The 115,343-nt window shown below is 32.0% G+C and carries 112 protein-coding genes (2 of these 112 running past the window's edge); 81 read left to right on the top strand and 31 right to left on the bottom strand.

All coding sequences use genetic code 11. The features are described 5' to 3' along the window. Both dnaK and dnaJ read left to right on the top strand, forming a co-directional pair. A protein-coding gene (gene dnaK, locus ANASTE_RS06305; RefSeq protein WP_007050148.1) for a molecular chaperone DnaK crosses the window boundary here: on the top strand, nt 1-1,494 show its 3' portion. Its footprint begins 363 nt before the window's first position; the window shows 1,494 of its 1,857 coding nt (coding positions 364-1,857); its start codon lies off the left edge, out of view; it ends in the stop codon at nt 1,492-1,494. 67 nt (nt 1,495-1,561) lie between these two features. Beyond that, entirely contained in the window at nt 1,562-2,701 is a 1,140-nt protein-coding gene (dnaJ, locus tag ANASTE_RS06300) for a molecular chaperone DnaJ (RefSeq protein WP_007050147.1), read from the top strand. 424 nt (nt 2,702-3,125) lie between these two features. Here the strand turns inward: dnaJ and ANASTE_RS06295 are convergent, their stop codons facing one another. The 11 genes from ANASTE_RS06295 to ANASTE_RS06245 all read right to left on the bottom strand — a co-directional run bounded on the left by ANASTE_RS06295 (nt 3,126) and on the right by ANASTE_RS06245 (nt 10,804). Further along, nucleotides 3,126-3,980, bottom strand: a complete 855-nt coding sequence (locus ANASTE_RS06295; RefSeq protein WP_007050146.1) for a DMT family transporter — start codon at nt 3,978-3,980, stop codon at nt 3,126-3,128. Between the two features lie 94 nt (nt 3,981-4,074). Further along, nucleotides 4,075-4,473 carry a PHP domain-containing protein gene (locus tag ANASTE_RS06290; RefSeq protein ID WP_007050145.1) on the bottom strand — a complete coding sequence of 133 codons (399 nt, stop codon included), beginning with the start codon at nt 4,471-4,473 and terminating at the stop codon, nt 4,075-4,077. Between the two features lie 12 nt (nt 4,474-4,485). Continuing rightward, entirely contained in the window at nt 4,486-4,950 is a 465-nt protein-coding gene (locus ANASTE_RS06285; RefSeq protein ID WP_007050144.1) for a PHP domain-containing protein, read from the bottom strand. Nucleotide 4,951: 1 nt separating this feature from the next. Next, nucleotides 4,952-5,710, bottom strand: a complete 759-nt coding sequence (locus ANASTE_RS06280; protein ID WP_007050143.1) for an SDR family NAD(P)-dependent oxidoreductase — start codon at nt 5,708-5,710, stop codon at nt 4,952-4,954. Nucleotides 5,711-5,729: 19 nt separating this feature from the next. Then, nucleotides 5,730-6,173 (bottom strand): PTS sugar transporter subunit IIA, encoded by a 444-nt coding sequence (locus ANASTE_RS06275; RefSeq protein ID WP_007050142.1) that lies wholly within the window; start codon nt 6,171-6,173, stop codon nt 5,730-5,732. Between the two features lie 26 nt (nt 6,174-6,199). Next, complete coding sequence (locus ANASTE_RS06270; protein ID WP_007050141.1) at nt 6,200-7,240, bottom strand: zinc-dependent alcohol dehydrogenase; 1,041 nt, start codon at nt 7,238-7,240, stop codon at nt 6,200-6,202. A gap of 27 nt (nt 7,241-7,267) precedes the next feature. Next, entirely contained in the window at nt 7,268-7,690 is a 423-nt protein-coding gene (locus ANASTE_RS06265) for a hypothetical protein (protein WP_039945251.1), read from the bottom strand. Nucleotides 7,691-7,797: 107 nt separating this feature from the next. Beyond that, on the bottom strand, nt 7,798-8,415 hold the full coding sequence (locus ANASTE_RS06260) for a beta/alpha barrel domain-containing protein (RefSeq protein WP_007050139.1): 618 nt from the start codon (nt 8,413-8,415) through the stop codon (nt 7,798-7,800). Beyond that, nucleotides 8,415-9,224 (bottom strand): BtpA/SgcQ family protein, encoded by an 810-nt coding sequence (locus tag ANASTE_RS06255; protein ID WP_007050138.1) that lies wholly within the window; start codon nt 9,222-9,224, stop codon nt 8,415-8,417. Before ANASTE_RS06255 ends, ANASTE_RS06260 begins: the two co-directional genes overlap by 1 nt. Nucleotides 9,225-9,260: 36 nt before the next feature. Next, complete coding sequence (locus ANASTE_RS06250) at nt 9,261-10,550, bottom strand: PTS transporter subunit IIC (protein WP_007050137.1); 1,290 nt, start codon at nt 10,548-10,550, stop codon at nt 9,261-9,263. Nucleotides 10,551-10,573: 23 nt separating this feature from the next. Continuing rightward, nucleotides 10,574-10,804, bottom strand: coding sequence for a PTS sugar transporter subunit IIB (locus ANASTE_RS06245; protein WP_007050136.1), 231 nt, complete (start codon nt 10,802-10,804; stop codon nt 10,574-10,576). Nucleotides 10,805-11,179: 375 nt separating this feature from the next. Here ANASTE_RS06245 and ANASTE_RS06240 point away from each other — a divergent pair, with 375 nt between their 5' ends. The 3 genes from ANASTE_RS06240 (at nt 11,180) to ileS (ending at nt 17,755) form a co-directional block, all read left to right on the top strand. Further along, the gene (locus tag ANASTE_RS06240) at nt 11,180-13,264 is read left to right on the top strand and encodes a BglG family transcription antiterminator (RefSeq protein WP_007050135.1); all 2,085 of its coding nucleotides are present in this window, start codon (nt 11,180-11,182) and stop codon (nt 13,262-13,264) included. A gap of 629 nt (nt 13,265-13,893) precedes the next feature. After that, nucleotides 13,894-14,538: an HAD hydrolase-like protein gene (locus tag ANASTE_RS06235; protein ID WP_039945249.1), complete on the top strand. Its 645-nt coding sequence runs from the start codon at nt 13,894-13,896 to the stop codon at nt 14,536-14,538. A 118-nt stretch (nt 14,539-14,656) separates the two neighbouring features. Beyond that, the gene (gene ileS, locus ANASTE_RS06230; RefSeq protein ID WP_007050133.1) at nt 14,657-17,755 is read left to right on the top strand and encodes an isoleucine--tRNA ligase; all 3,099 of its coding nucleotides are present in this window, start codon (nt 14,657-14,659) and stop codon (nt 17,753-17,755) included. A gap of 95 nt (nt 17,756-17,850) precedes the next feature. Here ileS and rbr read toward each other — a convergent pair whose 3' ends face one another. From rbr to ANASTE_RS06195, 7 genes are all read right to left on the bottom strand, one after another. Beyond that, nucleotides 17,851-18,387, bottom strand: coding sequence for a rubrerythrin (rbr, locus tag ANASTE_RS06225; RefSeq protein ID WP_007050132.1), 537 nt, complete (start codon nt 18,385-18,387; stop codon nt 17,851-17,853). Nucleotides 18,388-18,540: 153 nt separating this feature from the next. Then, on the bottom strand, nt 18,541-19,101 hold the full coding sequence (efp, locus tag ANASTE_RS06220) for an elongation factor P (protein WP_007050131.1): 561 nt from the start codon (nt 19,099-19,101) through the stop codon (nt 18,541-18,543). A 74-nt stretch (nt 19,102-19,175) separates the two neighbouring features. Further along, nucleotides 19,176-19,841 (bottom strand): TIGR03936 family radical SAM-associated protein, encoded by a 666-nt coding sequence (locus ANASTE_RS06215; protein WP_052294601.1) that lies wholly within the window; start codon nt 19,839-19,841, stop codon nt 19,176-19,178. Beyond that, nucleotides 19,831-21,615 carry a TIGR03960 family B12-binding radical SAM protein gene (locus ANASTE_RS06210; protein ID WP_007050129.1) on the bottom strand — a complete coding sequence of 595 codons (1,785 nt, stop codon included), beginning with the start codon at nt 21,613-21,615 and terminating at the stop codon, nt 19,831-19,833. Before ANASTE_RS06210 ends, ANASTE_RS06215 begins: the two co-directional genes overlap by 11 nt. 67 nt (nt 21,616-21,682) lie before the next feature. Then, nucleotides 21,683-22,159 carry a peptide deformylase gene (locus ANASTE_RS06205; RefSeq protein ID WP_007050128.1) on the bottom strand — a complete coding sequence of 159 codons (477 nt, stop codon included), beginning with the start codon at nt 22,157-22,159 and terminating at the stop codon, nt 21,683-21,685. A 60-nt stretch (nt 22,160-22,219) separates the two neighbouring features. Next, the gene (ftsH, locus tag ANASTE_RS06200) at nt 22,220-24,034 is read right to left on the bottom strand and encodes an ATP-dependent zinc metalloprotease FtsH (protein WP_007050127.1); all 1,815 of its coding nucleotides are present in this window, start codon (nt 24,032-24,034) and stop codon (nt 22,220-22,222) included. Nucleotides 24,035-24,073: 39 nt separating this feature from the next. Continuing rightward, complete coding sequence (locus ANASTE_RS06195) at nt 24,074-24,508, bottom strand: MarR family winged helix-turn-helix transcriptional regulator (RefSeq protein WP_007050126.1); 435 nt, start codon at nt 24,506-24,508, stop codon at nt 24,074-24,076. A 213-nt stretch (nt 24,509-24,721) separates the two neighbouring features. Between ANASTE_RS06195 and thiS the strand changes: the two genes are divergently transcribed. From thiS to ANASTE_RS06155, 8 genes are all read left to right on the top strand, one after another. Then, the gene (gene thiS / locus ANASTE_RS06190; RefSeq protein WP_007050125.1) at nt 24,722-24,916 is read left to right on the top strand and encodes a sulfur carrier protein ThiS; all 195 of its coding nucleotides are present in this window, start codon (nt 24,722-24,724) and stop codon (nt 24,914-24,916) included. 1 nt (nt 24,917) lies between these two features. After that, nucleotides 24,918-25,556, top strand: coding sequence for a sulfur carrier protein ThiS adenylyltransferase ThiF (thiF, locus tag ANASTE_RS06185; RefSeq protein ID WP_007050124.1), 639 nt, complete (start codon nt 24,918-24,920; stop codon nt 25,554-25,556). A gap of 82 nt (nt 25,557-25,638) precedes the next feature. Then, the gene (locus tag ANASTE_RS06180; RefSeq protein ID WP_007050123.1) at nt 25,639-26,415 is read left to right on the top strand and encodes a thiazole synthase; all 777 of its coding nucleotides are present in this window, start codon (nt 25,639-25,641) and stop codon (nt 26,413-26,415) included. Between the two features lie 10 nt (nt 26,416-26,425). Continuing rightward, a complete protein-coding gene (thiH, locus tag ANASTE_RS06175) occupies nt 26,426-27,601 on the top strand; it encodes a 2-iminoacetate synthase ThiH (RefSeq protein WP_007050122.1) in 1,176 nt (391 codons plus the stop codon). Continuing rightward, nucleotides 27,585-28,154, top strand: a complete 570-nt coding sequence (locus ANASTE_RS06170) for a thiamine phosphate synthase (RefSeq protein ID WP_007050121.1) — start codon at nt 27,585-27,587, stop codon at nt 28,152-28,154. The genes thiH and ANASTE_RS06170 overlap by 17 nt, the downstream gene beginning before the upstream one ends. Before the next feature lie 286 nt (nt 28,155-28,440). Further along, the gene (locus ANASTE_RS11410) at nt 28,441-30,951 is read left to right on the top strand and encodes a hybrid sensor histidine kinase/response regulator (protein ID WP_052294600.1); all 2,511 of its coding nucleotides are present in this window, start codon (nt 28,441-28,443) and stop codon (nt 30,949-30,951) included. Nucleotides 30,952-31,101: 150 nt separating this feature from the next. Then, nucleotides 31,102-31,629: a hypothetical protein gene (locus ANASTE_RS06160; RefSeq protein WP_039945247.1), complete on the top strand. Its 528-nt coding sequence runs from the start codon at nt 31,102-31,104 to the stop codon at nt 31,627-31,629. 139 nt (nt 31,630-31,768) lie between these two features. Beyond that, complete coding sequence (locus ANASTE_RS06155; RefSeq protein ID WP_007050118.1) at nt 31,769-33,034, top strand: FUSC family protein; 1,266 nt, start codon at nt 31,769-31,771, stop codon at nt 33,032-33,034. A 29-nt stretch (nt 33,035-33,063) separates the two neighbouring features. Here ANASTE_RS06155 and ANASTE_RS06150 read toward each other — a convergent pair whose 3' ends face one another. From ANASTE_RS06150 to nadA, 4 genes are read right to left on the bottom strand one after another with little or no spacing between them, the layout of a single operon-like run. Continuing rightward, a complete protein-coding gene (locus ANASTE_RS06150; RefSeq protein ID WP_007050117.1) occupies nt 33,064-33,573 on the bottom strand; it encodes a transcription repressor NadR in 510 nt (169 codons plus the stop codon). Between the two features lie 12 nt (nt 33,574-33,585). Beyond that, nucleotides 33,586-34,440, bottom strand: a complete 855-nt coding sequence (gene nadC, locus ANASTE_RS06145; protein ID WP_039945245.1) for a carboxylating nicotinate-nucleotide diphosphorylase — start codon at nt 34,438-34,440, stop codon at nt 33,586-33,588. Then, nucleotides 34,412-35,719, bottom strand: a complete 1,308-nt coding sequence (locus ANASTE_RS06140) for an L-aspartate oxidase (protein ID WP_007050115.1) — start codon at nt 35,717-35,719, stop codon at nt 34,412-34,414. Before ANASTE_RS06140 ends, nadC begins: the two co-directional genes overlap by 29 nt. A gap of 15 nt (nt 35,720-35,734) precedes the next feature. Beyond that, complete coding sequence (gene nadA / locus ANASTE_RS06135; RefSeq protein WP_039945243.1) at nt 35,735-36,643, bottom strand: quinolinate synthase NadA; 909 nt, start codon at nt 36,641-36,643, stop codon at nt 35,735-35,737. 212 nt (nt 36,644-36,855) lie between these two features. Here nadA and ANASTE_RS06130 point away from each other — a divergent pair, with 212 nt between their 5' ends. The 3 genes from ANASTE_RS06130 (at nt 36,856) to thiC (ending at nt 39,883) form a co-directional block, all read left to right on the top strand. Then, on the top strand, nt 36,856-37,710 hold the full coding sequence (locus ANASTE_RS06130) for a putative manganese transporter (protein ID WP_007050113.1): 855 nt from the start codon (nt 36,856-36,858) through the stop codon (nt 37,708-37,710). Between the two features lie 102 nt (nt 37,711-37,812). Then, a complete protein-coding gene (locus ANASTE_RS06125; RefSeq protein WP_007050112.1) occupies nt 37,813-38,175 on the top strand; it encodes a hypothetical protein in 363 nt (120 codons plus the stop codon). Nucleotides 38,176-38,575: 400 nt separating this feature from the next. Continuing rightward, the gene (thiC, locus tag ANASTE_RS06120) at nt 38,576-39,883 is read left to right on the top strand and encodes a phosphomethylpyrimidine synthase ThiC (protein ID WP_007050111.1); all 1,308 of its coding nucleotides are present in this window, start codon (nt 38,576-38,578) and stop codon (nt 39,881-39,883) included. A gap of 198 nt (nt 39,884-40,081) precedes the next feature. Here the strand turns inward: thiC and ANASTE_RS06115 are convergent, their stop codons facing one another. From ANASTE_RS06115 to ANASTE_RS06100, 4 genes are all read right to left on the bottom strand, one after another. Continuing rightward, the gene (locus ANASTE_RS06115; protein ID WP_007050110.1) at nt 40,082-40,897 is read right to left on the bottom strand and encodes a MetQ/NlpA family ABC transporter substrate-binding protein; all 816 of its coding nucleotides are present in this window, start codon (nt 40,895-40,897) and stop codon (nt 40,082-40,084) included. A 29-nt stretch (nt 40,898-40,926) separates the two neighbouring features. After that, the gene (locus ANASTE_RS06110; protein WP_007050109.1) at nt 40,927-41,586 is read right to left on the bottom strand and encodes a methionine ABC transporter permease; all 660 of its coding nucleotides are present in this window, start codon (nt 41,584-41,586) and stop codon (nt 40,927-40,929) included. A 1-nt stretch (nt 41,587) separates the two neighbouring features. Then, a complete protein-coding gene (locus ANASTE_RS06105; RefSeq protein ID WP_039945241.1) occupies nt 41,588-42,607 on the bottom strand; it encodes a methionine ABC transporter ATP-binding protein in 1,020 nt (339 codons plus the stop codon). Between the two features lie 304 nt (nt 42,608-42,911). Next, nucleotides 42,912-44,828 carry an aconitate hydratase gene (locus ANASTE_RS06100; RefSeq protein ID WP_007050107.1) on the bottom strand — a complete coding sequence of 639 codons (1,917 nt, stop codon included), beginning with the start codon at nt 44,826-44,828 and terminating at the stop codon, nt 42,912-42,914. Nucleotides 44,829-45,185: 357 nt separating this feature from the next. Here ANASTE_RS06100 and ANASTE_RS06095 point away from each other — a divergent pair, with 357 nt between their 5' ends. From ANASTE_RS06095 to ANASTE_RS06025, 15 genes are all read left to right on the top strand, one after another. Then, nucleotides 45,186-45,398, top strand: a complete 213-nt coding sequence (locus tag ANASTE_RS06095; RefSeq protein ID WP_007050106.1) for a helix-turn-helix domain-containing protein — start codon at nt 45,186-45,188, stop codon at nt 45,396-45,398. A gap of 354 nt (nt 45,399-45,752) precedes the next feature. Next, nucleotides 45,753-46,169, top strand: coding sequence for a hypothetical protein (locus tag ANASTE_RS12100; protein ID WP_148344969.1), 417 nt, complete (start codon nt 45,753-45,755; stop codon nt 46,167-46,169). 57 nt (nt 46,170-46,226) lie between these two features. Continuing rightward, complete coding sequence (locus ANASTE_RS06085; protein ID WP_007050104.1) at nt 46,227-47,072, top strand: aldo/keto reductase; 846 nt, start codon at nt 46,227-46,229, stop codon at nt 47,070-47,072. A 39-nt stretch (nt 47,073-47,111) separates the two neighbouring features. Continuing rightward, entirely contained in the window at nt 47,112-47,492 is a 381-nt protein-coding gene (locus tag ANASTE_RS06080; RefSeq protein WP_007050103.1) for an HsmA family protein, read from the top strand. A gap of 10 nt (nt 47,493-47,502) precedes the next feature. After that, nucleotides 47,503-47,982: a DNA-deoxyinosine glycosylase gene (locus ANASTE_RS06075; RefSeq protein ID WP_007050102.1), complete on the top strand. Its 480-nt coding sequence runs from the start codon at nt 47,503-47,505 to the stop codon at nt 47,980-47,982. Nucleotides 47,983-48,126: 144 nt separating this feature from the next. Beyond that, the gene (locus ANASTE_RS06070; RefSeq protein WP_007050101.1) at nt 48,127-49,341 is read left to right on the top strand and encodes a hypothetical protein; all 1,215 of its coding nucleotides are present in this window, start codon (nt 48,127-48,129) and stop codon (nt 49,339-49,341) included. A gap of 78 nt (nt 49,342-49,419) precedes the next feature. After that, nucleotides 49,420-50,121, top strand: a complete 702-nt coding sequence (gene sigK / locus ANASTE_RS06065; protein ID WP_007050100.1) for an RNA polymerase sporulation sigma factor SigK — start codon at nt 49,420-49,422, stop codon at nt 50,119-50,121. Between the two features lie 96 nt (nt 50,122-50,217). Further along, nucleotides 50,218-51,183 (top strand): NAD(P)H-dependent glycerol-3-phosphate dehydrogenase, encoded by a 966-nt coding sequence (locus tag ANASTE_RS06060; protein ID WP_007050099.1) that lies wholly within the window; start codon nt 50,218-50,220, stop codon nt 51,181-51,183. A gap of 151 nt (nt 51,184-51,334) precedes the next feature. Continuing rightward, nucleotides 51,335-52,708 carry an MATE family efflux transporter gene (locus tag ANASTE_RS06055; RefSeq protein WP_007050098.1) on the top strand — a complete coding sequence of 458 codons (1,374 nt, stop codon included), beginning with the start codon at nt 51,335-51,337 and terminating at the stop codon, nt 52,706-52,708. A gap of 80 nt (nt 52,709-52,788) precedes the next feature. Then, nucleotides 52,789-53,040 (top strand): putative signal transducing protein, encoded by a 252-nt coding sequence (locus tag ANASTE_RS06050; RefSeq protein WP_007050097.1) that lies wholly within the window; start codon nt 52,789-52,791, stop codon nt 53,038-53,040. Nucleotides 53,041-53,048: 8 nt separating this feature from the next. After that, complete coding sequence (locus ANASTE_RS06045; RefSeq protein ID WP_007050096.1) at nt 53,049-54,299, top strand: glutamate-cysteine ligase family protein; 1,251 nt, start codon at nt 53,049-53,051, stop codon at nt 54,297-54,299. Then, nucleotides 54,300-55,628 carry a glutathionylspermidine synthase family protein gene (locus ANASTE_RS06040; RefSeq protein WP_007050095.1) on the top strand — a complete coding sequence of 443 codons (1,329 nt, stop codon included), beginning with the start codon at nt 54,300-54,302 and terminating at the stop codon, nt 55,626-55,628. It abuts the gene before it with no gap. Between the two features lie 24 nt (nt 55,629-55,652). Then, nucleotides 55,653-56,552 carry a helix-turn-helix transcriptional regulator gene (locus ANASTE_RS06035; protein ID WP_007050094.1) on the top strand — a complete coding sequence of 300 codons (900 nt, stop codon included), beginning with the start codon at nt 55,653-55,655 and terminating at the stop codon, nt 56,550-56,552. A gap of 51 nt (nt 56,553-56,603) precedes the next feature. Beyond that, nucleotides 56,604-56,906 (top strand): TfoX/Sxy family protein, encoded by a 303-nt coding sequence (locus tag ANASTE_RS06030; RefSeq protein ID WP_039945237.1) that lies wholly within the window; start codon nt 56,604-56,606, stop codon nt 56,904-56,906. Nucleotides 56,907-56,917: 11 nt separating this feature from the next. Beyond that, nucleotides 56,918-57,679, top strand: coding sequence for an N-acetyltransferase (locus ANASTE_RS06025; RefSeq protein ID WP_039945235.1), 762 nt, complete (start codon nt 56,918-56,920; stop codon nt 57,677-57,679). An 11-nt stretch (nt 57,680-57,690) separates the two neighbouring features. On the opposite strand, the gene ANASTE_RS06020 is transcribed toward ANASTE_RS06025, so the two are convergent. Both ANASTE_RS06020 and ANASTE_RS06015 read right to left on the bottom strand, forming a co-directional pair. After that, on the bottom strand, nt 57,691-58,320 hold the full coding sequence (locus ANASTE_RS06020; RefSeq protein WP_007050091.1) for an HAD-IA family hydrolase: 630 nt from the start codon (nt 58,318-58,320) through the stop codon (nt 57,691-57,693). A 103-nt stretch (nt 58,321-58,423) separates the two neighbouring features. Then, nucleotides 58,424-58,738 (bottom strand): Veg family protein, encoded by a 315-nt coding sequence (locus ANASTE_RS06015; protein ID WP_007050090.1) that lies wholly within the window; start codon nt 58,736-58,738, stop codon nt 58,424-58,426. Nucleotides 58,739-58,854: 116 nt separating this feature from the next. Between ANASTE_RS06015 and ANASTE_RS11405 the strand changes: the two genes are divergently transcribed. The 16 genes from ANASTE_RS11405 (at nt 58,855) to ANASTE_RS11735 (ending at nt 73,547) form a co-directional block, all read left to right on the top strand. Continuing rightward, nucleotides 58,855-60,525, top strand: coding sequence for a peptidoglycan DD-metalloendopeptidase family protein (locus tag ANASTE_RS11405; RefSeq protein WP_007050089.1), 1,671 nt, complete (start codon nt 58,855-58,857; stop codon nt 60,523-60,525). A gap of 35 nt (nt 60,526-60,560) precedes the next feature. Further along, nucleotides 60,561-60,932, top strand: a complete 372-nt coding sequence (locus tag ANASTE_RS06005) for a hypothetical protein (RefSeq protein WP_039945232.1) — start codon at nt 60,561-60,563, stop codon at nt 60,930-60,932. Between the two features lie 248 nt (nt 60,933-61,180). Then, nucleotides 61,181-62,188, top strand: coding sequence for an energy-coupling factor ABC transporter permease (locus ANASTE_RS06000; RefSeq protein ID WP_039945230.1), 1,008 nt, complete (start codon nt 61,181-61,183; stop codon nt 62,186-62,188). Between the two features lie 26 nt (nt 62,189-62,214). Next, a complete protein-coding gene (gene cbiQ / locus ANASTE_RS05995) occupies nt 62,215-62,985 on the top strand; it encodes a cobalt ECF transporter T component CbiQ (RefSeq protein WP_052294599.1) in 771 nt (256 codons plus the stop codon). A gap of 10 nt (nt 62,986-62,995) precedes the next feature. Continuing rightward, on the top strand, nt 62,996-63,688 hold the full coding sequence (locus ANASTE_RS05990) for an energy-coupling factor ABC transporter ATP-binding protein (protein ID WP_007050085.1): 693 nt from the start codon (nt 62,996-62,998) through the stop codon (nt 63,686-63,688). Continuing rightward, on the top strand, nt 63,685-64,431 hold the full coding sequence (larE, locus tag ANASTE_RS05985; RefSeq protein WP_007050084.1) for an ATP-dependent sacrificial sulfur transferase LarE: 747 nt from the start codon (nt 63,685-63,687) through the stop codon (nt 64,429-64,431). Before ANASTE_RS05990 ends, larE begins: the two co-directional genes overlap by 4 nt. A 6-nt stretch (nt 64,432-64,437) precedes the next feature. After that, nucleotides 64,438-65,202 (top strand): nickel pincer cofactor biosynthesis protein LarB, encoded by a 765-nt coding sequence (gene larB / locus ANASTE_RS05980; protein WP_007050083.1) that lies wholly within the window; start codon nt 64,438-64,440, stop codon nt 65,200-65,202. Continuing rightward, nucleotides 65,195-66,811 (top strand): nickel pincer cofactor biosynthesis protein LarC, encoded by a 1,617-nt coding sequence (gene larC, locus ANASTE_RS11400; protein ID WP_007050082.1) that lies wholly within the window; start codon nt 65,195-65,197, stop codon nt 66,809-66,811. Before larB ends, larC begins: the two co-directional genes overlap by 8 nt. 138 nt (nt 66,812-66,949) lie before the next feature. Continuing rightward, nucleotides 66,950-67,414, top strand: coding sequence for a tRNA (adenosine(37)-N6)-threonylcarbamoyltransferase complex ATPase subunit type 1 TsaE (tsaE, locus tag ANASTE_RS05970; RefSeq protein WP_007050081.1), 465 nt, complete (start codon nt 66,950-66,952; stop codon nt 67,412-67,414). After that, the gene (gene tsaB / locus ANASTE_RS05965; RefSeq protein WP_007050080.1) at nt 67,407-68,108 is read left to right on the top strand and encodes a tRNA (adenosine(37)-N6)-threonylcarbamoyltransferase complex dimerization subunit type 1 TsaB; all 702 of its coding nucleotides are present in this window, start codon (nt 67,407-67,409) and stop codon (nt 68,106-68,108) included. Before tsaE ends, tsaB begins: the two co-directional genes overlap by 8 nt. 1 nt (nt 68,109) lies before the next feature. After that, nucleotides 68,110-68,553, top strand: a complete 444-nt coding sequence (gene rimI / locus ANASTE_RS05960; protein WP_007050079.1) for a ribosomal protein S18-alanine N-acetyltransferase — start codon at nt 68,110-68,112, stop codon at nt 68,551-68,553. A 22-nt stretch (nt 68,554-68,575) separates the two neighbouring features. Further along, nucleotides 68,576-70,018 (top strand): bactofilin family protein, encoded by a 1,443-nt coding sequence (locus ANASTE_RS05955; protein WP_007050078.1) that lies wholly within the window; start codon nt 68,576-68,578, stop codon nt 70,016-70,018. Continuing rightward, nucleotides 70,011-71,015: a tRNA (adenosine(37)-N6)-threonylcarbamoyltransferase complex transferase subunit TsaD gene (tsaD, locus tag ANASTE_RS05950; protein WP_198004105.1), complete on the top strand. Its 1,005-nt coding sequence runs from the start codon at nt 70,011-70,013 to the stop codon at nt 71,013-71,015. Before ANASTE_RS05955 ends, tsaD begins: the two co-directional genes overlap by 8 nt. Before the next feature lie 287 nt (nt 71,016-71,302). Then, entirely contained in the window at nt 71,303-72,436 is a 1,134-nt protein-coding gene (alr, locus tag ANASTE_RS05945; protein WP_007050076.1) for an alanine racemase, read from the top strand. A gap of 119 nt (nt 72,437-72,555) precedes the next feature. Further along, entirely contained in the window at nt 72,556-73,221 is a 666-nt protein-coding gene (locus ANASTE_RS05940) for a manganese catalase family protein (protein WP_007050075.1), read from the top strand. Nucleotides 73,222-73,379: 158 nt separating this feature from the next. Continuing rightward, nucleotides 73,380-73,547: a YjzC family protein gene (locus ANASTE_RS11735; RefSeq protein WP_007050074.1), complete on the top strand. Its 168-nt coding sequence runs from the start codon at nt 73,380-73,382 to the stop codon at nt 73,545-73,547. A gap of 749 nt (nt 73,548-74,296) precedes the next feature. Here the strand turns inward: ANASTE_RS11735 and trxA are convergent. Further along, the gene (gene trxA / locus ANASTE_RS05935) at nt 74,297-74,623 is read right to left on the bottom strand and encodes a thioredoxin (protein WP_007050073.1); all 327 of its coding nucleotides are present in this window, start codon (nt 74,621-74,623) and stop codon (nt 74,297-74,299) included. Nucleotides 74,624-74,844: 221 nt separating this feature from the next. Between trxA and ANASTE_RS05930 the strand changes: the two genes are divergently transcribed. From ANASTE_RS05930 to thrB, 8 genes are read left to right on the top strand one after another with little or no spacing between them, the layout of a single operon-like run. Beyond that, nucleotides 74,845-76,221, top strand: a complete 1,377-nt coding sequence (locus ANASTE_RS05930; RefSeq protein WP_007050072.1) for an aminotransferase class I/II-fold pyridoxal phosphate-dependent enzyme — start codon at nt 74,845-74,847, stop codon at nt 76,219-76,221. Nucleotides 76,222-76,223: 2 nt separating this feature from the next. Beyond that, nucleotides 76,224-76,907: a dTMP kinase gene (tmk, locus tag ANASTE_RS05925; protein ID WP_007050071.1), complete on the top strand. Its 684-nt coding sequence runs from the start codon at nt 76,224-76,226 to the stop codon at nt 76,905-76,907. 8 nt (nt 76,908-76,915) lie between these two features. Beyond that, entirely contained in the window at nt 76,916-77,245 is a 330-nt protein-coding gene (locus ANASTE_RS05920; protein ID WP_039945682.1) for a cyclic-di-AMP receptor, read from the top strand. A gap of 2 nt (nt 77,246-77,247) precedes the next feature. Then, nucleotides 77,248-78,117 carry a DNA polymerase III subunit gene (locus ANASTE_RS11395; RefSeq protein WP_007050069.1) on the top strand — a complete coding sequence of 290 codons (870 nt, stop codon included), beginning with the start codon at nt 77,248-77,250 and terminating at the stop codon, nt 78,115-78,117. Continuing rightward, nucleotides 78,117-79,052, top strand: a complete 936-nt coding sequence (locus tag ANASTE_RS05910; RefSeq protein ID WP_007050068.1) for a PSP1 domain-containing protein — start codon at nt 78,117-78,119, stop codon at nt 79,050-79,052. Before ANASTE_RS11395 ends, ANASTE_RS05910 begins: the two co-directional genes overlap by 1 nt. Before the next feature lie 10 nt (nt 79,053-79,062). After that, nucleotides 79,063-80,040 (top strand): PTS transporter subunit IIC, encoded by a 978-nt coding sequence (locus ANASTE_RS05905; RefSeq protein ID WP_242648105.1) that lies wholly within the window; start codon nt 79,063-79,065, stop codon nt 80,038-80,040. Between the two features lie 10 nt (nt 80,041-80,050). Beyond that, nucleotides 80,051-81,541 (top strand): threonine synthase, encoded by a 1,491-nt coding sequence (gene thrC / locus ANASTE_RS05900; protein ID WP_007050066.1) that lies wholly within the window; start codon nt 80,051-80,053, stop codon nt 81,539-81,541. Continuing rightward, on the top strand, nt 81,541-82,410 hold the full coding sequence (gene thrB / locus ANASTE_RS05895; protein ID WP_007050065.1) for a homoserine kinase: 870 nt from the start codon (nt 81,541-81,543) through the stop codon (nt 82,408-82,410). Before thrC ends, thrB begins: the two co-directional genes overlap by 1 nt. A 224-nt stretch (nt 82,411-82,634) precedes the next feature. Here thrB and ANASTE_RS05890 read toward each other — a convergent pair whose 3' ends face one another. Then, nucleotides 82,635-84,548 carry an NAD(+) synthase gene (locus tag ANASTE_RS05890; protein ID WP_007050064.1) on the bottom strand — a complete coding sequence of 638 codons (1,914 nt, stop codon included), beginning with the start codon at nt 84,546-84,548 and terminating at the stop codon, nt 82,635-82,637. 277 nt (nt 84,549-84,825) lie between these two features. On the opposite strand from ANASTE_RS05890, the gene ANASTE_RS05885 reads away from it, so the two are divergent. The 22 genes from ANASTE_RS05885 to ANASTE_RS05780 all read left to right on the top strand — a co-directional run bounded on the left by ANASTE_RS05885 (nt 84,826) and on the right by ANASTE_RS05780 (nt 107,670). Beyond that, nucleotides 84,826-86,655, top strand: coding sequence for a polysaccharide biosynthesis protein (locus ANASTE_RS05885; RefSeq protein WP_039945225.1), 1,830 nt, complete (start codon nt 84,826-84,828; stop codon nt 86,653-86,655). Between the two features lie 220 nt (nt 86,656-86,875). Further along, nucleotides 86,876-88,090: an O-antigen ligase family protein gene (locus ANASTE_RS12095; RefSeq protein WP_198004104.1), complete on the top strand. Its 1,215-nt coding sequence runs from the start codon at nt 86,876-86,878 to the stop codon at nt 88,088-88,090. 15 nt (nt 88,091-88,105) lie between these two features. After that, entirely contained in the window at nt 88,106-89,257 is a 1,152-nt protein-coding gene (locus tag ANASTE_RS05875; RefSeq protein ID WP_007050061.1) for an aminotransferase class I/II-fold pyridoxal phosphate-dependent enzyme, read from the top strand. 2 nt (nt 89,258-89,259) lie between these two features. After that, nucleotides 89,260-89,913, top strand: coding sequence for a sugar transferase (locus ANASTE_RS05870; protein ID WP_007050060.1), 654 nt, complete (start codon nt 89,260-89,262; stop codon nt 89,911-89,913). Then, nucleotides 89,906-90,520 carry an acetyltransferase gene (locus ANASTE_RS05865; RefSeq protein WP_007050059.1) on the top strand — a complete coding sequence of 205 codons (615 nt, stop codon included), beginning with the start codon at nt 89,906-89,908 and terminating at the stop codon, nt 90,518-90,520. Before ANASTE_RS05870 ends, ANASTE_RS05865 begins: the two co-directional genes overlap by 8 nt. Before the next feature lie 20 nt (nt 90,521-90,540). Beyond that, entirely contained in the window at nt 90,541-91,800 is a 1,260-nt protein-coding gene (locus tag ANASTE_RS05860) for a glycosyltransferase family 4 protein (RefSeq protein WP_007050058.1), read from the top strand. A 15-nt stretch (nt 91,801-91,815) separates the two neighbouring features. Continuing rightward, the gene (locus tag ANASTE_RS05855; protein ID WP_007050057.1) at nt 91,816-93,129 is read left to right on the top strand and encodes a nucleotide sugar dehydrogenase; all 1,314 of its coding nucleotides are present in this window, start codon (nt 91,816-91,818) and stop codon (nt 93,127-93,129) included. Between the two features lie 19 nt (nt 93,130-93,148). After that, complete coding sequence (locus ANASTE_RS05850; protein ID WP_007050056.1) at nt 93,149-94,222, top strand: Gfo/Idh/MocA family protein; 1,074 nt, start codon at nt 93,149-93,151, stop codon at nt 94,220-94,222. After that, nucleotides 94,223-94,783, top strand: a complete 561-nt coding sequence (locus ANASTE_RS05845; RefSeq protein ID WP_007050055.1) for an acyltransferase — start codon at nt 94,223-94,225, stop codon at nt 94,781-94,783. Nucleotides 94,784-94,785: 2 nt separating this feature from the next. Next, on the top strand, nt 94,786-95,910 hold the full coding sequence (locus tag ANASTE_RS05840) for a glycosyltransferase family 4 protein (RefSeq protein WP_007050054.1): 1,125 nt from the start codon (nt 94,786-94,788) through the stop codon (nt 95,908-95,910). Nucleotides 95,911-95,918: 8 nt separating this feature from the next. After that, the gene (locus ANASTE_RS05835; RefSeq protein ID WP_007050053.1) at nt 95,919-97,055 is read left to right on the top strand and encodes a DegT/DnrJ/EryC1/StrS family aminotransferase; all 1,137 of its coding nucleotides are present in this window, start codon (nt 95,919-95,921) and stop codon (nt 97,053-97,055) included. Then, entirely contained in the window at nt 97,056-98,195 is a 1,140-nt protein-coding gene (locus tag ANASTE_RS05830; RefSeq protein ID WP_007050052.1) for a glycosyltransferase family protein, read from the top strand. Between the two features lie 131 nt (nt 98,196-98,326). Beyond that, nucleotides 98,327-99,583 (top strand): O-antigen ligase family protein, encoded by a 1,257-nt coding sequence (locus tag ANASTE_RS05825; protein WP_198004103.1) that lies wholly within the window; start codon nt 98,327-98,329, stop codon nt 99,581-99,583. A gap of 71 nt (nt 99,584-99,654) precedes the next feature. Further along, complete coding sequence (locus ANASTE_RS05820) at nt 99,655-101,367, top strand: asparagine synthetase B family protein (RefSeq protein WP_007050050.1); 1,713 nt, start codon at nt 99,655-99,657, stop codon at nt 101,365-101,367. A 13-nt stretch (nt 101,368-101,380) separates the two neighbouring features. Continuing rightward, a complete protein-coding gene (locus tag ANASTE_RS05815) occupies nt 101,381-102,838 on the top strand; it encodes a lipopolysaccharide biosynthesis protein (RefSeq protein WP_007050049.1) in 1,458 nt (485 codons plus the stop codon). 101 nt (nt 102,839-102,939) lie between these two features. Continuing rightward, a complete protein-coding gene (locus ANASTE_RS05810) occupies nt 102,940-103,917 on the top strand; it encodes a transglutaminase-like domain-containing protein (RefSeq protein ID WP_007050048.1) in 978 nt (325 codons plus the stop codon). Nucleotides 103,918-103,929: 12 nt separating this feature from the next. Beyond that, entirely contained in the window at nt 103,930-104,961 is a 1,032-nt protein-coding gene (locus ANASTE_RS05805) for a type II secretion system F family protein (protein WP_039945221.1), read from the top strand. 4 nt (nt 104,962-104,965) lie between these two features. Continuing rightward, complete coding sequence (locus tag ANASTE_RS05800; protein WP_007050046.1) at nt 104,966-105,295, top strand: hypothetical protein; 330 nt, start codon at nt 104,966-104,968, stop codon at nt 105,293-105,295. A gap of 5 nt (nt 105,296-105,300) precedes the next feature. Further along, on the top strand, nt 105,301-105,804 hold the full coding sequence (locus ANASTE_RS05795) for a DUF4860 domain-containing protein (protein WP_007050045.1): 504 nt from the start codon (nt 105,301-105,303) through the stop codon (nt 105,802-105,804). Next, complete coding sequence (locus ANASTE_RS11390) at nt 105,794-106,174, top strand: hypothetical protein (protein WP_007050044.1); 381 nt, start codon at nt 105,794-105,796, stop codon at nt 106,172-106,174. Before ANASTE_RS05795 ends, ANASTE_RS11390 begins: the two co-directional genes overlap by 11 nt. 1 nt (nt 106,175) lies before the next feature. Then, complete coding sequence (locus ANASTE_RS11385) at nt 106,176-106,616, top strand: hypothetical protein (RefSeq protein ID WP_052294598.1); 441 nt, start codon at nt 106,176-106,178, stop codon at nt 106,614-106,616. Then, complete coding sequence (locus tag ANASTE_RS05780) at nt 106,612-107,670, top strand: type IV pilus twitching motility protein PilT (protein ID WP_039945675.1); 1,059 nt, start codon at nt 106,612-106,614, stop codon at nt 107,668-107,670. The genes ANASTE_RS11385 and ANASTE_RS05780 overlap by 5 nt, the downstream gene beginning before the upstream one ends. A 41-nt stretch (nt 107,671-107,711) precedes the next feature. On the opposite strand, the gene ANASTE_RS05775 is transcribed toward ANASTE_RS05780, so the two are convergent. Next, the gene (locus ANASTE_RS05775) at nt 107,712-108,905 is read right to left on the bottom strand and encodes an AfsR/SARP family transcriptional regulator (protein ID WP_007050041.1); all 1,194 of its coding nucleotides are present in this window, start codon (nt 108,903-108,905) and stop codon (nt 107,712-107,714) included. A 450-nt stretch (nt 108,906-109,355) separates the two neighbouring features. Between ANASTE_RS05775 and ANASTE_RS05770 the strand changes: the two genes are divergently transcribed. The 4 genes from ANASTE_RS05770 to ANASTE_RS11380 form a co-directional block, all read left to right on the top strand. Further along, nucleotides 109,356-110,186 carry a prephenate dehydratase gene (locus tag ANASTE_RS05770; RefSeq protein WP_007050040.1) on the top strand — a complete coding sequence of 277 codons (831 nt, stop codon included), beginning with the start codon at nt 109,356-109,358 and terminating at the stop codon, nt 110,184-110,186. 176 nt (nt 110,187-110,362) lie between these two features. Next, entirely contained in the window at nt 110,363-113,860 is a 3,498-nt protein-coding gene (locus tag ANASTE_RS05765; protein ID WP_039945217.1) for an FILTED domain-containing surface protein, read from the top strand. Nucleotides 113,861-114,039: 179 nt separating this feature from the next. Further along, entirely contained in the window at nt 114,040-114,456 is a 417-nt protein-coding gene (locus tag ANASTE_RS05760; protein ID WP_007050038.1) for a hypothetical protein, read from the top strand. A gap of 97 nt (nt 114,457-114,553) precedes the next feature. After that, nucleotides 114,554-115,343, top strand: partial view of a bifunctional diguanylate cyclase/phosphohydrolase gene (locus ANASTE_RS11380; protein WP_007050037.1) — the 5' portion only. The gene runs 1,571 nt beyond the window's last position; the window shows 790 of its 2,361 coding nt (coding positions 1-790); the start codon lies at nt 114,554-114,556; the stop codon falls past the right edge of the window.

The raw sequence follows: 115,343 nt of genomic DNA, 5'->3' as shown, positions 1-115,343 counted from the left end.
GCTTATTTCTCAGATGCTCAAAGACAGGCTACAAAAGATGCAGGTAAGATTGCGGGTCTTGAAGTTCTTAGAATTATCAACGAACCTACAGCAGCAGCTTTAGCTTATGGTCTTGATAAAGAACAAAGTCAAACAGTAATGATTTTCGACCTTGGTGGCGGTACATTCGACGTATCGATCCTTGAACTTGCAGACGGAGTATTTGAAGTTAAGGCTACAAACGGTAATAACCACTTAGGTGGAGATGATTTTGATAATAAAATAATCGATTACTTGGTTAGCGAATTCAAGAAGACAAATGGTATTGATTTAAGCGGCGATAAAATGGCTATGCAAAGACTTAAAGAAAGTGCGGAAAAAGCTAAAATCGAACTTTCAAGCAAAACTACAGCACAAATCAATATTCCGTTTATTACAATGGATGCAGCAGGTCCAAAACATTTAGATGTCACATTAACAAGAGCTAAATTCGATGAACTTACAGCTGATCTTGTAGAAGCTACAATGGAACCTGTTAGAAAAGCTATTGCGGACTCAGGTCTATCAGCAAGCGAAATCCATAAAATCGTATTGGTGGGCGGTTCTACAAGAATCCCTGCAGTACAAGAAGCAGTTAAGAAAATTACGGGAAAAGATGCGGACAAAGGTATCAATCCTGATGAATGTGTAGCTATAGGTGCAGCTATCCAAGGCGGGGTACTTGCCGGTGATGTTCAGGACGTATTACTTCTTGACGTAACTCCTTTATCACTTGGTATCGAAACTCTTGGAGGAGTATTTACAAAATTAATTGAAAGAAATACTACTATTCCTACAAAGAAAAGCCAAGTATTCTCTACAGCTGCAGACGGCCAAACAGCAGTAGATATCCATGTACTTCAAGGTGAAAGAGGTATGGCAAGCGGAAATAAAACTTTAGGACGTTTCCAATTGACAGGAATCCCATCAGCTCCTAGAGGAGTACCACAAATCGAAGTTACATTTGATATCGACGCTAACGGTATCGTAAATGTTACAGCTAAGGATTTAGGTACGGGTAAGGAACAAAATGTTGTAATTCAATCTTCTTCAAATATGAGTCAGGAAGATATTGATAAAGCCGTTAAAGAAGCTGAACAATATGCAAGCGAAGATAAAGCTAAAGAAGAAGAAATCACTGTTAGAAATAATGCTGATGCAGCCGTATATAATGCTGAAAAGACATTAAAAGATCTAGGAGATAAAGTAACCGATAAAGAAAAAGCTCCTGTAGATGAAGCAATCAAAGATTTAAAAGAAAAATTAGAAGGTTCTGATGTTGAGGCTATCAAATCAGCAACAGAAAAATTAAGTGAAGCTTTATATCCAATCGCTGAAAAACTATATGCTGAACAAGCAGGGAACGGTGCAGGTGCTGCTCCTGGCGCAGATGTAAATGGCAGCGCCGGCGAAACCAAAGAAGACGATAACGTAGTAGACGCAGATTACGAAGTAGTAGATGACGACGACAAATAAACTGTCTAACTTCACCCTGCCTAAGCCGCAGGGTGATTTTTCATAATATATAAGGGAGTAAATAATAATGTCAAAAAGAGATTATTACGAGGTTTTAGGAGTAGATAAAAGCGCCGGCGAAGACGAGATAAAAAAAGCATACAGAAAGCTCGCTATGAAATATCATCCGGACAGAAACCCTGATGATAAAGAAGCGGAAGAGAAATTTAAAGAAATAAATGAAGCATACGAAGTTTTATCCGACCCTGATAAAAAATCCAAATATGATCAATTCGGACATGATGCATTCGACCCAAATATGGGAGGTGCAGGTTTTGGTGGTGCCGGGTTCGGCGGCTTTGAAGATATGTTTGGTGATATATTTGGTTCTATGTTCGGCGGAGGTTTTAGCGGAGGCGGTGCTTCCAGACAAAACGTTCGTCAAAAGGGCAGAGATTTAAGAGTCAATTTAACGCTTTCTTTTGAAGATGCTGTCTTTGGATGTAAAAAAGAAATCAAAATAAGAAGGACAGAAACTTGTGATACTTGCGGAGGTAAAGGTGCGGTAAACGACTCTGATATAAAGACCTGTGATAAGTGTCATGGTACAGGTCAGGTAAGAGTAACTCAGCAAAGTTTGTTTGGAACGGTTCAAACGGTCAAAACTTGTGATGAATGTAACGGTACCGGTAAGAAAATAGTTAATCCTTGTAAGACCTGCGGTGGCGAGGGGACTGTTAAGAAACAGAGAACTCTTTCCATAAGGATACCTGCGGGAGTAGATACCGGAAGTGTACTTCCTCTAAGAGGAGAGGGCGAAGCAGGAAAGAATGGCGGACCTAACGGAGATGTTTATATTTATATTTCTGTTAAGCCGCATGCTATATTTACAAGAGAAGAAAATGACATATACTGCAAGATCCCTATTACATTCGTTCAGGCTGCATTGGGAGACAGTATAATGGTTCCTACTGTAGACGGTAAAGTTAAACTTAAAATACCTGAAGGAACACAGTCAGGACAGGTATTCAAGCTTAAAGGCAAAGGGGTACAAAACCCTAACGGTTTCGGTAAGGGAAATGAATACGTTGAAATCAAAGTTGAAGTTCCAAAGAACTTGAATGAAAAGCAAAAGGCAAAATTAAGGGAATTTTCGGATATTTCAAGCGATAAAAACAACGAGCAAAGCAAAGGCTTTTGGGATAAAGTAAAAGATAATTTTAAATAAGAAGACCGCAACTGCGGTCTTTTTTAGTTTTAAGTATTAGATTTGGTTATCATTTGTATTAGTACTGATTATTCGCTTATATTTTTTCGTTCATGTAAATATTTTTTTGATATCTTGGTTTATTTATATTTTAAATATCAACTTATTTTCAACATATTAGTATTGTACAATTCTGCATAATAATAATTAAAATGATTTAATTTATACATTCATTTCTGATTTCATTTCTTTTAATCTATTTTTTAAGCTCTCAAAATTTATTATATTTATATTTGATTTTTTTGAACATCATATAATAATTTTACTTTTATTTAATTTATATTATAAATAGTTTGTCTCCAAGGGTAAATGCTACATCTTAATATAATTATATAGGTTATTAAAAAGATGTTGACCAAAAAATATATATAACGAAAAACACATTTTACTTTGAGTTTTTTACATCGGTTTCTATAGTATTTTCTTTAAATGTATTATATATTGATGCAAAAATTATTATAAAAAAACCTATAAAAGATAATGTATTAGGCAGTTCGTTGAAAAAGATAGCTACCCATAAAGGATTTAATACAGCTTCTATGATGGAAATTAAAGAAGCATTTATTGATGAAGTCCCTTTTATTCCTTTTGAGAAAAATATATAAGCCATAAATACCTGAATCGTCCCGAGTAAGAAAACAGCTATACTTTCGTTTATTGTTATAGACTTGATGGGATTGATAATAGCGAAAGGTAGCAAAACGATTACTATCATAAAGTTTGATAAGAAAGCAGAGTCCACCGTCGAAGAATTTTTAAATCTATTTATAAAAAATACTCCTGCAAAGGTAATGCCTGAGAATAAAGCTATTAAATTTCCTATTATTTTTCCTGTTCCTATATCATTGAAGAAAAATAACACGACCCCTACTGTACATAAAAGAATTGTTAAAAGTTGGTGTCTGGTTGCTTTTACTTTGTTTATAAAAAAGTCCATAAATATCACAAATATGGGAGCTGTATACTGAAGTATTATTGCATTTGCGGCGAATGTCAGTTTATTTGCTATAACAAACAATACATTGGTCATTGCTATACAAAGGGCGCTTAAGATTATTTTCCTATTAAGTTTAGGTATTGATTTTTTAAGGTATATACCGAAGGCTATCAGACCTATAAGGGCTCTGAAAAAAGCTATATTGAAGGGATCGAAGGAAATTATTTTTACCAGTATTCCTCCGCTGCTCCAACATAGGGCAGCCAATAAAATATATATATTTGCATTTATTTTTGTTTTCAAGACTTCATCCTTATTTTTTATTTCTTAAATTAAATGCCGGATATGCTTTTCATATCCGGCACAAAAGCATACATCACGAAAGTATCGTGATATATCATTCAATATTGATAAATTTTATATTTCTTTTTTCAAAAGAAGCTATTTTCGTAAATCCCGCCAGCTTTAAAAGCTCCAAGGCATACTTATAGCCTCTTATTATGTCCTGCGGATTATGTGCGTCGCTGCCTACTGTTATTATTTTTCCTGAATATTCTTTAAAAATTTTTACCAGCCATAAAGAAGGAAAAGTTTCATCTACTCCTTGAAACAAACCAGATGTATTTATCTCTATGCCCTTTTGCATATGAGCTATTTTTTTTATTATTTCTCTTAGACAGTCTTCATAAGGAGAATAATCAAATCTTATCTTCGTATCTTTATAAATATATCTTATAATGTAGTTAATATGGCTGATTATATCAAAATCCGAAAATTCATTTAACTGCTTGTACATTTTCTCCAAATATTATATATATATATCATTGATATCACATTTTGAAAGGTCGATATAATTTAAGTCGATATCTTTTTCCAAAGAATGAGTGGAGCATAATATTATATCGAAAGGGTTCTTTTTTATAAATGACTTTGAGAACTCCAAGTCTGCATCGGCTTGCGAAATTTCAACTCCGAATAAGACTTTAAGCTTTCCCCTGTTTTTTTCGTTTATTATATTTATTTTCTCTTTCAGCTTTGAGAAATCCTTATTTATCGGAAGCTTTGGAGGTACACATTTGACGGGATAGAACAGAGGCTCGGTCGTATCGTAATTGCCTGTTTTGTAAGGTCCGTCACTGTGTATTACTTCAAGATGATCCGTTATGGCTATTTCACTTAAGTTTTTTTTGATGGCAGTGTGTACTATATCTTCCAATTTTGCATTGGAATCTCCTGATAAATCGGTGTGTATATGATAATCAATAAGTTTCATTTTATATGTTATGACCTATGTGCATACGTCCTCCGTCGACGAAAAGTACTTCTCCCGTAAGCATATCTGACATATGAGATACCAGGAATAAAACGACATTTGCGGTATCTTTTGGATAACCGACTCGTCCCAAAGGCATTTTATATTTGTAATGCTCAAGTATAGCTTCTTTACTCCCATACCTTTTTATCATCAGATCCGTTACCACAACGGCAGGTGCAACTGCATTTACCCTTATCCCGTCTTTTGCATAATGCTTTGCATAAAACATGGATAGACCATATACGCCTGCTTTAGTCGATACGTATTCTTTACTTTCTGTCCTTCCCATAAAAACGGAGGCGGAAACTATATTTACTATCTTGCCTTTACTTTCTTTCAACAACGTATAACTATTTTCTGTTACGTAGGCTGCCCCTTTGACGTTGACAGCAAACATCTTGTCATATGACGCTCCGCTGTTTACTGAAATAACGGCATTATTGACTATTATATCCAGACGTCCAAATTTTTCTTTAACTGTTTCGATCATGCTTTTTACATCGTCTTCATTGGAAATATCACATTTTATATAATAAGGGTTAGGTCCTATTTGAGATATATTATTCAATGTTTCAATGCACATTTCTTCATCCATGATATCATTTATGATCACTGTTGCCCCGGCAGAAGCCAATACAGAGGCGATCTCCGCTCCGATACCTTTTCCGGAACCTGTTATAAGAGCAACTTGATTTGAAAGATCTATTTCATAACTCATTTATATACCTTCTTTATTTTTACAGCCATTGTTTCTGCAGGATGTTTTTAAAATCCTGCAATGGCATTTTTTTTGCTTTTTCTAAAAAATTGCTGTCCTGAACGACTTTTATTATCTCCTGCAGCATTTGAAGCTGTTTGTTATCGTCAACTACCGACATGTTAAAGACAAAATCAACATTTACTGTATCATTTGGATCTTGCATGCTGTTAAATAAAACTTTCTTTTTGAGTTTTAAAATGCATACGGCATTCTCGATCACATGTATGGCATCGGTATGAGGAATAGCCACCGCAACGTTGGTTGGAAGTCCCGTAGGGAACTGTTTTTCTCTTAGGATACAATTTTCTTTAAAAGTATTTTTTACACACCCATTATTGAATAGTTCATCTGCTGTAAGGCTTATTGCTTCCTGCCAATTCGATGCATCACCTTCTATGATTAAAACCTTTTTTAATTTCATTATGTTTTCTCCAAATATAAAAGAATTTAAATCTCGGGATCAAATAGGATCTTGAGATTTTGACCTGAGGCGGCAGCTTCAAATGCTTCTTTATAGTCATTCAATCCATATGTTTTCGATATCAATGCTTTTACATCTACTTTTTTTTCTGCTATCAGATCGGCAGCGGTCTTCCAGCTTTGAGGTACTTGACTCAAAGATGAATATATCTTCAGTTCCTTATGTAAAACAAGCCACATATCTATGCTGCCTATTTCATGCATTATCCCCATTTGCAGAAACTTCCCTCTGCCGGCAGTAAGCTCTATACACGTTTTCATGGATTTATAGTTCCCCGAACATTCAACGCTTATATCGACTCCGTATCCCTCTGTTTTACTATAAACGATATCTTCCAAATTTTCTTTTGAAATATCTACTGTGATGTCTATACCAAGCTCTTTAGCTTTTTTTAGCCTTTTTTCGTCAGCTGAAAGTCCCGCTAAAATTACTCTTGCTCCGTAGGCTTTTGCTACGAGCGCAGTAATGAGACCTACGGGACCTGGGCCGGATATCAGACACCAATCATTGGCTCTTACTTTTGCGGTTTCAACTATTCCATGAACCGCACAAACTGTAAGTTCCGTCATACAAGCTTCTTCATATGTGACATGATCCCTCATTTTTATAAGGCTGGAAGACGGAGCCGTGACGTAATCGGCAAACATACCATTGACTTTGGAGCCTATCCCTTTTCTTTTTATACACAGATTGGTGGCACCCATTTTACAGTATCGGCATTTACCGCATAATTCGTATGTAGTCATTACAACGACTCTTTCACCTTTTTCAAAACCTTTTACTCCTTGACCGATCTCATCGATTATCCCGCAGCCTTCGTGGCCTAAAATAACGGGAAGCTCGAGCCTTTTCGCACCGTATTTGATATATCCCAGATCGGAGGCACATATCCCGCTTCTTTTTATTTTTACTCTTACGAACCCTTGTGTAGGGGGTGAAACAGGAAAATTCTTAAGCTGCAATGTCCTGTCTTCATTCAGACAAATCCCTTTCATTTGATTTTCCATTTTTATCCTTCTTTCTTTTATTGTCGTTTAGTTATATCTATCATTCTTTACTACTTTTACTTTTGCTTTTTTTAAACCTTCAATAAAAGTATCTAAGTCATTAAAGACATAAGGTATAGCTACGATCCTTCTTCCTATGAGATGGACACGTATCTTCTTTTTGAATCCGTATTCCACTTGTTTTATATTTTTAAAAACGTAAGTCTTTTTAGGAGCTATACCGTCATAATAAATTATGCTTTTTTCTGTTAGAATAATTTTATTTATCTTGTGTCGGAATAAATACATGAAGCTCAGCAGTAAAGAAACGAAATAAAACAAGAATTTCATACTTCCCATAAATTTATAATCGAGTCTGAATATATATATAAAAATAGAACATATCAAAAAACCGCTGCCTATCAATATATAATGCTTCTTATACTTTTCGCTTAATCTAAAAGTTTTCATATCATCACTCTCACTTTGTATATAATACAAATATTTAGGATATATCACATTAATCAAAGGTCAAAGGGATATATCTTTATGGAAGTTACTTAAATTGGATAATATTTTTATTTTTCAAATATCATCTTTGCCGCATATTTATCCCCAAATACAGCTCTTCCCAAAACTACGGCATCAACACCTATTTCTTTTAAATGAGTAAGTCTATCCAGATCTATACCTCCGTCAACCCACATTTCAAGAGATGTGTTATCGATGATATCCTTTACGTAATTTTCCATTTTTATTGAATATTCCTGCAACGGATCACCGTAACATGCCGTAAGTACCAATACGGAATCTACCAATTCAAAATATTTGTTTGTATTTGAATCCAGATCGTAGTTGCTTAAACCGATACCTGTTTTGATACCCGCTTTCTTATAGGCACTTATGACTCTTTTGGGATCTTTTAAATGATTTATATGGATATGTACGATATCAATATTATCCATTTTTGAAATAGGTTTTAAATATTTCAAAGGATCCATCACTTGCAAATGTACAGATACCTTTGATGTCGTGATGGAACAGACTTGTTCTAATGTTTTCATCCCGAATGTTATTTTTGCATAAACACCATCTTGTATATCCATATGTATATTGGAAAAATGTTTATCAACAAATTCTGTTTCCTTTTGAAGATTTAAGGCATCACCAGAGGCGATTGAAGGACTTATTATCATTATTTATCTCCTCTGAATTCTCTTACTTTATTCATAAAAGCTTTGACTCTGTCGTATTTCGCTTCTTTATAAAAATCCCCGTCTTCTTTGAAAGTCGTTCCCACAATTGCGCCGTCACATGCAGCTAATTGCATTTCTATATTTTCGTATCTGACTCCGGTATTGGCGAAAACAGGCGTGTTTGGAACTACTTTTTTGACTCTTGTCATTATTTGAGTATCCGCTTCTCTGCCTGCTAAAAATCCTGCGACCATTAAAGCGTCCGGTTTACAGTGGAAGACCGTAGAATCCGCGATTTCTTCCCAGCTCCTGTCGACAAGATATTTCGCAGCCTCCGGTACCAGGTTATACATACATTTGACATCCTTTGCTCCTACTGCGATCTTATGACGCATGATCTTACCTGTATCATATACAGCTATACCATGGTCTCCCGCAAAGGAACCCGTAAATGTGCCCCTAACGAATTTTGCACCTACCGAAGCTGCCAAATCGAATGTCTTATAAGGGTCGGAAATTATCTGAACTCCCATAGGTATTGTAAAATATTCTTTTAATTGTCCTATGACACGGGCCATAGACATTGCCGTTATGATAGGAACGTCTCCCATGTATGGGAAAGAATATTCATTTGAAATCAATATCCCGTCCACTCCTCCGTCCTGGAGTGCCTTTATTTCTCTTTTTGCTCTTTCAATAACATAGCAAAGTCCTTTATTTTCATCATATAATGGATCCCCCGGTAAAGCCGCTAAGTGTAACATTGCGACTATAGGTTTATCGGTACCAAATATTTCTTTCATCCACATATCAAAATCCTCCTTAATTTTATTTTAAAATTTATTTTAGAATGCTCCCAAGAATTTACCGACCACGCCCAAAAGAACACATTGGATTTCATTTAAGGAAGATCCTGTTATCATCTGTCCGGTATTTTCTAGTGTTCCTACCTGAAGAGCTAAATTTGTTGCTATATCTGCCATATATGATTTGGTAACGAGCATGAATGCAACTATGGCGATAGTACCCATTAGTGTTTTAAATATGTTCCCGTTTGCATACATAGCGGCTGCAGGTCCCAAATAGACAAGAGCACCAAGCATTGCAACAGGGAAGAAGTTTACACCTGGGATGATAAATCCTAGTGCTATAGTTATAGGTATCATAATTAAAGCAACGGCTAAACCGCATTCATCTCCAAGTCCTAATGCTTCATCCATACCGATATATACTTCATATTCGCTTCCAAGCCTTTTTTGCATAGATACACGTGCGGCATTTGCTATAGGGACTAATCCTTCCATAAGCATAGAAACCATTTTAGGCATTAATACTACAGCAGCTGCTAAACCTACACTCATAGTAAGAGCTGAACCCAAATCTTGTTTGGTCAGTATTGAAAGTCCCAAACCAACTATAAAAGCCAAAACCGAAGGTTCCCCCAAGGAGCCGAATTTTTCCGATACCCAGTTTATATCTATTTGGATCTTATTGAGACCCGGTATAAGGTCGATTATCTTACACACTATAAAACTGATCGGCCAGAAAGTAAGTGTCTGATCCAGAGTTGTACAGGTGGTTCCCGGAAGTCCGTAATAATCCTGCCATCTTTTAGCAAAGAAATCTCCCGATTTGCAGGCAACGACTGTAAATGCGACCCCCACTACAACACCGACGATACTTGCCGTCATAGACGCTACACCTAAATTTTTAAGTAAGTAATAAGAAATCGTACCCGTTAAAATCGGATGATAATAATTCCATATATCTACGTTCAAAGTTTTTGTAAACCTTATTTTTACTAAAAGGTAATTTAAAAGCATTCCTAACGGAACAATAATAAGTGCAAATGATGTGCTCCATGTAAGGGCAGCTATTCCTTCCCATCCGACATCAATAACGGTAAAACCGGAAGACATCTTGCTGTAATATTCCGTTACAGGTGCAAACGAGGTAACGAGCAGACTGACTACCGTATTAATACCGATAAAACCGATCCCTATCATAAGACCGTTCCTTAAAGATTCAAAAAACTTTATCCCGAAAATCAGTCCTAAAATAGTAATCATGATAGGAAGCATAACGCTGCCTCCTAGGTTCATTATTAATTGAACACTTTCAAGAAAAAAATTCATTTTCTTCTCCTTTCTAAATTTTTTTAATCTTTGTTAATATCTTTTTCTAATTTTTTAAGTACTTCTTTTAATTCTTTTTTTGTCTCTTCTAATCCAATGCCTGTTATAAAATTTGTAACGCACATTATCGGACAGTCCAGCGGTTTTTTATATTTTGCGGTAAACAAAGCGATATCATAATTTTTAGCAATGGCAGGTGCACCGTTTATAGTGCTTTTATCGATTTTGGCATTTATGTTTATATCGTTGCACACTTCTTTGACAAGTGCTACTGCTATACTTGATGTCGCTATGCCACCTCCTCAGCAAACTAATATTCTTACAGGCTTCATTATTCTTCTCTCCTTTCTTAATTTATTTATGCAGTCATGTCAGATAAAAAATTTTAATGTCTGTATGAGTTACATATTTTAGACCGAATCCTCTTTGTAATTTCAGTATATTATTTTTTCTGTAAATAAAAAACAGTAACTTCTTTCAATAAATTTGAAAGAAGAAAACCTATTTAATTAGACAAATTTTTACAATATAATTGTAAAAAATTGCATATTTAAATTTATATCCATGTATGATTAGGTATGATAAAATTAATAAAAAAGACCTATATCGAAAGGAGGTACGAATTATAAATGAATCATCAAATATGTAAACTTTTAAAGATGATCGTTGACAGCAAAGGACCTCTGCAACTTAAAAATATTGCCGATGAATTCAAGCTCAGTGAAAGGAGTATTAGGAATTACTATAATGAAATCGAAAAATTTTTGTCTAAAAACGGACTTGGTGATGTTTGCCGATTTCAAAATTTATCTTTCAGATATATAGGGGATGAGAAAAGCACCAAGAAGATATATAACCTCCTTTTTAATTTAAACTTTTATGAATATTATCTGTCTTCAAAAGAAAGGGAAGATCTGATTATATTAATACTTTTGGTACAGGACATGCCTTTAAAATCCTCTCAGCTTGAAGAGCTCCTTTTTGTCAGTAAAACAACTTTGGTAAATACAATGGAAAATGTTAGGGAAAAATTAAAGGGATACGGCGTCGGTTTTTCCAGAAATAAGCATTATGGATTGGTTTTAGATTGCGATGAAATAAAAAGAAGGGATGTTTTGTTTTATATATTAAAAGATATGGGATTAGCCGATACTTTTCCTTGGGAAACTTTTATACCTAATGCCTGTTCGGGGTTTATATCAAAGTTTTTAAAAATCGATAAATACAGATATAAGATAGAAAGATCCCTTCAATCTGCAGAAAATCAATTTCATTTAAATATGAACGATACTTGTTTTTATGAAATGACGTTGATTTTATGTGTGATTTTTTTCAGAATAGAAAATAATCACTATATTTCATATGAAAAATGCCAAGATTATCTTGAGGGTTCATTTGAACCCAACGGGCTTGTTATAAATCTGTGTGAATATATTTATAAAAATTTATTTGATAAATACTTATATAATGAAAATGAAGTACAGTATCTTGCATGTAAGTTATGCAAAATGCAGTTTATTATGGAAAGCAGCAATAAGGGACAGTATGCAAACTTTCATATAATAGTAAAAAGTTTGTTATATCAGTTATCTAAAGTTTACAATATAAATTTGCTTACAGATTATAAACTGCATGAGTATTTAACGGGGCATATCTTAAGTGTTTTTCATAGAATAAAGGATGGAAACTATTTGGTAAATCCTTTTAAAAACGAATTGATTGAAGAGTATTATGAGGATTTTACTATACTCAAGAATAATATTTATATCTTGGAAAATGGTTTGGCATGTAAATTCAGCGATGATGAAATATCTTATATTTTAATGCATATATTGACAGCACTTATAAAAAACAGTAAAAAATATAATAAAATAGATGTAATAATATCATGTAATGCAGGGATAGGAACATCTGAATTTTTAGCTACTTTAGTCAAAAAAAATTTTAATGTAAATATAGTTGCGGTGACCTCAGCTCACAGTTTAAAAGCATTTCTATTAAGGCAAAGATGCGATTTAATTATTTCTACAGTACCATTAAACGAAATCAATATTCCTTGGGTACAGGTAAATACGGTTCTCAGTAAAGATGATTTCAGCAATATAAGGGAGAGTATAGATAAAATCTCCACAAAATCCGTAAAAAATTTTAATAATACGCCCATAAATGATTCTGACATATTCAGTGGCGGGACGTCTGATGAAGATAATTCAAGTAAAGAAACTTCTATACGGTTTTTAAACATGATAAAAAGCGATTATATCTTATTAGATAAAGAAGCGGATAATTGGCAGGAGGCAATTATCACTTGCGCTGAGCCTTTGCTTTGGTATAAAAAAATCACACCAAATTATTTAACTGCAATGGTCAATGTGGTTTTAGAAAATGGTCCCTATATCGTCTTTGCTCCGGGAGTCGCCCTTGCGCATGCAAATCCGGACTGTGGGGTCTTGGAGCCCGGTGCATCATTCCTCAGGCTGAAAAAAACCGTCGATTTTGGACACGAAACAAATGATCCGGTAAAATTTATTATAGCGGTTGCAATAAATGATACTCCTGAATATATAAATGCATTATTTCATATTATGAATATTATGTGTAATCAAAGAGTATTAGATCATTTAAGTTTGGCAAAAAACAGTTTTGAAATAATAAATATTTTAAACGAATATGAAAAAATCACAAAGGACCTATATCAAAATGATCTGTCATAGAATACGACAGGTCATTTTGATATTTCTTCAGAAGTTTGTAAATCACTTATTTTAAGTATGTTATATAATAAATTTTTTTACATGAAATATCAATTATTATTAAGTATAATTATAAATTTTTGAATCTTTATAATGCAGAATTTTCGTATGAAATCAAATATTTTTGTATGACATTTTAAAATATCTGATTAATTTGTTTTTTATGTCTAACAATAGCAGCCATATAATATAAATATTCTATGGCTGCTTTCTTGTCCTAAATCTAAATTTTTTTATATTTTGATATGTCCTTTTTCCTCTCTATTCATTATAATGTTTTCTAATAAAATTTTCATTCATGATAATGCTTTATTTGTTTTAAGATTGATTAGATAGTAATGTTACTGTTGTAATTATTGTACTTTATAAATATCTTATTTATAAATTAATGAAGCTCCTTCTTCATTAATTATTTTATATGCAAAAAATATGCTTAAGTCGTTAATATTACTGAAAATCAATAACACAATTTTCTTAATTTAAATATGTAAATACTGTAATAATTAATATTTAATCGTACTTAATAATATCTTTATTTTTAAATGTTTTTATTATATAATTTAAAGGTAATTACTTTTAGGAGATTTGATATGTATAAATATGTTGTTTTTGATTTGGACGGAACGTTGATTGATACGTCTGAAGGCACTGTAAAAATGTTTAAGAAATCTTTAAATCATGCCGGGATATTTGACACTGATGAAAATATAAAATCTTTGATCGGTCCTCCGCTTACGAGAAGGCTGGTAAATGATTTCGGGCTAAGCGAAGAAAGGGCCAGAGAAGCCGTAGATGTGGGAAATAAGTATTTTTTTGAAAAAGGTGTTTATGAATGTCAAGTATTTGATAATATGCTTGAGACATTGGAAGAATTAAAAGACCGTGGTATTAAAATGTCTGTTGCGACAAGTCAGCCTGAAGAAACAGCATTAATGGAAATGGAGCATGTCGGGATACATAATTATTTTGAGACTATACAAGCAAATAATTTATATCAAACAAGGGGAACGAAGAGTGAATTTATTAAAACATGTTTAAAAAGCATGGATGTTAAAGATAAATTGGATGCTATCATGATAGGTGATAAACGTCCGGATATATTAGGCGGGAAAGATAATGATCTTGATACTATAGGAGTACTCTATGGGTATGGAGATTTAAAAGAAATAAAAGAAAGCGAACCAACTCATATAGCCGATTTGCCTGTTGATATACCTAAGATAATTTTAGGTTAGTTTTTAGTTGTTTTTTCTTGACACTCAGTGAATAAATATATAAAATTATAAGTTAAGGAAAAGCGTATTATTATAAGCTTTTTGTGCTTTTTAGGATAAAAAAGGAATGGAGTAAGATATGATATTTGAAGATTTAAATAAAAATAGTGTCAAAGATATGGAGAAAGAAGTATCTAAATATTGGGAAGATATAGATATACTCAAAAGGTCTATTGAAACAAGAGAGGGATGCGAAAACTTTGTATTTTATGAAGGACCTCCTACAGCTAACGGTAAACCGGGCATTCATCATGTTATAGCAAGAACTCTTAAAGACAGCGTGTGTAAGTTTAAAAATATGCAAGGATACAGAGTTAAGAGAAAAGCCGGTTGGGATACACATGGACTTCCTGTTGAAATCGAAGTAGAAAAGACTTTAAATATGAACGGGAAGGGTGATATCGAAAAATATGGTATTGCCGAATTCAATAAAAAATGCAGAGAAAGTGTTTTCACATATGAAGCTCTATGGAGAGATATGACAAAGAGAACGGGTTATTTCATAGATCTTGATAATCCGTATATTACTCTTGACAATAATTATATAGAATCTGTATGGTGGATTTTAAAAGAGTTCTTTGATGCAGGTTTGATTTATGAGGGGCATAAAATATTACCTTACTGCCCAAGATGCGGTACCGGGCTTGCTTCACACGAAGTTGCTCAGGGATATCAAAATATCAAGACCAATTCAGTTTATGTTGCATTCAAGATAAAAGGTAAAGATGAATATTTCTTGGTTTGGACAACCACTCCTTGGACACTTCCTTCAAACGTTGCTCTTTGTGTAGGTGAAGATATTGATTATATAAAAGTTAAATCAAAAGGGGAAACTTTTATTTTAGCCAAAGCTTTGGTAAATACTGTTATAGGCGACGATTATGAAATAATCGAAGAAATGAAAGGTAAGGACTTAGAAGGTATAGAATACGAACAGCTTTTGGACTTTGTTAAAGTCCCACAGGGCAAAAAAGCACATTATGTGGTTTTAGGAGATTTTGTTTCTACAGAAGACGGTACCGGTATAGTTCATATCGCACCTGCATTTGGGGAAGATGACTACAACGTATCAAGAAAGTATGGTCTTCCCGTGTTAAATCCTGTAGGAGAAGATGGAGCATTCCTTGAAACTCCTTGGAAGGGTACTTTTGTTATCGATGCGGATTTAGATATAATTAAATATCTTAAAGAGCATGATATGTTATTCAAAAAGCAAAAAATAGAACATAATTATCCTCATTGCTGGAGATGTAAAACACCTTTATTATATTACGGAAAACCAAGCTGGTATATAGAAATGACAAAGCTTAGAGAAGATCTGGTAGCCGCTAACGATACCGTAAAATGGTATCCTGATTTCGTAGGGGAAAAAAGATTTGGCAATTGGATCGAGAACGTAAAAGACTGGGCTATTTCAAGAAGCAGATACTGGGGGACTCCTCTTAATATTTGGAGATGTGAATGCGGACATCTTCATAGTGTGGGTTCGAGAAAACAGCTTGTGGAAGATGCCATAGAAAATATAGATGAGAATATAGAACTTCACAGACCTTATGTCGATGAGATCCATATCAAGTGTCCTGAGTGCGGAAAGTCTATGACAAGGGTAAAAGATGTAATAGACTGCTGGTTCGATTCAGGTTCCATGCCTTTTGCTCAGCAACATTATCCTTTTGAAAATAAAGAAGAATTTGAAGAACAATTCCCTGCGAATTTCATTTGTGAAGGTATCGATCAAACCAGAGGATGGTTCTATTCTCTACTTGCAATTTCAACCTTCATTATGAAAAAAGCTCCGTATAAGAGCGTACTTGTAAATGATTTGATTTTGGACGCTAACGGACAGAAGATGAGTAAATCAAAGGGCAATACCGTTGATCCATTCGATTTATTCGATAAATACGGTGCGGATGCCTTAAGGTGGTATTTATTATATGTATCGCCTGCATGGACTCCAACCAAATTCGACGAAGAAGGTTTGAAAGAAGTAATATCTAAATTCTTTAATACTTTAAAGAATGTTTATACTTTCTTTGTAATGTATGCAAATACCGATAATGTAGATCCAAGAGAGTTCTTTGTTGAATATAAAGACAGAGATGAAATCGACCTTTGGATTTTATCTAAATACAATAATCTTGTAAAAGCGGTAACCGCGGATATGGAAATCAATGAACATACGAAAGCTGTTAAAAAGATACAGGATTTTGTAAATGAAGATTTATCTAATTGGTATATAAGAAGGTGCAGAAGAAGATTTTGGGCAAGTGAGCTTGATAATGATAAAAAGGCTGTTTACAATACTACTTATGAAGTGTTGATAGGTCTATGTAAATTGATAGCACCTTTTGCTCCGTTTATTTCTGAAGAAATATTCAGGAAATTGACGGGTAAGGAATCAGTTCATATAGAAAGATATCCTGAAGTAAACGAAGATTTAATAGATGAAAAAACAGAGTTCAAAATGGACTTGGTAAGGACTTTGGTATCTTTGGGAAGAAGTGCAAGGGAAGAAGCCAATATAAAAGTAAGGCAGCCTGTTAAAGATATTTTGGTTTACGGTGCAGATAAGAATATCATAGGTAATTTAATAGATTTAATAAAAGAAGAACTTAATGTTAAAATAGTTACTTTCCCTGATAACTTGGAAGAATATATGAATTTTATATTGAAGCTTGACTTTAAAGTTGCAGGTAAGATTCTAGGCAAAGACGTTAAGAGAGCCGTTGCGGCTTTAAATAACTGTGATGCGAAGAAAACCATAGATGAGCTTGAAAAGAGCGGAGAAGTTACTTTAAATACGCCTGAAGGTCCTCTTACATTAAAACAGGAATGGGTTGAAGTAAGAACAGACGCAAAAGAAGGCTTTAATGTTCAAAAAGAAGATGACTTGTTTGTTATTTTAGATACAAATTTAGATGATGACTTAATAAAAGAAGGTTATGTAAGAGAAGTGATTTCTAAAGTTCAACAAATGAGAAAAAATAATGATTATGAAGTTACCGATAGAATAGATATAACTATTGATTGTGATGATGTAATCAAGGGTTCTATTGAAGAGTTTGAAGCTTATCTTAAAAAAGAAACATTATGCGATAATATAATTTATACTAAAAATGATGGAAATAATGTTAAATTAAATGATAGGGAAGCAATTATAACTTTAAAAAGAAAATAATTGTAATTTAAAAGAAGTGCTGATGCACTCTTTTTGTTTTATATCAAATAAAAAAAAGAAATAGCTTCAGCTATTCTTTTTTTACGAACAGTTTATTAATAATTTTGTTTTTTGATAAAGAAATAAGCTTGAGGATGTTTACAAACAGGACAAACTTTAGGTGCGTCTTTAGCAACTACTAAATGTCCGCAGTTACCGCATTCCCAAATAACTTCTTCGTCTTTAGCGAATACTTTGTTTTCTTTTACATTTTTAAGTAAAGCATTATATCTTTCTTCATGAGTTTTTTCTATCTTAAGAACCCCTTCAAAAGCTTCTGCGATATCGTCTAAACCTTCTTCTCTTGCTTCTTTAGCGAATGTTGCGTACATTTCTGTCCATTCATAGTTTTCACCTGCAGCTGCATCAATAAGATTTTCTTCTGTAGTTCCGATACCATGAATTAATTTGAACCAAAGTTTAGCATGTTCTTTTTCATTGTTAGCTGTTTCTTCAAAGAATTCAGCAATTTGATTATACCCTTCTTTTTTAGCTTTGCTAGCGTAATATGTGTATTTATTTCTAGCTTCACTTTCTCCGCCAAAAGCAGTTTTTAAGTTTTCAAGTGTTTTTGTTCCGTCTAATTTACCCATAATTATTTACCTCCTATATGGTCATCTCGTATAACATATTATAACACACTTAATTGGTAAATGTAACCTTTTTAATTGACATTAATAATCATTCCTAAAAATTAGATTTTAAATAAATAAAAAAAGACCGCATAAACGGTCTTATAAAAATATTTATTTAACTCTTTCCATATATTCACCGGTTCTTGTATCGATTCTGATTACATCACCTTCTTCAACGAATAGAGGTACGTTAACTTGTGCTCCTGTTTCTACCGTTGCGGGTTTTGTAGCTCCCTGTGCTGTATCGCCTTTGAATCCCGGTTCTGTTTCTGTTATTTCTAATTCAACAAATAATGGAGGTGCTACGCTGAAAGCTTCTCCGGAATGGAATCTGATTGTGGCATTATCATTTTCCTTTAAGTAAACTATAGCGTCTGCTACCTGGTCATAGTTAAGTGGGATTTGGTCATAAGTTTCACCGTCCATGAAGTAGTAAAGTTCTCCGTCATTGTATAGATACTGCATTTCTTTTGTCGAAATATCTGCTTTAGAAAACTTTTCATTTGGTGAGAAAGTTCTTTCTACCGTTGATCCTGTTTTTATATTTTTAATCTTTGCTCTTACAAAAGCGCTTCCTTTTCCCGGTTTTACATGCTGAAATTGTACGATCGTATAAACATCGTTGTCCATTTCAAATGTTACACCATTTCTAAAATCGCCTGCTGAAATCATAATATACCTCCAATAAATTTGTTAACTTTTAATTGTTTTTCATTACACATTTAAAATATTATATCATACATATTTTAGTTTGAAAACAGTAATGTATCTTTTTTTTCTAACTTTACTTTTTTTGCATTATTTAATTCTGCAAAGTTTTCCCTTAGAATATTGATGACATTTGTCGGAGATAATATTTCATCTGTTCTTAGGGATAATTTTGTATTTATAATTAGATTATTTCCGCTTATCTCACATTTAAAATTAAATATACTTGGTTTTATATTCTTTGTCACTGTCCTGCCTTTTTTATTTTTCTTAGTAATATTTAATTCATCGCTTTTTACAATAAAATCACTTATTTCCTCAGCTGATATATTATTGATATCGTCAAATGTAAATATTATATTATATATGGCACTGTCCAAAGATTTTCCCAGGCTTTTTGCATTTTCTTCCAGCTTTTCCGCTTTTATGATTTGAAGATTATCCGGCAGTGAATTATTTAATCTTTTTTGTAACTCTTTTTCATTAAAATCTTCTCTTGTTTCAACATCTACATATTCTCCCATTGAAGATGTAAATAGGGGAAGTGGCGGTGCAAAATGAACTTTGGGATGAGGATTAAATCCTTTTGAATGCTCGAGATTTAGCCCTGCTCTTCTAAAGGCTCTTTGCAGTACTTTTAATATATCAAGGTGGGATATAAATATTAAATTATCCTTTTTTACGTATTTAAGTCTATACTTCAAATTCACACCTCCCGTATGCTTTACTTATTCCGCATGCTGAACATTTCTTGTGACAAGGCGGAGTTGTTGTTTCTTTTTTTGCTTTTTCGTTTTCTTTTATCAAAAATTCTTTATCGATATGATAATCGAATTTATCCCATGGAAGCTCATCTTCATAATTAAGTTCTCTGGAAGCATATTCCTGGGGTTCTATACCTATGGATCTAAGAGCATCCATCCAGCCTGCGTAGTTGAAATGGTCGAACCATGAGTCGAATACACATCCGTTTTCGTATGCTTTTATGATTGCCTTTGATAAAAATCTTTCTCCTTTTGCAAGTACCGCTTCAAGCATTGATAATTTGCTGTCGTGATAATTATAAGTTACCATTTTGGGCATTAATGATTTTAAATACTGCTGTTTTCTATGGAATTCTTTCATTGAATTTTGAGGGAACCACTGAAATGCTGTAAAAGGTTTTGGTACGAAACAAGATGTGCTGACAGTTAATTTAAATGGCTTAGGTCTTTTTTTCTTTTCCAAACTATAATAAATATTTATTATTTTTTGTGCGAGATCAGCTATTCCTTTTATGTCTTCATCTGTTTCGTAGGGAAGACCTATCATAAAATATAATTTTATTTTTGAATATCCGGCTTCGAATACTCTTTTTATGGTTCCTAAAATATCTTCTTCGGTTAAATTTTTATTTATTACATTCCTCATTCTTTGACTTCCCGCTTCGGGAGCAAAAGTAAGAGAGTTTTTCTTCAGTGACCCGACTTCTTCAGAAAGTTCCAAAGAGAACTCGTCCATTCTAAGAGATGGAAGAGAAACATTTATTCTTTTATCTTTGTAATTGTCTACAAGATATTTAACCAGTTCCATACAGTGGAAGTGGTCTGTGGTACTCAGACTCGTTAGGGATATTTCTTCGTAGCCTGTGTTTTTGATAAGTTCATCTGCCTGCTCTATTAAAGTAGGCAGTGATTTTTGTCTTACCGGACGATAGATCATTCCCGCCTGACAGAACCTGCATCCTCTGAAACATCCTCTCATGACTTCGAGTGATATCCTGTCATGTACGGGAGGGGTATAAGGTACTATAGGCTTTTTCAAAGAATATACATTATTCATACTTGGTATGATTGACTTTTCGATATGTTCCTGTTTTATTTCATCAAGATTTGGGATATATACTCCTACTACTTCACTTGCTTTAATTAAAAATTCATTTTTAGAAGAAAAATTTTTATAGATATCCATTAAATGAGGAAGTACCTCTTCTCCTTCTCCCAGCATTATAAGGTCAAAGAAATCAGCAAAAGGTTCTGGATTACAAGTACAGGGTCCTCCGCATACTACGATTGGGTCTTCTTCTGTTCTGTCTTTTGAAAGGAACGGGATATTCGCCAGATCCAGCATTAAAAGGATTGTAGTAAGGCACATTTCAAATTGTATGGTAAATCCGACAAAATCAAAGTCCGATACTTTAGAAAAACTTTCCAAAGAAAAAAGGGGGAAGTCATGTTTTCTCATCTCTTCCGCCATATCCATTTTAGGTGCGAATACTCTTTCGCACATTACATCTTCTTCCTTATTTAATACTTCATAGAGTATCTTCATTCCAAGGTGAGACATACCGATTTCATATATATCGGGAAAACAAAAAGCAAACCTTACCTTAGGGTTTTCCTTTGGTTTTACGCTGTTGAATTCATCTCCTATATATCTTGAAGGTTTTTCGACGTTCGGTAATATATTTTCAAATAAATATTCTTTTAAATCGTTCATAATATAATTTTCCTTATGTTTTTTGAGGCTTTATTATAACATTTTTTACTGTTTTTTCAAAATATACTTATTTTAAATAAAAGGATTTGCTATCTATACCTCTCATTGTAGCAAGTATCCCGTCAAGATGATCGTATTCGTGTTGAATCAGCTCCGATAAATCATCTTTTAAAATCATTTTGCAGTCGCTAAAATTTCTGTCTTTATAATTTAAAATGCAATTTTTATATCTTTCAACCTTTACGGTTAAATTGGGGAATGACATGCAGTCATCCATTACTTGTATTTTCTCACTGTCCGGAAATGTCAGCTTAGGGTTCACAATTAAAATAGGTTTATCTATATTCATGTATAATATTCTTTTTTCTATTCCTATTTGAGGTGCAGCGATTGCCCTCCCCGCACCATGTACTTTCCTGTAGTTCATTAAGGTGTCATGTAAATCAATCTCGATATTTTTTAGCAGTTGGATTTCTTCTTCTTTTACTTCTTTACTTACTTTATAAAGGTTGGGATTTCCCAGTAATAATATTTCTTTTATCATTTATTTCTCCTTATATAAAAATATTGCCTCTATATATAATAAAGGCAATATCAATATTTATTATGAATTCAATATCTTCATAAATTCCTCGCCGGTTATTGTTTCTTGTTCATATAAGAATTTGGCGATTTCATGGAGTTTAGCCATGTTTTCCGTAAGTATTTGTTTAGCTTTTTCATATTGCTCGTTTACAAGGGAAACCACTTTTTTATCTATAATAGTAGCTGTTTCGTTGGAACATGCAAGAGCAGTATCTCCGCCTAAGTAAGCATTGCTTTCGGTTTCCAAAGCAACCATTCCGAATTCGTCACTCATACCAAATCTTGTTATCATCGCCCTGGCAAGTTTAGTCGCCTGTTCTATATCGTTTGCCGCTCCGGTTGTAATGGATTTGAATATAAGTTCTTCAGCGACTCTTCCGCCTGTGAATGTAGCGATTTTATTTTCTATTTCTTCTTTGCTCATTAAATTGTGTTCACCTTCATCTACCTGAAGAGTATAACCTAAAGCTCCGGAAGTTCTGGGGATAATTGTGATTTTTGTAACAGGTGCCGAATCGGTTTGTTTAGCCGCAACAAGTGCATGACCCACTTCGTGGTATGAAACGATAAGCTTTTCTTTATCTGAAAGGACTTTATTTTTCTTTTGATATCCCGCTATGACCGTTTCGATACTTTCTTCCAAATCTGCTTGTGTAACTTCGCTTCTTCCGTTTCTTACGGCGTGCAGAGCGGCTTCATTTATCATATTTGCAAGTTCCGCACCGCTTGCTCCCGCCGCCGTTCTTGCTATTATGGAGAAATCTACATCATTTGCAAGTTTTATATTTTTCGCATGAACCTTTAATATTTCTTCCCTTCCTTTTAAATCTGGCAGTTCAACAGGTATCCTCCTATCAAATCTTCCCGGTCTTAAAAGTGCAGGGTCAAGTGAATCCGGTCTGTTTGATGCTGCAAGGATAATAACACCTTTTGAAGAATCAAAGCCGTCCATTTCCGTAAGCAGCTGATTAAGCGTTTGTTCTCTCTCGTCATTACCGCCTATATTTGCGTTTCCTCTTTTCTTTCCTATGGTATCTATTTCGTCTATAAATACTATACAAGGTGCTTTTTCATTAGCCTGCTTGAATAGATCTCTTACTTTAGCCGCCCCCATACCGACAAACATCTCTACGAACTCAGAACCTGAAATAGAGAAGAAAGGTACATTTGCTTCTCCCGCTACAGCTTTTGCTAGGAGAGTTTTACCAGTTCCCGGAGGTCCTACGAGAAGTGCTCCTTTAGGTATCTTTGCACCGATTTGCTGATATCTTCCCGGGTTATGTAAAAAGTCTACGATTTCAGTTAGAGCTTCTTTTGCTTCGTCTTCTCCGGCTACATCTTTAAATTTTACTCCGTCCGTTGATTTAACATATACTTTGGCGTTGCTTTTGCCAAACTGCATCGTATTCATTCCGCCCGGTCCCATTCTTCCCGCCATTTTTCTGCTTATAAAGCTAAAGAATACGGTTACCAGAATAATCGGTAACAAGAACCAGAAGATACTTGAAAATATAGAATTCTTTTCTACTATTTCGCTCCCGAATTTTGCTCCGCTTTCCTGTAGTCTGCTTACAAGTCCCGTATCATCAACTATTCCCGTTTTATAATATTTTTTAGGATTAGATTTATCCGAGAAAATTATTTTATTTGAGGTTATTTCTACTTGATCTATTTTCTTTTGCTCCGTCATGGTAAGAAAAGTGCTGTAGTCTACTTCCTTTATTTGCTGAGAAGTCATCATAGGGATGACTATGGTATTTAAAAGTATTACTATAAGCAAGAGTACTGCGTATATACTAAGTGTTTTCTTCGTTCCGTTGTCCATTTTGTTCATTTTATTCTCCTTTTATTTAAATACATTACCAATTATTTATCATAAATTATATATAACATTTTCACATATTATTCTAAGTAACCTTTCCAGTTCTGTAAGTTCATCATCATCTAAAAATCTTCTTACATACTTTTCCATTTCTTTCATTTTACAATTCATTTTTTCTTTTATATCAAAAACTTTGTCAGTAAGCTCAATATTTCTTTTCCTTCTGTCTTCACTGCTTATATTTATTGATATAAGTTCTTTTGTTTGTAATCTTTTAAGAAGCCCGATTACCGTCGGATGAGATAAGTTAAAATATCTTTCTATATCCTTTTGATATATTTTTTTGTCTTTATTTTCGATTAAAAAACTAATCACTTCCATTTGAGAAAAAGTAAGATCCAGTTCTTTCAATTCATTGTTTGCGTAGGATATCATTGCGTCGTTAATTCTTTTAAAATAAAATTCAAGATTTTCTACTGTTGACATAATATCCTCCCAATATGTACTATGCTACATATTTTAATGTAGTTATATACTAAAGTCAATAATTCTAATCTAATTTTAATTGACAAATAATAATTAAATTATTATAATGATTTTTAGATTGTGATTACCACAAGAAGGGGTACACCACCGCGGGTGTAGTTTCTTCTTGTGGTATTTTTATTTTATAGAACATTATTAATTTAAGGAGGGATTATGATTAGAGTAAACGGAGAAAGTTTTGATTTTAAAGATATCAATTTAAAGGAATTACTTCTTAAACTTCAATATGACAGTTCAAAAGTTGCCATTGAACTAAACGAGGAAATAGTTAGTAAAAATGATTATGAAAAAGTGATTATAAAAGATGATGATAAGCTGGAAGTAGTTAGCTTTGTGGGAGGTGGCTGAAATGAATACTCCAACCAGAGATGAAATAAATAAAATAATGGATATAAGATTTAGCGAGGATATTCACAATAAACTCAAGAGTGCCAAAGTAGGTATTGCGGGACTTGGGGGGCTTGGTTCTAACATTGCTGCAATGCTTGCCAGAAGCGGTGTGGGAAACTTACATATCGTTGATTTTGATAAGGTAGACTTGAGCAATCTAAACAGACAGAATTATTATATTGATCATCTTGGAATGTATAAAACACAGGCAGCGGCTAAAATCCTAAAAAGTATAAATCCTTATTTAAATATTACTTATGAAACTACCAAAATAGATGAGAATAATGCGTCTGATATTTTTAAAGATATTGATATTATTTGCGAAGCTTTCGATAATGCAGAGAATAAAGCAATGCTCATAAATTCACTGCTTACAACATATAAAGATAAAAAAATCGTTTCCGGAAGCGGTATGGCAGGTTACGGCAGTTCCAATCTGATAAAAACAACAAAGAAGATGAAAAATCTTTATATCTGCGGAGATGGGGTAAGCGATATAAATGAAGGAATGGGGCTTATGTCACCGAGAGTAAGTATTTGTGCGGGACATCAGGCAAATATGGTCATAAGGCTCATATTAGGTGAAAATGAAGTTTAGATGTGGTTAAGGGGCGCGGAATCTTGCGAAGCAAGGCGTAGTGCCCCGAGGATATAGATATAAATAAAAGGAGACATAATAAATGAACAAAGAAAAGGATAAATTAATAATAGGAGATAAAGAATTCGATTCAAGATTTATACTGGGTTCCGGTAAATATGATTTAAATCTGATTGAGGCGGCTGTAAAATATGCCGATGCCGAAATAATAACTTTAGCTTTAAGGAGAGCAAATACGGTAAAAGGTGAAAACATACTTGATTTTATACCTGAGGGCGTTACATTGCTGCCTAATACTTCCGGTGCCAGAAATGCAAAGGAAGCTGTTCGTATAGCTAAGTTATCCAGAGAACTGGGCTGCGGAGATTTTATAAAAATAGAAGTGATTCATGAGTCCAAGTACCTTCTTCCCGACAATTATGAAACCATAAAAGCTACGGAAGAGCTTGCAAAAGAAGGTTTTACGGTAATGCCATATATGTATCCCGATTTAAATGCTGCGAGGGATATGGTGAATGCCGGTGCAGCCTGTGTTATGCCTCTTGCTTCTCCCATAGGTTCAAATAAAGGACTTTCAACAAAGGAATTTATTAGAGTACTTATTAATGAAATTGATGTTCCTGTTATCGTAGACGCAGGGCTTGGGAAACCGAGCGAAGCTTGTGAAGTGATGGAAATGGGAGCTGATGCGGTCATGGTAAATACTGCCATAGCAACGGCAAAAGACATCCCTCTAATGGCAAGTGCGTTCAAAGATGCTATCAATGCGGGAAGAAAAGCTTATCTTGCCGGACTGGGCAGGGTTATAGAAGACGGTGCGGTTTCATCTTCTCCTTTGACCGGATTTTTAAGAGATTAGGAGATCGGTTATGATGAGTATTAACGAAATGAGAAAAGTAAACCATATGGAATATATGGATGGTATGGAAGAAATTTCTTCCGATATTATGGACAAGGTAATAAAAGAAATAAACCTTACTGATTTTGATACTTTTACAAAAGAAGATGTTATAAGAGCATTGAACAGTGAAGAAAAAAGTATAGAAGACTTTAAGGCATTGTTATCTCCCGCAGCACTTCCCTATCTTGAAGATATTGCAAGGCTTTCGACGAACGAAACAAAAAAACATTTCGGTAATTCAGTTTATTTATTTACTCCGATATATATTTCCAATTACTGTGAAAACTACTGCATATACTGCGGGTTTAACTGTTACAACAAAATAAGAAGAGCTAAACTTACATTTGAAGATATTGAAAAGGAAATGGACGCAATCAGCAAAACAGGAATAGAGGAGATACTTATACTTACAGGGGAAAGCAGAAAAATGTCAGATGTGGAGTATATCGGCAAAGCGTGTGAAATAGCAAAGAAATACTTTAAAAATGTTGGGGTGGAAGTATATCCCATGAACAGTGATGAATATAAATATTTGCATGAACATGGTGCGGACTTTGTTACGGTTTTTCAGGAAACATACAATTCCGATAAATATGAAACACTTCATTTAATGGGGCATAAAAGGATATTCCCATATAGGTTTAATGCTCAGGAAAGAGCACTGATGGGAGGTATGAGAGGTGTTGCTTTTGCTGCGCTTTTAGGACTTGATGATTTTAGGAAGGATGCCCTTGCAACGGGGCTTCATGCTTATTTGCTTCAAAGGAAATATCCTCATGCCGAGATATCTTTTTCATGTCCAAGGCTTCGTCCTATTATAAACAATGATAAAATAAACCCCAAAGATGTACATGAACCACAGCTTCTTCAAGTAATGTGTGCGTATCGATTATTTATGCCTTTTGCGGGACTTACGATTTCAACTAGAGAAAGAGAAGGTTTCAGGGATAATGTCATCGGAATGTGTGCTACAAAAATATCAGCAGGAGTCAGTACAGGAATTGGAAGCCACACGGATGATGTTGAAGAAAAAGGCGATGACCAATTTGAAATATGTGACGACAGAAGTCTTGATGAAGTTTTGAATGCAATAAAAGATAAAGGCTTACAACCGGTGATGAACGATTATGTGTACTTACAGTAATATAATATGTATAACAAACAGACACTTATCTGATATTCCTTTTCTTGAAAGAATAGAAAAAATTGCAAAAAAACATCCAAAGTATATAGTACTTAGAGAAAAAGATTTAAGCGAAAATGAATATAGTAAGCTGGCAGAAGAAGTTATGAAAATATGTGATAGAGAAAATGTAGATTTGATTTTGCATAGTTTTATTGATACTGCTATTAGCCTTGGGGTTAAAAATATACATTTACCTTTATATATAGCAAAAGAACAAAAATCTAAACTAAAATATTTTGATGTTATAGGTATATCAACACACAGTATGGAAGAAGCTGTGGAAGCAGAAAATCTTGGAGCATCGTATATAACTGCGGGACATATTTTTGAAACGGACTGCAAAAAAGGAATGAAAGGAAGAGGCCTTGATTTTATAAAAGATATAACAATTAATATTAGTATTCCGGTATATGGAATAGGCGGTATAAATATTAATAATATGGATAAAGTATTAAAATGCGGTGCCGAAGGTGTATGTATTATGTCTGAGTTTATGAAAGGCAATATATGATAAAAAGAGCTTATAATTAAGTTCTTTTTTATTGTTTAATTATTTAGGTAAGAGGATATCTGAACAAATAAAAATATCTAATAATGTACTTATTTGTTCAACTGTGATATAATTGAACACAAGAATTATATTTATTGTTTTTTATTGTTCATTTTCTATATTTTTGTAACTTTATTTTTTTGTAAGGTATAAAAATATTTATATTCTTAATTAAAAAAGAAACAAAATAATGAAAGATGACTTTAATTAAAATGATATCTAACGCTTAATAAGGGGGATATAAGCGGTGTTAAAACGAAAATTTAATTTAAAGAAGCTTAATTTGGGTTCTTTAATGAGGTGGTTTAGGTTAATTTGCCTTATACTAATTATATTTGATATTTCAACGACGGTTGGTTTTTCTATTTCTTCCATGAAAGAAAATTCTCTTGATACTATAAAAAGAACTGAAAGCAGGATAAGCGAATATATAAAATCGGTTTGGAATTTGGGAGATGCTATAGCTGCCGCTTCGACTACAAAAGATACTTCCCTTTCACTGCGTCAAAGAGCACAGCTTCTCATTCCTTATGCGGATGCTTATGATCTTTTTATGCTTGGAATTACAAATGAAAAAGGTATTTTGGGAAGCACTTTGGAAAGAAAGCAGATCACTTCAACTGCCATGCTCAATGATGAAGGTTTAGGCGATTTAAGCAGCCGTCCTGCTTTTAAAGAAATGATGGCGACCGGAAAATTGGTCCTTACAGATACATATTTGGCCGGTGCCGACGGTAAGACCCAAATATACACGATTTGGATACCTTATTATAATGGTAAAAAAATCGCAGGAGCCATTACGGTATCCATAAAATTTGATTTTATTAATAATATTATCATAAGCAATTCTCTTCAGGATAATTATTACTTTACTCTTGTAGACAGTAAAAATAATGTTAGTGCAAACCCTGAAACCAGTATTGTGGGTAATAGCTTAGAAGAAGCCTATGGGAAAAGCAAATGGGTCAGTATATCTTTTGATGATTTAGAAAAAAATTTGAATAAAGGTAAATCCGGTGATTACTGGGGGATAAATAATGGCAGACTTGAGTATGTAGATTATATGCCTATAGAAGGTACTCCTTGGAAAATCGTAATGCGTACCGATTTCTTTGGAAGTTTTAACAATACTTTTTATTCTCTTGCAATCAAATTGGCAATTTATTTATCATTGATTTTATTATTCTCGCTGAGGAAAAACAGAGATATATTTGCCAGAGAAAAGATGTTTAATATGATGACTGAAAATGTAAATGAAGTATTTCTTGCTTATAATTTGGATAAGAAAAAATTGGAATACCTCAGCAGTAATTTATCACATGTGCTTGGGATATCTTCCGAGGACTGGTTAAATGATACTAAATTTTCTTCTCCGACTCTAAAAGAATTGATTGATTATATGGATAACGGTAAAGATGATAAACTATATAATATAGAAAGAGAATTGTTTAATCCTAATACAAATGAAACTCATCCTTTCAGACTTCGTGTATATAAAATAGTAGAGGATGGTGTAAAATGGGCATTTATGGTTCTTACAGATGAAAGTGAGGAACAGGAAAAGAAGAAAGTACTTGAAGAAGCTTTGATTACCGCAGAACAGGCAAATCGTGCAAAGAGTGAATTTTTAACCAGTATGAGTCATGATATCCGTACGCCGATGAATGCGATTGTAGGAATGGTCAATATTGCTTATTCTAATTTGGATGATAAGAAGAAAGTTGCAGATTGCCTGGATAAAATTACATTGTCGAGCGAACATTTAATGGAGCTGATTCAAGGTGTCCTTGATATGAGTCAAATAGAGAGTGGCAAGCTTGAATTATGTAAAGAAAACTTTAATTTGACTTCTTTATTGAAAGAAGCATACGAAATATTTAAAGGACAGGCTCTTGAAAAAGGACTTGATTTGACCTTGGATATGAATAAAATCAAGCATTCGGATGTTAACGGCGATATGCTAAGGATAAATCAAATACTGATGAATTTAATAAATAATGCTTTGAAGTTTACACCTGCGGGAGGATTTGTTGAAATAAAAGCAGAAGAAGTTTATTGTGAAGAGGAAGGCTATGGTATATATAATATTTCGGTCAATGATAACGGTATAGGTATCGCACCGGAATTCATAGATAAATTATTCGATCCGTTTGAACGAGCGGAACGTTCCACCGTAAGCAAAATAGAGGGCTCCGGATTAGGTCTTTCAATCGTCAATCGTCTCATATCTTTAATGAACGGGACTATCGATGTTGTCAGTGAACAAGGAAAGGGAAGCTGTTTTACCGTATGCTTAAAATTAAAATTTTCTCAGGGTAATAATGGAGCTACTTTAAAGAGAAAAGAAACTGCTGCTGAAAATATATCTTTTAATAAATATCGAGTATTACTCGTTGAAGATAATGAGCTTAATATGGAAATAGCCAAAGAACTTTTGGGTATGGTAGATTTGAATATAGATGAGGCATGGAATGGTACAGAGGCTGTTGAAAAATTTAAAAACTCATCAGAATATTACTACGATATGATAATTACAGATATCCAAATGCCTAATATGAACGGATATGAAGAGGCAAAAACGATCAGAGAACTTGATAGAGCCGATGCTCATTCCATACCTATAATTGCTATGACGGCAGATGCTTTTCAGGCTTCCATGGAACGAGCGGAAGCTGTTGGTATGAACGGATATATAACAAAACCTGTTGAATACAATAATTTAATAAATACATTAAAAGAATGGCTTAAAGGAAAATAATGCTTTGTGGTCATTTAAATAATAAAATAAAAGTAATAAAAAAGAAACATTCATATGTTTCTTTTTTATTTAGCCATTTTTATTTAAAATATTGATTTTAGTATTCCATAGCTATATAATTATACAAAAGTTTGTAAAAGGGTGATGATATTGGGTGATTTTATAAAAGATATTAAAAATTTACCTCGAAATTACGTAGCCCAGCTTCCTACAATTTTTTTCTTTATAATTCTTTTTATAGTTATTGTTTCGTTTTTTGGAGCACAATATGCGATAATGGTATCGGCTTTCACTACTGTGTTTAAGGTTAAGTATCCTAAAAATTTATCTATAAATGAACTATTTAAATTATTTTTATTAGAAGCTTTACTATGTTTTCTTGGGATTATAGCTACATTTAATATATTTCTTTGTGTATTTTTAAATATATCGGTACTGTTTATTTTAGTAGTTTTTCAGTCTTCACAATTTAATCCCAAAGGTGCATTTGCTTATGTAATGACTTTTATTTTTGTACAGCTAAAACCCTTAGGTATTTCAAATTTTTCATTTGAATTATTTGTTATGTTAATATGCGATATATTTTTAATAGTTTCTTTAATGTTATTTTCTTTTTTTAATAAAAAAGAATATTCTCAAATAAAAAATTTAACAAGAAGGTTTATCCATCTTATCTAATAGACTTCTCCTAATTAACAGTGGTGAATATAAAAGAGTCTGTGATGAACTTTTTAGTTACTCAACTTCTTATCAGCAAAGTGCTTACTTAAAGAAGAGCAGGGTAGGCAAAACTACAAATAAAGTTAAAATAGATTATATGATGGCTATTTTATTTCAAAGAAGTACATATCTTTGCTCTGATTTGAATAATGGGGATTATATAAACAAATTTGAATGTATGATATGTATTGACTCTTTATCCATCTTTTTGAATAATGTAAGAATTAAAATAGAAGAAAATGATAATTCTATTTTGATATCAGAGGCTAAAAAACTGATTAAAATCGGTAAATTTAAAGATGAGAGAATAAAAACTTTTTACAATAGTTTTCTTTATATGCTTATTCTAATTTTAAAGAACGTTACTATTGAAAATAGAGATAATATCAAACATCCATTGACCGAGAATGTCAATAAATATTTAAATAGATTGAATAGAAAATTCAGCTCTAAATCTTTTGAAGTAAGGTATGCTATAAGGCTTATATTTGTTATGACTTTAACAGTAAGTTTATGTAAAATATTTAACATAAGTCATCTATACTGGATACCTCTTAATGCACTGCTTCTTTTGCAGCCCGGCTATGAAGAATCCAATAAGCGTATGATTACGAGACCAATCGGTACTGTTATAGGGTGTATCATTATATTCTTTATTTACCCATATCTTCCCGGAGTAACGGGTATATTTATATTGTCATTCCTTATGCTTTCCATAATGTATTCACTTACCCCCGGAACTTGGTATCAGCCGATTTTTTCAACGGTATATGCTCTTTCCATGGCTTCACTGAGTATGAACAATACTACTGCTATACAAATGAGATTACTATATTTGTTCATTGCTGTATTTATAGTAATGTTGGTGAATAATTTACTATTTCCAAACAAAAAGGAATATATGTTTAAACTTAATATAAATACATTAAACGATATTCAATTTATGAGCTGGGAGCTTATTTATAAAAGTTTATTGTCGCATATAGATAATGGAATGTTTCATAATGCTCTTAATTATTTTCATATGATATATATGGACTCAGAAAACTATATTAAAGGTATGGAAGATACAAATAAGGCTAAGAAATATAGGGATATCCTTACGGTTCACTGGAGAATGCTTTCGGAAGCCGAGCAGATTTTATGGGTTATTCAAACCAGAAGTATAGATTATAATGATATGGAAAATTTATTTAGACTGGCTGATTATTTTACTCATTTAGAAATAAACGATTTATTTATAGATAATGATTATTTAAATGACAATTTTATATTTGAAGATGATAATGTAAATTATTTTACAAGACAATATATAATAAATATAAATAGATTATTTGAGATATATAAGAATATAAATATATAAATAAAAAGAACTTATAATAAAGTTCTTTTTTATTTTTCGACTAAATAGTTTTTTTCTTTAAGTGCTTTTTCGACCAAATCCAATATTTCTTCACTGTCGGCTTCAATTGTGTGATAATGATAATTTGATGTAGTATTCTTAAGTGGTTTAGACTTTCCTTTATTTATATTATCTACAAAATTCAATACATCTCTTCTCGATGAAACCGCCAGATTAGCACTGAGCCTTCCGTATACCTTATGTTTTACAAATACATCGATGACTTTTGCTCCGAGATCGACTATCGTATTTAACTCATCAATTATCTCATCGTCTCTGTGATATACTTTGAAAACCCTGCTGCATTTATTATCTGATGTAAGCACGTATCCTTTATTTGTAGAGATGATGTCATTATTCTGTGCTCTTAGAATAGCAATATCCTGTACTATGACCTGTCTGCTAACACCCATTTTTTTTGCCAATGTAGTTCCCGAGATAGGTTCTAAGTTATATCTTATTAAATTTAATATTTCTTTTCTTCTGCTTTGTGCATTCATAAGCTTATTCCTCTAAACAGCATGAAGATTTTTAAGAGAAATGTCTAAAATTTTGGCAGAGTGAGTAAGTGCTCCGCTTGAAATATAATCAACACCTATGTCTATAAGCTGCTTTATATTTTTTTTAGTTACATTTCCCGAACATTCCGTCACAGCTTTACCTTTGCATAATTTAACAGCTTCTATCATATCTTCTCTGTTCATATTATCGAGCATAATGATATCCGCACCTGCACTTAATGCTTCTTTTAACATCTCCAAGTTTTCCACTTCCACTTCTATTTTTCTAACAAAAGGCGCATATTCCTTAGCCATCTCAATTGCTTCTTTTACGCCTCCCGCAGCACCTATATGATTATCTTTAAGTAATATCCCGTCAGAAAGATTATACCTATGATTATATCCACCTCCGACTTTGACTGCATATTTTTCGAATATCCTCATATTTGGAGTGGTCTTTCTTGTATCCAGTAATTTTGTCTTAGTATTTTTAAGTAAACTGGCAACTGTATTAGTATATGTGGCAATACCGCTCATTCTTTGGAGGTAATTGAGTGCTGTCCTTTCTCCGGACAAAAGTACCCTTATATCTCCTGTTACTTTTCCCATTAAATCTTTATTCTTTACGCTATCTCCGTCTTTTACATAAAACTCGACTTTTGTATTTTCATCAAGAAGCTCGAATGTTCTTTTAAATACTTCCAAACCTGCTATTATGCCGTCCTCTTTACATATTAAGTCTACTTCACCGGTTCTGCTTTCTCTCATTACCGCGTTAGTGGTTATATCTTCACTGGTTATATCCTCTTCAAGTGCCTGTAATATCAGTTTATCCATATTAAGCTTCATTGTGATTTGATCGTTCATAATCTTTTTTCTTCCTTTCGATTTCATCAAGTACGATTTGTCTGTATGACTTTTGCAGTTTGTTATAATCTTTGTACTTACTTAAATCAATATTCAAATTTATATCTTCTATTTTTTTATTTTCTTTTGTTATATCTTTGGCTGCTCTTTTTGCAAACACCAAACTTTCCAGCAATGAATTGCTTGCGAGCCTATTTTTACCGTGAACCCCGTTGCAGCTTGTTTCTCCGACGGCATATAGGTTTTCCATTGAGGTCTTGGAATTGTAATCTACTTTAATTCCGCCCATAAAATAATGCTGAGAAGGAACAACCGGGATACATTCTTTAGTTACATCATATCCCTCTTTTAAGCAATGTTCATAAATGTTTGGAAAGTGGTTTTTGATATCTTTTTTGTCTATCGGTTCCATTGAAAGCCATACATAAGGCATATTATCTTTCTTCATTTGTTCCAATATTTTTTTTGTAAGTATATCTCTCGGCAGGAGCTCATTTGCAAATCTTTCCATGTTTTTATTGAGTAAGACAGCACCTTCTCCTCTTACTGATTCGGAAATCAAAAATCTTCTTCCTTTTTTCTTTGAATATAGAGTAGTCGGATGTATTTGTATATAATCGATATTTTTAAGTTTGATGTTATTGTTTATTGCTATTGCTATGGCATCTGCGGTTATGTGAGGGAAGTTGGTTGAATTATCGAAAAGTCCGCCTATGCCCCCGCAGGCAAATATCGTGTAATCGGCTTTTATTGGCACAATTGAGCCCTTTTTATCTATTCCGATTATCCCATAACATTCATTATTTTTATTTATTATATCCACCATGGTAAATTGTTCCATGATTTTTATATTATTTCTTTTTTTAACTTCATTTAAAAGTTTGGATGTGATTTCTCTCCCCGTTATGTCTTTATGAAATAGTATCCTGGGGGAAGAGTGAGCACCTTCTCTTGTAAATACATATTCTCCGTTATCTTTTTGAAAATCGACTTTGTATTTTTCCAGATCTTTAATTATTTCTTTTGAAGAATTTATCATTATTTCCACTGATTTTTTATCATTTTCATAATGCCCTGCTTTCATGGTGTCTTCAAAATAATTTTTATAATCGTTTTCGTCTTTAAGTACGCATATACCGCCTTGAGCCAAAAAAGAATCGCTGTTTTCAGCTTCATCTTTTGTTATTATTGTTATATTTTTATCCTCGGGCAGATTTAGTGCAGAAAAAAGGCCTGCGGCACCGGTCCCGACGATTACGATATCAGTTTTAAGTTCCATTTTTTTATCCTTAATTTATTTCCCTAACTTAAGCATTTTTTCAAGAGGTGCATATGCTTTTGTTCTTAGTTCTTTATCTAATTCTACTTTTGTTTCGTTATTTTTAAGAGCATTTAAAACTTTTTCCAGTGTTATTTTTTTCATATCCGGACAGCATTGTCCGCATCCTAAATTGTAAAATTTCTTATTGGGATTTTTATTTTTAAGTTCATACAGTACTCCCAGTTCCGTAACTATTATAAATTCATCTGTATCACTTTTTGTTGCATAATCTATAATACCTGCGGTACTTCCTATGTAGTCTGCCATTTCAAGTACATCTTCGGTGCATTCGGGGTGTATCAAAACTTCCGCATTAGGGTAATATTCTTTTGTTTTAATTAGATTCTCTTTCGTCATTTCTTTATGTATAGGGCAGTATCCGTCATTGAATATAAAATTCTTTTCAGGGACTTTTTTTGCTACATATCTTCCTAAATTCTCATCCGGTATAAAGAAGATATTTTTATTAGGTAAACTCCTGACTATTTTTAAAGCGTTTGAAGAAGTTACGCATACATCACTGTGAGATTTTAATTCAGCACTTGAATTTACATAACAAACTACAGCTACATCTTCATAGTCACTTTTGATTTTTTCTATTTTTTCAATGGTTGCCATGTGTGCCATAGGACAGTCTGCTGTTTCATCGGGCATTAAAACTGTTTTATCAGGGTTAAGTATTTTAGCACTTTCACCCATAAAAGAAACACCGCAAAATACTATTGTGCTTTCTTTTACTTTTGTAGCTATCTGAGCTAAATAGAAAGAATCTCCCACATAATCAGCAATTTCCTGCACTTCGTCTTCTACGTAATAATGAGCTAAAATCACTGCGTCTTTTTCTTTTTTTAATTTCTCTATTTTATTTACTAAGTCGTTCATATTTATCTCCTTAAAGAATTTGAAGTCAATTATACCACTAAAGTTAACATATGACAAGACAGGTGTAAAAAATATTGGAAATAAAATAATATAAAAATTGATACAAAATATTATATTTTTAGATAAAAGTATTATTTTATAATTACTTCGTATTATATCTTTTAAAATCATTTGAATAATGTATAATATAGTAATAATTATGGAGGTTTATTATGTTTTTGGATTCTTTGGTCGATGCTTTTATGGATAGCATAAAAATATTTCCATTTTTACTTATAACATATATAGTACTTGAATATATAGAACATAAGACAAGCGATAAGCTTGTGCATATAATCGAACATGCGGGGATACTTGGACCGATTTTAGGCGGGATTTTCGGTGTAGTGCCACAGTGCGGATTTTCTACTGCCGCATCAAATTTTTATGCCGGAAGGATAATTACCTTCGGTACTCTGATTTCCATATTTTTATCTACTTCCGATGAGATGCTTCCTATAATGATTTCAAACAATGCACCAATATCAATGATACTTAAAGTTCTTTTATTAAAAATGTTTATTGGTATATTTTTTGGTATTATTCTGGATTTGATTTTTAGAAAGAGCTTTTTAAATAGAAAAATGCATATGGGAGAAACGGATAACCACATGCATGATGATTGCAGTGAAAGCGAAAGTTTTATTATATCAGCCATAAAACATACATTAAATATTTTTGTGTTCATATTTATAATTTCATTTGCATTAAACATAATCATTTCTTTTATAGGGGAGGATAACTTATCTAATTTTGTATTGAATACTCCTATTATAGGTTCGCTTATTTCTGGACTGGTGGGACTTATACCCAACTGTGCCGCATCAGTCGTCATAACGGATTTATATCTGAACGGAGCCATAGGTTTTGGTGCAATGATGTCGGGACTGTTATCGAGTGCAGGAGTAGGGCTGCTTGTTCTCTTTAAAGTTAATAAAGATAAATTAGAAAATATAAAAATAGTTTCAATACTTTATTTCATAAGTATTTTCTGCGGTATAGCACTTGAGATTTTAGGGGTAAGTTAATAAGTTTTTTATATTTAAAAGGAGCTTTTGAAGCTCTTTTTTATTTGTTAAAGAAGTCGATAAATGATATAATTTAGTAAATTTAATAATAAGGTGTTTTAAATGAATATTTTAAAAGAAAAAGAAGAAAGTTTACTAATAGAAATCATAAATATTATCAGTGATCCAAATATAACGGTTTTTGGATATTTTAAAGAAAAGATAGATAATAACAAAGATATAATCGATACTCTAAAATATTTGGAAGATAACGGACTTATAAAAATAGACAATATGGAAGAGTATCCAATAAATATAGAATTGACTGATTTAGGTAAAAATTATTTTAAAGATAAAGAAGCTAATATAGAAAAAGTTAAAGCAGAGTGTAAAAAAAGAAAAAACAGATATATTATTGTCGGTATAATTAGTTTTATTCTAGGTATTATTATGGGAGTATTCTTGTATCATTTATTTATTATTTAAGTAATATTTTTAAGGTTAGACATGATTATATTACATAGTATATTTGTTAGTGCGTATTATAATCAGTTTTCATATTGAAATGTTGAATTTTATTATTTTTACTTTATAATAATTTATTAAATTTTGTGACACGATTTCCCGGGAAATGATAAATTTTGATTTTATATTAAGTTTAATAAAAATTATTTAATTTGACAAAAAATAAATTAAATGCTAATATTTGGTTACAATTAAAAAAGCAGGGGAGCTTACGCGTAGGCTGAGAAAAAATGCGAACGAATTTTGACCCTTTAACCTCGTATGGATAATGCCATGATATGTAAGCAAAATAATATGTTAGTTCTAAAGCTTATCCTGAGGATAAGCTTTTTTATTTGAAAAAATATTAAGGAGAACTGATATGAATTACACTACACAAATGGACGCAGCCAGAAAAGGTATCGTCACAAGAGAAATGGAAATCGTAGCTAAAAAGGAAAATATGGAAATGAGTAAGCTAATGAAACTTATGTCCGAAGGTAAGATAATCATTCCTTGTAATAAGCTGCATAAAAATATTGACCCTAACGGTCTTGGATCTATGTTAAAAACCAAAATAAATGTAAACCTTGGAGTATCGAGAGATTTTAAAGACATGGATATGGAAGTCGAGAAGGTAAATAATGCTGTAAAAATGGGAGCGGAGTCTATAATGGATCTGTCTTCTTACGGAGATACAAGGAAATTCAGAAAACGCCTTACGAAGGAATGCCCGGCTATGATAGGGACAGTTCCGATTTATGACGCTGTAGTATATTATCATAGAGCCCTAATGAAGATTACGGCAAAAGAATGGTTGGATATCGTAAGGATGCACGCCGAAGACGGTGTTGATTTTATGACCATTCACTGCGGTATAAATAAGGAAACGATAAAGAAGTTCAAGAAAAACAAAAGACTTACAAATATAGTATCCCGAGGCGGTTCTATTATTTTCGCATGGATGGAGATGACTGGAGAAGAAAATCCTTTTTATGAATACTATGACGAAGTGCTTGACATTTGCAGGGAATACGATATAACAATGAGTCTTGGTGACGCATGCCGTCCGGGTTCCATTGCCGACGGTACTGATGCTTCTCAAATAGAAGAATTGATTACTTTAGGTGAACTTACAAAAAGAGCATGGGAAAAAGATGTTCAGGTAATGATTGAAGGACCGGGACATATGCCTATAAATCAAATTGCTGCTAATATGGAAATACAAAAAACTCTTTGTTACGGAGCACCTTTTTATGTGCTTGGACCAATAGTGACAGATGTTGCTCCGGGATATGATCATATAACTTCAGCTATCGGAGGCGCGATTGCTGCTACTCACGGGGCGTCTTTCCTTTGTTATGTTACTCCTGCGGAGCATTTAAGACTTCCTAATTTAGATGATGTAAAAGAAGGGATAATCGCCGCAAAAATCGCTGCTCACGCCGCTGATATTGCAAAGGGGATAGAAGGTGCGAGCGACTGGGATAATGAAATGAGTTTGGCTAGGAAAGAACTTGACTGGGAAAAGATGTTTGAACTTTGTATCGATCCTCAAAAAGCAAGAAGATACAGACAAGAAGCTAAACCGGAGAAAGAAGATACTTGTTCAATGTGCGGTAACTTCTGTGCGGTTAAAAATACAAATAGGATTTTGGACGGAGAGATAGTTAGTATTTTTGATGAATAACACTCTGAACTTTTTAGAGATAAAAAGTTCCAAAAAATCTCCGCTAAAGCCGCGGGGGCTATACGCAGTTGGATTTTCTAAAAATTTCTGCCCGAAATTTTTGAAACAACTGCTACCGCCATCCCTGATTTAATAGTAATAAGCAAGAAATAAAAAAGACAGTTTTAAACTGTCTTTTTTATTAATATAATTTTTATTTTATTCAAATATTGAAACTACGCTGCCGTCGTATTTCCCGTCGATGAATTTCTTAACATTGTCTGACTGAAGAACTTTTAATAATTCTTTTGTCTTGTCCGTATTTTCATTTCCTTCTTTTACACAGATGATATTTGCATATGTTTTAGCTGCTTCACTGTCAGCTGTTTCGATTGCAAGGGCATCTTTTTTAACGCTTAAGCCTGCTTCCATAGCATAGTTACCGTTGATAACCGCGAAGTCAACATCCTGTAAACTCTTTGGTATTTGTGCCGCTTCAAGTTCTTGGATTTTTACATTTTTAGGATTTTTTTCAATATCCTTTGCTGTTGCATTTAATCCTGCATCTTTTTTAAGTGTAATGATACCATTCTTTTCAAGAAGTAGCAGCGCTCTTGCTTCATTTGTTGTATCGTTAGGAACTGCTATTGTAGCTCCGTCAGGGATATTTTTAATGTCTTTAGATTTTCCGGCGTAAATTCCAAGAGGTTCATAATGAACTGTTCCTACGGATACTAGTTTAGTGCCTTGTTCATCATTGAATGAATCCATGTAAGGTTTGTGTTGGAAGAAGTTTGCATCTAAAGTTCCGTCGTCAACTACTTTGTTTGGCTGTACGTAATCTGTAAATTCCGTAACTTCCAATGTGTATCCGTCTTTTTGTAAATCTTCTTTTACTGCATTTAATATTTCTGCATGAGGTACTGCTGTTGCACCTACTTTAATAACTTTATCATCAGAACTGCTGTTTCCGCAGCCTGATAGTAATCCTACGGCTAAAATACCGCTTAATAAAACTGCTAATACTTTTTTCATAATTTTCTTCTCCTCATATGTATTTTTTATTATATTCTTTTATCAATCTTCGTTGCAATCTTTGTTCCTATTGCCTGAAGAATTTGAACGATTAAGACAAGTAATATTACCGTTACAATCATGATGTTTGATTGATATCTGTAATATCCGTAACGTATGGCTATATCTCCGAGCCCGCCGCCTCCGACAAAACCGGCAAGAGCCGAATAGCCTAAAATTGTGGTTATTGAAATCGCGAACCCAACCATTAATGACGGCATTGATTCCGTTATCATAACTTTACTTACTATTTGATAAGGAGATGCACCCATAGATAGCGAGGCTTCAATTACCCCTCTGTCGACCTCCTTAAGTGAAGATTCAACCATTCTTGCTATAAACGGTGCCGCACCTATAACAAGAGGGACTATTGTCGCCGTTGAACCGATAGTGGTACCGACGATCAGTCTTGTCAAAGGAATGACTAAAACGAGTAATATCAAAAACGGAACACTTCTTAAAACATTTGTGAGTATATCAAGTATTTTAAATAATATCTTATTTTCTTTTATTCCGTCTTTAGCACTTGTTACCAGCAATATTCCCATAGGTAACCCTATTATGTAAGCAATAACCGTCGATACTATAGTCATATATAAAGTCTGGAGTATCCCTACTCCGACCATTTGCCATTCTGCACCAGTTAACATATTAACCCTCCACCTTTTCTACTACCAAATTTTTTTCATTTAGATAATTCATTACCTTTTCTCTGTCTTCTTTGTCTTTTGGGATTTCTATCACTAGCTGACCTAAAGCTTTGCCTTCAATATCCTTGACATTGGCATAAAGTATAGAAACTTTTACACCCAGGTCCAATATCATATTTGATATTATCGGTTCATGAGTAGTACTTCCGTCAAATACTATCCTAAGTGAATTTGTTTTTATATCAGGGCTCATGTTTTTACTGTCGGGATTAATTGTGTTTCTTGCCCAGTTGCTCTTAGGATGTGTGAATATATCCTCAACCGTTCCCGTTTCTGTAATTCTTGAATTTTCAATTACAGCAACGTGAGTACATATTTCTTCGACTACGCTCATTTCATGAGTAATTATTACGATAGTTATTCCAAGTTTTTGGTTTATGTCTTTAAGGAGTTCCAGTATTGAAGATGTAGTATTAGGGTCAAGTGCTGAAGTAGCTTCATCGCAAAGGAGTACGCTAGGATTTGATGCAAGTGCTCTTGCTATTGCGACCCTTTGTTTTTGTCCTCCGCTTAGCTGTGCGGGATACGAATTTGCTTTTTCCGTAAGTCCTACTATATCAAGTAGTTCCAACGCTCTTTTCTGTGCTTCTTCTTTTTTAGTGCCTATTATTTCAAGAGGGAACATTACGTTCTTGATTACAGTTTCCTGCATTAAAAGATTAAACTGCTGGAATATCATTCCTATTGAATGCCTTAAATCTCTAAGCTCTTTATCGTTTAATTTTGATAAATCTTTATTTGAAATAAGAACTCTTCCTTTTGTGGGTTTTTCAAGATAATTTATACATCTTACAAGTGTACTTTTACCCGCACCGCTCATACCTATTATTCCGTAAATCTCTCCCTTGTTGATTTCAAGGTTTATATCCTTAAGAGCGTTTACTTCTCCGTCTTTGGAATAAAAAGTTTTATATAAGTTTTCAATTTTTATGATCGGATAATTCTCATTATTAAAATCCATAACAGCGTCATTCCTCATTTTCTAATTAATTTTTAAACATTAACTAATATTATAGCATAAGTTTATAATTTTTTTAACTGATTATTTATTCCATAGACGTTAAATATCCATAAATCAACAAACAAAAAAACTTTTTATTTGAATTTGATTTTTTTAAGTATATCATATATTTTCATTATTCGTTAATTCTATTTATTTATATCTTGATATAGCTAAAAGTTATAAGGTTTCATTATTATTTTTTTCACAGATAAATAAAAAAGCTTTCATAAATATATGAAAGCTTTTTGTTGTATTTAGATTATTATTTAGTTTTTAAATAATTTATTAATCCGCCGTTTTTAAGTAACATTCTTTCTCTGTCGGAAACTTCTAATCTTAATTTATATTCTTTATTTTTTGTTTCGTTTTTAATTATGATTTCATCTCCGTCCAGCTGTTTTAGCATGTCTTTTGCACTTAATACATCATCGATATCGATTGTATCATAATCATCTTCATTAATAAAAGTTAGCGGAACTATACCGTTATTGATCAAATTGTTTTTATGAATTCTCGCGAATGATTTTGTTATAACGACTTTTACGCCGAGATATAAAGGTGCAAGTGCCGCATGTTCTCTGCTGGAGCCTTGACCGTAGTTATCGCCTGCAACGATAATTGAACCTTTTTCTTCTGCTTTTGCTTTTTTAGAGAAGTTTTCGTCTACAGGTCTTAAACAGAATTCACTTAAGTATTCTATATTGGATCTGAAAGGAAGCAGTTTTGCATTTGAAGGCATGATGTCGTCTGTCGTTATATTATCTTCTAACTTTGTAACGACTTTCAAATCAAAATTATCATATATTACGCTTGCTTTAGGGAAAGGTTTAATGTTCGGTCCTTTTACACTTACCTTGTTTTTGTCCGGTTTAGGCATAATAAACATATTGTCATTTATGATATATTCCGTTGGTTCTTCAATGACAAAGTCAATTTTTTCGTATGGATCCGCGATTTCTCCTTTTATTGCAGAATACGCCGCAACTTCCGGAGATACCAAATATACATTTGCGTCAACCGTTCCGCTTCTTCCCTTAAAGTTTCTGTTGAATGTTCTTAAGGATACACCTCCTGAGTTTGGACTTTGCCCCATACCTATACATGGACCGCAGCCGCATTCCAGAATCCTTGCTCCCGCATTTATCAAATCAGATAGACCTCCGTCTCTTGAAAGCATATCAAGAACTTGTCTTGAACCCGGTGCTATTGTCAGAGAGACGTTATCTGCGATGGTCTTTCCTTTTAATATTTTAGCTGCTGTCATCAAATCTTCGTATGAAGAGTTTGTACAGCTTCCTATGGATACTTGAGTGATTTTTGTTCCTTCAAGTTCTTTTACGTCTTTTACATTGTCGGGAGAATGAGGACATGCTGCCAAAGGTTTTAATTCGCTTAGATTGATTTCAAGGTTTTCATCATATACGCATCCTTCGTCTGCACTTAGTTCTTTAAAATCATCTTCTCTTCCCTGTGCTTTAAAGAATTTTAAAGTCTCGCTGTCGGAAGGGAATATAGATGTTGTTGCACCTAATTCGGCTCCCATGTTCGTTATGGAACCCCTTTGAGAAACCGTTAAGGATTTAACGCCTTCTCCGTAATACTCGATTACTTTACCTACTCCGCCTTTTACTGAAAGTCTTCTAAGCACTTCTAAAATAACGTCTTTTGCACTTACTCCGTTACCGAGCTTACCGGTTAATTTTACACCCACGACTTTAGGCATGGTTAAATAATATTCGCTTCCCGCCATTGCAGCCGCAATGTCCAGTCCGCCCGCTCCAATGGCAATCATACCCACTCCGCCGCAAGTAGGTGTATGAGAGTCTGAACCCAGTAATGTTTCTCCGGGCATGGAAAACCTTTCTAAGTTTAGTCTATGACAAATCCCGTTGCCCGGACGGGAATATATAACCCCAATTTTATCCGTGACTGTCTGTATGTAAATGTGGTCATCCATATTTTCAGGTCCGGTTTGAAGCATATTGTGGTCTATATATGCAACGGATCTCTTTGTTTTTACTTTATCTTCACTTATGGCTTCATATTGTAGATAAGCCATAGTTCCTGTTGAATCCTGAGTTAGTGTATTATCGATTTTTATAGCGATCCCTTCTCCGGGTGTCATTTCACCGCTTACGAGATGGTTTTCTAATATTTTATAAGTAAGTGTTTTTTTCATATACTTATCTCCTTATATTTTCATTTAGATAATACTATCAGAAAAGTTTAGAATTTTCAATAAATATAGAATATATAATTATTAAAAAGAATAATTATGCAAATAGTTCGTTTTTTATATAAATTTGTTATAATCTAAAAAGAACCTCCGAATTCGGAAGTTCTTTTTAGAGACTCACATTTTGCAAATCATGTTTGAAAAGATTGATTTGTTGCAAATTTAGTATATCAAAGAGTAAAAAACAAGTCAAGTATAACTATATCATTTATAACTATATTAGCTATAAAGTACTTATATTTTAGATGAGTTTTGTATAGAATAGTTAATATAAATATAAAACAAAGGAAAGTGATTAGCATGGTTTATTTAAATTTAAAGTATCTGCTTGAAAAGAACAATAGGAGTAAATATTGGCTTGTTAAAACAATCAACAGTAATTATGACACTGTCAATAAATTGGTAAAGAATGAAACCACAAAAATATCATTTGATATGATTAACAGATTATCCGATGCATTTGATTGTGACATGAATACTTTATTTATTAAGCCTGATAGCTTTTTTGTTTGATATATAGTGTTTTGATTATTATAGCTTGACATGTATTTTTTTTATATGTCATAATAAATCGAATAAAACATTGAGGATCTTGATATGGAAGAGATAAAGCAAAAAGGTTTTGGGTATTTAATAGCAAGTTTATTATTGATAATCCTATCCGTAATTTTATTTAGATATTTATGGATACCTTTATTAATAATATTGTTCATCTATAATAAAAAATTTGACAGTGATAAAAATGATAAGAAAAAAATTCTTTTAATAGGATTTATTATTTTTTTTATTTCATTTTTATCTTTTATTTTTGTACCTTCAAATCCTATTAGACCTGAAAAGATAAATATTTATATAAAAAACCATTATATGGATATTAATTCTATTCAAGCTATAGATATTAAAGTTATACCAAATAGAGCAAATATAGATGATTTAAAATATATTTCGACTGGTGAGGATGCAGTAAAAATAAATAGAGAAGAGGGAAAAATAATAGCAAATTCTTTTAAGGAAGGTAAGTCGGATATATATGTAATAGACGGCAAGAGCAATGTTAAAAGCAATGTAATAACAATCAAAGTGATAGATAAAAAAGCACAAGCTTTAAAAAAGAAAAAACAACAATCAATAAAGAGTTCGAAAAAAATAACTTATGTTTACATTTCTCGTACCGGAAGCAAATATCATTCAAATAAGTACTGCAGTCATATGAGAAAACCCGATAAAGTCGATATGAAAAAAGCTAAAGCTACGGGATATACTCCTTGCAAAAAATGTTACTAAGTATTAGGTATTTTAAAAATATAAGAGTATAATCAGTAAAAAGTATTGGAGGAAAAAATGGAAAAATATAAATTAAATAACGGTCTTTACATAGATAAAATTGGTTTTGGAACGTATAAAGCCGGAAACGGAGATTATGTTCCTACTTTAATAAATGCCATTGAAGCAGGCTACAGGCATTTTGATACTGCCGCTTTTTATAATAATGAACACTTGATTAAAGAAGTAATGTTTAAATCCAATGTTAAAAGAGAGGATTTATTTTTATCATCAAAGGTCTGGAAGACTGAAATGGGATATGACAATACTATTAAATCATTTGAAAAATCACTTAATAATTTAGGGACTGATTATCTGGATATGTTTCTTATACATTGGCCAAAAAAAGATTTGAAAAGCGATGACTGGAAGGAGCTTGATATCAAGACTTGGAAAGCTTTGGAAACTCTTTATAAAGAGGGAAGAGTAAAGTCTATCGGTGTCAGTAATTTTTTGCCTCATCATTTGATAAATATACTTGATAAATGTGACATTAAACCTATGGTCGACCAGCTTGAAATTCATCCTGGATATATTCAAAAGGCTGCAATTGATTTTCTGAAAGATAATGATATCCTGCCTCAGGCATGGTCTCCCATAGGAAGAGCAAGAGTATTAAAAGAAGAAAGGCTTATGGAGCTTTCGAAAAAATATAATAAATCCGTAGCTCAAATTTGTATTAGATTTATTTTACAGCTCGGTGTTCAGCCTCTTCCGAAGTCTTCCTCGGTAGAAAGGATGCAAGAAAATATGGATGTTTTTGATTTTGAAATTTCTATAGAAGATGAATTTGAATTAATGTGTCTTCCTCAAATAGGGTGGTCAGGTGAACATCCCGACAGGGAAAGAATATATTTTGATTAAACTATATAAATTAATAAATTAGTATATAAGGAGAGATTTATGAATTTTAAACTTATTTTAGCAATTATAACTATAACGCTTGCATTAGTATTTTATACTATCGGAGTTTTTTCCGAGAGGAAAGCAAAGAGGTTAAAATCGGCACATGTCATTTTTTTCCTTTTGGGTCTCGTATGTGATACTACGGGAACAACCATCATGTCTTTTATTGCAAAAGCTAACAGCAGCAGTTTTGGTATTCATGGTATAACCGGTCTGATAGCAATACTTCTTATGTTATTTCATGCGGTATGGGCTATTATCGTTCTTAGAAAAAATAATGAAGAAATGCAGAGAAATTTCCATAAATTCAGCATAGTCGTGTGGCTCATATGGCTTATACCTTATTTTATAGGTATGTTTATGGGAATGAATATATAGGGGGAGCTATATGGAATATCATAATATAAATCCTGTATATGATAAAGACTCTAAAATATTGATCCTTGGTTCATTTCCTTCCGTTAAATCAAGAGAAACTAAGTTTTTTTATGGACATCCACAAAACAGATTTTGGAAAGTGATAAGTGCTCTTACGGGTACATCTCTTCCTCAAACCGTAGAAGATAAAAGAAAAATGCTTATAAATAATAATATAGCAGTATGGGATGTAATTGCTTCTTGCGACATTGAAGGCTCAAGCGATAGCTCAATCAAAAATGTGGTTGTGAATAATTTATCAGAGATTTTAAAAGAAACAAATATCAAAACTATATTTTTAAATGGCGGTACTGCTTATAATTTGTTTAAAAAGTATAATAAAGATATAGATATTGATATAATTAAACTTCCTTCCACAAGTCCCGCAAATGCAAGGTATTCACTTAATATGTTGATTGATGATTGGAAGATTGTAAGGGATAAATTGTAAATTAATATAAAATAAACAATTATACTGCAAAATCTTTCAAAGTAGTATTAAAATGTTTAAAATTCTTTTAATATTTCATTGACGCTTTATAATTATGGTTATATAATGAGAAAAATGTCGGAATTAAAGGGTTAGTGTGTAACTATGATTAAGGGGAATGCTAAATATAACGATCAAGATTATAATTTTATTTATGAAGGTTCAATCCTAAAATTGACTTTAAAGCATAAAGGGAAGCCCGACTATTATTTTAATACTTATTGTAATGTCGGAAACAACTGTCTGGTTAGTCTGTTTATAATCGGGGAAGTAAAAGATAGTAGGGATACAGTAATTTTTAAACCAAGAGTAATTATTTCAAATCAAAATAATAATGTAATAAAAATAAAAATCGATTATTATATTACACTTAAAAACAAGCAAACCGGTTATGACGGTATTTCAATCAAAATAGCAAAGATGAATTATCTGAATTTTGTTGAATATCTAAAATATTTGGACGAAAAAGAAAATGGAGATATAAATCTTTTGGATTTTAGAGTAGTAAAATCCGTCAAAGAGATATTTAATTATAAAGGTATTGATATAAGTTGTTCTTTTCATGTAGTAAGGGATATTAATTACAAATATCCTCTTGCAGTATATCCTGCTTTTGATCTATATTTCAATACGATACAAAATTCAAGATTTCTTGTGGCTCTTGATAAAATCATAAGAGATTTTTTATCTTTTCTATTTTACAGAGGAGATATTAATATCAAAGAAATCAGGCTTATGAAAAAGAATGATAAAGATGAAAATTATGATAGGATCGGCGAAATGGTGTTCCCGGAATTTAATGCTCATAATTATAACTTTAATCAAAAGGTAGAATTATATCCCAGTATAAGGATAAGGTATATAAACGGACATATAGGTAAAATATTGGAACTTATTTCAAATAATGATTTATATTTAAAACATATACCGGAGAACGGACATGTCAGGGATATGAGGAGAGTAGAAAAACTTCCATATATCATAGAGGGATTTGAAATAGAATTTGATAAATTATATAATAATAAAAATATACAAAATATGAGCTTTGTTCAAAAGATAGAATATCATATTGAGCATAATAATGATACCTTGTCGATTTTTTTGCATAAGATATATAATAAATACAATAAAGAATTTAATCTCGAAAGTTTTTTATCCGATATTCAAAGGATACAAACATTAAATGATTATGACGAAATAAAAAATATTTCATATATTGTAGAAATAATGGAAGTTATGATATACGATTTACAGCTTAGAAGAATTGATCTATCAGAGTCAAATATAATCGGTGCACTTAAAGTGTTATTTTCATTATAAAAAGATTTAAAAAGTTTAATTAAATAAGTACAAGCAAGATTTATAAGTCACCCTCATATATTTTATGGGGGTGATTTTATGTTAGGTTTTCTAGGGATTTTGGATTTACTTCAGCGAGTATTGGTATTTTTAGGTTATTTTTCAGCCAGTGAGTCTTTTCCAAAACCGCTAAAAAAAGAAGATGAAACAAAATATTTTGTAAAGTTCAAAGAAGAAAATGATATGCATGCAAAGGAAATGCTAATAAATCATAATCTTCGATTGGTTGCTCATGTAAGTAAAAAATATTCTTCTTCGAATATTACAAAGGAAGATCTTATTTCCATAGGCATTATTGGTCTTATAAAAGGAATAAATTCTTTTGATTATAACAAAGGAACTAAATTTGCGACTTATGGGGCTAGATGTATAGATAATGAAATACTAATGGCTCTTAGAAGTGAAACAAAGACTGCTTCCAATGTGTTTTTAGAGGATTATATCAGTTTTGATGAAGAAGGAAACAATATCTCTCTACTGGATATTTTAGCTACCGATGAAGACGATGTAAACAGCAAAGTAAATTTAAAGGTCGAAAGTGAGTTTCTTTATAAGATAATGGATGAAGTACTTGAGGACAGAGAAAAAGAAATACTTTATCTTAGATATGGTTTAAAAGGTAAAAGAAGTTATACACAAAGAGAAATAGCTGATATGTATGATATATCCAGGTCTTATGTTTCTAGAATAGAGAAAAAAGCAATAGAAAAAATTGCAATTTCATTTAAAAAGAAATATTAAATAAAATATATGATCAAAAATAAAAGCTAAAAGGTTGTGAATTATTATATAAAAGGGTAAAATCATTATAGAGAAATTAGTAAAAGAGGTATCAATATGAAAGTATCGGTTTTAGGCTGCGGAAGATGGGGCACATTCCTGGGTTGGTACAGCGATAAGATAGGTCATAACGTAACGATATGGGGGAGAAGCGGTTCCAAGAATTTAGAAGAACTTGAGCATACAAGAAAAAATAAATATTTATATTTAAGCGAAACTACCAAACTTACAAATGATTTAGATGCAACCATAGATAACAGTGATTATATAATAATTTCAATTTCATCTCAGCATTTAAGAAATCTTTGTGAAGATATAAAAAAATCAAATTATGAAAATAAGACTTTTATCCTTTGTATGAAAGGTATCGAAGTATCAACGGGAAAGAGACTTACAGAGGTTTTTAGGGAGATACTCGGAAGCAAGGTAAAATTAGCTGTTTGGGTAGGCCCGGGACATGTTCAAAGTTTTGTGAAGAGGATACCTAATTGTATGGTGATAGACAGTGACAATAAAGATGTTACCGAAGATGTTGTAAAAACATTTTCCAGTGATTTGATAAGACTTTATATAGGAGAAGATTTGATAGGGGATGAGCTTGGTGCTGCCGCTAAAAATGTAATCGGGATTGCTGCCGGTATGCTTGATGCAGTTGGATATTCATCTTTAAAGGGTGCATTGATGGCAAGAGGGGCCAGAGAGGTTTCAAGGCTGATAAAAGCAATGGGCGGAGATGAAATAACTGCCTACGGACTTTGTCATTTGGGAGATTATGAAGCGACATTGTTCAGTGAATTTTCCAACAACAGAAGATATGGTGAAAATTTTGTTAGAGGGACTTTGAATGATGATTATCTTGCCGAAGGTGTAAGTACAGCAAAAGCCATTGTAAAGTTAAGTGATGATTATAATGTGGAAATGCCTATAATAAGAGGCGTCGATGCAGTTTTAAACGGTGAATTAAGTCCTCATAAAATGCTTAAAGATATGTTTTTAAGAAGTGTTAAAAAGGAATTTTATTAAAATAAATTAAACGTCTAGCAGTTAGGCGTTTTTTTATTATCTATAAAAATCAAATAATTATTATATATTTTTTTATTCTGTAAATATAAGTTTTTATATTGCTAAAAATAGTTAAATAGAATTTAAATTCATAGATAATAATGAGGTATATATGTTAGAAAAAAATAATGAAAATAAAATAGACTTGGGAAGCGGAAATGTCGGGAAACTAATTTTTACACTTGCTGTTCCGGCAATAATAGCACAAATCTTTAGCGTGCTTTACAATATAATAAATAGGATGTTTATAGGTCATATAGAAGGTGTCGGAACACTTGCACTGACAGGAGTCGGTGTTTGTTTCCCCATTCTTATATTGGTTTATGCTTTTGCGACCCTTACGTCTATGGGAGGCGCACCCAGAGCAGCGATAATGCTTGGTAAAAATGATAAAAACAGCGCCGAAAAAATCCTTGGAAGCTGCACTATCGGTACTATTATTTCAGGTATCATTATGACCATAATGATTTTGTTGTTTGGTGAAAAATTATTATTCCTTTTTGGTGCAAGTACGGCTACCATTGAATATGCATTATCTTATTTAAGGGTTTATTCCTTGGGAATAGTTTTTATTCAAATCGCTATAGGACTTAATACTTTTATTATGGCACAAGGGTTTGCAGTCACAGGGATGATAAGTATTTTAATAGGGGCAATTTTAAATATGGTTTTGGACCCTATATTTATATTTATGCTTGATATGGGGGTAAAAGGAGCTGCTCTTGCTACTGTTACTTCTCAATTTTTATCAGCTCTTTGGGTATTATATTTTTTAAACAGCAAAAAGAGTTTTATAAAAATAAAAAAGGAATATTTTAAAATAGATTTTAAAATATATCTGCCTTGTCTTCTTCTCGGACTATCGCCTTTTGTCATGCAGGTAACGGAAAGTGCCATAGCTATTATTTTTAATTCTTCACTGCTTAAATACGGAGGAGATATAGCTGTTGGTTCTATGACTATTTTAAATATTATTTTACAGTTTTACACTATGCCGATACAGGGGTTTACTCAAGGTGCACAGCCTGTAATAAGCTTTAATTACGGAGCTGGAAATGCCGACAGAGTAAAGAGAGCATTTTTATTTCAAATAGTCATATGTACTTTATATTCTCTTTTGCTTTGGTGTTTAACTATGTTTTTACCTAAAGTGTTCATTACTTTGTTCACTTCGGATACTGCACTTATAACATATACACAGTGGTCGATAAAAATTTATATGGCTGTCATGTTCTTGATAGGGATTCAAATATCTTGTCAGCAAACCTTTGTCGCCCTTTCCAATGCAAAAGTATCACTTTTTTTGGCTGTATTCAGAAAGATCGTTCTTTTAATCCCACTTATATTCATACTTCCGAAATTAATTACAAATAATGTTCTCGGAGTATTTTTAGCTCAGCCCATAACGGATGTGATAGCTGTAAGTGTAACTGTCATATTATTTATAATCGAAGTCAGGAAAACATTGATGGGGATTAAAGAGTAAAATATATCATTTTTACTAAATTTTCCATTATTGCTTAGATACTAAAATAATTGTGGTATAATATTTCCGAGGTACTAACTATGAAAAAGAAAAAAGATGATAATTTAGTATTTTTGAATGGAGTAAGAAATGATACTGAAGGTTGTATCATTGAAGGGCTTTTAGATTCATGCGGAATAAAAGCTACACTGAAATACGATACCGATATCGCATGGGCTGAAGTGATAATCGGAAAGAGTGCCATGCCTGTAAGTATTTATGTTAATAAGGAAGATTATGATAAAGCAAAAGAAATACTTGACAGTAAATTGGAAGATGATGAAGACGAGTAGGTGACATTATGGATTATTATGACATAAATTTAAATAAACTTGTGGATTATTTTAAAAGTGGTATAAAAGAAGAAAAAGATAAAAGTTTGGGATTGGAACTTGAGCATTTTATCGTAAGAGCAGATACTATGGAAAGTGTCGATTATTATGAAGAAAATGGAATAAGGGATATTTTAAAACTTCTTAGTCCCTATTTTGAAAAAGAGATATATAAAGACGGTAATCTTATCGGACTTGTAAAAGATAAATCCAATATAACTTTGGAACCTGCAAGTCAGCTTGAAATCAGTATAGGTCCTTTTATAGATACTCTGGATATTTTGGAAGAATATAATTATTTTTTACTTAAAATAAAACCGATTTTAAAAAAATTTAATTATAAAATGATATATGCGGGTTATCAGCCAAAATCAAAAGTCGATGAGCTTAATTTGATCCCCAAAAAAAGATATGAATATATGCTTGACTACTTTTCAAAAGTTGGGTCGCACGGTAAAAACATGATGAAAGGCTCTGCTTCGGCACAGGTCAGCGTAGACTATTTTAGTGAAGAAGACTTTAAAAATAAGTTTAGGCTTGCTAATATTTTATCACCTGTTATTTCTTTTATGACCGATAATACCAATATTTTTGAAGGAAAACATTATGATAAAAATTGCGTTAGAATAGGGATATGGAATGATGTCGATCCTGAAAGAAGCATGATAGTAAAGGATGCTTTAAATAAAGATTTTGGATTTAAGGAATATAGTGAATATATATTGAATTCTCCCGCGATCTTGATTGAAGATAAAAACGGAAATAGTGTATATACAAGAAATAAAAAAATAAAGGATATTTATTGTGACAGTGAATTAAATAAAAAGGATATAGAGCATTTGATTTCTATGTTTTTCCCTGATGTAAGACTTAAAAATTATGTTGAGATAAGAATGGCAGACTGTCTACCGATAGATTATGTACTGTCTTATGCAAGTATAATCAAAGGTATTTTTTATAGTGAAGAGGCAATATCATTACTTCTTGATAAATTTAAGTATATAAAAGATAACGATGTGATTAAGGCGAAGGGCGAAGTTGTAAATAAAGGATATGACGCTAAGGTTTATGGTTTTGAAATCAAAGATTTATTGTTAAGCCTGATTGAACTTGCAAAAGATAATTTGTGTCATGAAGAAAAAGACAGAGTCAGTTTATTTTATGATTTAGTGAAAAGGGAAAAGACTTTAAAAATATTAAAAGATGAGAGAGGTGAATAGATGAAAGTAATAGAACTTACGGATGAATATTTGGATTTGATAAAATCCGATATAAATAAATCTAAGGAAAGCTATAATGAAGCAATCAAATATATAGAAAATTCCACGGCTATTTATCACGGAGAGCATATAAGGTTTCCATATGTACCGAAGCTTTATACCACGGAAGTAATAGATTACTTCAAATACGTTGCCATGACTACTCATACTATCCTTTGTAAAATAATAAACAAATATATCGAAGATAAGGAATACAGAAAATTATTTCCTTTCAGCAAAGAGTTGGAAGAGCTTATTTTATGTGAAAATTATTATGAACAGCCCCTTCCCATAACGAGGATAGATTTGTTTTTAAATGAAGAAAACTTTACTTTTAAATTCTGCGAATTCAACGCCGACGGAGCCAGTGCGATGAATGAGGACAGAGAATTAAATAATGCTTACAAAAATGATAAAATATTCAATGAGTTCAGCAAGAAATATAATATCACTCATTTTGAATTATTTAATAGCTGGGTAGAGGAATTTTTAAATATTTATGATACTTTTAAATATAAGGTAAAAAAACCCACAATAGGAATAATCGACTTTATGGAAAGTGCAACGAATGAAGAATTCAAGGTATTTAAGTCCAGTTTTGAAAAAAGAGGCTACAAGACCGTTATAGCTGATATTACGACACTTAAATATGACGATGGTCTTTATACGAAAGACGGTGTGAAAATAGATGCGGTTTACAGAAGAGCCGTTACCAGTGAAATGATGGAGAAAATTGAAAAGATACCTGCTTTTATAGAAGCAATAAAGGATAAAAAAACTTGCATCATAGGATCTTTAAGGACTCAGGTAATTCATAATAAAATAGTTTATATGATAATGCATAAAAAGGAAACTTTTGATTTCTTGACCGATGAAGAAATATTATTTATCAAGGACCATATCCCATATACCTGCTGGTTAAAGGACGGGGAGTTTGACAGAGATGAAGTGATAAACAATAAAGACAGCTGGATAATAAAACCCGATGATTTATACGGAGCCAGAGGTGTGTATGCAGGTGTGGATTATACAAAAGAAGAATTTATGAAATTCGTTGATAAAAATACTGATAAAGGGTACCTGCTTCAGGAATATGCTGAAATGTATAAAACAAAGAATTTTATAAAAGAAAAAAACGGAGAATTTGTCTTTGATGAGTTCAGCAACATGCCTGGTATATTCATCTATAACGGTAAATTCAAAGGACTATATTCCAGAGGCGGAAGACAAGGGATAATATGCGAAGCCGCCGGCGGTATCGCGATGTGCTCGATGCATGTGGAAGTTTGATATTTAAAATATAAGGAGTTTGTTATGAAAATCGATAGGTTGATGGGTATAATCACAACTTTATTAAACAAGGAAAAAGTGACAGCTCCTTTTTTAGCGGGAAAATTCGAAGTATCGGTAAGGACGATAAACAGAGATATATTGGATTTATGCAAAGCCGGGATACCGATAGTTACCACTAGAGGAGCAGGGGGTGGTATATATTTGGATCCGGATTTTAAAATGGACAAAAGCCTTTTAAAAGAGGACGAAATAAATGCCATATATGCAGGGCTCAAGGGTATTACCAGTATAAGCGACAATAATAAATATGAACTGCTCCTGGATAAATTTAAGGATAACCCTAAAAATGATTTAGATATAGATCTATCTTCTTATTATAAAAAATCTTTATCTGATAAAATAGAAAAGATGCAAAAAGCAATAAATAATAAACTGCTTTTGGAGTTTGATTACTTTTCAAAAAAGGGAAAAAGTCACAGGGTTGTGGAACCGTATACTCTTACATTTAAATGGTCAAGCTGGTATTTATACGCATATTCTCTTGAGAGAGAAGACTTTAGATTATTTAAATTAAATAGATCGATCAACTTAAAAGAAACCGGTGAAACTTTCTTATCAAGAGAAATTCCTTTGCAGGAAAATGATATAGATAAAATATATCCTAATGATTTAAATGTGCTTATAATATTTGATAAGGATGTTGAATACCGGATAATTGATGAATACGGCGCAGACAGCTATTCTTATTTCTTAGATGATAAACTTTTTTTCGGATTTTCATTTTATGATAAAGAGTATCTATTCAGCTGGCTTTTAAGTTTCGGTGAAAAAGCGGAAATCATATTTCCCTCTGATATAAGAAACGAATTTATGGAACTGGTAAAAAAAGTTAATAATAAATACAATAAACATGACATATAGCTGTCATGTTTATTGTTATATAATGATATAAAAGTAATAGGAGAAACAGCTATGTCAACCAGTATTGAATTCGTGGATTATGTTTATGAAAATTTAAAACCTCTAGGGGATATCAAGTGTAAGAAAATGTTTGGAGAATACGGACTTTGGTATAAAGGAAAGTTTTTCGGATGTATATGTGATAATCAGTTATTTATAAAGGATACTGATTCAGGCAGGAAGATACTGGGGAAAGATATATTGTTTGCCAGTCCCTATCAAGGTGCAAAAGAGCATATAGTGATTGAAAATATAGAAGATAAAAATACTTTAATCGACTTAATAATAAATACTTATGATGAACTTATAAAATAGAGGTGATGAACATGAATATAATTACATTAGATAATGAAAACATAGAAAAAGAACATATTTGCTGCCTCATGTCCCAAAAAGATAGTGGTTATGTGGATCAAAAAAAATCTTGGCTCAAAGATAGGATGAATGAAGGTTTGACTTTTAAAAAGATGGATGTAAGGGGTAAGGTTTTTATTGAATATATACCTTTAAAAAATGCTTGGTATCCCATTGACGGAGATGAGTATATGTTTATAGACTGTCTTTGGGTGAGCGGAAAATATAAAGGAGAGGGTAATTCAAGTATACTGCTCGATGAATGTATTAAAGATACAAAAAGCCGAGGATTAAAGGGGCTGGCTATTCTTTCTTCCGATAAGAAAAAGGGATATATGGCGGATAAAAAATTTCTGACTTATAAGGGCTTTATAAAGTGTGATGAAGCAGAGCCTTATTTTGAACTTATGTATTTGCCTTTTGAAGAAAATGTAGAGCCTCCCAAGTTTAGAGATAGTGTTAAAACTCCAAAGACCGGAAACAATGGGTTTACATTGTATTATACCGCGCAGTGTCCGTTTACTCTAAAATATTCCCCATTAATCGAGGAAGAGGCAAAGAAGAATAATATACCTCTTAAAAGTGTGAAAATAGATAATTTGGAAAAAGCAAAGGATGCTAAAAGCCCATATACTTCATATAGTGTATTTTATAAAGATGAATTTATAACTCATGAGATATTGACGGTAAAAGCTTTTAATGATTTGGCTGGTAAATATGTAAATAAAAAATAACCCTATATGGGTTATTTTTCTATTATATTAAATAGTTCTTTTAAATCATCTATAAAATAAGTAGGATTTTCACTTGATAAATATTCTTTTGTATTGTATCCGTATGTCACGCTTGCAATATCTATATTTGCTTTTTTTGCCGAAACTATATCCCTTACTTCATCACCCACATACAATATATCTTCATCTTTTAATTTTAGTTTCTTCTTTAACTTGTTTATTTTGATTTCCTTTGAAAAAAGAGGTGAAGATATTATAAAATCCATTGTATCTATTTTTTCATTTTTCAAAAATGTATTTATATTCTTTTTTGAATTGGATGAAATAATACCCATATAGCTAAGTTTTGATTTTAAAATTTTTAATGTCTCTTTTAAATCTTCTTCGTACGGATCCATTGATTTATGGTATTCTTTCATTAATTTCTGTCCTTTTTTAATAAGGGAAAATACCTTTAAATATGGGACCCCTAAATCTTTGATTATATTATGGATAGGCTGATGTTTTAGTTCATCTATATAATCGTGTGTAATTTCTTTATAACCGTATTTTTTGGCAATTTCATTGTATACGCGAAAAATAACATTCTCCGTGTTTGCAAGGGTACCGTCAAAATCAAAAATTACACATTTATATTTCATTTCTTATTCCTTTTCCTTTATTTGTAAAATATATTATATCATAAATAATGTTATCTTATTATATTTTTACATTTAGTTTACATTATAAATTATAATTAATTATTTATTTTATCTTAAGTCTTAATGAATGATTTATTAAATCCGAATAAGAAAATGATAAAATATCATCTTTATTATCTATATTGGTTGAAATGGTAAAAATATTATTATATGCGTTTAAAATAGTACCTTCATTTTTGATTATCTTTCCTCTCGAAACTTTACTTATAAAATCTACATCTTTGCCTACATTATCCACAATGATTTTTTTTGCACTGTTGTAAGAATGACTTGGTAACTTCATATTCATACCTCCGATTTTTATATTATTATTGCCTCTGTAACCATTCTTTAAACCAAGTTTTTCATTATCTTCCACAAACTATCATCAAAAAAAAGGCTTTTTTCTTTCTTTTTTATTATTATTATGATAAACTTTTAATACGTATAGATATAATTCGATAGGATTATACATATAGGAGGTCATGTCTGTTTATGAAAATTAAATGGGTCAATAGACGTAATGAAGAGCAGGAGCTCGATAAAGTATATAAACAAATAGTAAGACGAGAAAATAAATATCACATAGCAGAAGAATCAACATATATACATAAAAAAGAAAATATATTCAGAAAAATTGCCGGTGGACAAGATGTAAAAAAAGAACCTTCGAAGCTTAGACAAAGATACGAAAGAAGCTGGATTCACAGTCAAATCGATGAAATCAAAGAAGATTTGGATGAATTTTTTGTCGGAGTCAAATATTATTTAAAAAGAGTAAAATTCGGACTGAGAGATTTTAGAGAATATGCAAAAGATCATCTTTTTAGTTTTTTAGTCGGTGTTTTTTGTGTAGTCATATTTTTTGTGGGGGCATTTACATATAAAAATTTATTTGGGTATGAAGTAATTTTTAATGGTACAAAACTTGGTATAGTCAAAAATGTAAATGATTTTGAAAATGCACTTACTAATGTGGATGCTAACTTAACAAAGTGGTATGACAATTCAAATGTTTATTATGAAAAATCAATTTCATATCAGAAAGTGCCGATAAAAAATCCAAAGGATATAATGGATACGGAAGAATGTGAAAATGCTGTTTATAATTTAAATATCCCTCTATTTTGTAAAGGCGCCGTTATAAGTGTTAACGGCAATGAAGCCGTGAGAGTTGCATCGACTCAGGATGCCAAAACGGTAATAAATAATATAGGTAACAATTACGAAAAAGAAAGTTCAAATGTAAAGCTTATAAAAGGAAGTAAAGTAAAAGAAGATATGGAGTATAAGGAAAAACTTATATCTATAGATTCTGCCATGGATGTTAAAGATGCGATCAATTATTTGAGTGATAGTTCAAATCATAAAGTTGAAAATACGGGAGACAGTGATATTTTAGGTAAAATTAATGAATCTAAGAAAAGCACTAATCTGGTAAGCGCCTTGAATTTCAGAGAAGATGAATTTTCTACTGATGAAATCAGCAGTAAACCTTCAATTACTATAACCACAGTAAAACAAGTAACGTATAAAAAAGATGTAGCTTATAAAACTGTTTACAGAGACGATCCTGATGTATATGTAGGGACCAATAAGGTTAAACAGGAAGGAAAAGACGGAGAAAAGAAAGTCACTGCTGTAAATACGTACGAAAACGGAACTGTAGTAAAAAGTGATATAAAGAAAGAAACAGTTACTGAAAAATCTACCAGTAAAATCATTTCAAGAGGTACAAAGCCGCTTCCTCCTGTGACGAGTACGGGAAGGTTTATAATGCCTGCAAGCGGTACTATTTCGGCTCTTAATAAAGCAGGTTCTCATGCGGGGTATAAAGCTGTCGATATTGCCAATCCTCAGGGTACTCCCGTTTATGCTTCCGATACCGGTATAGTAACAAGAGCAAGCTGGTACGGAGGATACGGAAACTGTGTAGACATAGATCACGGTAATGGGTATTCCACGAGATACGGACATAATGTAAAAATCCTTGTAAGAGTTGGTCAAAAAGTACAACAGGGTGAACAGATTGCAGTAATGGGAAGTACGGGTAACTCTACGGGACCTCACTGTCACTTTGAAATACATTATCACGGTGTAAGTCAGGTAATCTTGAATTACTTTAAGTATTTGGCAAACGGTATTCACGTTGACGCATTTCAATAAAATAATTTATATAATAATAATCGGAGGAAAAGATTTTGAATAGTTTAATAATAGTTTTAGTATGTATCGTTCTGGCAGTATTGATTCAATTTTTGCTTTGCAAGTCAGACAATATCTTAATGGGACTGATCATCCCGGCAGTGTTTGCTTTAATAGCAGTTATGATGAGTGTAGTGACAAAAGGCAACGGCCTAAATAAATTTACGGAATTCGTTCAGTGGTTCCTGCCCGGTTTTATTGCCCTTGTAATATACTTCTTTACAAAAAAGAAAAAACATGATAAAAGAAAAGAAGAAAAAGACGCAATGAAGAAATTAAAAGAAGATAAAAAACTCTCGATTGAAGCAAGTGATGAAGACGAAGAAATCGAAGAAGTTGAAGCTGAGATAATTGATGAAGACAATTAAATAAATAAAATAGAAAATCCGTTTTGTACGGATTTTTTATTTGTTTAAATATTTCATTATATATAATGAAATATTTAGGTTTAATTAAGATATTGAAAATATTCCATAAAAGTGATAATATGTTATAGAAATTGATACCACGAAGGTATTTTATCTTAAAAATATTGTTTAAGAATGATTCCACGAAGGATAATCCATTACATGAAGTAATGTCTTTCTTTCGTGTTTTTTTATGGGAGGAAATAGTTATGCATATGGCGGATGCTTTGGTGTCTCCTGCTGTCGGAGGTGCTATGTTGGCAGTTAGTTCGGGGGCGGTTATTTATTCTGTTAAGAAAATAAAAGAAGATGAAAATTTAGAAAAAAAAGTTCCATTGATGGGGATTATGAGTGCATTTGTATTTGCGGCTCAAATGATCAATTTTACGATACCTATGACAGGTTCGAGCGGTCATATCGGAGGAGGTATACTTCTTTCTTTGATTTTGGGTGGTCCTGCGGCTTTTATATCCATATTTTCGGTGTTACTGATACAGTGCTTGTTTTTTGCGGACGGAGGACTTCTTGCACTCGGGTGTAATTTATTTAATATGGGGGTTATTCCTTGTTTAATAATTTATCCTTATGTTATTAAACCTATATTACAAAGGGGAGTAAGCAAGAAAAGTCTTGGGATTGCTTCAATGATCGGGTGTGTATTATCCTTGCAACTAGGTGCTTTTATGGTTGTTCTAGAAACCTTTTTTTCAGGGATAAGCGAACTTCCTTTCAGCCAGTTTTTAGTTTTAATGCAGCCGATACATTTAGCTATCGGACTTGCTGAAGGTGTTGTAACTATGCTCGTAGCAGACTTTATATTTAATCAAAGAAAAGAAATTTTAGATGAAAGTATATTTAGTAAGAAAAGTAATGTAAGTTTTAAAAGGGTCATTGTGTCTTTAAGTATCATTACTTTTATTGTGGCAGGAGGGCTATCTCTCTTCGCTTCATCAAATCCGGACGGACTCGAATGGTCTGTTCAAGGGGTTACGGGAAGTACTGAGGTTGAAAACGGGGCGCATGATGTTTATACTGCGATGAACAATATTCAAGAAAAGACGGCTTTTATGCCTGATTATAACTATAAGAACGAAGATAACCAAAGTGTGATAAGCGGAACATCTGTTGCGGGAATTGTCGGGGGAGTAATAGTATTTGTTTTTGCAGGCGTTATAGGGATAAGTGCATATAAGGTAAGTAAATTAAAAAGATCATAATGTAATAATATGGAAAGGAGTAAGTAATGGCGAATATAAGGACGTCTTTAAATGATGTTTATTTTATGGAAAGATTAGCAGACAATAATAGTTTTTTCCATTTGCTTACTCCTTCGGTCAAGATATTCATGACTTTAATTTTTATAATATCCGTAGTTTCAACTTCGAGTTATAACATTTCAAGATTATTATTCTTTTTATTGTATATATTGCTAGTGTTCTTAATGAGTAAAACAAATCACAAACTGTTATTTAAAAGATATTTGTTTGTCCTGCCTTTTTCTTTCTTTATCGGTATAGGGAATATTTTTGTTAATAATAAAATTTATTGTTGTATATTAAATATTCCAATAAGCTTCGGCTTAATATCTTTTATAGGTATTATTTTAAAATCTTATCTTACTGTAATGTCGGTATTTTTACTTATTTCAACTACGAAATTACATGATATTTTTGCTTTTATGGAAAATATTAAAATTCCAAAGATCATTGTTAATGAGTTGAACCTTACATTCAGATATATTCATACTTTAGCTGATGAAGCCGGGAATATGTATACTGCATATATTTTAAGAAGTAACCGAAAAAAAGGGATTTATATTAAGGATATGGGGAGTTTTCTCGGGAATTTACTCCTTAGGAGTATGGACAAAGCGGATAAAGTATATCATGCGATGAAGCTTCGAGGTTACAATGGTGAATATAATTACAGTAAAATATATAAGTATTCAAAAAGCGATTATATTAGTTTTATAATCTTTTTTATATATATAGTATTAAGTTTTTATTGTATTTAGAGGAGAGTAAATGATAAATATAAAAGATTTAAATATAAAATATCCCGACGGAACAAAAGCACTGAATAATTTAAATTTAGATATAAATGACAATGAAAATATAGGTTTGCTTGGTGCTAACGGTGCAGGAAAATCTACCTTATTTTTAAGTATGCTTGGAGTTGTCCCGATAGACGAAGGAATTATAACCGTAAATGGGATTAAAGTAAATAAAAATAACATTGATAAAATCAGAATGGACGTTGGGCTTATATTTCAAAATCCGGATGATCAGCTGTTTTCATCTACTGTGTACGAAGATGTTGCTTTTGCGTTAAATAATTTGAATATGAACAAAGAAGAAGTTGAAAATATCGTTTATGATATATTGAATAAACTCGGTATTTATCATTTAAAAGATAAGGCTGTTTATAAGCTTTCCGGAGGAGAAAAAAGAAGCGCTTGTATTGCTTCGATATTGGTTCAAAATCCGAAAATCATATTATTTGATGAGCCTACTTCTTATTTGGATAAAAAGTCAAAAAGAAAGTTGATTGAAATAATAAATTCTATTGATTCCACTAAACTTATTGCTTCTCATGACTTTGACCTAATAAAAGAAACTTGTACAAAGGTTGTTATTTTAAAAAATGGAAGTATATATTATAATGGAAATATGGATGTATTAAATAATGAAGAATTTCTTGTGGAGGCAGGATTATGACCCTTGAAGAATTTTTTAAGTATTATAAGAAAGTAGCTTTGGCTTTTTCCGGAGGAGTTGATTCCTCTTATTTGTTATACATATTAAAAAAATTAAATATTGAATCAACAGCTTATTTTGTAAAGAGTGAGTTTCAGCCTGACTTTGAATTAAAAGAGAGTATCACTCTTGCAACTAAACTCGGTGCAGATTTAAAAATAATCGATAATCCTATTTTAAATGAAGAAAAAATTATAACTAATGATAGCAGCAGGTGTTATTATTGTAAACAGAATATTTTTTCTCATATTATAAAAACGGCTAAGCAGGATGGATATAATATTATAATAGACGGTACCAATGCTACGGATGACGAAGGTGATCGTCCTGGAATGAAGGCGCTGAAAGAAATGAAAATTTTATCCCCTCTAAAAATATGTTCTCTTACAAAACAAGATATAAGGACTCTGTCAAAAGAAGCCGGGCTTCCTACATGGGACAAGCCTTCTTATTCATGTCTTGCAACGAGGATAAGCACCGGACAGAAAATAAAAAAAGATACTCTTGTCAAGATAGAAAAAAGCGAGTCTTATTTATTTAAACTGGGTTTCAAGGATTTTAGGATAAGAGTAAAAGATAATAGTGCGGTAATTCAAGTTAAAGAAAAAGATTTTATAAAAGTTATGGAAAACAGAGACAGGATACTTAAAACGATATCTCATATGTTTGATGAAATAAGTTTTGATTTAAGACCAAGAAGGTAGAGTGATATGAAGGGTAAAGAAGGATTAAAAGATATACTAAAAAAAGTTAAAGATAATGAAATCTCAATCGATGATGCTGTGGTTAAACTTAAAATGGAACCTTTCAGTGATATAGGATATGCAAAAATCGATAACCATCGCTCTATAAGACAAGGGGTATCGGAAGTTATTTACGGAGAAAAAAAGACAGCGGAACAAATCCTTGGTATTGTAAACAGCATGAGAGAGAATGGCAGTGAAAATATACTTATAACAAGAATTGATGAAAATAAGTATAAAAAATTGAAGGATAGTATAGATATTGTTTACTATGATAAAGCTAAAATGGGTATAGCTTATAAAAATAAGGATATCGATAAAGTGGGGAAAATCGTTATTGCCGCTGCAGGTACGAGTGATATCGATATATGCGAAGAAGCTTATATAACTGCCAGTACACTCGGAAGCAATGTCGAAAGGCTATATGATGTGGGGGTTGCCGGGCTTCACAGATTATTGGATAATTTAGATGTCTTGATGTCAGCACGAGTAATAATCGTGGTTGCGGGAATGGAAGGTGCTTTAGCCAGCGTTGTCGGAGGACTTGTTGACTGTCCTGTTATCGCCGTTCCTACAAGTGTGGGGTACGGTGCTAATTTCGGCGGACTTTCTGCTCTCCTTTCCATGCTTAATTCCTGTGCAAGCGGCGTCAGCGTAGTAAATATAGATAATGGTTTCGGTGCCGGATATCTTGCGAATATGATAAACAAAATGGAGGGTATTAATGAATAGTTTATATATAGAATGTAACAGCGGTGCGGCAGGCGATATGTTAATGGCTGCACTTTTGGATTTATATGAAGATAAAGAAGATTTTTTACAGATGATGAATAATCTTGGTCTTGAAAATGTAAATGTAAGCTTTAGAGAAGAAAAGCGAAACGGTATATCAGGTAAGAAAATAATCGTAACCGTTAATGGAGTAGAGGAAGAAAGCCTTGATGTAGCAGATAATAAAAAAGGACATCATGAACATAACAATCGAGATGATAATTTAATGTTAGACAGTTTTTATGCTTTTGAAGGCGGATATCATGATTACTTAAACAGCAGGAGCGAAAATAAAATCGATATCAAGGAAGATATAAGTAAAAAAATAGACGAGCCTGTTTTCTCTGCTGATAGTTTATATGCTTTTGAAGAAAGCTACAGTGATTTTTTAAATGACAGAAGTAAATCCATAGACCATGAACATCATCATATTCATGAAAGAGCTGATGAAAAAGAGGATATTTCATTTCCTGCAGACGGTCTCTATGCATTTGAGGTAGGATTTGATGATTATCTTAAGGGGCAGAACTCTTTACACGAACATACTCATCATGAGAATAAATGCGGTCATGAACATAATCATGAGCATTCTCATCATCCTCATGAACCTATACATGAACATGGGCATCATCATAGACATAGTCATAATGATATCAAACATATCAATCATATAATCGATAAGTTGAATGTAAGTGAAAATGTTAAGTATCATGCCAAAGAAGTATATAGCCTAATTCTTGAAGCGGAAGCAAAAGCTCATGGATGCAGTGTTGATAAGGTTCATTTTCACGAAGTTGGAAATTTAGATGCTATAGTTGATATCGTTGGAGTGTGTTATTTGATTGAAAAATTAGATATAGATAATATTATTTGTTCTCCTTTAAATGTCGGATACGGAAATGTAAGGACCGCTCATGGTATACTTCCCGTTCCTGCCCCGGCAACGGCTTATATATTAAGAGATGTTCCTACTTATACGAACGAAGAAGAAGGTGAACTAACAACACCGACGGGAGCTGCTATTTTAAAACATTTTTCTAATGAATTTACAAACACAAGAAATATGACATATAAAAGAGTAGGCTATGGTTTAGGTAAAAAAGAGCTGAAATCTGCTAATTTTGTAAGGGTATTTTTAGGTGAAATAAATAATGAATGTAAACTGCAAGATAAAATAATCAAGCTTTCATGTAATATTGATGATATGACGGGAGAGGAAATCGGGCTTGCCATTGATAAATTGTGGAGTAGCGGCGCTCTTGATGTTTATACTATTCCCGTAAATATGAAGAAAAACCGTCCGGGAGTGATACTCGAAGTCCTTTTAAAAGAAAAAGATGAGAAAATTTTATTGAATGTTATCATGAAATATACTTCTACCTTCGGAGTTAGAAAAAGCGAATATGACAGATATATATTAAACAGGAGTTTTAGCGAAGAAGAAACTGAGTATGGGAATGTTAAGAAAAAAGTCGGCAGTGGATATGGTATAAAAAAAAGTAAGCTTGAATTTGATGATTTAAAAGATATATCGAATAAATATGATATTTCAATAAGAGATATAAAATAAAAAACGCTTTTAGCGTTTTTTTATTTTACTTATATATTTATAAATATAAAACTTTACATTTAAACCTCACATATATATTTTAAAGTAAAGTATTTTTTGTTATAATATAATTTAAGTTTATAACAGATAGGTATATTTATGAGGATAATAACAAGAAATGATATGGAAACTACCTCTTTAGGCAAAGAGATAGGTAGATTACTAAAAAGTAATACAAGTGTATATTTAATAGGAGAAATGGCGAGCGGAAAGACTCAGTTTAGCAAAGGTATCGCGGAAAGTCTGGGGCTTTTGGATAAGTTTTCATCTCCTACTTATACCATCATAAACGAATATAGAAATGATCATGATACTCTTTATCATATGGATGCTTACAGGATAGAAGATATAAGCGAGCTTGATTATATAGGTTTTTATGATATTTATAAAAACGAAAAAATTATTATCGAATGGGCAGATATGATAATGAGCGAGCTTGATGAAACAGGAATAATCGTTGATATAAAAAAAGATGAACAAGATTTTAACAAAAGAGTCATAGATATAAAAGCGTTTGATGACAGCGTTGATATAATAAAAAAATTGGAGGAAATTTATGAGTAAGATACTTGCAATAGACACTTCGACCGTTGCGGCGAGCGCGGCTATTTTAGATGGTGATAATATACTCGGCGAAGAATATACCGCATACAAATTAAAACACTCAGAAAAGCTCCTTCCCTTGATTAAACATCTTCTCGAAGATGTAAGGTTAAATTTAAATTATATAGATTACTTTGCTGTGGGATCGGGTCCCGGGTCTTTTACAGGTTTAAGGATTGCGGCTTCAACGGTTAAAGCTTTTGCTCATGCCATGAATAAACCCATAGTGTCGGTTTCTTCACTAGCTGCATGTGCAGAAAATTTAAAAGGTATGAATGATGTGATTTGTATTATATTTGATGCTCAAAGAAATGATGCTTACTATAATATTTTTATAAATAAGGATAATAAGTTAAATCCTTTATATTCAGACAGTATTATAAATATTAATGATTTAATTGATAAATTGGAAGGATACGACAGCGTTTTATTTGCCGGGGACGGTGTTAATAAATATAAGGATAAGATATCAGAAAGAATATCCGATAAAGCTATTTTTGCCGATAATTATAATTTGCTTCCAAAGGCAAGCGGAGTAGCGAAAATTTCTGAAAGATATATCAAAGAAGATATAAATATTTATTCTTACGATAATTATCTTCCCAATTATATAAGACCATCTGCGGCAGAAGAACAAAGGTTAAAAAAGAAATAGTATGGGACTTGAAATCAGAGAAGCGGTCATTACAGACGTTGAAGACATAATAGAATTTGAAAAAGATTGTTTTGAACATCCTTGGGGAGAACAATCTATTTTTGGGGAACTTATAAATAACAAAAGTTTTTATATAGTGTTTTATGAAGGGGAAGATGTTATAGCCTTTGGCGGTTATCAGGATATAGTCGGACAAGGTCATATCACCACAATGGGCGTGAGAGAAGACAAACGAGGTCTTGGATATGGCAAAAAGTTATTATCATTGATAGTTGAACATGCCTTCAGAAAAGATATCAAAGAAATGACATTAGAAGTACGAGAATCGAATATAACCGCGATTAATCTATATGAAAGTATGGGATTTAAAATATATGGAAAGAGAAAGAATTATTATGCGGATAATCATGAAGACGCATATATAATGTGGAGATTTGATATATAGGATTTCTTCCGGGGGAGACATAATGAGAGAAAAAAGAAAAAATAAAATAAGGATAATATTTAGTTTTGCTTTAATATTGTTATTAATTCCATCTATTATTTTTGGAGCTAATATCGGTAATAGTGTAAAAAAGGAAGAACTTAAAACCAATACCGAAGGAACCGTATTTACTCTCAATAAAAAAGATACTTACAATAAATCTATTTTTATGGGAACTTATACGAATATTTTAAGTGAGGGTAAAATCAACGGAAGTGTGATTACTGCTTCCACATCAATAAATAACAGCGGTCATATAAGTGGAAGTGTTATTTCCATTGCTCCTAATTTTACCAATTCCGGTGTAATCAATAAAAGCGTTATAGGTTTTTATAGTAATATGTATTTGAATGATTCACATATTAAAAAAGATTTGATTTGCTATGGAAATAAAGTTATAACCAATGAAAAAACAGTAGTAAACGGAGATGTGAATTTATATGCAGATGATGTGCTTTTAAAGGGTAAAGTTGACGGAGATGTATTGGTAGTAGGTAAAAGTGTTACCATTAACGGATTTATTAAAGGGGATGTAAGAGTAGGATGTAATGAACTTGTGTTAGGCAGGGATGCAAGAATAAATGGTTCTCTGACATACGAAAGTCCTAATCCTATAGTAAAAACAGATCAAAGTAAAGTTGTGGGCAATATAAAAAATGAGGATTTGGGTTTTAAAATCCCAAGTGTTCAGAACGAAGAAGAAAGTGCTCTTGCAGGATTTATTTCTTATTATGGAATATTAAATAAGATTTCCATACTTTTGATTGCTATTTTATTATTTAAATTATTCCCAATGAGTGCTTTAAAGGTCGAATTGTTTACAAGACGTAATGTATTTAAATGCTTAAGCGTAGGTGCTATGACTATGTTATTCATAATACCTGTAATATTCATACTCCTTATTACCGTTGTAGGAATTCCTGTGGCACTTCATATTGCAAGCTTATATTTTGATTTGACTTATATAGCAACCATACCAACAGCATTGGTACTGGGAGGATTATTTATCAAAGGGCAAAATCTTTCTTCAAAGATGTTAACGGGGATTTTTGTAATCCTTGCATTGGATTTCTTACCTTCATCATTTTTTAGCTCTGTAATCACTTTAATAGCTAATTTGATAGGTATAGGAAGTATTGTGATGTTAATTTCTCTATACCTTCGTTTTCAAATAAAAAGGGAAAAAACAGAGTATGTCACACTTATGAGTATCAATAATTCTAAGGAAGATATAATAAGGACAAAACAAAAATTTGAACAAATGAAGAGTCAAAAATTCGAAGCGGCTATGAGACAAAAAGAAAATGAAAGTAATAGTGACGAAGTAAATGCTGCGGATGAGACGGATGATGAAAATAATATTAATAGAAGCAAAGAACCTAATCAAGATGAGATAGATAATAAAGAGGATGATACAGATGAGTAAAATAACTACTTTGGCTATTGAAACTTCTTGCGATGAAACAAGTGTTGCAGTCGTGGAAGATGGAATAAAAGTTAAATCAAACGCCATTCATACTCAAATAGATATTCATAAAGTTTATGGAGGCGTCGTTCCAGAAATTGCATCGAGAAATCATTTGATGAAGATATCGAGCGTTGTGGATAAGGCCCTTTTAGATGCAGATGTTACTTTTGATGATATAGATTTCATAAGTGTAACTACAGGTCCGGGGCTTGTTGGAGCTTTATTGATAGGTCTATCATATGCAAAAGCTTTGGCATTTGGTTTGAATAAAGATTTGGTCGGAGTCAATCATATGGCTGGACATATCTCAGCCAGCTTTATAATGGGGGCAAAACCTCCTTTTATATGTCTTACGGCAAGCGGAGGGCATACCAATATAACAAAGGTAAATGATTATACAGATTTTGAATTATTGGGTTCTACAAAGGATGACGCCGCAGGAGAGGCTTTTGATAAAGTAGCAAGGAGCCTTGGACTTTCATATCCGGGCGGAGTACAAATAGATAAGCATGCCAAGCTTGGGGATGAGTATAGCATTGATTTTCCCGTAGTGCTTATGGGTAAAGATAACTTAGATTTTAGTTTCAGCGGGCTTAAGAGTGCTGTTTTGAATTACTTAAACAGTAAAAAAATGAAAAATGAAGAAGTTAATATAGATAATGTATGTGCAAGCTTTAACAGATGTGTCGTAGATACGATTGTTACAAAAACCATGATTGCACTAAAAAAAGAAAATATGAAAACTCTTTGTGTCGGCGGGGGCGTTTTGTGTAACGATTTACTTAGGAATGAACTTAAAAAGAGATGCGAAGAAGAAAATATAAAACTTTTTTTGCCGGATAAAATTTACTGTACGGACAATGCTGCGATGATAGGTTCGGCAGGATATTTTAATTATATAAATAACAAAAAAGACAGCTTGATTTTAAATGCAAATCCTGACTTAAAATTATAAAATATATTTAATAGAAATATAAAAATGTAACGAATATTATCAACATTTTTACGTGGATTTTTAAACATTATTACCTTAAATTCATGGTAAAATGTTGATAATTTATACCTTAATTTCGATGAAAATACCATAAAATAGCGGATTTTTATATGTAGAAAATGTGGAAAACTGTGGATAAGTATGTTGATATGTGTATAAATGTGTCAATTTGATAACAAATTCGTCACTTTTTAGCTTTTTTTGTCGAAATTAGTATAAAACTTCATATTTAGGAGAAAATCATAAAAATGGAAAAATTTCAAAGCGGTGTAAAAATCAATCTTGATAATTTAATCAACAATTATAGGGTAATAAAAAACAAAGTAAAAGGCAAAAAAGTCATACCTGTCATCAAGGCCGACGCGTACGGTCACGGGGCAGAAATTTGTGCCAAGATATTAATGAGTGAAGGAGCAGATTTGTTTGCTGTTTCCAGCGTTTATGAGGCGATGTGCCTAAGAGATTATGGTATAGATGCAGATGTATTGATATTAGGCTACGTTCCGGACAGAAAGATAAATAAAATAATAGATAATGATATAATTCCTACGATTTATAATTTGGACTTTGCGAAAAAACTGAATGAAGAAGCCGGCAAAAAGAATAAAAAAATAAAGGTACATATTAAAATCAACACCGGAATGAACAGACTGGGCTTTAATAAAGATGAAATTGACGAAGCATTTAAATTATTGAAAGGTTTGGATAATCTTATTTATGAAGGGTTGTTTTCACATTTTGCAACGAGCGATGAAGTCGATAAGTCTTACAGCAATAAGCAGTTTGAAATTTTCGATTATGCGATAAAGAAATCAAAGGAATATGATTTAGGTGTGACCATTAACCATATTGCAAATTCTGCTGCGATAACGGACTTGGATGAATATAGTCTCGACGCGGTCAGAGCCGGGATTGTCCTTTACGGAGTTTATCCTTCGGAAGTGAAGCCCGAAATAAATCCATATAAACCGGTCATGTCATTCTATACGACAATAACAAATATATTTCATATAGATAAGGATGAAACGGTAGGATATGGGAGGACTTTTACTGCAAAGGAAAAGACAAAAGTTGCAGTGATGTGTGTGGGATATGCCGACGGTTATAATAGGAAACTATCAAATAAAGGTGAAGTTTTGATAAATAACAAGTATAAGGCAAAAGTAATCGGAAATGTTTGTATGGATATGACGATGCTTGAAATTCCCGAAGAAGCGGATATAGAGATAGGGGATAACGTTGAAATTTTCGGAGAAAATATAAATATATCCTCACTTGCAGAGATATGTGAAACCATTCCTTACGAACTGTTATGCTGTATAAATAAGAGAGTAAAAAGAGAATACATATTAAACGGAAAGCCCGAGGAATTTGAAATATAATCCTCGGTTTTTTATAATCTTTCATTTCATTTAAATTTATTTTTTATTGAATATTAAATTAAATAATTTTTTTTATTTAGTGGAAAAATAAAAATGAAAATAAAAAAAGGAGGATTATTATGTTTAAACATGAAAAGCAATTATTTCATGCTGTTCAAGTAGAAAAGCCAAATCCACAGTATGCGGTTTTGCTGCAGGAACAGCTTGGAGGAGCAAACGGAGAATTAAAAGCTGCTATGCAGTATATGTCTCAAAGCTTTAGGATTAAAGATCAGGAAATCAAAGATTTATTCTTGGATATAGCTGCCGAAGAATTAAGTCATATGGAAATGGTCGCTACAACTATAAATTTACTAAACGGACATGATGTCAACTATGACAAAGTGGAAGCAGGGGAAATTCAGTCTCACGTACTTCTTGGTTTAAATCCGGGGCTTATAAATGCGTCCGGATATTCATGGACCGGAGATTATGTAACCGTGACAGGAGACTTATGTGCGGATTTACTTTCTAATATCGCTTCCGAGCAACGTGCAAAAGTTGTTTATGAGTATTTATATCGTCAAATCAATGATAAAAAAGTTAAAGAAACCATTGATTTTCTTCTTAACAGAGAAGAAGCTCATAATGCGATGTTCAGAGAAGCTTTTAATAAAGTTCAGGACACAGGTTCAAACAGAGATTTCGGTACTACAAAGGCTGCCAAAATGTATTTTAATATGTCAACACCGTCCCCTCAAAGTGATTTACATCATGTGGACGGAAAACCACCGGCATTCAATTAATGATTTAAAGACTATCTTTTTGATAGTCTTTTTTATTTAGTTAAAAAATACAGTTTAGTCAAAAAAGTGGAAAATCTGACAATTTATACATGGAATAAAAAAATCGTTCATACAAAAAATAATTTTGTAAATAAATTTTCAAAGAAAGGAACAGAAACATGAGTGATTTATATAAACCCGGTACGGATAACTTACCGGCAGGAGAATACAGAGAAGTAGAAAACGATGGATCTTATATTGAAAACGGAAGATTAGTAAATATAGACCAAGGTGACAGACTTCCGCCTACAGGTGCTAAAGGCAGAAGATGGGTCAAAGAAGACTAATAGATATGTGTTTCTTCTATTATGTTTATTATTTTATAATTTTAAAAGGAATTGAATATATTGAAAGATTTATATATTCAATAAAAGAAAAAATATATAAATTTGTATAAAGCAGCTTTAAGCTGCTTTTAAATTATACAAAGTATTTTAGCCTTTAAAATGCTTAGCTTATAATATAAATGATTTGAATATTGTTAATTATTAAGTTTTGTTTTACTTTATCTATGTAGGGGGATATGTATATAAAAGGGCAATATTATTAATACGTATTGATTATTAAAAATAAATATTATAAATAAAAAAATTATAAAATACAAAAAATATTAAAAGAAGAAATTTTTTAGAAATATCATTAGATAAAATCCAATAAGACAAAATCCATTGAACTTTAAAAATTATTACAAAGAATGTTTAATGCAAGCTGAAACAATAGAATCAAAAATATAGTCTTTATCTGTATATTTAAAGAAAAATATTATTTTTTATTAAGTAAGTTAAAAGTATTGCATATGATGTAAATAATTTAAAATAGCTTTCTTAGATTTCTCTGTCGGATTTTTATAAACACCAATAATAAAACATTCATTTGAGAATATGTTAATTAAAAGTGATTTGATAAACTTTTTTTATTTTAATTAATATAGAAAAACTCCTTTATAGATATAAGAAAGACTATATCTATAAAGCAAATAAAAAAAATGCTGAATTTTAATTTAAAATATAAAAAAGAACAGCTTTAGCTGCTCTTTTTATAGAGAGTTTATGATTTCCGCATATTTTTCTTTAGGGAATGCACCGACTTCTCTGGCTATTTGTTCTCCGTTTTTGAAGAATATAACTGTAGGTATGCTCATAACTCTAAATTTCATTGAAAGTTCTCCGTTTGCGTCAACATCTACTTTACCTACTTTTACCTTATCAGAGTATTCATTAGCGATTTCATCAATAATAGGAGCAAGCCCTTTGCATGGTCCGCACCAATTTGCCCAAAAGTCCACCATTACGGGTTTATCGCTGTTTACAACTTCGCTTTCGAAGTTTTCGTTTGTAATTATTACTATATTTTCACTTGCCATAATCGTCCTCCTGAATATTAGTATTTCACATCTTTATCATTATATCATTTAAATTTAAATATTTACATATTTAATTGAAAATTAATGTTATATGCTTAAAATTAGAATTTGTTTTATGCTATAATAAAATAAATATAATAGAAGTTATATTTTGAAAAAAGATTAAGTTTAAGACTTATTTATGAATTTTATATTATTTTATATATAAACGAGACTAAAAAATGAAAAATCAGCTAAACGAAAACATAAAAAATTATATAGATAAAAATCCTACCAGACTTCATATGCCGGGACATAAAGGAAGGGTGGAAAAAGAGTATTTTTATACATCCGATGTTACAGAACTATCCTTTAACGATAATTTGCTGTCTCCAAACGATGTGATATTAAGGCTTAACGAATATATAAAAGATACTTTTAAAAGCAAGAAATCATTTATTCTAGTCGGAGGAAGTACAAGCGGTATCATAAGCTCCATATTATATTCATTAAATAAAAATGATAAAATACTTTTTCCCAGAAACAGCCATATATCAAGTTATTACGGACTTTTTTTAAGCGGAGGAATACCTGTATATATTTACCCCAAGGATAATATATTAGGGATAACGGAAGAAGAGTATATAAATGCCGTTAAGGAAAATCCGGATATAAAAGCTGTTATAATTACTTATCCAAGCTACTTCGGTTTTAGTATGGATATAGAAAAAGTATGTGATGAAATAAAGAAGATAAATAAGGAAATTATAATAATTGTCGATGAAGCCCACGGGACGCATTTTTCTTTCTGTGATGAATATCCGAACACTTCTTTACGAACTAACAGTGATATAGTAATAACATCCATGCATAAAACTCTAACAGCTCTTACTCAGACATCACTGCTTCATGTAAACAGTGATTTGATAGATATTAATAAACTTAAATTATATATAAATATGACTACATCCACGTCACCTTCTTATTTGTTTCTTACTTCTGTTGAGGAAGCTGTTCATTTAGCCGAAGACAGAGGTGATGAAATTTTAAAGGATATAAAGAAATGGTACATTAAAACCAAAGATTATGTAGAAAGTAATACCAAATTTACTTTTGAAGAGTTTTCAGGAAAAATACATGATTATACCAAGATTTGTATAGATACTTCGAATTCGGATTTGGACGGATATACTTTATCGGAGATACTTGAAAAAAAATATAATATATTTACCGAGTGTTCCACCGATAAGTATACTCTTTGCTATTTGGGTTTAAAGACAGATGAAGATGATTTAGAAAAATTAAAAAAAGCTTTAACTTTTATAGCTGAAGAAAAATTTAAAATAAAAAAAAGAAGTGATATTGTTTTTGAAAATAATAAACCTATTATAAAATATAGTATGCGAAATGCACTAAAAATGAATAGAGAAAGTGTAAAATTGGACGAGGCTGCTAATAAAGTAAGCATTGATTATATAGTACCTTATCCGCCGGGATTTCCTATACTTACACCGGGAGAAGTGATAGATAATGATATAATCTCTTATTTAAAAAGTATAATGGACAGGCAGACTGTTTTAGGGTTAAATAATGGGTATATTGATGTGATTAAGGAGTAATAATGAACAAGGGAAAGTTATTTGTTATAGAGGGACTCGACGGAAGCGGTAAGCAGACACAAAGCGAACTTATAACCAAGAGATTGAAAGAAGAAGGTCATAATGTTATAAGAGCCAGTTATCCTAATTATAAAAGCCAATCTTCCGCACTTGTCAAGATGTATCTAAACGGTGATTTCGGTAAGAATGCTGATGATATAGATCCGAAGGTAGCTTCTACGTTTTATGCGGTGGACAGATACGCTACTTATAAAAAGGAATATGAAGACTTTTACTTAAACGGCGGGATTATAATTGCAGACAGATATGTAACCAGTAACATGGTACATCAGGGGTGCAAGATAAAAGATGTAGAAAAAAAGGAAGAGTATTTAGACTGGTTATTGGATTTTGAGTATAATATATTTAAAATTCCAAAACCCGATAAAGTCTTTTTCTTGGATATTGATCCCGAAGTATCTAAGGCACTGATTAAGGACAGGGATAATAAGTTTACAAATGAGAGTAAAAAAGATATACATGAAAGTGATTATGAGTATTTAATGTCTGCGTATGAAAATGTTAATTTTTTGGTGGACAAGTATGGGTTTGACAGAATAGAATGCGTAAAGGAAAGTTCACTTAAAAGTATAGAAGAAATAAATGATATTTTATATAAAAAAATCACAAAAGACCTTAGGAGGTAAAGAAAATGATGAAATTAATTATTGCTATGGTACAGGACGAGGATGCTTTTATTTTATCCGACGCCCTCACAGATGAAGGATATCAAGTAACTAAGCTTAATACTATAGGCGGATTTTTAAAGATGAAAAATGTTACTTTGATGATTGGTACAGAGGAAGAAAAAGTTGAGAAAGCTTTGGAAATCATGAAGAAAATATGTAAAAAAAGAGAGCAAGTTATATCTACACCTGTGGACGCTTCTTTTATGGAAAGTCCTCTTACAACATATACAGCAAGCGTAGAAGTCGGAGGAGCAACAGTCTTTGTTTTGGATGTTGCACAGTTTGAAAAGTATTAATAATGTTAGATAATTTATTTGAAACGGAAAAGAATATTCTCTTAAATCATATTGACAAAGATACAATGTCTCATGCTTATCTTTTCTACGGTGCGGGGGAAGATGTCCTTGATAAAACAATACTGGAATTTCTTAAGACTCTGTACTGTAAAAATTCTAAATACTACTGTGATGAGTGTGAGGAATGTATAAAAATAAATACGAACAATAATATAGATATAACTCATATTTATAAGGACTCTGCCAGTATCAAAATTAAACAGATAAGGGATATGCAGTATAAAATAAGTTTATCTTCCAGCGAATATAAGTACAATATATTCGTTATTCATAATGCGGATACCATGACTATAGAATCTTCCAATGCTTTTTTAAAGACTTTGGAAGAACCGGTAAAGGATACTATAATTATTTTATCTTCTCCTTCCAAAGAAATACTTCTTCCCACTATCCTTTCAAGATGTATCCATATAAAAGTTAATGATAATAAAGTTACTTTAAGCCTTTCTGATGAGGAAAAGAATTACATATTTGAAAGTTTATCAAATATATTAAAAGGAAATAATCTAAATAATGTAAATATAAGTAAAAAACTGACAAAAGATAAGAATAAAGTTGAAAATTATACACTTTTTATAATGAAATTTTTCTCAGATGTGTTAATATATAAAGAAAGTAATTTAGATATGACTTTTAATGATAAAAGCTCAGATTATATGGAATATATAAAACAAGTCAATAATCTTGTTACCAAGGATAAATTACAAAAAATAATAGACAAAATTCTATATATAAATGAAATGATCAATTATAATGCAAACGCTTCTTTAGCATTTCTTGATCTATTTATATATATAGGGGAGGATATATAATGCAAAAAGTAGTAGGTGTAAGATTTAAACCTGCAGGTAAAATATATTATTTCGATCCTACAAATATTTATCTTAAATTGGAAGATAACGTGATTGTAGAGACGGCAAGAGGACTTGAGTATGGTACTGTTGCAAGCAAGGTAAAATATGTGGAAGAAGATGAAGTCACAAAACCGATAAAACCTGTCATAAGAAAAGCGACGGCAAAGGATACAAAGACCAATGAAGAAAATCTTAGAAAAGCGGAAAAGGCTTTAAAGATTTGTAAAGAGGAAATAATCAAGCAAAAACTTGATATGAAACTAATAAGAGCGGAATATACATTCAATGCTTCAAAAGTTATTTTCTATTTTACCGCAGACGGAAGGATCGATTTCAGAGAGCTTGTAAAAAATTTAGCGTCGATATTTAAAATAAGAATCGAACTTAGACAAATCGGAGTAAGAGACGAAGCTAAAATTTTAGGCGGTGTAGGTCCGTGCGGATGCGGTCTTTGCTGTAATAAATGGCTTGGCGAATTCGAACCGGTTTCAATCAAGATGGCAAAGGAACAGGGACTATCCCTTAATCCTTCAAAAATTTCGGGAATATGCGGAAGGCTTTTATGTTGTCTTCAATATGAACATAACTGTTATGAAGATGCTCTTTCAAGACTTCCTAAGGTTTCTGATAAAGTCAAGACTCCTGACGGAATAGGTACGGTGGAAAGACTAAATGTATTAAAGGAAACATTTCTCGTTAAATTCGAAAATGACGGAGATATCGCTTTTAAAGAATTTACGGATGGTGAAGTAAAAGTACTTAAGAAAAAGAAGAAACATTGTTCAAATAAAGATACCTGTCAAAATAAATCATGTCCAAATCATGATAAACATGCAGAGCATGTAGATGAAAGTATAGATGAAGAATTAAAAAAATTAGAAAAAGATAATTAGGAGAATTAAGTTGAAGAAATTCTTTAAAACTTATTTTATAGACACTCTTTCAAGTATGGCTTTGGGGCTTTTTTCTACACTGATTATAGGCAGTATTTTAAATCAGATCGGTGTAGTTTTTCATATCAGTTTTTTAACGGATACGCTTTTTCCCGCACTTAAAACCATGACTGCTCCTGTCATAGCTGTAAGTGTGGCATACGGACTTAAGTCGGATCCTCTGGTAATATTTGCCTGCGGTGGTGCGGGGCTTATCGGAGGAGATCCGATAAGTGCACTGCTTGTGGGTATATCGGGTTCCATTGCAGGAATGCTGGTATCCAAGAGAACAAGTCTCGATATAATCATAACGCCGATAGTAACGGTTATTGTGGGAGGACTTGTCGGATTTTACATAGGACCTATCATGCAGAAGTTCATGCTATTGCTTGGTGAGCTTATAATGAAGTCATGCGAACAGGAACCTCTGATAATGGGGATTTTGGTAAGCGTTATAATGGGTATCATCTTAACGCTCCCTATAAGTTCTGCGGCTCTCGGAATAATGCTTAATCTATCCGGACTTGCTGCGGGTGCAGCGTGTGTCGGCTGTGCTTCTCAGATGATTGGTTTTGCGGTAATGAGTTTTAGAGAAAACAAATTTGAAGGTCTCATATCTCAGGGACTGGGAACCAGTATGCTCCAAATCGCAAATATTATGAAAAAGCCGATATTATTTTTACCGCCTATAATAACAAGTGCGATACTTGGACCGATTTCAACGGTCGTATTTAAAATGACCAATACCGCTTATGGTGCGGGAATGGGAACAAGCGGGCTAGTCGGACAGTTCGGGATGATAGAAGCAATGGGGAGCAGTGCAGGGACTTTTGCAATGATGATACTTATGCATTTTGTTCTTCCGGCTTTTTTGACACTTTTGATAAGTGAGATTTTTAGAAAGAAAAATATAATAAAATCCGGAGATTTAAAATTAGAATTAAAATAGGAGAGATATTATGGAGAAACTTTTTAACAGTACAAGAGATAATGATAATAAGCTGAGTCCGTCAAGAGCTATTATAAAAGGTCTTAGTGATGACGGGGGATTATTTGTTCCTCAGTTTTTGAAAGATGTAAAATTTGATTATAAAGACTTCATCGGTAAATCTTATAATTACATAGCTAAAACTATTTTAGGCGAATTTTTGGATTTTTCAAAAGAACAAATCGATTACTGTGTTGATACAGCTTATAGTTTAAACAACTTTGAAACCGAAGATATATTTAAAGTCGTTGACGTGGAAGACGGACTTTCTATATTGGAATTATTCAGCGGTAACACTATAGCATTCAAAGACTGTGCTCTTTCTATTTTACCTCTTTTATTAAAATGTGCCAAAGAAAATGAAAATGATAAAGATGATGTTTTGATACTTACCGCAACCAGCGGAGACACAGGTAAAGCTGCTTTGGAAGGTTTTCATGATGTAGATGGTATAGACGTTATAGTTTACTATCCTTATAAAGGTGTTTCAAGATTACAGCTGCTTCAAATGCTTACTCAAAAAGGAAGTAATGTTAAGAGTTATGCTGTAAAAGGTAATTTTGATGATACACAGGCGGGAGTTAAAGAAATCTTTAACGACAGTGACTTTGAAAAGGAACTTGAAAAATACGGAGTCAAACTTTCTTCGGCAAATTCAATCAATATAGGAAGACTTCTTCCTCAGGTGGTATATTATTATCACTCATATGTAAGATTAATTGAACAGGGGAAAATCAAGGAAGGGGATAAAGTTAATTTTATAGTTCCTACCGGTAACTTCGGAAATATTTTGGCAGGTTACTACGCTTACTTGACAGGACTGCCTGTAAATAAATTGATTTGTGCTTCCAATGATAATAACGTATTATTTGATTTCTTCAAAAGCGGTACTTATGATAAAAATAGAGAATTTAAAAAGACCATCTCACCTTCAATGGATATTTTGATATCCTCAAATCTTGAAAGACTTATTTATCATATGTATGACGGAGATGATAAAAAAGTAAATGACTTGATGGCAAAGTTAAGTAATGAGGGTAAATATACTATAGACAGTGAATATATGAATAAAGCGGATAATTTTATTGGAGGGTATGCGACAGAAGATGAAATCAGAGAGGTAATAAAAGAAGTATACGAAAAAGATAATTACTTAATGGATACTCATACCGCTGCCGGATATAAGGTATATAAAGATACAAAAGAAGACGATACATATTCTGTTTTATTATCTACGGCTTCACCTTATAAATTTTCAAAAGATGTATATGATTCGATTTTTGATGATGATGTAAAAGCAAGTGACGATGTGGAATATATGTATAAATTAAACGAAAAAACAAAAGTAAATATACCAAAACCTGTAAATAATATCGAAAGCATTGAAAGAAGAGAAGAAGAAGTTATTACAAAAGAAGATATGAGAAATTCTATACTAAAATATATAGAGGGTAAGAAATAATGTTTGAAATAAAAGCTCCCGCAACCAGTGCTAATCTATGCTGCGGATTCGATACTTTTGGACTTGCAGTAACTTTATATAACACTTTCAAAGTAGAAAAATGTGATAAATTTATTTTTGACGGAAAAGAAGAAGATATAAACAATACAAATAATTTGATTTTAACGAGCATGCTTACTACATGTAGATTTTTAAATAAAAAACCTATTGGTGTAAAAGTAGAAGTTAAAAGCGATGTCCCTTCAACCAGAGGTCTTGGGAGTTCCGCTACCTGTGTTGTTGCGGGAATCATAATGGCTTATAAAGTCTTGAATATAGAAGTTGATATCGATGATGTATTTAATATTGCTTCTAGTATCGAAGGTCATCCCGATAATGTTGCACCTTGTATATTCGGCGGGACAACCCTTTCATATAAGGAAGATACGGAGTTCAAATATTACAAGATACATACCAATAAAAAATATAGGATATGTGCGTTTATCCCTCGTTTCAAACTTTCCACAAAGAAGGCAAGAAACGTGCTTCCCGATAAATACTCAAGAGAAGATGTTGTATTTAATATCCAAAGAGCATCTTTGCTTCCTCTAAGCTTGGAAAGAGGCGACAGTGAGTTTGTAAAAGACGCGCTTCAGGATAGGATCCATGAACCTTACAGAAAAGAACTCATCAACGGATATGATGATATAGTAAACTTAACCAAGAAATATGGTTTTGTCGGTACATATCTGTCGGGTGCGGGTCCTACGATAATGGGTGTATATGAAGGAAATATCAATCTTAGAAAACTTGATTATGATATCAAGAAATTAAAAGATAAATATGACTTGTATCCGCTTAAAATCGATTTCGACGGAGTGAAATACTAAAAATAATCCATTTCTATAATTAAAAAACGAATAGTATTACTATTCGTTTTTATTTTTTTAATTAGAACGTTTTATGGGCTGGGGATGTGACTGTTTTAAAATTTTCGAGTAGAAAATTTTAGAAAATCCAGCCACATTAGCCTCCACGGCATTTGAGTGGAGATTTTTTCATACTTTTTAATCTTTTAAAAAGTATTGGGGTTTGGGGTGAAATCCCATAAATGTTAGTCTTCTAACCAAGCACTGAAATCCGCATCGCTCGGCATTCTAAAGTCTCCTCTTGGGCTCAAGCTTACTGACCCTACTTTAGGTGCGTCGGGTGTACAGGAACGTTTGAACTGAGATATAAAAAATCTTTTCATGAAATTATTAAGCCATTTTTCAATCGTTTCATCACTGTATTTGTCTTTAAATGCTTGTTTTGCTAAGAAATGAAGTTTATCTTTCTTTGCTCCAAATCTAATAAAATAATATAAGAAAAAGTCATGAAGTTCATATGGTCCTATATTGTCTTCTGTTTTTTGAGCTATCTTTCCGTCTTTTGTAGGCGGTAACAATTCCGGACTGACAGGTGTATCCAAAATATCCAAAAGGATATCTTTTGTTTTATCGTCACTTATCATCGCAACTGTCCTTACCAAGTGAGAAACCAAAGTTTTCGGAACGCTTGCATTTACTCCGTACATACTCATATGATCGCCGTTATATGTGCACCATCCCAAAGCCATTTCGCTTAAATCTCCGGTTCCTACAAGTATTGCTCCGTTTTTATTTGCCATATCCATAAGCACTTGAGTTCTTTCTCTTGCCTGTGTATTTTCATAGGTCACGTCGTGAATATTTATATCATGTTCTATATCTTTCATATGAAGTGTTGCAGCTTCTTTTATGCTTATTTCTTTAATGGTTACATTTAGAGATTTCATTAAATCCAAAGCATTTGTATATGTCCTGTCAGTTGTCCCAAATCCGGGCATGGTTATTCCTATTATATTTTCGCTTGGAAGATTTAAAAGTTTCATTGTCTGAGTTGCAACTAAAAGTGCAAGTGTAGAGTCAAGACCTCCGGATATCCCTACAACCAATTTTTTCAGTCCTGTATGTTCAAGTCTTTTTGCAAGAGCCGAAGACTGTATGTTAAAAATTTCGTTACATCTTTCTATCCTCTGATTTTCATCGTTTGGCGTAAATGGATGAGGATCTACAAATCTATCGAATTCAGTGATATCAATATCATTTTCAAATTCGCACTCAATTTCTTCATAAAATTCTTCATATTGTTCCCTGCTGTCGCTGAAACTGATATTTTGTCTCCTTTGAAAGTTTAGTTTCTGCAAATCTATATATGCACTGGTAAGTTGATTTTCTCTTTCAAATCGTTTTCCTTTGTTTAGTATGATCCCATTTTCAGCTATCAGAGAACTTCCTCCAAACAGCAAATCGGTGGTGGATTCATGAACCCCGGCAGAAACATATGCGTAAGCACATAAACATTTAGCACTTTGCGATGAAATCAAATTGGTTCTGTACTCATCTTTTGAAACTACTTCATTGCTGGCTGAGATATTTAAAATAAGATTAGCTCCCGATAATGCCAGTTTTGCACTCGGTGCTATAGGTACCCATAAGTCTTCACATACTTCAATTCCAACAGTAAGATCCTTTCTTAATTTAAACAGCATTTGTCCGAAAAAAACTTCCTGTCCTGCCAAAGATAATTCATCTGATACATCTTTACCACTTGCGAACCATCTTTTTTCGTAGAATTCACTGTGAGTTGGGATAAATTCTTTAGGTATTACTCCAAGGATTTCTCCGTTTAAAAATGCTACAGCACAGTTATAAAGCGCATTTTTATATTTTATAGGCATTCCCACAACGATGAAAATGTCATCATCTGCGGTCTTTTCCACAAGTTTTTCCAGTTCTTCTTCACATTTTTCAAGAAGTGTATCCTGAAAAAACAAATCCGCACAAGTATATGAGCTTATGGAAAGTTCCGGCGTTATGAATATTTTTGCTCCTTCTTTTTTTGCTTCTTTTACTAAATTATATATTTCATTTGTATTGTAGCTTGGATTTGCGACCTTAACCTTCGGTACTCCGCACGCTACTTTTATAAATCCGTAATTGTTCATTTTATTTTCCTCTTAAAATATTTATAGATATTTATTATATCATAATTTATCTTTATTTTAAATATTATACAGTTTTAATGGGTTTTATATGCAAAGTATTATTCTACTAATATAAATAAAAATTTGCTTTATTTGGATAAAAATGTTAATTTGCGTTCTTCAATATGTTTCAAACAGCGCAAAGTTTGACATTTAAATTTCTTTGTAGTATACTGAAAAACAAATTATTTAATTTATAAAATTAAAATTTATTGAAAATACACATAGGAGAAAGTAATTGACAAAGAATAAAAGGTTAGCAATATTATTTATTGTAGATGCTTTGATAGTAACATTCAGTTCCATGATGTCTTTATTATTAAGATTTGATTTGTTTACAATTCCATCAAGGTTTTTATATCCTGCGCTTAAGTTTCTCCCTCTTGATATATTTATAGCAATTTTGGTTTTAGCTGTATTCAAAATGTACAACAGGGTATGGACTTATGCTTCTATGGATGAAGTAATGTCTGCGCTTAAGGCATCTGTAGTAATTGAACTAATTTATCTTTTATATCATAAATTTTTTGATGTAGGTATGCCCAGAAGTTATTACTTCTTTGATATTATTTTCTTATTTTTGTTAATTGCTTTATCAAGACTTTCCGTAAGAGTATTTAAAGGTATAATTGCCAGAAGAGAAAAGAGTGCTCTTAAAAGGAATATAATGATAATAGGTGCAGGTTCTGCAGGCTCTCTTCTTATTAAAGAAATCAGAAACGGAATGAAGAGTTATGATGTCGTTTGCATTATTGATGATAATTATAATAAAGTAGGTAAATATATTCATAATATACCTATAGTCGGAGCAAGGGACGATATATTAAATAATATTGCTAAATATGATGTAGATGAAGTGATAATTGCAATGCCTTCCGCTTCTGTAGATACAATAAGAGATATAATTACCATATGTAATCAAACCAGCGTAAAATTAAAAATACTTCCCGCTATAGCAAAGAGTCTTACAAGTTCGCTTACTCAGAAAGTAAGAGAGGTAAATTATGAAGATTTACTTGGCAGAGATGCTGTAGATATAAAAAATAAAGAGCTTAAAAAGTTTGTTGACGGTAAAACCGTAATGGTTACCGGGGGGGGCGGAACAATAGGTTCCGAACTTTGCAGGCAAATAACCGCAAATAATCCTAGAAGGCTTATTGTAGTGGATATATATGAAAATACTGCTTATGAGCTTCAAATGGAGCTTAAAAGAAAATATCCCGACATAGATGTTGTGGTTCTTATTGCTTCTATCAGAGATATGGATAGAATGGAAAGCATATTTAATAAATATAAACCTGAAATAGTTTATCATGCTGCGGCACATAAACATGTTCCTTTAATGGAATATTCACCTAACGAAGCGGTAAAAAACAACTGTAAAGGTACTCTTAATCTCGTTAAATTAGCCGATAAATATAATGTAAAGAGATTTGTCTTGATTTCTACAGATAAAGCTGTCAGACCTACCAATGTTATGGGGGCTACAAAAAGAATTTGTGAAATGATTATTCAAAGCTACAATGCAAAATCAGAAACTGAATTTGTAGCTGTTAGGTTTGGTAATGTTCTTGGCAGCAACGGTTCTGTCATACCTCTGTTTTTAAAACAAATTGAAGAAGGGGGGCCCGTGACAGTCACTCATAAAGAAGTTACGAGGTTCTTTATGACAGTAAGAGAAGCAGTATCTTTGGTTATTCAGGCTGGACTTCTTGCCGAAGGCGGGGAGATATTTGTTCTTGATATGGGTAAACCTGTTAAGATTTATGATCTTGCAGTTAATTTGATAAAGCTTAAAGGCTATATCCCGGGAGAAGAAATAAAGATAGATGTTGTCGGACTCAGACCCGGAGAAAAAATGTATGAAGAAATTCTTATGGAAGAAGAAGGACTTACTGGTACAAAAAATCATATGATATATATAGCAAAACCAGTAAAAATAGAGATTGAAGAATTTTTAAAGGAAGTAGGTAATCTTATAAATGTAGCTTATGAAAATAATGACTATATAATAAGAAATAAAATAAAGAAACTTTGTCCTACCTATGAAGAAGTTAAAAATGATTAAATGATAACTTAATAGGTAAATTATCTTTTATAATATTATTACATATTATAACTTTTTTATTAATACTAGATTAAAAATTATCAAAATTTGTCGATATGGTGTATAATATATGTCTGGCATATAAGGAGATATTTTTATGAAGATTAAAGGTAAAAAAAGTAATGTAATATTTAATATTATTATTATGATTACAATGCTTATTTTTATATTTAGAAATACATTGTTATTAAAACTTGATAGTACTTTTTTTATTGGTTTAAACTTAATAAGTTTCTTTTTATGCATTATCGTTTTTATATATAATTATTTAATATCGATTAAAAATTTTAATTTAAAAAAATTAATAAAAAATAATATAATCATAATTTTATATTTTATTGTTAGGCTTATTACTTTATATATAAAAGATTTTGATAATGCAACTCTCAGAAGTATAGTAATAGAATTTTTCTTATTGGTAATTTTATTTAGAGGACTTACTTTAAACGGAAATAATCCTAAAAAAATATTAAAGCCATGTATTATTATAATATCATTGGTAACGGCATTTTTTATTTTAAGAGTTGTTTATTACCTTTTTACAAGTAGCGGACTAGAAGAGGCATTTTTAAAATCTTTGATATATTCTATCTCCGGTACGACTTTTAATGTAAATCCAAATGATGGAGGAATCCTTGTTACTTTTGTTATTACATTTAGTTTGTTTTATATAGAAAAGAAAGATTATAAATACTATATTAGTATTATTATATCAATATTATATTTGTTTATATCGGGGTGTAGAAGTGCAATAACTGGATTAATTGTTGTGTTGTTATGTTATTTTGTAGTAAAATACCATAAAAGTATAAATTTAAAAAAATTAATGGGTAAAATCTTGTTAATATCTTTGTCTTACTTAATCATAATGATTGCCATTGTAGGGGTTAACAGCAAATTGCTTTCTTTTACGCCATTTGAAAATATATGGAATGCTTACAGTTCTCAAAGGTATATGTTGGATAAATATACTATTTTATCTTTAAAAGATGATTTTTTAATTGGTTTTGGAAGTTATGAATATACGGGACAGAAGAGATATGATTATTTAATGGAAAATATTCCTCAGATGGTAGATGTCAAACTAGGTGCCAATGCGGGATATGCAAGCAAGTATAGGAAACTTAATGCTCATAACGGTTTTCTTGATTTCATTGCAGGAAACGGTTTGATATGCTTGATATTGTTTTTATATTTCTTTATAAATAGGATTAAAAATATAGATGACAAAGTTTGTAAGAAATACTTCTTGCCTATTATATATATGATTGTAGTTTCTAACTTTGAGAACACTATTTTAAACATTATTCCATTCATGTTTTTTCTTATAATATTATTTATAGCATCTATGGAATATGAACAATTAAAAATTAATGAATCAAATGAAAATATTTAAATATGGGAGTTAAAAATGGGAAATAAGGAAAGAATTTTTTTAGCTTCACCACATATGAGTGATGAAGGGTATGAGCAGGGATATATAAAAGAAGCCTTCGATACAAATTGGATAGCACCTCTTGGAGAAAATGTAAATAATTTTGAAAAGGAAATATGTGAAGTTACCGGAGCAAAAGATGCCGCTGCATTGGTTTCGGGAACTTCAGCAATTCATTTGGCTCTTAAACTGTTGGAAGTAAAAAAGAGCGATATAGTATTTTGCCAAAGTCTGACTTTTTCGGCGAGTGCAAATCCTATAATATATGAAAATGCAACGCCTGTTTTTATAGACAGCGACAGGGATACTTGGAATATGAGCCCCAAGGCTTTGGAAACCGCTTTTGAAAAATATAAAGAAAAAGGTATTAAGCCAAAGGCGGTAATTGTTGTACACTTATACGGTATTTGTGCAAAAATAGACGAAATAGCTGAAATATGCAAGAAATATGATACTCCTATTGTTGAAGATGCGGCGGAAAGTTTGGGAAGTATATATAAAGGAAGGATGACTGGAACATTCGGAGATTATGGTATCTTATCTTTTAACGGAAATAAGATAATCACTTCTTCGGGGGGAGGTATGCTTCTTGTTAATACATCCGACAGCAAAGAAAAAGCCGCAAGAGCGAGATTTTTATCTACACAGGCAAGAGAAAATAAAAGGTATTACTATCATAAAGAAGTAGGATACAATTATAGGATGAGTAATATCGTCGCGGGTATAGGTAGGGGACAGCTTAAAGTTTTAGATAAAAGAGTTGAAAAAAAAAGAGAAATTTATTTTCATTATAAAGAAGCATTTAAGGATATTTCTGATATCGAGATGATGCCTATAAATGATGAAGATACCAGATGTAATTGTTGGTTGTCTACCATATTGATAGATGAAAATTCAAAGGTAAAACCTTTGGATGTAATATTAAAGCTTGAAGAAAACAATATAGAAGCAAGACACGTTTGGAACCCTATGCATAAACAGCCTTTCTTTGAAAAATATGATTATATCGACAACGGCGGTGTAGGGGAGTACATATTTAATAATGGAGTTTGTCTTCCTTCCGATACAAAAATGACAAAGGAAGATATGGAAAGGGTAAGTAATATTATAAAGACTCTTTGGGATTAATTATGATTGGAAAACGTACTTTTTATGATAAATATATAAAACGCATTATTGATTTTATATTATCACTTTGCGGTATCATTATTTTAAGTCCCGTTTTATTAATAGTATCATTTTTGGTCAGAGTAAACATTGGTTCTCCGATCCTTTTTAGGCAGGCGAGACCTGGGCTTAATGGAAAAATATTTATGATGTATAAATTTAGGACCATGACCGATGAAAGAGACGAAAACGGAGAACTTTTAGATGATGGGATAAGACTTACAAAGTTTGGTAAAATGCTGAGATCGACCAGTCTTGATGAACTTCCCGAGATGTTTAATATATTAAAAGGCGATATGAGTATAGTAGGACCCAGACCTCTTTTAGTCAAGTATTTGCCTTTATATAATGAAAGACAAGCCCATAGGCATGATGTTAAGCCTGGACTTACGGGATATGCACAGGTCAACGGTAGGAATGCAATAAGCTGGGAAGAGAAGTTTGAACTTGATATATTTTATGTGAATAATGCTTCATTGTTAATGGATATATTTATATTCTTTAAAACGATAAAAAAAGTATTTGTAAAAGAAGGTATCGACAGCGGAACTTCGGTTACGATGGAAGAATTTAAAGGTTCTAAAAATATTGACTTGGAGAAATCTCTTAATGAATAAAGTGATTGTTATAGGCGGAGGCGGACATTCCAAAGTCGTTATAGACATTATAAAGAACAACGGATATGAAGCATCTGAAATTGAAATTTTAGATGACAATTTAGACATCGGCAGTGAAATTTTATCTTGTAAAGTAGTCGGTAAAGTTAAGGACGCTTTAAAATATAATAAAGATACTAAATTTGTTATTGCTATAGGAAATAATGAAGTAAGAGAAAAGATTTCTAAGGAATATAAGCTTGATTATACTACCTTTATTCATCCATCTGCTGTAATCGGGGAAGATGTAAATATCGATAAGGGTAGTGTTATAATGGGTGGTAGTGTTATAAACAGCGGTACCAAAATAGGAAAGCATTCCATAATAAATACTTCTTCTACTATAGATCATGACAGTAATATCGGAGATTTTGTTCATTTATCTCCCGGAGTGCATATGGGTGGGACAGTAAATGTCGGAAACAGGACTTGGATTGGAGTCGCAACTTCCGTTAAGAATAATATATCGATAGGTAAAGATATTATTATCGGTGTCGGAAGTGTCGTGATAAACAACGTTAAAGAAAAAGGAATTTATGTCGGAAATCCTTTAAGAAAAATAAAGTAATCATTTGGGGTAAAAAATATATGAAAGTATGGATTTTAAATCATTATGCAACCAATATGTATTTTGATGAGTCGGGGAGACATCAGAGCTTTGCAAAGTATTTAATTAAAAAAGGTCATGAAGTTAAGATTTTTTGTGCCAGCACCATTCATAACAGTGATGAAATTATTGATTTAAATAATAATTTATATATAGAGAAAAAAGGTAAAGATGAGGTTCCTTATGTTTTTGTTGAAACTACTCCTTATATGGGAAACGGAGTTTCAAGAATAAAAAATATGCTTTCATATTATAAAAATGTTAAGAAAGCGGTAAGTGAGTATATAAAAAAAGAAGGTAAACCCGATGTTATATATGCTTCTTCCGTTCATCCTCTGGCTCTTGTTGCGGGAATTAAAATCAAAAAGAAATTTAATAATATCCCTTGTATAAGTGAAGTTAGGGATTTATGGCCCGAAAGTTTAGTGGAATATGGTATAATAAAAAGAAAGAGTATCATAGCAAAGGTTCTCTACAAAGGAGAAAAGTGGATTTATAAAAAGTCCGATGCGGTTCTTTTTACTATTCCCGGCGGAGAAAATTATATAAAAGACAGGAACTGGACAGAAGCTATTCCTTTAAAGAAAGTCTTTTATATCAATAACGGAGTAGACCTTGAGGAATTTGAAGATAATAAAAATAAATATACTTTTAAAGATGAAGATTTAAATAATGAAAATCTATTCAAAATAGTATATGCAGGCTCCATAAGGGATGTAAATAATGTAGATGAAATCCTTGATATGGCAAAGATTTATAAGGATAAGCATTTAGATAATATCAAGTTTATAATTTACGGTGACGGTCCCAGAAAAGAATCTCTAGAAGAAGTAGCACAAAAATTATCTTTGGATAATGTAGTATTTAAGGGAAGAGTGGAAAAGAAGTATATTCCTTTTATATTATCCAAGAGTGATTTGAATTTAATCAGCGGGATATCCGGAAATATAGGAGCATACGGAGTGAGCTGGAATAAGCTTTTTGAATATATGGCAAGCGGTAAACCCGTATGTGCAAATTATAATCTCGGAGAATTCAATTTAATTGAAGATAATAATATAGGGATATGTAAAAAGTACAATGACCTTAATAAATACTGTGATGATATAGAAAATAAAATAATATCCGATAAAGAGAAGTATTCCAAATTATGTGAGAGCTCAGTAATTGCAAGTGAAGAATTCAGTTTTGATAAACTTACGGATAAATTGATTGATATAATAGATTATGTAGTTAGGTAAAGCAGGGTGAAAAATATGAAAAATGAATTATTAAAAAAGATCGAGAATAAAGAAATAATAGTGGGAGTAGTCGGACTTGGATATGTAGGGCTGCCTTTGGCAGTTGAAAAAGCCAAAGCCGGATATAAGACCATAGGCTTTGATGTTCAGTCTCAGAAAGTGGATATGGTAAACAATGGCGAGAACTATATCGGAGATGTTGTTGACAGTGATTTAAAGAAGTTGACAGAAAATAAAATGATATCTGCCACAACCGATTTCAGTTTCGTAAAAGATGTTGATTTTATTGCTATATGCGTACCGACTCCTCTGGATAAACATCAGCAGCCTGATATTTCTTATGTCAAAAGCTCTACAATAGAAATATCAAAGTATTTAACAAAAGGTACAATGGTAGTATTGGAATCGACTACTTATCCGGGAACTACGGAAGAGCTTATTAAGCCTATTCTGGAAGAAGGCTCGGGACTTAAATGCGGCGAAGATTTTTATCTTGGATTTTCTCCTGAAAGAGTAGACCCCGGTAACCTTATTTATAAAACCAAAAACACTCCGAAAGTTGTGGGAGCGATAGGTAAAGATGCGACAGAAGTGATTGCGGCAATGTACAGTGCGGTTTTGGAAAGCGACATTCATACCGTTTCATCTCCTGCGGTTGCGGAAATGGAAAAGATACTCGAAAATACTTACAGAAACATAAATATAGGTCTTGTAAATGAGCTTGCAATGCTTTGTCACGAAATGGGGATAAGTCTTTGGGAAGTTATTGACGCTGCAAAGACGAAACCTTACGGCTTTCAGGCTTTTTATCCGGGACCGGGACTTGGTGGACATTGTATTCCTTTAGACCCATATTATTTGTCTTGGAAAGCAAGAGAGTATGGTTTTCATACTTCCATGATCGAAAGCTCTATGATGATAAACGATAAAATGCCTGAGTACTGTGTGGAAAGAGCAATGAAAATACTTAACAGACACGGTAAGGCTTTAAGTACATCAAAAGTACTTGTTATGGGGGTTGCATACAAGCAGGATATAGATGACTACCGAGAATCTCCTGCGCTTAGTGTTATAGACATACTGGGGGAAAATGGTGCTGATGTAGATTTTTATGACCCTTTTATCAGCGAATATAAGCATGAAGGAAAGAGCAAAAAGGGAATAGATAAGATAGATGAAAAAATAATATCTTCTTATGATTTGATAATGATAACTACCGCTCACAGTAATGTGGATTATGAAATGGTAAGTAACAATGCTAAAGCTATTTTTGATACAAAGAATGTAATGAAAGATATTAAAAACAGAGATAATTTGGAAGTTTTATAAAATATTTAGGAGAATAGATATGAAATATGCGTTAATAGGCTGCGGCAGGATTTCTACCAACCATATCAAAGCTGCTGTTAATAATGAATTGGAAATAGCTGCTGTATGTGATATTTTAGATGAAAGAATGGAAGAAGTCCTTTCAAAGCATGATTTGCAAAGTGATAAAAGTATAAAAAGGTATAATGATTATAAAGTTATGGTTGAGGAAATCAAGCCCGAGCTTGTGAGTATTGCTACCGAAAGCGGTTCACATGCCGAGATTGCTTTATATTTGATTGATAAAGGTATAAATGTAATAATTGAAAAACCTATGGCGATGAGCATTAAAGACGCTGATGAGATAATAAGACGTTCAAATGAGAAAAATGTAAAAGTATCCGCATGTCATCAAAACAGGTTTAATATTGCCGTTCAAGAGATGAGAAATGCTCTCGAAGCGGGCAGGTTCGGAAAACTTTCTCACGGTTCTATTCATGTAAGATGGAACAGAAACAAGGATTATTACGAGCAGGCTCCTTGGAGAGGCACATGGGCTGAAGACGGCGGAGCATTAATGAACCAGTGTATTCACGGTATAGATTTACTCAGATGGATGCTGGGAGATGAAATCGAAGAGGTTTACGGAGTAACGAAACAACAGTTTCACGATTATCTCGAAGCGGAAGACATTGGTATGGCTGTAGTTAAATTTAAAAACGGTGCCGTTGGTACTATAGAAGGAACCACAAATGTGTATCCTAAAAATCTTGAAGAAACGCTTTATTTGTTCGGGGAAAACGGAACTGTAAAGCTCGGAGGAAAATCTACAAATAATATAGATGTTTGGGATTTTAAAGATGAAACCGAAGAAGACAGCAGGAATAAAGGTTTGGAAGAAGCAACCAGCAACGTTTACGGAAACGGGCATACTTCTTTATTCAAAGATGTAATGAACGCTATTAAAGAAGACAGAAAACCATATGTAGACGCCGTAGCGGGAAGGAATGCTCTTGAACTAGTTTTAAGCGTATATAAATCACAAAAAGAAGGAAGAGCGGTAAAACTTCCTTTAAAAGATTTTTCAAGTATAGATATGAAAGGCGAATTTTAAATGAGCGATTATTTTGTTCATGAATCAAGCTATGTGGATGAAGATGTCATAATTGGTAAAAATACCAAGGTATGGCATTTTTGCCATATACAAAAGGGAGCAAGGATTGGCGAAAACTGTTCTTTCGGACAAAACGTCAACGTCTCGAACAATGTAGTCATAGGTAACGGGTGTAAGGTTCAAAATAATGTGTCTATTTATGAAGGAGTGGAACTTAAAGATCATGTGTTCTGCGGTCCTTCTATGGTATTTACCAATGATTTGACTCCGAGAGCAAAGTATCCAAAGGGGCCTTTGGGGTATAAAAAAACAATTTTGGATACAGGTTCAACAGTAGGAGCAAATGCAACAATAGTTTGCGGTCATAGCTTAGGTAAATGGTGTATGATTGCTTCCGGGGCTGTAGTTACGAAAGATGTTCCCGATCATGCTTTATTTGCGGGCGTTCCCGCTAAACAAATAGGCTGGGTATGCGAGTGCGGAAATATACTCGATGAAAATTTAGCATGTTCTTGTAATAGAAAATACAAAAAAGGAAGCAATGGACTTATAAAAAGGTAGGAATGATAATGATTAAAGTTTGTCATATGACAAGTGCACATAAATCCACTGATGTCAGGATATTTGAAAAAGAATGTGTCTCATTGGCTAAAAAAGAAGAGTATGAAGTATATTTGGTTGCAAAAGGAAAAAGTTACGAGAGTAAGAATGTTCATATAGTGGGAATAGGAACGAATAACAGAGGCAGGATATCCAGAATGTTATTCACTGCTAAAGACATCTACAAAAAGGCTCTTGAGATAAATGCGGATATTTATCATTTTCATGACCCCGAACTTCTTCCTTATGGTCTGAAGCTTAAGAAAAAGGGGAAAAAGGTTATATTTGACAGTCATGAGAATTACAGTGAGCAGATAAAAGAAAAGTATTATATCCCTAAGTTTTTGAGAGGATTTATTTCAAAAATATTCAAAAGTTATGAGAGTAAAGTGAGCAAGAAAATAGATGGATTAATATTTCCTTGTCCGATGTTCGGAAAACATCCTTTTGAGGGTAGAAGCAAACGATGTGTATATATAAATAATACTCCTATATTGGAAGAGCTTTATAATAAATATGAAGAATCGGAAAAAGATTATTCAAAACCTGTTGTTTGCTACGCAGGAGGACTTAATTATAACAGAGGTATAACTCACTTGATAAATGCGTGCTATAAATCAGGTGCAAAACTTATTTTGGGAGGTAATTTTGTGCCTGCATCTTATGGAGAAGAACTTAAAAAGACAGAAGAATACGAATGTGTAGATTTTAGAGGATATTTAAACAGAGATGATATTTTAAATATGTATAAGGAGTCTACCATAGGTGCAAACGTACTTTTAAATGTAGGTCAGTATGCAGTGCTTTCAAATTTATCAACGAAAATATACGAATTTATGTCCATGGGACTTCCCGTTATAAGTAATGATTATCCTTATGCCAGAGAAGTCATTGAAAAATATAACTTCGGAATTGTTGTAAATTCCGATAATATTGATGAAATAGAAAATGCAATTAAATATTTAAGTGAAAATCCAAAAGAAGCCGAGGAAATGGGCAGGAACGGAAGAGATGCAATAAAAGAGCATTTTAACTGGAGTATAGATGAAAAAGTATTATATGATTTGTATGATGATATATTGAAGTGAGGATAGTTATGGAATTCAGAGATTTAAAAACACAATATAAGGTATTAAAAGATGATATAGATAAAGCCGTTGTTGAAGTTATGACTAATTGTAACTTTATAAGCGGCAAGCAAGTAGAGGAATTGGAAAAAGAGCTTGCTGAATATGTCGGAGTTAAACACTGCGTAAGCTGTGCAAACGGTACGGACGCTTTATCTCTTGCTTTAATGGCTTGGTATATAAAAGAGAGCGACGCTGTTTTTGTTCCCGATTTTACATTCTTTGCTTCAGGTGAAGTCGTTTCTCATATAGGAGCTACTCCTGTATTTGTAGATGTGGATAAGGATACTTTTAATATTTCTGCAAAGAGCCTTGAAAATGCTGTATTGAAAGTAAAAAAAGACGGCAGATTAAATCCAAAAGTTGTTGTTGGAGTTGACTTATTTGGTTTGCCCGCTGATTATAATGAAATAAAAAAAGTAGCTGATAAGTATGGACTTTTGATACTTGAAGACGGTGCTCAGGGTTTTGGCGGAGAAATAGAAGGTAAAAAAGCCTGCAGTTTCGGTGATATAAGTACGACTTCATTTTTCCCTGCAAAGCCTCTCGGTTGCTACGGTGATGGAGGTGCTGTTTTTACTGATGATGATAACATATGTGAGCTTTTAAAGTCTTACAGAGTACACGGAAAAGGTGCTATGAAATACGATAATGTAAGGATTGGTGTCAATTCAAGACTCGATACCATTCAAGCGGCAATATTATCTGTTAAATTGAAAGCCTTTAGAGAATATGAGCTTAAAGATATAAATAGGGTAGCTGATAAGTACAGTGAAAAACTTGAGGGAGTGGTGAAAACTCCGTATATACCTAAAGGATTTTATTCAAGTTACGCTCAGTATACCATTACTTTGGATAGTAAAAAAGTCAGAGACGATTTACAAAAATATTTAAAAGATAATGACATTCCTACAATGATTTATTATCCGAAACCAATGCATGAACAAAAAGCATTTGATTATCTAGAATATAAAGGGGAAGATTTTAAGAATACCATTTCCCTTTGTGATACCGTTTTGTCTTTACCTATGCATCCTTATTTAAAAGATGATGAAATCTTACGAGTAACCGATAAGATAAAAGAATTTTTTTACGGAATTAAATAAATGAAAATATTGATAATCGGTAATGCAAATTCCTTTTGGATCAAGGAATATACGGAGTATATCCTCTTAGAGGAGTGTAATGAGATATTTATTGCCAGTAAAAGTGTTATAAATAAAGATTTTAAGGATTTTTATAATAAACATAATATAAATATTTTACAAACAGATAGAGGTACATTTTTATTTGATCGTATACCAAAGTTAAAGACGTTAGTGAATATGTTTAGGAAAGTAAAAAAAGAAGCAGGAAATGGTATGTTTGATGTTATTCATATCCACTCTGTTCCAAGTAACTTTATGATTACTTTCTTAAATAAGTTTATAGTCAGATTTGGTAAAAAAATAGTTTGTACTTACTGGGGGTCTGATTTACTTTCTAAAACCAGAGAACAGCTTATGAAAGCAATACCTTGTTTAGATAAAGCGGAATGTATATCTTATTCTTCTGATGGTATGGACAGCTATTTTCATGAGGTTTTCGGTGATATTTATAATGAAAAGATAGTAAGGGCTAAATTCGGTATATCCATTTATGATGTTATAGATGAAGAAAAGAAACATAAGACAAAAGATGAATGCAAAGAGTTCTTTAATATAGAAAAAGATAAAATAAGTGTCGCTATAGGTTATAACGGAAGTTTAAGACAACAGCATTTAAGAGTTATCAATGAACTGTCTAAGCTTAACAGTGACATCTTGGATAAATTAAATATTGTTATTCAGCTGAGTTATGGTCTTACCTGTGATGAATATAGACAAAATATTATAGACGAAATCAGTAAAATAAATGTTAAACATGTAATAATTAATAATTTTTTGAATAAAGATGAGTCTGCTATGCTTAGGATTGCTACAGATATTTTTATTCATGCACAGGAAAGCGATGCTTTTTCCGCATCTATACAGGAGTGCGTTTACGCAGGTTCTATATTGGTAAATCCATCTTGGATAATGTATAAAGAATTCGATGATATAGGTATAGATTATATAAAATATAATTCATTTGATGAATTGCCTATGATTATTAAGGATATTACCGACGGTAAAATTAAAATCAGTAACAATGGTAAAGTACGGGAATTGTATAAAAAGTATTCATGGAATGCGGTAAAAGAGGATTGGCTTAAATTATATAAATAGTAAACGAGGATGATTTTATGGGGGATAAATTATTTAATAGGATATATATGAATTTTATAAATTATATATATGAAAAGACTCGTCATATATCTGAAGATTTTAAGGCTAAAATAGTTGTTTTTAGCTTTTTTATGCTATTTATAAATATGTTTTTATCCACAGCAGGGGTGTATAAAGGAAGTACTTCAGTTGCCGCACTGATAGGAGTTATTATAACTTTTGTTATTATTTTATTCAGTGTCAGTGAAAAAATAGAAAAAATAGAGATAAATAAAAATTTGCTAATTTTATTATATATTATATCAGGATTTTTCTTGATTTCCGGAATATTACATAGAGTTATGGCATATATATTATGTTCTCTGATTTTTGCTGTTCTGTTTCCTGTTTTTTATATAATATTTAATAGTGAAAACGGATATAGCAAATTTTTATTAAGTTTTAATAATGGGATAAAATATAGTTTTATATTATTGATAATCGTTTCTGTATTTATCTCTCCTTTGACTTCCGGGCAGTATGCTTCATTCCTTGCAAATCCAAATGGACTGGGTGCTTATCTGACAATAGTTCTCCCTGCTTTATTATATTTATTTGAGGCAGCAGGAGATAAAACAAATAAGATTTTAAATATAATATTGATTGGGTGTGTATTTGCATTATCTGTATTTGTTAAATCTAGGACCACATATCTATCGTTTATATTTATCGGGGTTGTTTATATATTATATTTGTTTATAAATAGGATAAATATAAAAGAAATTTTATTTAGATTATTTAAAATAATATTATCTTCCGTTCTCGGGACTGTTATGTTATTTTCAATGCTTACATATGTAAATAATTTTATAATTAATATTGAAAAAAATGTATTTGGAAATGCATTTATAGTTACTTTTAATGATGAAGGTAAAAACGAGGGATTTATGACGCTTATTGAGCAATTGAACTCTGCTGCAGACAGAAGTAAAAAAGGCATAACAGATGATAATAATCTATCTTCCGGAAGATTTGAGATTTGGGGAAAGTATATTAATAATATAAATTTATTGGGGCATCCTGCAGGTAAATTAAAAGTTCCTTATCAGGGTGGATATATCGAAGCGAATTCCCATAATTCTTATTTACAAGTAGCTTATGCTGCTGGTATAATTGCTGGACTTAGTTTTTTTATTATGAATATTTTATTTTTAATATATTTACTAAGAATTATATTTAAAGGAATTAAAAATAGAAATTTAGATATTAAATACTTATTTATAGGTTCTATGCTGATAGGGTGCGAGATAACAATGGTCCTTTCATCAGTATATTATCCATATATAAGTGCAATATCAATAGTATATTATTTTGTAATAGGATTTATATATATTGAAAATATGGATTAATTACGTTATAATGTACAGTAAATTAATATTTTTAATAAATAAAAATATAATTGATTGGAGTGAATATAAATATGCTGGGTTTTTTTATATGTAATAATAAAGAATATAATTATAAATTAAATAATTATAATAATGAAAAATGTAAGTATGACTTGTTTAATAATAAAAAATATTATATAGCAAGAAACACTTTAAATAAATTTTTAGATGATAAGGTATTATTTGAAAATGATCAAATAATAGTTGTAACAGAAGGTATTCTGTTAAATAAACAAGAACTTTTAAAAAAATATAATAAAGATTCTTTATCCCAACTATTTGAAGTAATAACTTCTAACGATGAGTTTTTTAAAGAGTTTAGAGGTCCTTATTCCGGATGTATATATTATAAGTTAAAAGATGAATGGATCGTTTTTACTAATCATATTGGTGATAGCACCATATTCTATGGCAATATTAACGATTCTTTTTTTATTGGCTCTCAATTTAATTATGTATTAGATGCTTTTAATACATCTAATAATAAATTATCTTTGGATAAAAATGCAATATATTATATGATAACTTATGGATATATGCCGGATAACACTACATATGCAAAACAAATAAAAAGATTGGAACCTGGACAATATATAAAAATTAACAAAGATAAGATTTCAGTACATACATATCATAGATTAACTCATTTTTATAAAAAATATGAAAATATGTCAGAAAATCAGATTATTGATTTATTGGATAAAAAATTTCGTATAGCTGTTCAAAGAGAATTTGAAAAGGATATTGAATATAATTATAAACATTTTTGTGATTTGAGTGGTGGGCTTGATTCTAGAATGACTATTTGGGTTGCACATGATTTGGGATATAAAAATATGTTAATATCAAATTTTTGTCAGTCTAATTATTTGGATGAAGTTATAGCAAAGGAAATAGCATCTTATTTAAATGAAGAGATATTAGTAAAAACTTTAGATGACCATAAGTTTTTATATGATGTTGATCAAATAATAAAAATGAATTATGGTTTAAGTATTTATTCAGGGATATCAGGAGGCTTAAGATTACTTGATTGTCTGAATTTAGAATCATATGGGGTTGAACATACAGGGCAAGTCGGTGATGCAATAGTTGGGACTTTTTTAAAAGATGAATCAGAAATTAATGATAAAGAAATAAGTAAAGTTTATTCTGTAAAATTGGTAAATAGAATAGACTCTGAACAATTTAAAAATTATGAAGATAAAGAGATACAGCTTATGTATATTAGAGGATTTCATGGAGCTTTAAGCACGCATATGATAAGATCTAATTATACGATTGTAACGTCCCCGTTTTTAGATGTGGATTTTTTGGAATTTTGTTTGAGTATCCCTCTTAAGTATAGAATAAATCATAATATTTATTTTAAGTGGATATTAAAAAAATACCCTAAGGCTGCCGATTTTAAATGGGAAAATATAAATGCCAGAATTAATGAGCCAAAATTTATGAAAAAATACAAGGAAATCGTAAAAAGGGCTAAATTTAAATTAGCGAATACAATTGGAATCGGAAAAAACACTTGGGCAAAATACAATATGAATCCATTTAATTATTGGTATGATAATGATAAAAATGTGCAGAATTTCATAAATGGTTATTTTAACGAAGAAATCGTAAAATATGACTTTGATAAAGATCTTTATAATGATTTAATGTATTTATTTGAAAACGGAAATGCTTCTGAAAAAACTCAGATTTTAACAGCAATTGCTACTATAAAATATTATAATTTATTGTAAAGGAAATTAAAGTATGGCTGAAAGAAATATTTCTTCAGGAAATATTATAATCAATCTTATCTGGAAATTTATGGAACGTATCAGTGTACAAGCAATAAACCTGATCATACAAATATTGCTTGCAAGGAAATTGTTTCCGGAAGATTTTGCGGCAGTAGCTATTATTACTGTTTTTATTAATATTGCAACAATATTCGTTCAAAGCGGTTTCGGAACAGCTTTGATTCAAAAAGCGGAGATTGATGAACTTGACAGCTCTTCGATTTTTTATTTTAGTATCTCCGCTTCTTTTATCCTCTACATAATATTATTTTTCGTAGCTCCGTACGTTGCGGATTTTTATCATCAGGATATACTTAAAAATTTGCTTAGAGCCGAAGCCATAATATTGGTTTTCGGTGCCTTTAATACTGTTCAGCAGGCTATCTTAGCAAGAAATCTGGAATTTAAGAAGAATTTTAAGGCAAGTTTACTCGGCTGTATTGCGTCAGGCATAACTGGGGTCGGTCTTGCCTATGCGGGAGCCGGTATATGGGCGCTTGCTATTTCTACAATAGTTAATAATTTTGTTTTGACCGTAGTGCTTTGGTTTAGTGTAAGATGGAGACCAAAACTGATATTTTCATTGAAGCGAGTAAAAACGTTATTTTCATTCAGCTGGAAGCTTGTCTGTTCATCTTTAGTCAGTGTTATTTATACCAATGTAAGGACTCTGATTATAGGTAAAGCTTTTAAATCCGATACTCTCGGTTACTATAACAGAGGGGATATGCTCGGTTCCAGTCTTATGAACGGTCTTACCGGTGCTATAAATGCAGTTATGCTTCCTGTTTTATCAACTAAACAGGACAAAATAGATGAAATGAAAAAAATGCTCAGGAGGACGATGTCACTTAATTGTTTTGTGATATTTCCCGTAATGTTCGGTCTTGTTGCGGTATCAAAGCCGCTGATACTTATTTTATTTACGGATAAGTGGTTAAATGCAGTTCCTTTTATGCAGCTTGTTTGTATTGCATACGCATTTTATCCTATGCATTCCGCTAATCTTCAAGCCATAAATGCACTGGGAAGAAGTGATGTTGCACTTAAATTGGAAGTAATAAAACGCGTGATAGGTCTATGTTTGATTGGCTTAAGTTTTCCTTTTGGTGTATATGCTATTGTTGGGAGTGAAATATTGTTTTCTTTGGTTGCAACGATTGTCAACGGTTTCCCCAATAAGTATCTTATAAACTACTCTATAAAAGAACAATGGAGGGATATCATTCCTTATTTGATTTTGGCAGTTATAATGTCCATATTGGTCTATTCTTTAAGCTTAATACTTAATATCCCAAATATTTTATTATTGATAATACAGATTATAATAGGTATTATGATTTATATTGTAGGTTGTCATATATTAAAACTAGATGCGTATACATATATGCTTAATAAGATAAAATCTGTTTTGTCATCGAGGAAATAAAAGATATATCAGAAGATATATCTTTTTTATTTTCTTTCTGCATTTTCTTTTTTTGTAATAAAATGATATAATAGAATAAATATTTGAAAAAGGAGAATATTATGTCACTTGAGAGTAACAAAATAAAATCATTTTTATCTATAATGATATGTATTTTATTTGTTTTTTTTATGTGTTCATGTTCTTCTGATGAAGGAAATAATTCAGGCGGAGCCGAGGCAAAGACAGCTACCGTTGATAATAATAAAACTCCTTTTTATATATCCCATAAACCCAGTGCCGACGGTAAAAAAGTTTACGGAAATGATGAAGCCGAAATAGATGCTTCCAATATAAAAGACGGATATGTAATGGTCAAATACAAAGGCAAAACCGATAAGAGACTAAAAATTTTGGTAAATTCACCAAACGGTGAAAGCTGTAATTATGATTTGGAAGGTGACGGAAACTTTGAAACTATTTCATTTCCTCATGGCAGCGGGACTTATAATGTAGGAGTATATAAAAATATATCGGGAAATCAATACTCCACAGTTTATTCAACTGATTTGGATGTTGAAATAAAAGATAAATTCATGCCGTTTCTTCTTCCCAATGCATATGTAAAGTTTGATGAAAATGATGAAACCATAAAAGTTGCAAGTGATATAACAAAAGATGATAAGACTCAGCTTGAAATTATTGAAACCATATATAATTATGTAACTGATAAAATATCTTATGATAATGAACTCGCCGCAAAAGTTTTGAACGGCGAAACCAGCGGATATATACCAAATATAGATAGTGTTCTCGAAAGCGGTAAAGGTATTTGTTTTGACTATGCTGTTGTCATGACGGCAATGCTCAGAAGCCGGGATATACCGACTAAGCTTATAATAGGATACTCCGGAGAAGTATATCACGCATGGGTAAATGTATATTCCAAAGAAAGCGGAGAAATCGATAAGGTAATTAAATTTGACGGTAAAGATTATGTCCTGATGGACCCGACTTTTTCTTCTTCTTATAAAGATGAAGATGAGCTTCAGGAATATATAGGGGACGGAACAAAATATCAAGAAAAGTACGTATATTAAAGGAGAATGAATATGAATAAAAAATTAGTAACGGACAGATATATCTCATCTTTTTTGGAGCAGCTTTACTTACTTGTTAAGGCTGGTGTACCTTTAGATGAATCCATAGGTATGTTATCCAAAGGGGAGAGCAATAAGGAGAGTAAGGAACTATTAAATTCTCTTTTAAAAGATTTGCTTGAAGGAAAAGATTTACATACTGCAATCGATAATTCAAAAGTTTTTCCTCACTATATGACGAAGATGATAAAAGCAGGGGAGACAACAGGGCATTTGGAAGATACTCTAAAGTCCCTATACGAATATTATGACAGAATGGACAGACTCAATAACAGTATTAAAAACGCTGTTTTCTACCCTTCTATTCTGGCTGTTATGATGCTTGCGGTAATATTGGTTCTTATAACTAAGGTAATGCCGATATTCAGTGAAGTATATGAGCAAATGGGCAGTACATTGACAGGATTTTCACTTGCAATGCTCAATATAGGAAAGTTTTTAAATCAATATGCACTTCCTTTCATAATCATTGTTGCCGTTATAATAATTTTACTTATTTGGCTTTTAAAAAGTGAAAAAGGAAAAACTATACTTATTAGTAAGTTAAGAAAAAGTAATCTATACGGAGAAATCGTTAAGTCAAGATTTTCATCCGTAATGGCAATGGCTCTCGGAAGCGGGTTGGAAATAGATGAGGCTCTTGATTTATCAATGGAGACTACTAATGATATAGACATGGGAGAAAAGGTTAAGTCTCTAAAAGGAAGAATGTCAGAAGGCATGAGCTTTTCAGATGCTGTTAACGAAGTAAAACTTCTTTCTGAAATAGATGCAAGATTTTTAAGTGTAGGTGTAAAGACAGGTAGCGTAGATAAGGTAATGAAACAGATTGCCGACAGAAGCGAAGAGGAAGCGAAAGAGCATATAAACAGTTTGATAAGTAAAGTGGAACCAAGTCTTGTAATTGTTTTGGCTGTGATAACCGGAGCTATATTATTATCGGTGATGATACCTCTTGCAAATATAATTTCGCTTATAGGATAGGGATATGAAAAAGAGTATTTATAAAGAAAATGGGATATTTTCTCTTATAAAGTCCAATTTGTTTGGAATAATTTTATTTTTATTCATTTTTATATTTATCATTTCCGGGATAAATTCTCTTGGGAGTAAGAGTAAAGATGAAGAAATGAAAATAGCAAAAGACAGTATCAATAAAGCGATAGTCAGCTGTTATGCTATAGAAGGTAAATATCCTAAAGATTTTGATTATTTGGCTAAAAACTACGGAGTACATATCAATGAAGACAAATATAAAGTGAACTATCAGATATTTGCTTCAAATATTTTTCCTGATGTGACAATAATAGAAAGGTAAGTAGTATGAAAAATAATAATAATTCTCATACAATTCAAACTGCTATGGCACTTATTATGTTTTGCTTATTTTTAGTAAGCATTCTTTTGGTGTTGACCAGCGGTGTTAAATCTTACAGCTCTATTTCTTCTAAACTTTCCAGCAGATATGAAAGCAGGACCTGTCTTAATTATATATCTTCCAAAGTAAAGTATAATGATAAGGAAGATAGTATTGATATAAAAGATTTTAACGGTAGAAATGCATTATATATTAAAAATAAAATTGATGGAAAAGAATTTAATACTATTATTTATTATTATGATGGATACGTTAAGGAGCTGACTGCAGAAGAAGGTAAAAAATTGGGATTAAGCAGCGGTCAGGATATAGTGCCGATCAAAAGTATAGAATTTAAAAAATTAAAAAACAATCTATTGAAAATATATTGCATAGATAATAAGGGAGATAAAAAGGATATTTATATCTCCTTGAAATCCGAATACGGAGGTACCAACCATGGAAAATAAGAGGTCTAAATCCGTACTGTTTCTTATGGAACTTATTTTGATAATATTCTTTTTTTCTATATGCTCAAGTATTTGTCTTAAGGTTTTTGCCTCCGCAAAGACAATGTCTGATTACAGTGATAACCTAAACAATGCATGTGTTCTTGCACAGGACGGAGCTGAATGCTATAAGGCTTATAACGGAGATTTAAGTAAAGTTGCGGAAGAACTTGGCGGAAAAATTGATGATGATACTGTTGTCGTAAAGGGTGACTTGGATTTATATATTGTAGGAAACGAAGAAGAAGCAAATGTTTATGTAAATATGAGCGGAGAAAATGATATGAGTAAATCCTTATTTTCTTTAAAAGTAGGAAATGGGGGTAAATAATATGAAGAAAAGTAACAGCAATGAATATGGGATTAATATCGGAAGCAGTACCTTGATTATGATATTTGCTCTTCTGTGTCTTGTGGTCTTCTCTTTACTTGCATATAAAACTGCTTTAAATGAAAAGAACTTGGCTTTAAAAGTTTCAAATGAAACAAAAGCATATTATGAAGCCGATTATAAAGCAACAGAAATCAAAAATAAAATAGAAAATAATATAGCTAACGGTAAAAGCATTGCTTCCTTTGCGGATTATGAAAAGAATATAAATGGAATCAGCTATATCGGATATAGTGTTAAAATCGATGAAAATAAAAAGTTGGTTGTGGAGCTTAAACGCAGCGGAAATGATTTGAAGATTGTTAAATGGGCAGAAGTCAATGAAGCAAGTGAAGATTACAATAATAAACTTGACGTTTGGGGAGGAGAATTAGGTGATTAGTTTAAATGAACTTCTTAAAAGAGCCGTAGATGATAATGCTTCTGATGTATTTATCATTGCAGGAAGAGGACTTTCATATAAAGTCAACGGAGTTATAAAAGAAATAGACAGTGAAATAGTTATGCCTGATGTTTCAGAGAGTATGATAAGAGAAATCTTTGATATTGCGGATAGAAATATCGATAAGTATATTGAAACGGGGGATGATGATTTTTCCGTTACTATCAGGGGACTTTCTCGTTTCAGAGTCAGCGTTTACAGACAAAGAGGTTCTTTTGCCGCGGTCATTCGTATAGTTCCATTTGGTATACCTGATTACAAGAAGCTTGGTATCGGGGAAAATGTAATGGACGTAGTAAACAAGACAAAAGGGCTTATCCTCGTTACAGGGCCTGCAGGAGGCGGTAAATCCACTACTCTGGCTTGTATGATAGACAGGATAAACCATTCGAGAAATTCTCATATAATAACGCTTGAAGAACCAATAGAATATCTTCATAGAAATGATAAGTCAATAATTTCCCAAAGGGAAATCGAATTCGATACAATGGATTATGTATCTGCTTTAAGAGCTTCTTTAAGGCAGGCTCCTGATGTTATATTGGTTGGAGAAATGAGGGATTATGAGACTATAAGTACGGCGATGACTGCCGCAGAGACCGGTCACCTTGTTATATCCACTCTTCATACTTTGGGTGCCAGCAATACGGTTGATAGGATAATAGATGTTTTTCCCGCAAATCAGCAGCCACAAATCAGAGTTCAGCTAGCAATGCTACTTCAGGCAATCGTTTCTCAGCAGCTTGTTCCGACCGTAGACGGAGGACTGGTTCCCGTTTTTGAAATAATGTATGCAAATAATGCAATAAGAAATATGATAAGAGAAAGTAAGACTCATCAGCTGAATGCAACGATAGTTTCCAGTGCGTCCGAAGGTATGATAAGCATGGACAACAGTCTTTTGGAGCTTTATAAAAAAGGAGTTATATCAAAAGACGTAGCTATACGTTATGCACTTAATCCCGATAACTTATCAAAGCGAATAGAATTATAAACAAAAAACCTTATTCATTTTAGAATAAGGTTTTTTGTTTATTAGTTGTTAGGTTCCAGGGGGGAAATCGTAAATTTGATATCCAAATCCGGTTTTGCAATTTTCTTTTTAAAATCTCTGGCAATCCTTCCCGATACCATATCCGCATTTTCAAAGCTTGTTGACGGAAGCATTACTATATATTGACATAAACTGTATCTGGTAAATACGTCTCCTCTCCTAAGAGATTCTTGTATTGAAGAATGAAGTTTATCCATGTATTTATTCATGATATGCTGTTTGATAGGAGCTCCGTTTATATCTATTATTGTAAATAATGCCAAATTAATGGATACTCCGGTTCGTGCAATAGACCTTGCTTCTATCTGACATAACTCTTTGAATAAACCAAGCTCGCAGTAAAAAGCACCCTTGGAATAAGTCTTTTCCTTTAAATTTTCCTTGATGATATTTAGGTCTAACTCAACATTTTTAGTGGTATCCAATATTGTTTTATATAAACTCGTAAGTTTGTCTGAAAGATTTAGTCCGAACTGTTTATAAAATAAGTCTACTACATATTCGTAATGTTCCAATGCTTCTTTATTTTTTTCATTTTTTGCTAATGCATAAATCAAATGATAATGCAGATCTTCATCATATGGATCTATTATAACCGCTTTTTCACAAATTTCTGAAATAGACTGATAGTCATTTTTTTCTTTTAATATATTTATCATGTCATTTATCATGGTAATATACATATTTTGATAATATGTAGCTACCGGGACAGCCCATGACTCATATGCACTTTTAGGTAAAAAAGTTCCTTTATAAACATCAATTGCCTTAAAATAATATTCTAATTTTTCATCTTTGTTATCGGAGAATTTAGCTTTATCGATCAAGTTTTTAAATATCTCAATATCAATTTCAAAATCAAGATCATTATTCCAATGATATGATCCTCTAGAAAATTTAATCATATTTTTCCCTTCGGTATAACCTAAGCTGTCCAGAACATTTCTTGCTCTGTGTACCAAAGTTTTCAAATTGTTTGTCGGTGAAGAAAGATTTTCATCTTCCCACAGGACTTCGATCAATTCATTTTGAGATATTTCTTTTTCTCTAAAAGTAATAAGATACTCAAGTAATGACCATACTTTTTTAAACCTGCTCGTAGAGTCGTTCAATGTATTATCATTATATGAAATTGAAAATTCTCCCAGCATTTTAATTTTTAAATTATTATCCATAACTTATCTCCCAGAATAATTATACACTAAATCAGGTGGAAAAACAATGCTGAACAATTAATGTATAGTATTGCGATTTCTTTGAATCAGCCTATAAATATCAACTGTTTTCTGCTATCCTATTTGAATTTAAAGCTGTTTTTTTCTTTTATATAATTGTATATTTTTACTCAAGATAAGTAAATAAATTTTGATTATATTTCTAAAAAATATAATCAATAATACTATATAGTTACCCCATTAATATTATTTATAAAGTTTTATTATTATTTGTAATTTAAATATTATTTATCATAAGAAGGAGAAATCAGGAGGTTTATAGATTAATTATAAAATAAAGTATATATATTATAAAAATCCCTTTAATTTTTAGGTCTTTGAGATATTTTTATTTAGATATTGAGTTTTATGTTATAATAAAATATAAAATTATAATATGGAGATTACATAGTGGAAAAAATTGCGGTTTTAGGACCTAGGGGCACTTTCAGTGACAGTGCATCAATACAATATATAAAAAAATTTAATAATGATTTAGAACAAATTTATTATTCAACCATCGACGATGCTTTTCATAGTGTGGGATCAGAATGCGAAGTCGGGATTATACCCGTTGAAAATACTTTGGATGGCTATGTTCAAAGGACTTTGGATTTACTCCTTGAAATGAATGTTTATATAGAAAATGAAATAAGTATTCCCGTACAGTTCTCTTTGATCAGTAATACTAAAAATATCGAAGATATAAAAAAATTGTATGTTCAGTTCAAGACAAACGGACAATGCAGAAAATTTATTGATAGTTTGAATGATGTACAAATAATAACGACTGAGAGCAATATGGAATCTTTTGATAAAATAAAAGAAGGAAATATCGGTGAAGCCGCAATAATCCCCGGTCATATGCTTGAACATTCATCGGCACCGTTTAAGATTAAAAATGTAACCGATGCGATTAATAATCATACACGTTTTATAGTTGTAAGGGAGGGGGCGCTTAAAGTAGATATAGCTAATAATAAAGATATAAAAGTTCCCTTATATATAATGCCTGATAATGACCGTCCCGGAATACTATTTGATATACTAAAAGAATTTTCTTTAAATAAAATAAATCTTGTTTCAATAATGTCAAGACCAACAAAACTGGATATGGGAACATATAATTTTTATTTGGAAATAAACGGAGATTTCAAACAAAAGGAAAAAATCATTAATACTATAAACAAGATAAAAGAGGATTATAAAATAAAGATTTTGGGATTTTATTCTGTTAATTAAAAGACTATTATAATAGTCTTTTTTATTTGCAAAAAATTACCAGTAATAAAATAATTTAATTATTTGATTTTAAATTTGATATGTTACTCATATGTAACTAGGCGATGATATTATAACTATAAAATAAAGATTAAATCTATTACTAATGTGTATTTATATAGATTGTGGAGGATACTATGAAAAGGTTAAAGAGAATATTAAGCTTATTGCTTATTTCATTAATGATATTAGGTACTATCCCTGCAAATGTTTTTGCTAAAGAGATAGAAAGTAAAAATGATAAAACCGTAAGTATTTCTTATGAAAAAGGATGGGACGAAGGAGTTACCGGAGAGGTCCCTGAAACTCATAAGTATAATGTCGGAGAAACCATAAGTATAAGAACGGGTACGCTTAAAAGACTTAATTATAAGTTTGCAGGCTGGAAGTACAGTAATTCGTCAACGAACTGGACTGAAAAAGTAGTAAAAGCAGGTTCTGATTTTGTCGTTCCGGATGTTGATACTGTATTCAGACCGGTATGGGAAAAAGAACCTTATAAGATAAAAATTGCATATCATTATGAAAATGATAAAGTTGCAAATGAAGTGACATATAAGCCTAGTAATCATGTTGTTGAGAGTTATACAACTCCATTTAATGTAGATGTTTATAACAATCATAAGGCTGTACGAAGCGGTTATACATTTGCAGGATGGTTCGTAAACAGTAAAGACGGAAGAGATTATGAAAAATCAGAAGGAATTCCCAATGGGGACGGCAGATATTATGAAAACAGAGCCGAAGCAGTTATCAATCCATGGGTGATAGAAACGAATAATGGAGTCCTTGATTTATATGCAGGCTGGATAAAGGATGGTAAAAATACTGAGGACGTAAACAAACCTGATGAAGAAAAAAAGGATTATACTCTAGAATATTGGACAAATAATGGAAATGGATTGTTTACTAAAATAACTCAAAAAGAGGGTAACGTAAATATAATAAATGAAGTTCCCAAAGCTAAAGTTGGATTCGAATTTAAAGAGTGGAATACAAAATCTAACGGAAGCGGCGTGTCTTATAAGCCTGGTGATAATTATGAGCTAAAAGAAAACTCAAAGTTATATGCTATTTGGCAATCAAGCGGTGCTGCAAACTTCTATGTTTTAAAGAATACCGCTAATGTACCGGGCAGTGCTTCTCCCGATAAACCTTCAAATTATAAATACGTAGGAGCGGGAAAAATAAATAAATCCATCAGTAAGTCTATATACGATAATACCAGTGAAAACGGTGTTGACAGGGATGGTAATCTGGTACAAATCCCTAGTATGGAAGCTCAGAAAAAAGCATTGATAGCAGCCGGATACAGTGAAAAAGATATAGATAACGGCAAGATATCTATAAGATGGTATGTAATTAAATATGACGGTACTGACGGATGGCATGTAGATGGTGTCGCATATGATACTACCACTTATCATAAAGTTGTCTTTATTAATGAATATGATAATTCTATAAAAGATAATATATTTGAAGGATATGATCATGTCGTTAAATCCTATCCGAAAGTAGAAGATAATACCGGAGTGGATAAACCTGAAGTTAATCCCTATGAAGAAGGTTACGAATTTGATGGATGGTATTACAAAGACGATATAAAACTTCAAGATCATGAACTTAAATGGGTAAATAAGGATATAGTAGTATATGCGAAATTTAAAAAGATCAAATCAAAATATGTTATAAAGTACATTGATGTTGATACTAAAAAAGAGATAAAAAATAAAGAGACCTTGACAGCAGACTATGGCAGTACTCTTAATGTAAATGCTAAAGCCAAGGGGGTTATAAAGGGATATACATTAGTAGAAAATAATTCCGATTATCCTATAGTTATTAATGAAATCTTAAAAAATGATGGCAGCGATAAAAATGCAAAGGTAATAACATTTGCATATAAGGCTAACGAGCATGCGGTAAGTTACGATGCTAATCCTCCTTATGAAGGTGCTGTAGTTAACAATGAAGATAAATTACCTGAGGCAACTTTATATAAATATAATACCAGTGTAGAAGTTTCGGATTCCAAGGGTATCGACGTTAAAGGATATACTTTTGATGGCTGGACGGTAAAAGGACTTGAAAATATAACTGATATTGATGTAAACGCTAAGTTTACAATGCCTGATAATAATGTTACTCTTTTAGCAAAATGGAAAGTTAATCAATATTCTGTAAATTATGATGCTAATGTTCCTAATGGTGGCATTTTGGAAGGTATGCTCACTGAAGATAAAAAATATGATTTTAATTCAGATGTTGAAGTTAACGGTGGTAATATAAGTGTTAAAGGTTATACTCTTCAAGGATATTATGATAAGTATAATAATAGATATTCCGATGGAACACATTTCAATATGCCTGCTGAAGATATTACTTTAACCGCAGAATGGAAAGCAAATGATTATCCATATGTAGTTCATTATGTAGATACTGAAGGAAATAAATTAGTTAAAGACAAATATGAAAATAAAAAGTATGGAGAAACAGTTACCGAAAATGCAATAGATATAAAAGGTTATCATATACAGGGAAATGATCAGCAAAGTATAACTATGGATACCGAAAATAATGAAATAACCTTTGTATATGAAAAGAATAGTTATGATTATATCGTTCATTATGTTGATATTGACGGAAATAAGTTAGTTGATGATAAAAAAGGTAACGCCGAGTATAAAGATAAAGTAGTGGAAAAAGCGTTAGATATAAAAGGCTACAGTGTCCAAGGCAGTGATGAACAAAAGATAGATATAGATGTTGAAAATAATGAAATAACTTTTGTTTATAATAAAAATATCTATGAATACAGAGTGTATTATGTAGATAGAAATAACAATAGATTATATAATGATAAAATCATGAAAGCTGCTTTCGGAGATAAGGTAAGTGAAAAAGCAGTTAATATAAATGGTTATAAATTGGTAAGCAGTAATACACAGTCAATAGTAATGGATACTGAAAATAATATAATAGTATTTGTTTATGATAAAGAAGAGGAAAATAATCTGGTAATTCCGACTCCTACAAATCCAACAAGACCAACCACACCTCAATCGACACCTCCCGCAACAACCGGGACAGGTACGACTACAGTTAACGGGGGCGGAGCACCTGCAGCGGCTCCGGCAGCACCTGCTGCAAATGCACCGACAACCAATAATCCTGCAACGACGATAAATGACGCCGTAACGCCTCTCGATAACGGAGGGACCGTAAATATTCCGGACGAAAAAGTTCCTTTGGCAGAAGGCGGAGCAAGCTGGGCATTGATAAATCTATTATGCACTATTTTCTCTTTGATATCAGGATTAGTACTTCTAATATTTGCCAGAAAGAAAAAGGAAGAATATTACGCAGAGGAATATTATGAAACTGAATACGCCGATGCGGACGAATATTTGGAAGAAAAGAAAAAGAGAAGATTATTTACAAAGATTTTAGCAGCTGTTGACGGAATAATAGCACTTATCGTATTTATACTAACGGAAGATATGAGTTTACCAATGGCTCTTATAGATAAGTGGACTATATTCATGGTAGTATTTGCATTGATATCCGGAGTAACATTAGTAATGGGATATAAAAATGCAAAGGAAGAAGCTGAAGAAGAAACAGCCGAAGCTTAAGTGTAAATAGCAAAAGATGGATATTATAAAAAAGACCTTGATTTTAAGGTCTTTTTTTATTAAAATTATAAATTATAAGAAAAACTCTCATTTTAAATTTCAATTGTAACTGGTATGTAACTGAATTATGATATTATACTAATATAAAAGAAGTAATACTAAGAAAGAGGGTTTTTGATATGGCACTAACACCTACAAAATTTATTCCCAACGAAATGAAAACAAGTATTGTTAAAATTTATAATTATGATAATAATAATTTGATTGGAACTTTATATAATCCATATTTAAAGGTTGAAAAAAAGTTTTTATCCACATTTAACTTATTAAACTTAATAGAACAAACTATGGATGATATGGACTATCCTCAGGCAATCAATGAATGCAGGACTTTTGTAGATAATAAGGAAAATAAAGAAGAACTGTCTATAGAAGAACTTAAAGAAAAGGAAATTTTGGCAACTTTTAATATCAAAGTTTTATTTAGACAAAATGCTACATGGCAAGGTTCTATCGTTTGGGTAGAGGATAATACGGTGAGCCAGTTCAGAAGCGTTTACGAATTATTGGTATTGATGGATAGTGTTCTTAAATAATAAACTTATACAAATCAAAATTTTATAATCTTTAAAGAGAAAAACCTATGAGGTATTTTACTTAATAGGTTTTTTCCTTATCGGGGAAGGAAATGAAATGGAGAATGCATTAAGCTTATTGCCTGTTGGTGTTTTAAAAGTCGCTGTTATAGATGAACATACCATAAAATTTGAAGAAGGAAACGATAATTTTTATGATATTGTATCTATAAATAAAGAAGCAATAAGTAACACAGAGATAAAAAATGTTATATTTGAATTATGCGGAGAAGAAATATTCAATAAAGAAAAAGATGCTATTTTTAATGCTCTTAAATTTAAGGAAGAATATTCCAGTGAATTTGAAGTTAGATTAAAAGGTAATAATGAAAAATGGGTTTTAGTCAGGCTAAAACTCGCATACGAAGAAAATGGTCCAAAGATCATTTTTGTTTTGGTAGATATAAATAAACAAAAGCAGGTTGTCAATAGACTCGTATCTAAAATTGAGACATCAAAATTGATAGATTCTATTTCTAAAGATGTACAATTTGAATATGATTGTTTTTTTGACACCATAACTATCCCTTTCGATGAGGCTCAGGAAAAAGATATTCCTGCTGTTACTTCTGATTTTATAAAATATAATATCGATAGGCATGTTCATCCGGATTATATAACTAAATTTAAAAATATTTTTGAAGGCAGAAGTAAAAGTGATAAAGGAAGTTTTGAATATAGAGGAAGCAGATTAAATAATTCCGAATTTTTTTGGCTTAAAATGAGTTACTTTTATTTAAGGGATGACAATAAAAAATTAAATAAAATAATTGGCAGGTTTTCAGTTATAGAAAGTGAAAAGCAAGCCAGGATAAAGCTTGAAAAGCAATTAAGCCTCGATCCTCTGA

Source organism: Anaerofustis stercorihominis DSM 17244, assembly GCF_000154825.1.
GTDB classification, from domain to species: Bacteria; Bacillota; Clostridia; order Eubacteriales; family Anaerofustaceae; genus Anaerofustis; species Anaerofustis stercorihominis.
Note: the sequence above shows the minus strand (reverse complement) of the source record. Positions and strands in the feature narration are given on the sequence as shown.

Excerpts from the sequence above, each read along its gene's own strand:
- ANASTE_RS06105 (WP_039945241.1), bottom strand. The coding sequence starts at position 42,607 with ATGGATTTTAATAATGAGAATTATCCGATCATAAAAATTGAAAACTTA.
- ANASTE_RS05805 (WP_039945221.1), top strand. The coding sequence starts at position 103,930 with ATGAATAAAAAATTAGTAACGGACAGATATATCTCATCTTTTTTGGAG.
- ANASTE_RS05860 (WP_007050058.1), top strand. The coding sequence starts at position 90,541 with ATGAAAGTATGGATTTTAAATCATTATGCAACCAATATGTATTTTGAT.
- ANASTE_RS05990 (WP_007050085.1), top strand. The coding sequence starts at position 62,996 with ATGATAAATATAAAAGATTTAAATATAAAATATCCCGACGGAACAAAA.
- ANASTE_RS06085 (WP_007050104.1), top strand. The coding sequence starts at position 46,227 with ATGGAAAAATATAAATTAAATAACGGTCTTTACATAGATAAAATTGGT.
- ANASTE_RS05815 (WP_007050049.1), top strand. The coding sequence starts at position 101,381 with ATGGCTGAAAGAAATATTTCTTCAGGAAATATTATAATCAATCTTATC.
- ANASTE_RS11385 (WP_052294598.1), top strand. The coding sequence starts at position 106,176 with ATGAAGAAAAGTAACAGCAATGAATATGGGATTAATATCGGAAGCAGT.
- ANASTE_RS05890 (WP_007050064.1), bottom strand. The coding sequence starts at position 84,548 with ATGAACAATTACGGATTTATAAAAGTAGCGTGCGGAGTACCGAAGGTT.
- ANASTE_RS05850 (WP_007050056.1), top strand. The coding sequence starts at position 93,149 with ATGAAATATGCGTTAATAGGCTGCGGCAGGATTTCTACCAACCATATC.
- ANASTE_RS06140 (WP_007050115.1), bottom strand. The coding sequence starts at position 35,719 with ATGGAACTTAAAACTGATATCGTAATCGTCGGGACCGGTGCCGCAGGC.
- tsaE (WP_007050081.1), top strand. The coding sequence starts at position 66,950 with ATGAGGATAATAACAAGAAATGATATGGAAACTACCTCTTTAGGCAAA.
- ANASTE_RS05845 (WP_007050055.1), top strand. The coding sequence starts at position 94,223 with ATGAGCGATTATTTTGTTCATGAATCAAGCTATGTGGATGAAGATGTC.
- trxA (WP_007050073.1), bottom strand. The coding sequence starts at position 74,623 with ATGGCAAGTGAAAATATAGTAATAATTACAAACGAAAACTTCGAAAGC.
- tmk (WP_007050071.1), top strand. The coding sequence starts at position 76,224 with ATGAACAAGGGAAAGTTATTTGTTATAGAGGGACTCGACGGAAGCGGT.
- thrB (WP_007050065.1), top strand. The coding sequence starts at position 81,541 with ATGTTTGAAATAAAAGCTCCCGCAACCAGTGCTAATCTATGCTGCGGA.
- ANASTE_RS06250 (WP_007050137.1), bottom strand. The coding sequence starts at position 10,550 with ATGAATTTTTTTCTTGAAAGTGTTCAATTAATAATGAACCTAGGAGGC.
- ANASTE_RS05840 (WP_007050054.1), top strand. The coding sequence starts at position 94,786 with ATGATAATGATTAAAGTTTGTCATATGACAAGTGCACATAAATCCACT.
- ANASTE_RS05765 (WP_039945217.1), top strand. The coding sequence starts at position 110,363 with ATGAAAAGGTTAAAGAGAATATTAAGCTTATTGCTTATTTCATTAATG.
- ANASTE_RS05870 (WP_007050060.1), top strand. The coding sequence starts at position 89,260 with ATGATTGGAAAACGTACTTTTTATGATAAATATATAAAACGCATTATT.
- ANASTE_RS05830 (WP_007050052.1), top strand. The coding sequence starts at position 97,056 with ATGAAAATATTGATAATCGGTAATGCAAATTCCTTTTGGATCAAGGAA.
- alr (WP_007050076.1), top strand. The coding sequence starts at position 71,303 with ATGGAAAAATTTCAAAGCGGTGTAAAAATCAATCTTGATAATTTAATC.
- ANASTE_RS06030 (WP_039945237.1), top strand. The coding sequence starts at position 56,604 with ATGTCAACCAGTATTGAATTCGTGGATTATGTTTATGAAAATTTAAAA.
- ANASTE_RS06285 (WP_007050144.1), bottom strand. The coding sequence starts at position 4,950 with ATGAAACTTATTGATTATCATATACACACCGATTTATCAGGAGATTCC.
- ANASTE_RS06275 (WP_007050142.1), bottom strand. The coding sequence starts at position 6,173 with ATGAAATTAAAAAAGGTTTTAATCATAGAAGGTGATGCATCGAATTGG.
- ANASTE_RS06075 (WP_007050102.1), top strand. The coding sequence starts at position 47,503 with ATGGAATATCATAATATAAATCCTGTATATGATAAAGACTCTAAAATA.
- ANASTE_RS11390 (WP_007050044.1), top strand. The coding sequence starts at position 105,794 with ATGGAAAATAAGAGGTCTAAATCCGTACTGTTTCTTATGGAACTTATT.
- thiH (WP_007050122.1), top strand. The coding sequence starts at position 26,426 with ATGATGAGTATTAACGAAATGAGAAAAGTAAACCATATGGAATATATG.
- ANASTE_RS06280 (WP_007050143.1), bottom strand. The coding sequence starts at position 5,710 with ATGAGTTATGAAATAGATCTTTCAAATCAAGTTGCTCTTATAACAGGT.
- ANASTE_RS06125 (WP_007050112.1), top strand. The coding sequence starts at position 37,813 with ATGAATATTTTAAAAGAAAAAGAAGAAAGTTTACTAATAGAAATCATA.
- ANASTE_RS12100 (WP_148344969.1), top strand. The coding sequence starts at position 45,753 with ATGGATATTAATTCTATTCAAGCTATAGATATTAAAGTTATACCAAAT.
- sigK (WP_007050100.1), top strand. The coding sequence starts at position 49,420 with ATGTTAGGTTTTCTAGGGATTTTGGATTTACTTCAGCGAGTATTGGTA.
- ANASTE_RS06020 (WP_007050091.1), bottom strand. The coding sequence starts at position 58,320 with ATGAAATATAAATGTGTAATTTTTGATTTTGACGGTACCCTTGCAAAC.
- ANASTE_RS05810 (WP_007050048.1), top strand. The coding sequence starts at position 102,940 with ATGTCACTTGAGAGTAACAAAATAAAATCATTTTTATCTATAATGATA.
- ANASTE_RS06060 (WP_007050099.1), top strand. The coding sequence starts at position 50,218 with ATGAAAGTATCGGTTTTAGGCTGCGGAAGATGGGGCACATTCCTGGGT.
- ANASTE_RS06115 (WP_007050110.1), bottom strand. The coding sequence starts at position 40,897 with ATGAAAAAAGTATTAGCAGTTTTATTAAGCGGTATTTTAGCCGTAGGA.
- ANASTE_RS05800 (WP_007050046.1), top strand. The coding sequence starts at position 104,966 with ATGAAAAAGAGTATTTATAAAGAAAATGGGATATTTTCTCTTATAAAG.
- rimI (WP_007050079.1), top strand. The coding sequence starts at position 68,110 with ATGGGACTTGAAATCAGAGAAGCGGTCATTACAGACGTTGAAGACATA.
- thrC (WP_007050066.1), top strand. The coding sequence starts at position 80,051 with ATGGAGAAACTTTTTAACAGTACAAGAGATAATGATAATAAGCTGAGT.
- ANASTE_RS06205 (WP_007050128.1), bottom strand. The coding sequence starts at position 22,159 with ATGATAAAAGAAATATTATTACTGGGAAATCCCAACCTTTATAAAGTA.
- larB (WP_007050083.1), top strand. The coding sequence starts at position 64,438 with ATGAAGGGTAAAGAAGGATTAAAAGATATACTAAAAAAAGTTAAAGAT.
- ANASTE_RS06025 (WP_039945235.1), top strand. The coding sequence starts at position 56,918 with ATGAATATAATTACATTAGATAATGAAAACATAGAAAAAGAACATATT.
- dnaJ (WP_007050147.1), top strand. The coding sequence starts at position 1,562 with ATGTCAAAAAGAGATTATTACGAGGTTTTAGGAGTAGATAAAAGCGCC.
- ANASTE_RS06155 (WP_007050118.1), top strand. The coding sequence starts at position 31,769 with ATGATGGCTATTTTATTTCAAAGAAGTACATATCTTTGCTCTGATTTG.
- tsaD (WP_198004105.1), top strand. The coding sequence starts at position 70,011 with ATGAGTAAAATAACTACTTTGGCTATTGAAACTTCTTGCGATGAAACA.
- tsaB (WP_007050080.1), top strand. The coding sequence starts at position 67,407 with ATGAGTAAGATACTTGCAATAGACACTTCGACCGTTGCGGCGAGCGCG.
- larC (WP_007050082.1), top strand. The coding sequence starts at position 65,195 with ATGAATAGTTTATATATAGAATGTAACAGCGGTGCGGCAGGCGATATG.
- ANASTE_RS06265 (WP_039945251.1), bottom strand. The coding sequence starts at position 7,690 with ATGAAAACTTTTAGATTAAGCGAAAAGTATAAGAAGCATTATATATTG.
- thiF (WP_007050124.1), top strand. The coding sequence starts at position 24,918 with ATGAATACTCCAACCAGAGATGAAATAAATAAAATAATGGATATAAGA.
- ANASTE_RS05865 (WP_007050059.1), top strand. The coding sequence starts at position 89,906 with ATGAATAAAGTGATTGTTATAGGCGGAGGCGGACATTCCAAAGTCGTT.
- efp (WP_007050131.1), bottom strand. The coding sequence starts at position 19,101 with ATGATTTCAGCAGGCGATTTTAGAAATGGTGTAACATTTGAAATGGAC.
- ANASTE_RS11735 (WP_007050074.1), top strand. The coding sequence starts at position 73,380 with ATGAGTGATTTATATAAACCCGGTACGGATAACTTACCGGCAGGAGAA.
- ANASTE_RS06070 (WP_007050101.1), top strand. The coding sequence starts at position 48,127 with ATGATTAAGGGGAATGCTAAATATAACGATCAAGATTATAATTTTATT.
- ANASTE_RS06240 (WP_007050135.1), top strand. The coding sequence starts at position 11,180 with ATGAATCATCAAATATGTAAACTTTTAAAGATGATCGTTGACAGCAAA.
- ANASTE_RS06110 (WP_007050109.1), bottom strand. The coding sequence starts at position 41,586 with ATGTTAACTGGTGCAGAATGGCAAATGGTCGGAGTAGGGATACTCCAG.
- ANASTE_RS05795 (WP_007050045.1), top strand. The coding sequence starts at position 105,301 with ATGAAAAATAATAATAATTCTCATACAATTCAAACTGCTATGGCACTT.
- ANASTE_RS06035 (WP_007050094.1), top strand. The coding sequence starts at position 55,653 with ATGAAAATCGATAGGTTGATGGGTATAATCACAACTTTATTAAACAAG.
- ANASTE_RS11395 (WP_007050069.1), top strand. The coding sequence starts at position 77,248 with ATGTTAGATAATTTATTTGAAACGGAAAAGAATATTCTCTTAAATCAT.
- ANASTE_RS05760 (WP_007050038.1), top strand. The coding sequence starts at position 114,040 with ATGGCACTAACACCTACAAAATTTATTCCCAACGAAATGAAAACAAGT.
- ANASTE_RS05920 (WP_039945682.1), top strand. The coding sequence starts at position 76,916 with ATGAAATTAATTATTGCTATGGTACAGGACGAGGATGCTTTTATTTTA.
- ANASTE_RS06050 (WP_007050097.1), top strand. The coding sequence starts at position 52,789 with ATGAAAAAGAAAAAAGATGATAATTTAGTATTTTTGAATGGAGTAAGA.
- ANASTE_RS06210 (WP_007050129.1), bottom strand. The coding sequence starts at position 21,615 with ATGAACGATTTAAAAGAATATTTATTTGAAAATATATTACCGAACGTC.
- larE (WP_007050084.1), top strand. The coding sequence starts at position 63,685 with ATGACCCTTGAAGAATTTTTTAAGTATTATAAGAAAGTAGCTTTGGCT.
- ANASTE_RS06290 (WP_007050145.1), bottom strand. The coding sequence starts at position 4,473 with ATGTACAAGCAGTTAAATGAATTTTCGGATTTTGATATAATCAGCCAT.
- ANASTE_RS05825 (WP_198004103.1), top strand. The coding sequence starts at position 98,327 with ATGCTATTTATAAATATGTTTTTATCCACAGCAGGGGTGTATAAAGGA.
- ANASTE_RS05955 (WP_007050078.1), top strand. The coding sequence starts at position 68,576 with ATGAGAGAAAAAAGAAAAAATAAAATAAGGATAATATTTAGTTTTGCT.
- ANASTE_RS05855 (WP_007050057.1), top strand. The coding sequence starts at position 91,816 with ATGAAAAATGAATTATTAAAAAAGATCGAGAATAAAGAAATAATAGTG.
- ANASTE_RS06055 (WP_007050098.1), top strand. The coding sequence starts at position 51,335 with ATGTTAGAAAAAAATAATGAAAATAAAATAGACTTGGGAAGCGGAAAT.
- ANASTE_RS05820 (WP_007050050.1), top strand. The coding sequence starts at position 99,655 with ATGCTGGGTTTTTTTATATGTAATAATAAAGAATATAATTATAAATTA.
- ANASTE_RS06260 (WP_007050139.1), bottom strand. The coding sequence starts at position 8,415 with ATGATAATAAGTCCTTCAATCGCCTCTGGTGATGCCTTAAATCTTCAA.
- ANASTE_RS06195 (WP_007050126.1), bottom strand. The coding sequence starts at position 24,508 with ATGTCAACAGTAGAAAATCTTGAATTTTATTTTAAAAGAATTAACGAC.
- rbr (WP_007050132.1), bottom strand. The coding sequence starts at position 18,387 with ATGGGTAAATTAGACGGAACAAAAACACTTGAAAACTTAAAAACTGCT.
- ANASTE_RS06255 (WP_007050138.1), bottom strand. The coding sequence starts at position 9,224 with ATGTGGATGAAAGAAATATTTGGTACCGATAAACCTATAGTCGCAATG.
- ANASTE_RS06100 (WP_007050107.1), bottom strand. The coding sequence starts at position 44,828 with ATGAAAAAAACACTTACTTATAAAATATTAGAAAACCATCTCGTAAGC.
- ANASTE_RS11405 (WP_007050089.1), top strand. The coding sequence starts at position 58,855 with ATGAAAATTAAATGGGTCAATAGACGTAATGAAGAGCAGGAGCTCGAT.
- ANASTE_RS06235 (WP_039945249.1), top strand. The coding sequence starts at position 13,894 with ATGTATAAATATGTTGTTTTTGATTTGGACGGAACGTTGATTGATACG.
- ANASTE_RS05775 (WP_007050041.1), bottom strand. The coding sequence starts at position 108,905 with ATGGATAATAATTTAAAAATTAAAATGCTGGGAGAATTTTCAATTTCA.
- nadC (WP_039945245.1), bottom strand. The coding sequence starts at position 34,440 with ATGAACGATCAAATCACAATGAAGCTTAATATGGATAAACTGATATTA.
- thiC (WP_007050111.1), top strand. The coding sequence starts at position 38,576 with ATGAATTACACTACACAAATGGACGCAGCCAGAAAAGGTATCGTCACA.
- ANASTE_RS05940 (WP_007050075.1), top strand. The coding sequence starts at position 72,556 with ATGTTTAAACATGAAAAGCAATTATTTCATGCTGTTCAAGTAGAAAAG.
- ANASTE_RS06150 (WP_007050117.1), bottom strand. The coding sequence starts at position 33,573 with ATGAATGCACAAAGCAGAAGAAAAGAAATATTAAATTTAATAAGATAT.
- thiS (WP_007050125.1), top strand. The coding sequence starts at position 24,722 with ATGATTAGAGTAAACGGAGAAAGTTTTGATTTTAAAGATATCAATTTA.
- ANASTE_RS06080 (WP_007050103.1), top strand. The coding sequence starts at position 47,112 with ATGAATTTTAAACTTATTTTAGCAATTATAACTATAACGCTTGCATTA.
- ANASTE_RS05875 (WP_007050061.1), top strand. The coding sequence starts at position 88,106 with ATGGGAAATAAGGAAAGAATTTTTTTAGCTTCACCACATATGAGTGAT.
- ANASTE_RS06000 (WP_039945230.1), top strand. The coding sequence starts at position 61,181 with ATGCATATGGCGGATGCTTTGGTGTCTCCTGCTGTCGGAGGTGCTATG.
- ANASTE_RS06270 (WP_007050141.1), bottom strand. The coding sequence starts at position 7,240 with ATGGAAAATCAAATGAAAGGGATTTGTCTGAATGAAGACAGGACATTG.
- ANASTE_RS06095 (WP_007050106.1), top strand. The coding sequence starts at position 45,186 with ATGGTTTATTTAAATTTAAAGTATCTGCTTGAAAAGAACAATAGGAGT.
- nadA (WP_039945243.1), bottom strand. The coding sequence starts at position 36,643 with ATGAACGACTTAGTAAATAAAATAGAGAAATTAAAAAAAGAAAAAGAC.
- ftsH (WP_007050127.1), bottom strand. The coding sequence starts at position 24,034 with ATGAACAAAATGGACAACGGAACGAAGAAAACACTTAGTATATACGCA.
- ileS (WP_007050133.1), top strand. The coding sequence starts at position 14,657 with ATGATATTTGAAGATTTAAATAAAAATAGTGTCAAAGATATGGAGAAA.
- cbiQ (WP_052294599.1), top strand. The coding sequence starts at position 62,215 with ATGGCGAATATAAGGACGTCTTTAAATGATGTTTATTTTATGGAAAGA.
- ANASTE_RS06045 (WP_007050096.1), top strand. The coding sequence starts at position 53,049 with ATGGATTATTATGACATAAATTTAAATAAACTTGTGGATTATTTTAAA.
- ANASTE_RS05835 (WP_007050053.1), top strand. The coding sequence starts at position 95,919 with ATGGAATTCAGAGATTTAAAAACACAATATAAGGTATTAAAAGATGAT.
- ANASTE_RS06170 (WP_007050121.1), top strand. The coding sequence starts at position 27,585 with ATGTGTACTTACAGTAATATAATATGTATAACAAACAGACACTTATCT.
- ANASTE_RS06180 (WP_007050123.1), top strand. The coding sequence starts at position 25,639 with ATGAACAAAGAAAAGGATAAATTAATAATAGGAGATAAAGAATTCGAT.
- ANASTE_RS05910 (WP_007050068.1), top strand. The coding sequence starts at position 78,117 with ATGCAAAAAGTAGTAGGTGTAAGATTTAAACCTGCAGGTAAAATATAT.
- ANASTE_RS05930 (WP_007050072.1), top strand. The coding sequence starts at position 74,845 with ATGAAAAATCAGCTAAACGAAAACATAAAAAATTATATAGATAAAAAT.
- ANASTE_RS06040 (WP_007050095.1), top strand. The coding sequence starts at position 54,300 with ATGAAAGTAATAGAACTTACGGATGAATATTTGGATTTGATAAAATCC.
- ANASTE_RS06130 (WP_007050113.1), top strand. The coding sequence starts at position 36,856 with ATGTTTTTGGATTCTTTGGTCGATGCTTTTATGGATAGCATAAAAATA.